Annotated in this window: 98 protein-coding genes, 3 rRNA genes and 3 pseudogenes (2 of these 104 only partly in view); 64 read left to right on the top strand and 40 right to left on the bottom strand. The window is 39.6% G+C overall.

Annotated features, from left to right (window positions below; translation table 11 throughout):
- The 6 genes from JG479_RS16000 to add all read left to right on the top strand — a co-directional run.
- Positions 1-29, top strand: partial view of a DUF2914 domain-containing protein gene (locus tag JG479_RS16000; RefSeq protein WP_200219650.1) — the final stretch only. The gene continues 949 nt to the left of window position 1, outside the view; the window shows 29 of its 978 coding nt (coding positions 950-978); its start codon lies beyond the left edge, outside the window; it ends in the stop codon at positions 27-29.
- A gap of 35 nt (positions 30-64) precedes the next feature.
- Complete coding sequence (gene hemC, locus JG479_RS15995; RefSeq protein ID WP_200219649.1) at positions 65-1003, top strand: hydroxymethylbilane synthase; 939 nt, start codon at positions 65-67, stop codon at positions 1001-1003.
- Positions 1004-2845 (top strand): uroporphyrinogen-III synthase, encoded by a 1842-nt coding sequence (locus tag JG479_RS15990; protein WP_200219648.1) that lies wholly within the window; start codon positions 1004-1006, stop codon positions 2843-2845. It abuts the gene before it with no gap.
- The gene (locus JG479_RS15985; protein WP_039486866.1) at positions 2842-3951 is read left to right on the top strand and encodes a heme biosynthesis HemY N-terminal domain-containing protein; all 1110 of its coding nucleotides are present in this window, start codon (positions 2842-2844) and stop codon (positions 3949-3951) included. Before JG479_RS15990 ends, JG479_RS15985 begins: the two co-directional genes overlap by 4 nt.
- Before the next feature lie 51 nt (positions 3952-4002).
- Complete coding sequence (locus JG479_RS15980; protein WP_200219647.1) at positions 4003-6690, top strand: CHASE domain-containing protein; 2688 nt, start codon at positions 4003-4005, stop codon at positions 6688-6690.
- 127 nt (positions 6691-6817) lie between these two features.
- Entirely contained in the window at positions 6818-7819 is a 1002-nt protein-coding gene (add, locus tag JG479_RS15975; protein ID WP_200219646.1) for an adenosine deaminase, read from the top strand.
- Positions 7820-7873: 54 nt separating this feature from the next.
- Here the strand turns inward: add and JG479_RS15970 are convergent, their stop codons facing one another.
- The 5 genes from JG479_RS15970 to JG479_RS15950 all read right to left on the bottom strand — a co-directional run bounded on the left by JG479_RS15970 (position 7874) and on the right by JG479_RS15950 (position 13191).
- Positions 7874-8284, bottom strand: a complete 411-nt coding sequence (locus JG479_RS15970; RefSeq protein ID WP_024594621.1) for a CBS domain-containing protein — start codon at positions 8282-8284, stop codon at positions 7874-7876.
- A 167-nt stretch (positions 8285-8451) separates the two neighbouring features.
- Entirely contained in the window at positions 8452-9165 is a 714-nt protein-coding gene (gene fre / locus JG479_RS15965; protein ID WP_002960960.1) for an NAD(P)H-flavin reductase, read from the bottom strand.
- A gap of 109 nt (positions 9166-9274) precedes the next feature.
- Positions 9275-10741: a 4-hydroxy-3-polyprenylbenzoate decarboxylase gene (gene ubiD, locus JG479_RS15960; RefSeq protein ID WP_002960958.1), complete on the bottom strand. Its 1467-nt coding sequence runs from the start codon at positions 10739-10741 to the stop codon at positions 9275-9277.
- A 71-nt stretch (positions 10742-10812) separates the two neighbouring features.
- Complete coding sequence (locus JG479_RS15955) at positions 10813-12843, bottom strand: methyl-accepting chemotaxis protein (RefSeq protein ID WP_200219645.1); 2031 nt, start codon at positions 12841-12843, stop codon at positions 10813-10815.
- Positions 12844-12909: 66 nt separating this feature from the next.
- A complete protein-coding gene (locus tag JG479_RS15950) occupies positions 12910-13191 on the bottom strand; it encodes an MliC family protein (protein WP_182724818.1) in 282 nt (93 codons plus the stop codon).
- A gap of 145 nt (positions 13192-13336) precedes the next feature.
- Between JG479_RS15950 and JG479_RS15945 the strand changes: the two genes are divergently transcribed.
- A complete protein-coding gene (locus JG479_RS15945; protein WP_024605924.1) occupies positions 13337-14242 on the top strand; it encodes a DUF808 domain-containing protein in 906 nt (301 codons plus the stop codon).
- Positions 14243-14286: 44 nt separating this feature from the next.
- Here the strand turns inward: JG479_RS15945 and JG479_RS15940 are convergent, their stop codons facing one another.
- The 3 genes from JG479_RS15940 to JG479_RS15930 form a co-directional block, all read right to left on the bottom strand.
- Positions 14287-15228 (bottom strand): tetratricopeptide repeat protein, encoded by a 942-nt coding sequence (locus JG479_RS15940; RefSeq protein ID WP_200219644.1) that lies wholly within the window; start codon positions 15226-15228, stop codon positions 14287-14289.
- Between the two features lie 86 nt (positions 15229-15314).
- Complete coding sequence (locus tag JG479_RS15935; RefSeq protein WP_200219643.1) at positions 15315-16715, bottom strand: M20/M25/M40 family metallo-hydrolase; 1401 nt, start codon at positions 16713-16715, stop codon at positions 15315-15317.
- Between the two features lie 181 nt (positions 16716-16896).
- Positions 16897-18975: a TonB-dependent siderophore receptor gene (locus JG479_RS15930; RefSeq protein ID WP_200219642.1), complete on the bottom strand. Its 2079-nt coding sequence runs from the start codon at positions 18973-18975 to the stop codon at positions 16897-16899.
- 189 nt (positions 18976-19164) lie between these two features.
- On the opposite strand from JG479_RS15930, the gene dbpA reads away from it, so the two are divergent.
- Positions 19165-20553 (top strand): ATP-dependent RNA helicase DbpA, encoded by a 1389-nt coding sequence (gene dbpA, locus JG479_RS15925; RefSeq protein ID WP_002960948.1) that lies wholly within the window; start codon positions 19165-19167, stop codon positions 20551-20553.
- A 22-nt stretch (positions 20554-20575) separates the two neighbouring features.
- Here dbpA and JG479_RS15920 read toward each other — a convergent pair whose 3' ends face one another.
- Positions 20576-21148, bottom strand: coding sequence for a DNA-J related domain-containing protein (locus JG479_RS15920; protein WP_002960947.1), 573 nt, complete (start codon positions 21146-21148; stop codon positions 20576-20578).
- 76 nt (positions 21149-21224) lie between these two features.
- On the opposite strand from JG479_RS15920, the gene JG479_RS15915 reads away from it, so the two are divergent.
- A complete protein-coding gene (locus tag JG479_RS15915) occupies positions 21225-24044 on the top strand; it encodes a tetratricopeptide repeat-containing hybrid sensor histidine kinase/response regulator (RefSeq protein WP_002960946.1) in 2820 nt (939 codons plus the stop codon).
- Between the two features lie 63 nt (positions 24045-24107).
- Here JG479_RS15915 and rho read toward each other — a convergent pair whose 3' ends face one another.
- A complete protein-coding gene (gene rho, locus JG479_RS15910) occupies positions 24108-25367 on the bottom strand; it encodes a transcription termination factor Rho (RefSeq protein ID WP_002960945.1) in 1260 nt (419 codons plus the stop codon).
- 186 nt (positions 25368-25553) lie between these two features.
- A complete protein-coding gene (trxA, locus tag JG479_RS15905; protein ID WP_002960942.1) occupies positions 25554-25880 on the bottom strand; it encodes a thioredoxin TrxA in 327 nt (108 codons plus the stop codon).
- A gap of 91 nt (positions 25881-25971) precedes the next feature.
- On the opposite strand from trxA, the gene rhlB reads away from it, so the two are divergent.
- From rhlB to JG479_RS15875, 6 genes are all read left to right on the top strand, one after another.
- Positions 25972-27249 carry an ATP-dependent RNA helicase RhlB gene (gene rhlB, locus JG479_RS15900; RefSeq protein ID WP_002960940.1) on the top strand — a complete coding sequence of 426 codons (1278 nt, stop codon included), beginning with the start codon at positions 25972-25974 and terminating at the stop codon, positions 27247-27249.
- A gap of 43 nt (positions 27250-27292) precedes the next feature.
- The gene (gene gppA / locus JG479_RS15895) at positions 27293-28786 is read left to right on the top strand and encodes a guanosine-5'-triphosphate,3'-diphosphate diphosphatase (protein WP_002960939.1); all 1494 of its coding nucleotides are present in this window, start codon (positions 27293-27295) and stop codon (positions 28784-28786) included.
- Between the two features lie 564 nt (positions 28787-29350).
- Positions 29351-30886 (top strand): 16S ribosomal RNA (locus JG479_RS15890).
- A 300-nt stretch (positions 30887-31186) separates the two neighbouring features.
- Positions 31187-34074 (top strand): 23S ribosomal RNA (locus JG479_RS15885).
- Positions 34075-34219: 145 nt separating this feature from the next.
- Positions 34220-34334: ribosomal RNA gene (rrf, locus tag JG479_RS15880) — 5S ribosomal RNA — on the top strand.
- The 16S, 23S and 5S rRNA genes sit together here, the layout of an rRNA operon.
- Positions 34335-34911: 577 nt before the next feature.
- On the top strand, positions 34912-35505 hold the full coding sequence (locus tag JG479_RS15875; protein ID WP_138489801.1) for a hypothetical protein: 594 nt from the start codon (positions 34912-34914) through the stop codon (positions 35503-35505).
- A gap of 2 nt (positions 35506-35507) precedes the next feature.
- Here JG479_RS15875 and JG479_RS15870 read toward each other — a convergent pair whose 3' ends face one another.
- Positions 35508-35888: a hypothetical protein gene (locus tag JG479_RS15870; RefSeq protein ID WP_200219641.1), complete on the bottom strand. Its 381-nt coding sequence runs from the start codon at positions 35886-35888 to the stop codon at positions 35508-35510.
- A 99-nt stretch (positions 35889-35987) separates the two neighbouring features.
- On the opposite strand from JG479_RS15870, the gene JG479_RS15865 reads away from it, so the two are divergent.
- The gene (locus tag JG479_RS15865) at positions 35988-36428 is read left to right on the top strand and encodes a tellurite resistance TerB family protein (protein ID WP_002959645.1); all 441 of its coding nucleotides are present in this window, start codon (positions 35988-35990) and stop codon (positions 36426-36428) included.
- Between the two features lie 17 nt (positions 36429-36445).
- Here JG479_RS15865 and JG479_RS15860 read toward each other — a convergent pair whose 3' ends face one another.
- Positions 36446-37012 carry an NADPH-dependent FMN reductase gene (locus JG479_RS15860; protein WP_024605004.1) on the bottom strand — a complete coding sequence of 189 codons (567 nt, stop codon included), beginning with the start codon at positions 37010-37012 and terminating at the stop codon, positions 36446-36448.
- Between the two features lie 119 nt (positions 37013-37131).
- Here JG479_RS15860 and JG479_RS15855 point away from each other — a divergent pair, with 119 nt between their 5' ends.
- Complete coding sequence (locus JG479_RS15855) at positions 37132-38031, top strand: LysR family transcriptional regulator (protein WP_200219640.1); 900 nt, start codon at positions 37132-37134, stop codon at positions 38029-38031.
- Between the two features lie 194 nt (positions 38032-38225).
- On the opposite strand, the gene norR is transcribed toward JG479_RS15855, so the two are convergent.
- Positions 38226-39782, bottom strand: a complete 1557-nt coding sequence (gene norR / locus JG479_RS15850) for a nitric oxide reductase transcriptional regulator NorR (RefSeq protein WP_200219639.1) — start codon at positions 39780-39782, stop codon at positions 38226-38228.
- Between the two features lie 279 nt (positions 39783-40061).
- Here norR and JG479_RS15845 point away from each other — a divergent pair, with 279 nt between their 5' ends.
- The gene (locus tag JG479_RS15845) at positions 40062-41294 is read left to right on the top strand and encodes an NnrS family protein (RefSeq protein ID WP_200219638.1); all 1233 of its coding nucleotides are present in this window, start codon (positions 40062-40064) and stop codon (positions 41292-41294) included.
- A 20-nt stretch (positions 41295-41314) separates the two neighbouring features.
- Positions 41315-42496, top strand: coding sequence for an NO-inducible flavohemoprotein (gene hmpA / locus JG479_RS15840; protein WP_200219637.1), 1182 nt, complete (start codon positions 41315-41317; stop codon positions 42494-42496).
- A 69-nt stretch (positions 42497-42565) separates the two neighbouring features.
- Here hmpA and JG479_RS15835 read toward each other — a convergent pair whose 3' ends face one another.
- The 3 genes from JG479_RS15835 to JG479_RS15825 all read right to left on the bottom strand — a co-directional run bounded on the left by JG479_RS15835 (position 42566) and on the right by JG479_RS15825 (position 45299).
- Positions 42566-42937, bottom strand: a complete 372-nt coding sequence (locus JG479_RS15835) for a hypothetical protein (protein WP_024591696.1) — start codon at positions 42935-42937, stop codon at positions 42566-42568.
- Entirely contained in the window at positions 42937-44544 is a 1608-nt protein-coding gene (locus JG479_RS15830; RefSeq protein WP_200219636.1) for a S41 family peptidase, read from the bottom strand. Before JG479_RS15830 ends, JG479_RS15835 begins: the two co-directional genes overlap by 1 nt.
- 101 nt (positions 44545-44645) lie before the next feature.
- A complete protein-coding gene (locus tag JG479_RS15825; protein WP_033012759.1) occupies positions 44646-45299 on the bottom strand; it encodes an endonuclease in 654 nt (217 codons plus the stop codon).
- A gap of 231 nt (positions 45300-45530) precedes the next feature.
- On the opposite strand from JG479_RS15825, the gene JG479_RS15820 reads away from it, so the two are divergent.
- Both JG479_RS15820 and JG479_RS15815 read left to right on the top strand, forming a co-directional pair.
- The gene (locus JG479_RS15820) at positions 45531-46499 is read left to right on the top strand and encodes a DnaJ C-terminal domain-containing protein (protein WP_138489795.1); all 969 of its coding nucleotides are present in this window, start codon (positions 45531-45533) and stop codon (positions 46497-46499) included.
- Positions 46499-46819, top strand: a complete 321-nt coding sequence (locus tag JG479_RS15815) for a chaperone modulator CbpM (protein WP_002959626.1) — start codon at positions 46499-46501, stop codon at positions 46817-46819. The genes JG479_RS15820 and JG479_RS15815 overlap by 1 nt, the downstream gene beginning before the upstream one ends.
- A 62-nt stretch (positions 46820-46881) precedes the next feature.
- Here JG479_RS15815 and JG479_RS15810 read toward each other — a convergent pair whose 3' ends face one another.
- Entirely contained in the window at positions 46882-47607 is a 726-nt protein-coding gene (locus tag JG479_RS15810; protein WP_197121611.1) for a hypothetical protein, read from the bottom strand.
- Between the two features lie 313 nt (positions 47608-47920).
- Here JG479_RS15810 and JG479_RS15805 point away from each other — a divergent pair, with 313 nt between their 5' ends.
- Positions 47921-48301, top strand: coding sequence for a hypothetical protein (locus JG479_RS15805; RefSeq protein ID WP_024595094.1), 381 nt, complete (start codon positions 47921-47923; stop codon positions 48299-48301).
- Here the strand turns inward: JG479_RS15805 and JG479_RS15800 are convergent, their stop codons facing one another.
- Complete coding sequence (locus JG479_RS15800; RefSeq protein ID WP_149603343.1) at positions 48302-48742, bottom strand: PaaI family thioesterase; 441 nt, start codon at positions 48740-48742, stop codon at positions 48302-48304. It abuts the gene before it with no gap.
- Positions 48743-48909: 167 nt separating this feature from the next.
- Here JG479_RS15800 and lexA point away from each other — a divergent pair, with 167 nt between their 5' ends.
- From lexA to JG479_RS15775, 5 genes are all read left to right on the top strand, one after another.
- Entirely contained in the window at positions 48910-49527 is a 618-nt protein-coding gene (gene lexA, locus JG479_RS15795) for a transcriptional repressor LexA (protein WP_024595093.1), read from the top strand.
- Between the two features lie 482 nt (positions 49528-50009).
- On the top strand, positions 50010-51152 hold the full coding sequence (gene coxB / locus JG479_RS15790) for a cytochrome c oxidase subunit II (RefSeq protein ID WP_024594300.1): 1143 nt from the start codon (positions 50010-50012) through the stop codon (positions 51150-51152).
- Positions 51152-52744, top strand: a complete 1593-nt coding sequence (gene ctaD / locus JG479_RS15785) for a cytochrome c oxidase subunit I (RefSeq protein WP_002959615.1) — start codon at positions 51152-51154, stop codon at positions 52742-52744. The genes coxB and ctaD overlap by 1 nt, the downstream gene beginning before the upstream one ends.
- Positions 52744-53274: a cytochrome c oxidase assembly protein gene (locus tag JG479_RS15780; RefSeq protein ID WP_002959612.1), complete on the top strand. Its 531-nt coding sequence runs from the start codon at positions 52744-52746 to the stop codon at positions 53272-53274. Before ctaD ends, JG479_RS15780 begins: the two co-directional genes overlap by 1 nt.
- A gap of 35 nt (positions 53275-53309) precedes the next feature.
- On the top strand, positions 53310-54185 hold the full coding sequence (locus JG479_RS15775) for a cytochrome c oxidase subunit 3 (RefSeq protein WP_200219635.1): 876 nt from the start codon (positions 53310-53312) through the stop codon (positions 54183-54185).
- Here JG479_RS15775 and JG479_RS20240 read toward each other — a convergent pair.
- A complete protein-coding gene (locus JG479_RS20240) occupies positions 54088-54396 on the bottom strand; it encodes a DUF2909 family protein (protein WP_076915320.1) in 309 nt (102 codons plus the stop codon). The two genes, JG479_RS15775 and JG479_RS20240, sit on opposite strands and share 98 nt — an antisense overlap.
- 14 nt (positions 54397-54410) lie before the next feature.
- On the opposite strand from JG479_RS20240, the gene JG479_RS15765 reads away from it, so the two are divergent.
- The 13 genes from JG479_RS15765 to JG479_RS15705 all read left to right on the top strand — a co-directional run bounded on the left by JG479_RS15765 (position 54411) and on the right by JG479_RS15705 (position 66494).
- Positions 54411-55151 carry an SURF1 family protein gene (locus tag JG479_RS15765; RefSeq protein ID WP_200219634.1) on the top strand — a complete coding sequence of 247 codons (741 nt, stop codon included), beginning with the start codon at positions 54411-54413 and terminating at the stop codon, positions 55149-55151.
- Positions 55141-55635, top strand: coding sequence for a hypothetical protein (locus JG479_RS15760; protein ID WP_024595087.1), 495 nt, complete (start codon positions 55141-55143; stop codon positions 55633-55635). Before JG479_RS15765 ends, JG479_RS15760 begins: the two co-directional genes overlap by 11 nt.
- Positions 55636-55663: 28 nt before the next feature.
- Complete coding sequence (locus JG479_RS15755; RefSeq protein WP_007584952.1) at positions 55664-56653, top strand: COX15/CtaA family protein; 990 nt, start codon at positions 55664-55666, stop codon at positions 56651-56653.
- Between the two features lie 12 nt (positions 56654-56665).
- A complete protein-coding gene (gene cyoE, locus JG479_RS15750; RefSeq protein ID WP_200219633.1) occupies positions 56666-57595 on the top strand; it encodes a heme o synthase in 930 nt (309 codons plus the stop codon).
- Entirely contained in the window at positions 57592-58209 is a 618-nt protein-coding gene (locus JG479_RS15745) for an SCO family protein (RefSeq protein ID WP_193225493.1), read from the top strand. Before cyoE ends, JG479_RS15745 begins: the two co-directional genes overlap by 4 nt.
- A 151-nt stretch (positions 58210-58360) precedes the next feature.
- Entirely contained in the window at positions 58361-58633 is a 273-nt protein-coding gene (locus JG479_RS15740) for an STAS domain-containing protein (protein WP_002959595.1), read from the top strand.
- Between the two features lie 8 nt (positions 58634-58641).
- Positions 58642-59004: a response regulator gene (locus tag JG479_RS15735; RefSeq protein WP_002959593.1), complete on the top strand. Its 363-nt coding sequence runs from the start codon at positions 58642-58644 to the stop codon at positions 59002-59004.
- Positions 59005-59014: 10 nt separating this feature from the next.
- On the top strand, positions 59015-61105 hold the full coding sequence (locus JG479_RS15730) for a chemotaxis protein CheA (RefSeq protein ID WP_200219632.1): 2091 nt from the start codon (positions 59015-59017) through the stop codon (positions 61103-61105).
- Positions 61102-61587, top strand: a complete 486-nt coding sequence (locus JG479_RS15725) for a chemotaxis protein CheW (protein WP_002959588.1) — start codon at positions 61102-61104, stop codon at positions 61585-61587. The genes JG479_RS15730 and JG479_RS15725 overlap by 4 nt, the downstream gene beginning before the upstream one ends.
- A 45-nt stretch (positions 61588-61632) precedes the next feature.
- Positions 61633-63939, top strand: a complete 2307-nt coding sequence (locus tag JG479_RS15720; protein WP_200219631.1) for a methyl-accepting chemotaxis protein — start codon at positions 61633-61635, stop codon at positions 63937-63939.
- A gap of 83 nt (positions 63940-64022) precedes the next feature.
- Positions 64023-64847: a CheR family methyltransferase gene (locus JG479_RS15715; protein ID WP_033020851.1), complete on the top strand. Its 825-nt coding sequence runs from the start codon at positions 64023-64025 to the stop codon at positions 64845-64847.
- The gene (gene cheD, locus JG479_RS15710; RefSeq protein ID WP_193225495.1) at positions 64837-65454 is read left to right on the top strand and encodes a chemoreceptor glutamine deamidase CheD; all 618 of its coding nucleotides are present in this window, start codon (positions 64837-64839) and stop codon (positions 65452-65454) included. The genes JG479_RS15715 and cheD overlap by 11 nt, the downstream gene beginning before the upstream one ends.
- Positions 65455-65462: 8 nt before the next feature.
- Positions 65463-66494: a protein-glutamate methylesterase/protein-glutamine glutaminase gene (locus tag JG479_RS15705; RefSeq protein ID WP_024596107.1), complete on the top strand. Its 1032-nt coding sequence runs from the start codon at positions 65463-65465 to the stop codon at positions 66492-66494.
- On the opposite strand, the gene JG479_RS15700 is transcribed toward JG479_RS15705, so the two are convergent.
- Entirely contained in the window at positions 66484-67521 is a 1038-nt protein-coding gene (locus JG479_RS15700) for a polysaccharide deacetylase family protein (protein ID WP_200219630.1), read from the bottom strand. The two genes, JG479_RS15705 and JG479_RS15700, sit on opposite strands and share 11 nt — an antisense overlap.
- A 42-nt stretch (positions 67522-67563) precedes the next feature.
- Here JG479_RS15700 and JG479_RS15695 point away from each other — a divergent pair, with 42 nt between their 5' ends.
- Positions 67564-68835, top strand: a complete 1272-nt coding sequence (locus tag JG479_RS15695) for an MATE family efflux transporter (RefSeq protein WP_200219629.1) — start codon at positions 67564-67566, stop codon at positions 68833-68835.
- Positions 68836-68844: 9 nt separating this feature from the next.
- Here JG479_RS15695 and JG479_RS15690 read toward each other — a convergent pair whose 3' ends face one another.
- Positions 68845-69114 (bottom strand): hypothetical protein, encoded by a 270-nt coding sequence (locus JG479_RS15690; RefSeq protein ID WP_200219628.1) that lies wholly within the window; start codon positions 69112-69114, stop codon positions 68845-68847.
- Between the two features lie 9 nt (positions 69115-69123).
- Positions 69124-69699: a Fe-S biogenesis protein NfuA gene (gene nfuA / locus JG479_RS15685; protein ID WP_002959571.1), complete on the bottom strand. Its 576-nt coding sequence runs from the start codon at positions 69697-69699 to the stop codon at positions 69124-69126.
- 146 nt (positions 69700-69845) lie between these two features.
- Between nfuA and JG479_RS15680 the strand changes: the two genes are divergently transcribed.
- Positions 69846-72401: a M14 family zinc carboxypeptidase gene (locus JG479_RS15680; protein ID WP_200219627.1), complete on the top strand. Its 2556-nt coding sequence runs from the start codon at positions 69846-69848 to the stop codon at positions 72399-72401.
- A 223-nt stretch (positions 72402-72624) separates the two neighbouring features.
- On the opposite strand, the gene JG479_RS15675 is transcribed toward JG479_RS15680, so the two are convergent.
- Positions 72625-73302 (bottom strand): ComF family protein, encoded by a 678-nt coding sequence (locus JG479_RS15675; protein ID WP_002959566.1) that lies wholly within the window; start codon positions 73300-73302, stop codon positions 72625-72627.
- Between the two features lie 74 nt (positions 73303-73376).
- On the opposite strand from JG479_RS15675, the gene bioH reads away from it, so the two are divergent.
- The 3 genes from bioH (at position 73377) to JG479_RS15660 (ending at position 75372) form a co-directional block, all read left to right on the top strand.
- Positions 73377-74114, top strand: a complete 738-nt coding sequence (gene bioH, locus JG479_RS15670) for a pimeloyl-ACP methyl ester esterase BioH (protein ID WP_200219626.1) — start codon at positions 73377-73379, stop codon at positions 74112-74114.
- Positions 74115-74204: 90 nt separating this feature from the next.
- The gene (locus tag JG479_RS15665) at positions 74205-74513 is read left to right on the top strand and encodes a hypothetical protein (protein ID WP_002959563.1); all 309 of its coding nucleotides are present in this window, start codon (positions 74205-74207) and stop codon (positions 74511-74513) included.
- 4 nt (positions 74514-74517) lie between these two features.
- On the top strand, positions 74518-75372 hold the full coding sequence (locus tag JG479_RS15660) for a putative metalloprotease CJM1_0395 family protein (protein WP_138489779.1): 855 nt from the start codon (positions 74518-74520) through the stop codon (positions 75370-75372).
- A 72-nt stretch (positions 75373-75444) separates the two neighbouring features.
- Here the strand turns inward: JG479_RS15660 and JG479_RS15655 are convergent, their stop codons facing one another.
- The 4 genes and pseudogenes from JG479_RS15655 to JG479_RS15640 all read right to left on the bottom strand — a co-directional run.
- The gene (locus JG479_RS15655) at positions 75445-77772 is read right to left on the bottom strand and encodes a Tex family protein (RefSeq protein ID WP_138489778.1); all 2328 of its coding nucleotides are present in this window, start codon (positions 77770-77772) and stop codon (positions 75445-75447) included.
- Positions 77773-77940: 168 nt separating this feature from the next.
- On the bottom strand, positions 77941-78522 hold the full coding sequence (locus tag JG479_RS15650) for a CBS domain-containing protein (protein WP_039489108.1): 582 nt from the start codon (positions 78520-78522) through the stop codon (positions 77941-77943).
- Between the two features lie 50 nt (positions 78523-78572).
- Positions 78573-78884 (bottom strand): hypothetical protein, encoded by a 312-nt coding sequence (locus JG479_RS15645; RefSeq protein WP_033020846.1) that lies wholly within the window; start codon positions 78882-78884, stop codon positions 78573-78575.
- Between the two features lie 116 nt (positions 78885-79000).
- Positions 79001-79339 (bottom strand): annotated as a pseudogene (locus JG479_RS15640) (GreA/GreB family elongation factor); the annotation flags it as partial.
- A gap of 106 nt (positions 79340-79445) precedes the next feature.
- Between JG479_RS15640 and gmtY the strand changes: the two are divergent.
- From gmtY to JG479_RS15605, 7 genes are all read left to right on the top strand, one after another.
- A complete protein-coding gene (gmtY, locus tag JG479_RS15635) occupies positions 79446-80765 on the top strand; it encodes a gamma-mobile-trio recombinase GmtY (RefSeq protein WP_039489106.1) in 1320 nt (439 codons plus the stop codon).
- Entirely contained in the window at positions 80762-83494 is a 2733-nt protein-coding gene (gmtZ, locus tag JG479_RS15630) for a gamma-mobile-trio integrase GmtZ (RefSeq protein WP_039489104.1), read from the top strand. Before gmtY ends, gmtZ begins: the two co-directional genes overlap by 4 nt.
- Positions 83491-84102: a gamma-mobile-trio protein GmtX gene (gene gmtX, locus JG479_RS15625; RefSeq protein ID WP_290294884.1), complete on the top strand. Its 612-nt coding sequence runs from the start codon at positions 83491-83493 to the stop codon at positions 84100-84102. Before gmtZ ends, gmtX begins: the two co-directional genes overlap by 4 nt.
- 435 nt (positions 84103-84537) lie before the next feature.
- Positions 84538-85008, top strand: coding sequence for a transcription elongation factor GreB (greB, locus tag JG479_RS15620; RefSeq protein WP_039489102.1), 471 nt, complete (start codon positions 84538-84540; stop codon positions 85006-85008).
- A 207-nt stretch (positions 85009-85215) separates the two neighbouring features.
- The gene (locus tag JG479_RS15615) at positions 85216-86022 is read left to right on the top strand and encodes a S1 family peptidase (RefSeq protein ID WP_182197359.1); all 807 of its coding nucleotides are present in this window, start codon (positions 85216-85218) and stop codon (positions 86020-86022) included.
- 254 nt (positions 86023-86276) lie between these two features.
- Positions 86277-87524, top strand: a complete 1248-nt coding sequence (locus tag JG479_RS15610; protein WP_064386707.1) for a hypothetical protein — start codon at positions 86277-86279, stop codon at positions 87522-87524.
- 590 nt (positions 87525-88114) lie between these two features.
- Positions 88115-88711 (top strand): HD-GYP domain-containing protein, encoded by a 597-nt coding sequence (locus JG479_RS15605; RefSeq protein ID WP_004589546.1) that lies wholly within the window; start codon positions 88115-88117, stop codon positions 88709-88711.
- Positions 88712-89016: 305 nt separating this feature from the next.
- Here the strand turns inward: JG479_RS15605 and JG479_RS15600 are convergent, their stop codons facing one another.
- The 3 genes from JG479_RS15600 to JG479_RS15590 form a co-directional block, all read right to left on the bottom strand.
- A complete protein-coding gene (locus JG479_RS15600; RefSeq protein WP_052201203.1) occupies positions 89017-89466 on the bottom strand; it encodes an antitoxin Xre/MbcA/ParS toxin-binding domain-containing protein in 450 nt (149 codons plus the stop codon).
- A gap of 88 nt (positions 89467-89554) precedes the next feature.
- The gene (locus JG479_RS15595; RefSeq protein ID WP_039490533.1) at positions 89555-90988 is read right to left on the bottom strand and encodes a DEAD/DEAH box helicase; all 1434 of its coding nucleotides are present in this window, start codon (positions 90986-90988) and stop codon (positions 89555-89557) included.
- On the bottom strand, positions 90985-91509 hold the full coding sequence (locus JG479_RS15590) for a hypothetical protein (RefSeq protein WP_039490532.1): 525 nt from the start codon (positions 91507-91509) through the stop codon (positions 90985-90987). Before JG479_RS15590 ends, JG479_RS15595 begins: the two co-directional genes overlap by 4 nt.
- 100 nt (positions 91510-91609) lie before the next feature.
- Here JG479_RS15590 and JG479_RS15585 point away from each other — a divergent pair, with 100 nt between their 5' ends.
- The 6 genes from JG479_RS15585 (at position 91610) to JG479_RS20150 (ending at position 98625) form a co-directional block, all read left to right on the top strand.
- Positions 91610-91846 carry a helix-turn-helix domain-containing protein gene (locus JG479_RS15585; RefSeq protein ID WP_004588153.1) on the top strand — a complete coding sequence of 79 codons (237 nt, stop codon included), beginning with the start codon at positions 91610-91612 and terminating at the stop codon, positions 91844-91846.
- A gap of 150 nt (positions 91847-91996) precedes the next feature.
- A complete protein-coding gene (locus JG479_RS15580) occupies positions 91997-93463 on the top strand; it encodes a class I SAM-dependent DNA methyltransferase (RefSeq protein ID WP_039490529.1) in 1467 nt (488 codons plus the stop codon).
- Complete coding sequence (locus tag JG479_RS15575; protein ID WP_052201204.1) at positions 93463-94683, top strand: restriction endonuclease subunit S; 1221 nt, start codon at positions 93463-93465, stop codon at positions 94681-94683. Before JG479_RS15580 ends, JG479_RS15575 begins: the two co-directional genes overlap by 1 nt.
- The gene (gene hsdR, locus JG479_RS15570) at positions 94683-97193 is read left to right on the top strand and encodes an EcoAI/FtnUII family type I restriction enzme subunit R (protein ID WP_200219624.1); all 2511 of its coding nucleotides are present in this window, start codon (positions 94683-94685) and stop codon (positions 97191-97193) included. The genes JG479_RS15575 and hsdR overlap by 1 nt, the downstream gene beginning before the upstream one ends.
- A 410-nt stretch (positions 97194-97603) precedes the next feature.
- Complete coding sequence (gene tnpC, locus JG479_RS15565) at positions 97604-98533, top strand: IS66 family transposase (RefSeq protein WP_234047862.1); 930 nt, start codon at positions 97604-97606, stop codon at positions 98531-98533.
- On the top strand, positions 98533-98625 hold the full coding sequence (locus tag JG479_RS20150) for a hypothetical protein (RefSeq protein WP_021032142.1): 93 nt from the start codon (positions 98533-98535) through the stop codon (positions 98623-98625). Before tnpC (JG479_RS15565) ends, JG479_RS20150 begins: the two co-directional genes overlap by 1 nt.
- A gap of 173 nt (positions 98626-98798) precedes the next feature.
- Here JG479_RS20150 and JG479_RS15560 read toward each other — a convergent pair whose 3' ends face one another.
- The 8 genes from JG479_RS15560 to JG479_RS15525 form a co-directional block, all read right to left on the bottom strand.
- Entirely contained in the window at positions 98799-99176 is a 378-nt protein-coding gene (locus JG479_RS15560; protein ID WP_154904217.1) for a diacylglycerol kinase, read from the bottom strand.
- Positions 99166-99897 carry a phosphatase PAP2 family protein gene (locus JG479_RS15555; protein ID WP_200219623.1) on the bottom strand — a complete coding sequence of 244 codons (732 nt, stop codon included), beginning with the start codon at positions 99895-99897 and terminating at the stop codon, positions 99166-99168. The genes JG479_RS15560 and JG479_RS15555 overlap by 11 nt, the downstream gene beginning before the upstream one ends.
- Positions 99884-100786 (bottom strand): cation diffusion facilitator family transporter, encoded by a 903-nt coding sequence (locus JG479_RS15550; protein ID WP_154904219.1) that lies wholly within the window; start codon positions 100784-100786, stop codon positions 99884-99886. Before JG479_RS15550 ends, JG479_RS15555 begins: the two co-directional genes overlap by 14 nt.
- Complete coding sequence (locus JG479_RS15545) at positions 100787-102403, bottom strand: phosphoethanolamine transferase (protein ID WP_225913280.1); 1617 nt, start codon at positions 102401-102403, stop codon at positions 100787-100789.
- 196 nt (positions 102404-102599) lie between these two features.
- Positions 102600-105800: an efflux RND transporter permease subunit gene (locus JG479_RS15540; protein ID WP_200219622.1), complete on the bottom strand. Its 3201-nt coding sequence runs from the start codon at positions 105798-105800 to the stop codon at positions 102600-102602.
- A 12-nt stretch (positions 105801-105812) separates the two neighbouring features.
- Complete coding sequence (locus tag JG479_RS15535) at positions 105813-107159, bottom strand: efflux RND transporter periplasmic adaptor subunit (protein ID WP_154904221.1); 1347 nt, start codon at positions 107157-107159, stop codon at positions 105813-105815.
- Between the two features lie 62 nt (positions 107160-107221).
- The gene (locus tag JG479_RS15530) at positions 107222-108460 is read right to left on the bottom strand and encodes a TolC family protein (protein WP_154904222.1); all 1239 of its coding nucleotides are present in this window, start codon (positions 108458-108460) and stop codon (positions 107222-107224) included.
- Between the two features lie 104 nt (positions 108461-108564).
- Positions 108565-108912, bottom strand: coding sequence for a hypothetical protein (locus JG479_RS15525; RefSeq protein ID WP_010554760.1), 348 nt, complete (start codon positions 108910-108912; stop codon positions 108565-108567).
- A gap of 169 nt (positions 108913-109081) precedes the next feature.
- Between JG479_RS15525 and JG479_RS15520 the strand changes: the two are divergent.
- From JG479_RS15520 to tnpC (JG479_RS15495), 6 genes and pseudogenes are all read left to right on the top strand, one after another.
- A pseudogene (locus JG479_RS15520) lies at positions 109082-110224 on the top strand (ISAs1 family transposase).
- Between the two features lie 720 nt (positions 110225-110944).
- Positions 110945-111211, top strand: coding sequence for a helix-turn-helix domain-containing protein (locus JG479_RS15515; protein WP_024596285.1), 267 nt, complete (start codon positions 110945-110947; stop codon positions 111209-111211).
- Positions 111205-111606 carry a HipA N-terminal domain-containing protein gene (locus tag JG479_RS15510; protein ID WP_200219621.1) on the top strand — a complete coding sequence of 134 codons (402 nt, stop codon included), beginning with the start codon at positions 111205-111207 and terminating at the stop codon, positions 111604-111606. Before JG479_RS15515 ends, JG479_RS15510 begins: the two co-directional genes overlap by 7 nt.
- Positions 111607-111674: 68 nt before the next feature.
- Complete coding sequence (gene tnpA, locus JG479_RS15505; protein ID WP_002963294.1) at positions 111675-111974, top strand: IS66 family insertion sequence element accessory protein TnpA; 300 nt, start codon at positions 111675-111677, stop codon at positions 111972-111974.
- Positions 111971-112405, top strand: a complete 435-nt coding sequence (gene tnpB / locus JG479_RS15500; RefSeq protein ID WP_024596287.1) for an IS66 family insertion sequence element accessory protein TnpB — start codon at positions 111971-111973, stop codon at positions 112403-112405. Before tnpA ends, tnpB begins: the two co-directional genes overlap by 4 nt.
- A gap of 92 nt (positions 112406-112497) precedes the next feature.
- Positions 112498-113912: pseudogene (tnpC, locus tag JG479_RS15495) on the top strand (IS66 family transposase).
- 199 nt (positions 113913-114111) lie between these two features.
- On the opposite strand, the gene JG479_RS15490 reads toward tnpC (JG479_RS15495), so the two are convergent.
- On the bottom strand, positions 114112-115343 hold the 3' portion of the coding sequence (locus tag JG479_RS15490) for a heavy metal sensor histidine kinase (protein ID WP_200219620.1). 166 nt of this gene lie beyond the right edge of the window; the window shows 1232 of its 1398 coding nt (coding positions 167-1398); its start codon lies off the right edge, out of view — the gene reads right to left on this strand; its stop codon occupies positions 114112-114114.

The raw sequence follows: 115343 nt of genomic DNA, 5'->3' as shown, positions 1-115343 counted from the left end.
AAAAAGAATTTAGAATTTTAGCTGACTAAAACAGGCTAAACGCAGTAATTAATTGGATACCCCTATGACAGAAAAAACAAAATTAGTACGCATCGCAACGCGCAAAAGCGCTCTAGCACTTTGGCAGGCCGAATTTGTAAAGGCAGAGCTTGAGCGTTTTCATGCAGATGTGCGCGTAGAATTAGTCCCAATGTCGACACAAGGGGATATTATTTTAGATACGCCATTGGCCAAAATTGGCGGTAAAGGCTTATTTGTTAAAGAACTAGAGCAAGCCATGCTAGATGGCCGAGCTGATATTGCCGTACATTCTATGAAAGATGTGCCAGTAGAGTTTCCTCAAGGGCTAGCACTGCATACTATTTGTGAGCGTGAGGATCCACGCGATGCGTTTGTATCAAACAATTTCGCTAATTTAAGTGCCCTACCACAGGGCGCTATTGTTGGTACTTCGAGCCTGCGCCGCCAGTGCCAAATTAAGGCACTTCGCCCTGATTTAGATATTCGTGATTTACGCGGCAATGTAAATACGCGTTTAGGTAAATTAGATGACGGCCAATATGATGCTATTATTTTAGCGGCTGCAGGGCTTATTCGTTTAGAAATGGAGTCGCGTATTGCTAACTACATTGAGCCAGAAGTGTCATTACCAGCAAATGGTCAAGGCGCTGTAGGTATTGAATGTCGTATTGATGATGAAGTAACCAAAGCATTACTTGCACCACTTGAGCATACACAAACACGTATTCGCGTAAACGCAGAGCGTTCGATGAATCGCTATTTAGAAGGTGGTTGCCAAGTTCCTATTGGTGCTTATGCATTGGTTGATGGCGAACAAGTGCATTTACGTGGTTTAGTTGGTGCTGTTGATGGCAGCGAAATTTTACGTGACGAAGTAACGGGCCATGTAAATGACGCAGAAAAACTAGGTATTGAGCTTGCTAAAAAATTACTAGCTCAAGGTGCAGACAAAATATTAGCTGAAGTTTATAGAGACGCATAAATGAAACATATTCTGATAACTCGGCCCGAAGGAAAAGGCGCAGCCCTTGCACAGCAACTTGAGCAAGCGGGTTATCAGGCGTCTTTATTTCCGGTATTAAAAATAACGCATTTAACACCCTCCAGCACTGAGCTTAGTCCGCTATTAAATGCAGATAAAATAATATTTATATCGCAAGATGCAGTCAGTGCACTTTCGCAATTAAAACCAGATATAAATACCAAAGCGCAGTTTTATGCGGTTGGACAACAAACAGCCGATGTTATATATGAGCAATTTGGTGTGCGCGCAGCAGTACCAAAGCAGTATGATTCAGAAGGGTTACTTGCGCTTAAATCACTCGCCGAGGTGGATGGCTGTAATATAGTATTAGTTAAGGGCCAAGGTGGCCGCCCTGAGTTAGCTAAAACGCTCAAAGAGCGCGGTGCTTTTTTGAATAATTGTGTTGTGTACAAACGTGAACCGACAGAGAGTATTACCTCTAACTGGACAGACCACTGGAAAAGCCAGAATGTACACGGTATAGTCATAACAAGTAATGCAGCAGTTGATGCTATATTTAAAGGCCTTACTGCACACCAACTACAATGGTTACAACAGTGCCGATTTTATGTTGCTAGCGAGCGTATAGCCGCTTATTTAAAGCTGCAACAGGTAAGTTCGGCTAATATACACATTGCAGCAGGGGCTAGCGATAATGCTATGTTTACCTGCATAAATCAGCAAGGTAGCAACATGAGCGAACAGTCAAAGCCAGTAACGGCAGAAAAGGCCACACCAACAATAGCTAACACGACCTCTGCTAAATCAACTAAGCAAGAGCCTACAGCTACAAAAAATACGGCAGACAAAAGTAAGCAAAAAATAAGTAAGGTTGCAGTACTTGCGCTTCTTATTTCGTTAATTGTGGCCTCTGGTGTTGGATACGAGTTTTATCAAAAATTAAATGCTGGTAAGGCGCAAAACCTAGCCGTTAATGAGTTAAGCGAGCAAAATAAGTTACTCACCCAGGAGCTGCAAGCACTTAAATCGGCGCAATCTAATTTGCAACAAGCGCTGTTTAATAGTGAAGAAAAAGTTGCCGCAGCCCTAAATGAAAGTGCAGTTAAAAATCAGCAAGAACTAAAAGCGGCCTTGCAAAAGGCGCAGCAACAAGGCTCATCGTTAAACCCGCAAGAAGTAACCAGCTTACAGCGTATGGCTGAGTTTAAACTATGGGCTGAAAAAGACTACCAAGGCACTAGTGCTGTTTTAAAGCGCTTAGATGGATTACTTAGTGAGCACCCAGGAACAGTTGAAGTTCGCCAAGCGATTATGCAAGATATACAAACACTTGATAGCCTTAAACCTGTTGCAACAGAGGCTATTTATTTACAGCTAAACAGTGTACTAAGCAGTATTGACGACTTAGTTTTTAATGCAGTTAATTTACCAGAAGAAGTAGCTACAATAGATGAAAATGCTTTAAGTGGTGACGTGAGTGATTGGCAGCAAAACTTGAGTAATAGCTGGAATAAAATTGTGGATAGCTTTATTACTATTCGTCAGCACGAGGGTGTTTCCATTGAGCCATTACTTACGGATCAAGAGCGCCATTTAATAAATCAACGAATCAAGCTTAATATAACTCAGGCACAAGATGCACTTATGAGTAAGCAGGCGAGTATTTTCTTTAGCGCCCTAAGTGAAGCAAAACGTTTAGTTGGTGAGTACTTTAAGCAAGACGATGATACAACTAAAACCGTACTTAAAGCGTTGTCTAAACTTGAAAAAGAGCAGCTTAACTTTAATCCAAAAGTAACTTTAAACAGTACACAAAAGGTTAAGGAGTGGGCGCAATGATAGGGCTAATTATTTTAATTGTAGCTATTGTTGTTGTACTAGCGGTTACTCCATTCGTTCTAGATGAAAAAGGTTATGTACTTATTTCATTTAACAATACGACGATAGAAGGCACGATAGTATCGTTTTGTATAATGGCAGTCATTACCGCTGTTGTTTTATATTTAACATATAAGTTAATTCGTTATTTATTATCGATTTATCATAATACTAAGCATGGCTTTTTTGCACGTAGCCAAGAGCGCAAACAAGCAGCTATTGAGCAGGCTCTTTGGAGTGCAATTAATGATGATTACGAGCACGTAGAACAGGCTTTATCGGGTAATAGCGTACCAGATAAGTTTGAAGATATTCGCTTAGCATTACTTGCAAAAGCAGCGCTTGCTAATAATCAAACAGATAAAGCACTTGAGCGTTTATTTGAAATAAGCCCAGAGCATCAATTAAAAGTAGCAAAGCTATGGTTGGCAAGTGGCGACAGTAGCGCGATAGAATCACAAATGCGTATTAGCGCAGAAGCTAAAAAAGCCACCGCACTTGAGTTAAAACTTTATGCAGAAGTATTAGTACAACAACAACACTTTAGTGCGCTGGAAGACTTTTTGCCGCGTTTACTGCGCAAAAAAGTACTTACTGATGCACAGTGGACGCAGTTATTTAGTGCTTATTTTAATGCGTTAGATGCAGACAAGCTGAGTGAGAAATATAAACAGCTACCGAAAAAGCTGCAAGCTCATGCCCACACCGCATATTTAATGCAAATGGCGCAAGCAGGTCAATTGGCTGTTATTGAAAGTGACTTAATTAAGATGGTTAAGCATAGTGAGCAACACTTAGAGCTTGCAAATATATTAAGTAAAGCAACAGCAGCCGATGCAGCTAAGTTGCAAATAAGCATTCAAGAACGCCTTAAGAAGGATGATTCAAATAATTCACTATTACTTGCGCTAGCTTGCCTTGCTAATGCTAAGGGTGATTATGACTTAGCAGCTAGAATTTTTGATAAAGCACTGAATAGTGAAAATAAAAAACAGTTCTCTGAACAAGCTGTGTTGAGTTATAAAAATAGTGCACAGGCAGAAAAGGCGCTCGTTTTATATCAATAAATGACTACACTATAACTACTTAGCATTTTTTGTAGTTCAGGAGCACAAGCTTTGAGAAAGTTTTTAATATTAACCCTTAGCTTGGCTTGTGCTTACTTCTTTACAGGATACTTTAGCAACTCACTTCTTTCTGTAGATGGCTATGCGGTCGCCTCCTGGCCGCCCTCAGGAATTGCTTTAGCGAGCTTTTTAATTTGGGGACGTAAGTCATTTATTGGCCTTATTATTGGGGCTTTTTGTACTAACTTAATTCACCTTGAACACACCGTAGATATTTTTCATTTTATTGTGCTTTTACAAGCTATAGGCATTACTTTAGCCTCTGTTTTACAGGCTTGGATTGGCCGACAAATTATAGTGAATGTTATAAAAGCGCCGTTGGATTTATCCTCTTTAAAACACAGTGTTCAAAGCTTAATAGTAGCGGGGCCAATATGTTGTGTTATTGCTGCAGGTGTAGGAACAAGTTTATTAGCATTGAATAATGTGATTCCGACCAATGCTATTTTTGATAACTTTATAGCATGGTGGATTGGCGACAGTATTGGCGTACTTATATTTACACCTTTAGTACTCGCCGCTTTTAATTACACACAAGTACGCCACCGTATGTTGGTAATTTTACCCTCGCTATTAATTTACATACTGATCAGCGTTAGTTTTTATGGCGCTGCTAGTGTTAAAAAAGAAAAAGATATTCAAAAGCAAGAAGCCAAAATACTTTCTGTGCAAAATGCTATAAGCCAAAAGCTCGATGGTATTACTGCTCATTTAGGCTTATTAGCTACGTTTTTTGCTAGTAGTAGTGACGTGGATTTTAAAGAGTTTAAACAATTTACTTCAAAGCAGTTGGACTACAGCCAAGAAATTCTAGCTTTTGAATGGATACCTTATATACCAGCAAATAAACTCGCAGATTTTGAGACACATGAAAATCCAGCCACAGGCAAACCTCTATATATAAAAGAAAAGTCACTAGATGGAGCTTGGCAACCTGCAGGTACGCGTAGTAATTACTTTCCAGTAAAGTACGTATATCCCTTAAAAGGTAATGAAGATGTTTTAGGGTTTGATTTAGCTTCTAGTAAAGTAAGAGGTGCAGCGCTTAGCAAAGCGAAAGAGCTTAATGAACTTGCACTAAGTGAGCCAATTAATTTGGTCCAAAATACAGCCGAACACGGTGTGCTTTTTTTATATCCTGTTTTTGGAGAGTCCTCTACCGAAGATGATTTTAAAGGCTTTGTGGCAGCGATTGTCAGCCTGAAACGCTTATCGCAAACACTATTATTTGATCACAACAACTCAATTTCAGCTAGTTTTTTTGATACAACGATACCAGGGAAAAAGCAGGCAATTTATATTGCAGATACCGCTAATTCGCAAGCGCTATTTAAAGAATATCAATTGTTGATTGGCAAACGTATGTGGCAGGTTGAGTTATATGAGCCAATAGTTAGAACGTCTTGGTTAGTATATTGGCTTGCACAAATAGTAGGTATGTTGTTTGTGTGGTTACTGATTACATTTTTGATTTCAGTTACTGGTACAAACATACAAATTCGCGAACAAGTGGCCAAGCAAACACATACACTACGCAAAGAAAAACAAAAAGCAGATGAAGCGAGTCATATAAAGGGGCAGTTTTTAGCAAACATGAGCCACGAAGTCCGCACCCCTATTAACGGTATAAAAGGGCTGCATTATTTAGCGCTCCAGCAAAACGATTGGCAACAAGCTAGAAGTTACATAGAGCAAGCAGATGGGGCACTTGGTGTTTTACTGAGGGTATTAAACGATGTGCTCGACTTTTCAAAAATGGAAGCAGGCAAGCTAGACTTAATGCAAGAGCCTATTAATGTAGCGAGTTTAGCGGATGAAATGCTTAATTTACTTCAATTTGAGGCTGATATTAAATCAATAAAGTTAAGTCTCGATTTTGATAAAACATCAAATTTGGTCATCAATACCGATCCAATCCGCTTAAAACAAGTGCTGCTGAACCTGCTCAATAATGCGGTTAAATTTACAGGGGAAGGTGAAATCACTCTGAAAATTTGGCAGTCGAAAAAAATGACTTATTTTAGTATTAACGATACGGGTATTGGTATTAGTAGCGAAGCACAGAAACAATTGTTTAAACCGTTCGCGCAAGCTGATAGCTCAACCTCACGTCAATATGGTGGTACAGGCTTAGGATTAAGTATTTGCAGAAAACTAGTTGAGTTAATGGGTGGTGCAATTGATTTAGTTAGTTATGAAGGTAAAGGCTCTACATTTACATTTAGTTTGCCGCTAATATCGCCTTTACCAAAGGCAGAGCAAATTCAGCAGCAATACAACGAAATAGACGTAAGTACATTATCATTTACAGGCTATAAATTACTTTTAGTAGAAGATAATCCACTTAATCAGCATGTTGCTAATGCTATTTTAAAAACGAAAGGCTGTATTGCCGACATTGCTAACGATGGTTTTGAAGCCATAGAAAAGCTAGCCGAAAATAGCTACGACATTGTGCTTATGGATATTCAAATGCCAAAAATGGATGGACTCAAAGCAACAAAAGTAATTCGTCGTGATTTAGAGTTAATTGATTTACCCATAATAGGGCTATCGGCGAACGCCCATGACGATGACGTTAAAAAGGCACTAGCCTGTGGAATGAATGGTTATATCACCAAACCTATTGATGCAAATACGCTTTTTAAAACTCTTTGGCACCACTTATCAGGAAAATAAGCTGTATCATTTTTTTGCACAAAAAGCAGACATATGACCGCTAAAACTTACCGCAAATCATATAGACTTGAAAAATAACTGTATCTGCGTATCATGCGCGCAAATTTAACTAAACTGGGTTGCTATTATGATCAATAGAAAATTACCTTTGCTAGATATTCACCGCCATTTAGACGGTAATGTACGTGCGCAAACCATATTAGAACTTGGTCGACAGTTTAATATAGAGCTACCTGCAGATAACGTTGAAGCATTAATCCCTCATGTTCAAGTTATTGATCCTGAACCAAACCTCATGGCTTTTTTACAAAAGTTAGATTGGGGAGTTACTGTGCTTGGCGACTACGATGCGTGTAGACGTATCGCAATTGAAAACATTGAAGATGCACAAGCACAAGGTCTTGATTATGTGGAGCTTCGATTTAGCCCTTACTACATGGCACAAAGCCAAGGTTTACACCCAGAAGGCGTTGTAGAGGCAGTTGTTGATGGTATTAAATCAGCAACAAAAGGCGCAAATATAAAAGCTAACTTGATTGGTATTTTATCGCGTACTTATGGCGTAAAAACGTGTCAAAAAGAGCTTGATGCATTACTCGCATTTAAAAATGATTTAGTTGCTGTTGATTTAGCCGGTGACGAAATTGGCTTCCCGGGTGAGTTGTTTGTAGAGCACTTTCAACAAGTACGAAATGCGTATTTAGCTTCGACTGTCCATGCTGGAGAAGCACTTGGTGCTCCAAGTATTTGGCAAGCAATTAATGAGTTGGGTGCGAGCAGAATAGGGCATGGCGTTAAAGCAATTGAAGATCCAAAACTAATGGATTATTTACGCGATAACCGTATTGGTATTGAGTCATGCTTAACAAGTAATATTCAAACCAGTACAGTAAACGATTTAACTAAGCACCCACTTAAACAGTTTTTAGATCATGGTATTTTAGCGTGTATTAATACTGATGATCCTGCGGTTGAAGGTATTGAAATTGAGTATGAATATACCGTTGCTGCACCTAAAGCAGGCTTATCTCAAGCTGATATGGAAAAAGCCCAAAAAAATGCTTTAGAAATAGCATTTTTAAGCGATGGCGATAAAAAAGAACTTTTAGCACTCGTTAGCGCACGTTAATTTAAGAGCATTAAAAATGCCGCTTTATATAAGCGGCATTTTTGTATCTGCAATTTAGTGTGTTTGGCAGCTTATGTAATTATCGTAAAGCGCTTTAAGTACGTCTGCTCGGCTGATCATACCGATTACTTTAACACCCTCTACAACAGGGTAGTTTTTTGGTTTACCAGGCTGCATCTGCTGTGCAAGCTCAATAATGTTGGTATCGCCGCTAACGGTCACTACCTCTGTTTGCATAAGCTGCGATACTTTAACCATCCCATCACAAAAATAACTGCTTTGCGTAAGTGGTTTTAACAGCTCTTGCTCTGATATAAATCCAACTAAGCATTTATCTTTATCAAATACTGGTGCGCCAAGTAGTTTAAATTTTTGTAGTTCTGCTATGGCTGTCGTCATTTCTGTATCTGGTGTGATATTTGGCAATTTGCGTTGCATAAAATCTTTTACTTTTGTATTTAGCATTTGGGTCTCTCCCGCTGATGTTCTATACAAAGTATGGTTTATAGATAGAGATTTAGGAAATTGTTTATATTGATGGAGTTGATAGGTTTTAACTATTAAATATTTGTTGTTATAAAAATAAAGGCACCGATTAGGTGCCTTTATTTATAACTGAAAGTAAATTTCAATTATTTGATAAATGCGAATGCATCTGCGTACATGTTTTCACGAATTGCACCATGAGTAATAAAGTCATCACGGACAATACCTATCATGTCAAAACGACCTGCCATATAAATATCGTATGGTTCTAGTGACACAATATCTTGCATTACTGCTTTGTGTACATAGCCAGTGTGTCCTTGCCAATTAGCAGATGGATTTTCTACTACAGGAATAAACTTAAAGTTCTCATGGCTATCTGCCCATGTTTGCATTTCTGTATGTGCATATAAAGCAGATTCTTCTTTTACGCCCCAGTAAAACAATACAGGACGGTCGCATTTTATTTCAGCTAAATGATCAGCCATTGATTTTGCGTATGAAAAACCAGTACCACCGGCGAGTAAAATAATAGGGCGCTCACATTGCAGGCGCAACTGTGAAATACCCAAGCCAGCTTCAATGTCTACTAACTGCCCTGTGGTATGGGCGTTTCGTAAATGCTCTAACGATTGCATTGCATACGAATCGGCACCTGAGGCGCCAATATGCAGTTCTATTGCATCGCACTGTGAAGGGCGACTAGCTATAGAAAAAGCACGTTTGTCTTTTTCGCCTAATACGAGTTGCATGTATTGGCCAGCTTCAAAGGTCACAGGTTGTTGTGGCTTTAAAATTACTTTATGAACAAATTCTGTAAGTGGGCTGATAGCTACAACTTCAGCTTTTAATGTTTGCATTTTTTACCTTTTAGCAGCGCTTGTAACAGCAGATACGCAATCGAATAGCTCGATTCTAGCATATCTGCAGGGTTATTTTATAGCCTGATATGTACTTACATATAAACACTTAAACAATATTAAGGCTTTCCCAAATATCATCTACACGGTCTTTGGTGTCTTTATCCATAACAATAGGCTCGCCCCATTCGCGGGTGGTTTCGCCAGGCCATTTATTGGTAGCATCCATTCCCATTTTTGAACCAAGACCTGAGACTGGCGATGCAAAATCGAGATAATCAATAGGTGTGTTCTCTATTAATGTTGTATCACGCGCTGGATCCATTCGGGTTGTTATAGCCCAAATAACATCTTCCCAATCGCGGGCGTTAACATCGTCATCGCAGACGATGACAAATTTGGTGTACATAAACTGACGTAAGAACGACCAAACTCCCATCATCACGCGCTTCGCATGGCCTGGATATTGTTTTTTCATTGTTACAATCGCCATACGATATGAGCACCCTTCAGGCGGAAGGTAAAAGTCGACAATTTCAGGGAATTGCTTTTGTAGTATCGGCACAAACACTTCATTAAGTGCCACACCTAAAATAGCAGGCTCATCAGGCGGACGGCCAGTAAATGTGCTGTGATAAATAGGATCTTTACGATGCGTTAAGTGAGTGACCGTCATTACTGGAAAGTCATCGACTTCATTATAGTAACCGGTATGGTCACCATAAGGGCCTTCTGGCGCCATTTCACCAGGCATTATGTAACCTTCAAGTACTATTTCTGCACTGGCAGGGACTTGTAGGTCATTTGAAATAGATTTTACAACTTCGGTTCTGCTGCCACGTAATAAGCCAGCGAATGCATATTCGCTTAGAGTGTCAGGTACAGGCGTTACGGCACCTAATATAGTGGCAGGATCGGCACCTAATGCTACTGATACAGGGTAGGGTTGCCCTGGGTTTTCTTTACACCATTCTTGAAAATCAAGCGCGCCACCACGATGTGACAACCAGCGCATAATTATTTTATTTTTGCCTAATAATTGCTGGCGATAAATACCTAAATTTTGGCGCTTTTTATAAGGCCCTTTAGTAACTGTAAGGCCCCATGTGATTAATGGCGCTGCATCACCTGGCCAACAATGCTGAATAGGTAATTTAGTTAAATCTACATCATCACCTTCTAAAACTACTTGTTGGCAAGGCGCTTTTTTAACTTCTTTTGCAGGCATATTAAGCACTTGCTTAAAAATAGGTATAGCGCCTAGTGCTTCTTTAATACCCTTTGGTGGATCAGGTTCTTTTAAAAAAGCGAGTAGCTTGCCCACTTCGCGAAGCTCGCTAACATCTGTTTGGCCCATGCCCATTGCTACGCGTTTTGGTGTACCAAATAAGTTGGTAAGCACCGGCATATCGTAGCCTTTTGGATTTTCGAATAATAACGCAGGACCTTTTGCACGTAAGGTGCGATCAGATATTTCGGTCATTTCAAGATACGGGTCGATTTCTTGGGTGATACGTTTAAGTTCGCCTTTTTTTTCAAGCAAATCGATAAAATCACGTAGATCTTTATATTTCATTGTGGGCCGCTATTAAGCAAAAGAGTTAAAGTATTATACCCATTTCATGCAAGGCAAGTCATTACTTGCACTTAAAACTTAAAGCGCTCTACGGCACTCGTTAAAGAGTGTGCAAGTTGGTTTACGTCTTCACTTTCGCTTGCTAGGGTTGTCGCGTTTTGGGCATTCAAGGTTGCTTGCTCTGTCACCTTTGCCATTATTTGTTGAATGTCGCCACTGTTAGTCAATTGCTCATGTGATGCATGAGCAATTTGCTCACTCATCTGATTAACAGACAACAATGTGCTTTTAATACGCTCTACGGCTTTATTTAGTTCAGTGCTGTTTTTAACACATTGCTTGGCTTGGTGTTGGCCATCAGTAATGTGTTCTTGAGTTGTTTTAGTGTGTTGTTGCAATGTTTGGATCATGGTGTTTATTTCGCTAGTCGAGGTTTGTGTACGTGCAGCTAATGATCGAACCTCATCAGCAACTACAGCAAACCCGCGTCCGTTTTCACCCGCTCGCGCTGCTTCAATTGCAGCATTAAGTGCAAGTAAGTTAGTCTGCTCTGCAATGCTACTAATTGTTTCAACAATGGCTTCAATAAGCTGAGTGTACTGTGCGAGCTCTTCTGTGCTGCCTACTGCTTTATCAAGACGCTGTAATAAAGTTTCTATACTTAGACTATTTTGATTAGCAATCTCGTTTACATCATTTGCAAATTGCGATGCGTTTGTTATTTCACTTGATGTTTTATCTGCTTGTTCATAAACCGCTTGTGAGTTGATTAGCATATTTTGTGCAAGCGATGTTGCCTGCGCGCTTCGCTCTAACTGCTGTTGTGCAACAACCGTCATTTGCTGACCTTTTTCACTGGTTTTAATAGCGCTGCGGTCTAGCTCGTGGGCGTCACTACTAATTGCACCAATTAGGTTAGTAAGGTCTTCACTGAGTTTATTTATGTTATTTAGCAAAGTACCAAATTCATCTTTACTACGTGGGTGGCTTCGCTTTGATAAATCACCTGAGGCGATTCGGGCTAAATCGCGGTTTACTTTTTTAAGCGGTTTTAGCATTGCACGCGTTGTAAAAATAGAGATAGCGATAATCAATATAATTAAAACAATCGTAATAATTACTACAGAACTAATCCCTGTATTTATGGCGGCCTTTGCATTAGTTTGTAAGGCATTAAAGCGCTCATCAGCCAATTTATTAAGTTCAATAAGCTGACCTTCTGTTGTTATAAATTGCTGTTGAAAGTGTTCAAAATTTTGAGCCGCAGCAATAGTACTTTTGAGTACTTTATTTTGTTGGGCATAAATTCCTGTATCGTTGTTAAGTAACTCTCTTAATTGATTAAACTTAGCCGTTAAATTTTTAGCATTAAACGCATTATTAAAAGGTAGCGCTTGTTGCTCTAAATAGGTGAAATTAGGTTGGATGTTATCTAGTAGAAATAGGGTATCTTGCTGATGGCTATTTAAATCATTGATACTTGTAGTTTGAGTAATGCTTTTTATATTATTACTTAAGTTAAACAATAAATCGTCTATACGGGTCGCTGTTCCAAACATAGCATTAAGTAACGCCTGCTGTTTTACAGGCACTTCTAAAAGTTCTATATCAAGTAAGTTAGAACTTAAATTGTAAAGTTGCTCGTTAAACGTTGCTGATAATTCTATGGTGGAATTTTGCGCTACAAACTTACGCTCTTTAGCGCTGAACATTGCGAAACTTACTTCAGTCAGTTGCTCGAAACCTGCGTTGGTACTGGCGAGTAAATTTTGCATTGTTATTTGTTGATTTAGTTGAGTGCTTAACAAATTGAGCATATCGCTAAATTGTTGTTGCTCAACTTGCACCTGTTTTTTATTTTGTTGAAGTAAATCAAGGTTTGCTTGGCTGTAAGCTAAGGCGTTAAATTTGGTAATAGACAGTAATGATAGCCTTAAATCTTTGCTGAACTGTTGTACCGGAACCGCTAATTTTTCGGTTCGGGTATTGTTAACGCTAATTTTGTTTAATGACCAATAAAAAAATACACTACTTGTTAGCACCAACATGCCAATGGCTGTAAAGGCTAAAATTATTTTATGTTTGATCGCAATTGAACGCATAACTTCATCACAATAATGGGTCTTTAATTATTGTAGCATTATTGTAATTTATTGGTTGTTTTTATGTTAAGCCTTGGTGCACTGTCTTTTTTTACCTGCGATGATTAACATGGCTTCATTACCCTTACCCCAAAACAGTACCTCTTCACTTATATATTTATTCCCTGATGCACTTTTTTCGTGATTAAGTACATGCACTTTATTGTTAAAGATAAGTTCGGCTTCAGAATTGTTAATGATGTTGAGTTTTACGCTCTCATCATCGCATTGGTAAGCAGTACTGGTTTTTAAATCACTACAAGCGGTTAAGCTTAGTAAAATAGCGATTAATGCTAAATATACTTTCATTTTTCCTCCCATCTTCTTTAAGCGTTAGTTAAAACACAGGGCAAAATTTTAATCTAATGTAAGAATAACAAAGCAAAATTAACCGTTGGTGAAAGTAGCGCTTTAAGTTATGTTTATAGCAATATTTTTTGAGCTCGGAAGCTTTATGGCAGGCACTAACCTTTTAACGTTATTAGATGATATAACCACTTTACTTGATGACATTGCGACAATGAGTAAGGTTGCAACAAAAAAAACAGCGGGTGTATTAGGCGATGACTTAGCGCTCAATGCGCAGCAGGTTACAGGTGTAGCAGCAGAGCGTGAATTACCGGTTGTTTGGGCTGTGGCAAAGGGCTCATTTTTAAATAAAGCGATACTCGTACCCGCTGCTTTATTAATAAGCGTATGGCTGCCTTGGTTAATAACACCGCTTTTAATGATGGGTGGTTTGTTTTTATGTTTTGAGGGAGCTGAAAAAGTATTTGCTAAGTTTTTGCCTCATAACAGTGAAGCGGTAGACGAGGGTGAGAAATTAGATTTAGTTGAGTACGAAAAACAAAAAATAAAAGGGGCAATAAGAACCGACTTTATTCTTTCTGCCGAAATTATTGTGATTACTTTAGGTACTGTGGCAGGTGCTACATTGCTTAATCAAGCTTTAGTGCTTTGTGTTATCGCAATTATAATGACTATTGGTGTTTATGGCTTAGTGGCAGGTATTGTAAAACTGGATGATGCCGGACTTTATTTACTCAACCAATCAAAGGTAACAGCTAATAAATTTAAAGAATTACTTGGGAAAGGCTTACTCGCAGCAGCGCCTAGGTTGATGCAGTTTTTAGCATTTGCGGGCACCATCGCGATGTTTTTAGTCGGTGGCGGGATTTTAGTACATGGTGTTGAGTTACTGCATCATACTCAAGTCGATGTAACAAACTATGCCCAATCTGTTGCTGGCGGTACAGGAGAGGTATTAGCTCCTCTATTGTTTGATGGTTTGCTAGGCGTGATTGCTGGCTTAGTTGTTGTGCTTATACATGTAGGTTATACAAAGTTATTTAAAAAATAATTCCAAGCTGGCGTACTTGTTGCGCCAGCTATATTGAAATTCACTCATTCACAGTTAGCTATTTTACAAAGAGATTCCAATTCAAATTGTGCTTTAGTATTTTTTTGCTCAATAGCCTTTTTGTACCAATAAATAGCCTGCTGTTGATCCTGATCTATTCCCTGACCATCACGATACATTTGCGCTAAATTTAATTGCCCCCATTGAGAGCCCGCTTCAGCAGCTTGTTTAAAGCTATTAAATGCTTCAACAAACAAACCATCTTTAAAATAAATAATGCCTTGTTGATTGTTTTTATCGAGCTTTAAGCCTTTATATAGTGGCTTAGGTTTGGGAGGATGCATCACAAACCCACCATAAAGGATGTTGGCATAGGGGCGCAGCACGTCGTAAATAGCTTCGTCGTTGTAAAGGCGTGCTACTTCATCACGAGGGAGGGTGATTGTTTTAGTGGAAAAGTAATTGTCTTGAATTAGCTGGCTAGTACGCATTGCCAAAGTAATACTATTATTACGTTTATAGCTGTAGTTGCTTATCTGAAAGGTAATAAATTGTTCGTCAAAATTTAAAATTTGAGCAATTCTTAAATTGGTTAGGGTCCAGGGCTCGTGTGTAAATTTGTCGGCGTGTACTAAGTAAGTATCATATATTTTAGGCGTATTTAAATAGCCTTCCTTTCGAGTCTCGCTATTAAGGTGCTGTTGATAAAAAAATAAAACAATCCAAAGTAATAAAAATACACCAATAAAGTATTTAGGTAGGCTTAGTTTTTCTATTAACGGTAGTTGCGTTATTTTTACAGGTTCGCTTTTTCCGCATTGATAGCACTCGCGTTTATAACTTAATTTTAAGGCAAACATAGGTAAAATACTAAACCGTAAATAGCGGCTTTTATTTACTAAATGATAGGCGTCGCTTTGACAATGAGGGCAGCGTGTTGTTTGTGCAAAATATGGAAATGATTCACTCGTGTTGAAAAGTAACATAAAGCACGCTCCTTGTTTAATTACCTAAAGGTAAAACAAGAAGCGTGTTAGTTAAAGCTACAAACTGTAAGTAAGTATGTCTGTTATTACTTATTTTGAGCTTTAGGCTTAATTGTTGTTTTTGCATCAGCAGCCATTAGAGCAAATACAGCGTATGCAGCGGTATTTTGACGAAGCTTAGTAGGTGTTACTTTATCAAGCGTATCGTCAGCTGTATGGTGGTAATCAAAGTAATCTGTTCCATCTTGAGCAAGTTCAAAAATAGGTGCCGAGGTTGCTGCTTTAAGTGGAATTAGATCAGGGCCACCATTCGCTTGGTTTTTACCAATATGCTCAATATTTAACGGCGAAAGTTCTTTTGCAATAGCACGCACTACAGGAAGTGACTCTGCGCTTACGTTCGATTCAAAAGCATATACAACATCGGCGCCAAAATCAGACTCAGCGGCTGCAACAATATTGCTTAGCTCGTTTTTATGCTCTGCAAAATAAGCTTTTGCACCCCAAAGACCTAGCTCTTCAGCTGCAAAAAGTACCACACGAATACTTCGCTTAGGACGTTTTACATCGCTAATATGTTTAGCGGCTGCCATTGTTAGCGCAACGCCTGCACCGTCATCTAGTGCGCCAGTCCCTAAGTCCCAAGAATCTAAATGCCCGCCAATTAATACATATTGCTCAGGGTTTTCGGTACCATTAAATTGGCCAATAACGTTATAACCAGTGCCTTCACCAAGGCTTTCAGTTTGCACATTAATATTTACCGATACGTCTTTATCCAAAGCAATGAGTCGTGCAATCTGATCTGCATCTGGGTTAGCAATGGTTACATTAGGTATTTTTGTAACACCTTCTTTGTAGTAACTACCGCCAGTGTGTGCAAAACGATGATGACCAGTACTTACCGAGCGCATCATGTAGGCAACAGCGCCTTTTTTAGACGCCTCTATAGCGCCTGTGCCACGTGCTTTTACAGCAGGTCCGTAACCATTCCCGTCTATATCGCGGTTCATGCGGTAATTAATATACGCAATTTTACCTTTTAGGCTATTTGCAGGTGCTGCAATTAGCTCATCAAGTGTTTCGAATAAGACTACTGGCGCTGTGATCCCATCTTTAGGCGTGCTTATACTGTTACCTAATGCAGTTAAATGTAGAGGTTGCTCGCTTGGTGTTAGTATTTTTCCGCTTTCGCTATAACGGCGCCATTCAGGAAAAGTCGCTTCTTCAAGCCATACTTTATCAAAACCAAGCTCATTAAATTTAGCTTTAGCCCATGCCACTGCTTTTTTATCATTTTCAGTACCAGGTAAGCGAGGGCCAACCTCAGTTGTTAATGACTCTAGTAATTTATAGCTTAGATCACTATTTAGTGCAGAGGTGCGCACTTCATTGACTTGTTGTAATTGCTTTTGGGTAAATTCGGCGTTGTTAGCGTTTGCAGCCATACTGCTAGTAAGCAGCAGTGCGGTAATTAATTTTTTCATTTGGGTAAGCCTTTTTAATAATTAGCGCTATTAGAACATGTAACAAACATGATAAAAAATAGATGAGATGAATAGGCTTTGTAATAGGTTTAATGCTGTTAGGTATAAACGTTTAGATATAAAAAAAGCCCGCATAAATGTACGCGGGCTATCTTTTAACACTGTTATTTAAGGCATTTAATTAAAAGCTAAATTGCGCTGCTAAACGAAGATTTGTACCCTCGCCAACAGTTACATTACTAGTGCCGCCACCACCTAAATAGCTTTTATCAAATAAGTTTTCGATGTTAAGGCGTAAGTTAATATCGGTATTGCTTAAGTTAAACTTATAAGTGGCGCCAACATCAACACGTGTATATGCATCTTTAGTAATTGTATTATCGCTATCTGCAAAGCGCTCGCCTTCATAAAAAGCGCCTGCGTTAATGGCAATGGCGTCGTTTAATTCATAACGAGTCCAAAGTGATGCCGACCATTTTGGTGCATCGGTAGGGCGCTTACCTTCCAATACTTCATCGCGTTCAAAGTTAGCATCTAGATACATAGTTGATGCCATAACAAATAAGCGGTCAGTAGCAGCACCTTGTGCGCTTACTTCAACACCTTTATGGCGTTGTTCACCCACTTGGTTTGTTTCACTTGTGAATGAGCCAATAGGCGTCTCAAGCTGTTCGCTAACAAGTGTGCCTTCTTTACTAATATCAAAAATTGCACCTGTAAGCAGTAAACGGTCATCAAATAATTGCCATTTAATACCAATCTCTCTTTGCTCTGAGGTAATGGCATCTAGCTTCATGCCATTATTTACATCGGTTTCATCAATCAGAGTTTCACTACCTTGAGGCTCAAAACCTTCTGAGTAACTTGCATATATAGTTGCCGAAGTATTTGGATGATAAAGCACACCTACCTTTGGTACAAATGACTCGTTATCTGCACCTTCTCGAGTTTGCTTATCGTAACGGCCACCTAGCGATAATTGCCATTGTGGTGAGAACGAAATTAAGTCCTGAACGTAAATACCGTAATAGTCGTATTCAGTTTCGCTTACTGTATCATCTGTTTTATAACTTACAGATGGGCGTGATGGTTCTGCTTGTCCTGCAGAAAAATCAAAGTAGTCAGCAGAAGTACGGCGTTGCCCGTAGTAGTAATCTAGCGAGTTTGCGCCAATTAAAAACTGATGCTGTAAGCTACCTGTTTTAAATTCACCTATAAAATCAATAAATGCAGTTTTAAATTGCCAATCGTCAAAACGGTCGTAAGGACGAGATTCATAGCTGTCACCTTCAGTAATGCCACTAGGCATGCGAGGTGCTGACTCAAAGCGTTGGCGCTCAAACGTTTGTTCGTTGTAACCAAGTTTTACTTGCCAGTTATCGGTTAAAAATACTTCTAGGTCTACACCTAGGTTTTCTACGGTAATATCGGTAAACGCCCAAGACATATCACGGATTGTTTTATCGCTACCAATTATATTGGCATTATCGTCTATCCATGCGCCAGTATCTAAACCTGCTTCGTCATCTGTGCGGTCGTAATGCACACGGACTAATGCGTTATCGCTAATATCGTAATCTACAACTAAAGCACCTAAAAAGCGGTCGCGTTCACGGTTTTCACCATTTTGGTATTCACGCCAGTAGTCAACGTCTTGCTTTACTAAAATCCCGCGAGCACGTAAATCTTCTGATTCAGTTAATGCACCTGCAGCATCAACCATAAAGCGCGTTGACCCATGCTGATCTACATCGGCACTGGCATTAAATAATGTTTGTGCTGTAGGCTTTTTAGTTACCATGTTAACCAAGCCACCCGGGCCTGACTGACCATATAAAATACTTGATGGGCCTTTAATTACTTCAACTTGTTGCAAAATTTCGATTGGTTGCTGATAGTGCGACCAATGCTGATGACCGTCGCGTAAATAACCTGTCGATGAGCTCAGCTCAAAGCCGCGTAAGTTAAATACTTCACGATTTCGTTGTTGTGAGCCTGCAGTTAAGCTTGCGTCATTTGTGAGTACTTCGCCAAGTGTAGTGGCAAGCTGTTCGCTAATAATAGTGTCGGTTATTACAGTGACAGATTGTGCAGTTTCAAGTAATGAAGCTGATGTTCTCATTGCGCCATTAGCGTTATCTACTTTGTAATCGTTAAAGTAGCTACCCTTTACTTCTATGCGTTCAAGGTCGGTAGTGTTTGCATATGTGCTTGTTGTAATGCTTGCTAATAGTGCTATATAAATAGAATTCAGTTTCATTAATTGCTTCCAGCGCAGGTATGTAAAAAACAATCGCGATCTTAATGCAAACTACTATCATTTTCAACACCTTTCATTAACATGTTTTATAATGTGTTTGTTAATGGTTGCCAATTACGAATTCTGCTATTATAAGCTGCATATTAGTGGGGCTTTCTCCCATGTTATTTTATTGCTATGGAACTTACTGTGACTTCAACTGCTTTTTCATCTTTGGCTTTACCGGCTGGACTCGTTGATAACTTATCAACCCTTGGCTATGCCCACATGACACCTGTACAAGCGCAAAGTTTGCCGCCTGTACTTGCTGGTAAAGACATCATTGCTCAGGCAAAAACCGGTTCAGGTAAAACTGCTGCGTTTAGCTTGGGTGTGTTAGCTAAATTAAACGTAAAACGCTTTCGTATTCAATCTTTAGTCTTGTGTCCGACTCGCGAACTTGCCGAGCAGGTTGCGGTAGAAATGCGTAAATTAGCGCGCGGCATTCATAACATTAAAATATTGACGTTATGTGGTGGTGTTTCAATTGGCCCGCAAATAGGTTCACTTGAACATGGTGCGCATATTATTGTTGGCACACCTGGGCGTGTTGATGACCATATTCGTAAAGGTACTCTACGCTTAGATGATGTGGAGACATTGGTGCTTGATGAAGCCGATCAAATGCTTGATATGGGTTTTCAAGACACACTTGATGCAATTATTGAGCGTATTCCACAAAATCGTCAAACATTGTTATTTAGTGCTACATTCCCAAGAGCTATTGAAGCAATTGCTAAGCGTGTACTTAAAAACCCAGAAATGGTTAAAGTAGAAGAAGAGCAAGCCAAAAGCACAATTAAGCAGTACTTCTACAAAATGGATAACAATAAGCAGCGCTATCCAACGCTTAAGTTATTACTTCTTAAATTTACACCACAAAGCTGTGTTGTATTTTGTAATACCAAAGTAGAAACTCAACAAGTGTGTGATGATTTAGCTGACGAAGGCTTCAGCGCTGTTGCATTGCACGGTGATTTAGAGCAACGCGATCGTGAACGTACGCTAATTCACTTTTCAAATAAAAGTGCTTCAATACTTGTTGCAACCGATGTTGCTGCACGAGGTTTAGATATTGATGACATGGATATGGTTATTAACTACCATTTAGCACATGACACGCAAACACATGTTCACCGTGTTGGCCGAACTGGACGTGCTGGTAAAAAGGGCATTGCTTGTTCTATTTACGGTGAAGCTGAAGCGTTTAAAATTGCACAAATTGGCGATCATTACGAGCGTGATATTACTCCAGAGCAAATGCCGCCGTTTAATTTATTAGATAAACCGCCGTACCGCCCTGAAATGGTTACTTTGATGATTGATTCAGGTAAAAAGCAAAAAGTACGTGCAGGCGATATTCTTGGTGCTCTAACAGGTAAGGATGGGGTTGCAGGTCGTCAAGTAGGTAAAATTAACGTACTTGATAACGTAGCATTTGTTGCTGTTGAACGTAACTCATCAAAACCAGCACTTCGCAAACTAACCGAAGGCAACATTAAAGGGCGTAAAATACGCGCTCGTCGCCTTACTCGTTAATTTAAATAGCTAAATTAACAAATTAGCGAGCAGCTACCTTTAGCTGCTCGTATTGTAATTTTATTTTTTTAAACTTAACTTCACAACCATTTGGTTTATCTGGGTGCATCTGTAATGCAAGTTGTCTCCAGCGCTTTTGAACGTTTTTAAGAGTGAAATTTTCAGGTAACTTCCATTCTAAAGCCAACGCTTTAAATTCATTGTCATTTAATACTTGTTGTGGTGATGTCGTTTTAAACTGACGCCAAAAACTATTCAAAAGCTCATCAATTTTCTCTTCACCGGTATCGTAATTACGCCAATCTAAATAATAATCTCGCAAATTTTCGTTCGTTGTTACTAAACTATTATCTTCTTTTTCTAAAAGCTCGATATGCAGAGTTGAAATGAGTAAACTTTGAGGGCGTAATTGTGCCTGCAGTTGGTACAATGCATTCATAATTAAAAAGTTACGTTTAAATAAATCACGTTCAGGGCTTTTATCGAGTGTTGTTATTGCGCTGCGGTTTGTCAGTTCTGCTGCTAAAGTATGAACTTGCCAAACCTGCCTTGTTAATATCAGCTCAAAAATCTCATCAATCAGTGGGTTAAGCATTGTTTAGGCCCTAGTAGTTAGTGTATCTTCAATAAAGATTACACTGATATAAGTAACGGTTTGAAGGATTAAAATTATGCTGGGCAAGTTTAAATGCCTCTTATTTACTATATGCTGTGTACTAATAGCTCCTAGCTATGCCCAAAATAGTGATTCGTTATTTGAGCAATTCAAAAACGAAGTGCAGTGGGAGCCTAAATTACAATTAGCAAATACGTTACTTGCCAATAAAAACGTTTCTAAAAAAGAGCGTGTCGCTGTTTATTCGGCATTAGGTAATAGTGCGTTATCGGCTGATAATTTTAAAGAATCTTTACACTATTTTAAATTATTAGAAAAAAACACTTCAGATACTTTCTTTCCTGACGAGCACTTTCGTGCAATAAAAATGCAAGGTGTAGCACTTTTTTATCAAGGCTTATTTCAAAAGGCCATAAGTGAATATACCCGCACCCTAGTATTAGCTGAAAAAAATGAACAACTACTTGAACAAGCAAATTTACTAAATAATATTGGTTTGGCTTATTTTAATATGAATAAGCTAGGCGATACCCTAGAGTTTTACTTAAAGGCAAAAGCTATTTACGAAGCGCACGGTAGTGAGCAAGATCAAACCGACATATTACTTAATATAGCTGGCGTTTATATACGCTTATCACGCTACGATAGTGCATTTAGTCTTTATCAAGATGTACTTAAAGTTTATCAGCGGTTAGATGATAAAAGCGGTATTGCGCAGGTATACAACAATATGGGTGTTGCTCATATGGAGAGTAATCAATTTGACTTAGCACTTCATTATTACCAGCTAGCGCTGCGTTATTATATTTCAGCCAATGATTACAATAAGTTATCTACGCAATATACCAACTTGGCAAATACTAATTTAGTGTTAAAAAAAGTAGATGAAGCGTACGAGCAAGCTAAATTAGGTGAGTACTATGCGCTTAAAATAGGTAACCATAATTTAGAGCTTAATGCGCTACATGCGCTTGGTAAAATTCAGTTTGTTAAAGGCAACTTAGAAGAGGCGAAAATAAGTTTAGATAGAGCTATTTCACTTGCCCACGAATATGGCAGTGAGCGAATAATTAGGGAGGGTTTAGGGACTAAAGCACTACTTGAAGCCAGTAAAGGCGATTATTCAAGCGCAATGGCCTTGCAACAAGAATATATTAGTGAGCTACGAAAACTCAGAAGTACAGCAATTATAAATGCATTAGCGGTACTTCAGCATCAATTTAAAGCAACCCAATTAAACCAAGAGATAGAAAAACTTAAACAAGATCGACGTGTGCAAGAGCTAAAAATGTCGCAGCGTTCTCAGCTTACTTTATTCTCTTTTTTACTATTACTTTTGGTTGTTGTAACTGGTATTGCGCTTTACCGCCGTGGCGCAGAAAAACGTGCTAAGCAGCAGTTAACAGAGCAAGTTACGCAGCGCACTGCCGAGTTACAGGCAATAGCACAGGAGCTAAGAGAAGCTAACGATGTTAAAAGCCAGTTTTTGGCCAATATTAGCCACGAAATCCGCACTCCACTAACGGCTATTTTAGGGCAAACAGATGCTTTAATTAATGAATTATATGAGCCTGAGTCACTTAAAGATGAACTAAGAGTAATTCAGCGTCACAGTGACCATTTAAAAAGCTTAATAAATGATGTACTCGATTTAAGTAAAATTGAAGCCAATAGATTAGAGTTAAATATTTCGTGCTTTGATATTGTAGAGCTTGTAAATGACGTACATGCAATGTTTATCACTCAAGCAAAAGCAAAAAATCTACGCCTTATTTTAGACAATCAAGTGGGTAATGAGTTTTACACTAAGCTGGATTTAATACGCGTAAAACAGATTCTTATAAATTTATGCGCTAATGCTATTAAGTTTACTCACGCTGGCCAAATCATTATTGCTTTAAATAAGAGTGAACAAGGGCTAGTGATTATTGTAAAAGATACCGGTATTGGTATGAGCTCTAAACAGTTAAAGCTTATTTTTGAATGCTTTAGCCAAGCTGATAACAGTATTAGCCGTCGCTTTGGGGGGACAGGGTTAGGCCTTAGCTTATCGCAACAATTAGCCGCGATGATGGGCGGTTATATCAGTGTACAAAGCGAATACAAAAAGGGCAGTCAGTTTTCGTTCTTTTTACCGTGCGCAGAAGTAAATAAATCGCAAAGCCTGATTGAAACTCAAAGTGCTCCAAAGGTAAATAAGCAATTGGCAGGGCGTGTTGTACTTGCAGAAGATCACCCTGATAATCGAAGGTTAATAAGCCGCTATTTACGTTCAATGGGGCTCGAGGTTATTGCCGTTGAAAATGGTGAGCAAGCGGTAGAGCAGTGCTTAAAAGAGTATCCTGATTTAGTGCTACTCGATATTCAAATGCCTGTGATGGATGGGCGTTCTGCTTTTCAGCTATTAAAACAGTGTGGTTTTGAGCGGCCTATTTTTGCTTTAACTGCAAATGCTATGAGTCATGAAGTGGATGGCTATTTAGAGTTAGGGTTTAGTGGTTACTTAGGTAAACCGATAGATAAAGAGTCATTTTATAAAGCGCTTTCTAGTCACCTACATAATGCAGAAGATCAGCCAATTACAAAGCAAAATGAAGTTGATATGAGCGATCTTGTGATAAGTTTTAAGCAAAGCTTTGCTTTGGAGAGTGAAACGATTACTCAGCATTTTATAAGTGAAGATTTAGCCGCGCTACAAAAAGATAGTCATCGCATTTTAGGAGCGGCGCAAATGTTTGGTTTAGATGAAATTGCGCAATCGGCTCAAAGTTTAGATAGAGCCCTTTTACGCAGGACCCAAAAAAGTAGTGCGAATGACTTTAAAGCGCTCGTCGATACGCTGCAGAGTGTACTTAAAAAGTATAACGAAAGTTAAACTGTGTTTGATCCCGACATAAAAAAAGCGCCTTAGGCGCTTTTTTTATTCAGCTAAAACGCTTTATTGGCGTCTCATCGAATCAAAAAATTCATCATTGGTTTTGCTCATCGATAGTTTATCGATTAAGAATTCCATTGCATCAATTTCTGACATGTCATGAACAATTTTACGTAAAATCCAAAGCTTTTGAAGCTCATCTGGTTTTGTTAGTAATTCTTCACGACGAGTGCCTGAACGATTAAAGTCGATAGCAGGGAATACACGTCTTTCCGCAATTTTACGGTTAAGGTGAAGTTCCATGTTACCAGTACCTTTAAACTCTTCGTAGATAACTTCATCCATTTTAGAGCCAGTGTCGATAAGCGCTGTAGCTATGATTGTTAAGCTACCACCTTCCTCAACGTTACGTGCAGCACCAAAGAAGCGCTTAGGTTTATGTAATGCGTTAGCGTCAACACCACCAGTAAGTACTTTACCTGATGAAGGAATAACGGTGTTATAAGCACGTGCTAAACGAGTGATTGAATCCAATAAGATAACAACATCTTTTTTATGTTCAACTAAACGTTTTGCTTTTTCGATAACCATTTCGGCAACTTGTACGTGACGAGAAGCTGGCTCATCGAACGTTGATGCAATAACTTCACCTTTTACTAGGCGTTGCATCTCTGTTACTTCTTCCGGACGTTCATCAATAAGTAAAACCATTAATGTTACATCAGGATGATTATGCGTAATTGATTGTGCAATGTTTTGAAGTAGCATTGTTTTACCCGCTTTTGGCGGAGCTACTAACAAGCCACGTTGGCCGCGACCAATTGGAGATGCTAAATCAAGTACACGGGCTGTAATATCTTCTTTACTGCCGTTACCACGTTCCATGCGAAAACGTTCGTTTGCATGTAGTGGAGTAAGGTTTTCAAAAAGAATTTTAGTTCGAGAGTTTTCAGGTTTATCAAAGTTAACTTCATTTACTTTAAGTAAAGCAAAGTAACGTTCACCGTCTTTAGGTGGACGAATAAGGCCTGAAATTGAATCGCCAGTACGCATGCTGAAACGGCGAATTTGGCTAGGTGAAACATAAATGTCATCTGGCCCAGCTAAGTAAGAGGCTTCTGATGATCTTAAGAAGCCGAAACCATCTTGTAAAATCTCTAATACACCGCCGCCGAAGATATTCTCTCCGCCTTTGGCATGGGATTTAAGAATGGCAAAAATGATATCTTGCTTTCTTAAGCGGGCTACGTTTTCGAGCCCCATGGACTCAGCTAAGTCTACAAGCTCTTTAATCGACTTGTCTTTTAATTCGCGTAAATGCATATTGGTGGGTTCTTTATTACAGTTGTCATACTCAAAATCGCTTTGATCGTTGAGTGAGGTTTGTTGAATATAACTAAGGATTAGTTGGCTTTATAAACTAGCAGTTCACTGGCAAAGCGTCCAGTCTTTATACAAAATAAATTTAAAAAAGGGCAAAAAAGCCCTTTTTATTGTTCTAGCTTACCGTTAGATGTTGTTTTCTAAAAACTCGATAAGTTGAGTTTTTGAAAGAGCACCTACTTTCGTTGCAGCTACTTGGCCATCTTTAAAAAGAAGTAAAGTAGGGATACCACGAATACCAAACTTTGGCGGTGTGCCAGCATTTTGGTCAATATTTAATTTAGCAACAGTCACACGGCTGTCGTATTCATCAGCAACTTCGTGAAGAATAGGGGCGATCATTTTACAAGGTCCACACCATTCAGCCCAGAAATCAACTAGTACTGGTTTGTCTGATTGTAATACGTCAGCTTCAAAGCTATCGTCAGTAATTTGGATTATTTTCTCGCTCATTGCGCTCTCCGATTTAGTTAGGCGAAATATTTAGTGCGTATTTAAACACTCTTGTTTCTTATTGCAAGTTTAAACGTTATGCTTAAACGCTATGACTAAGACACATTTAACCGATAAAAAGTTTTCAGACTTTGCTATCGCACCGGAAGTGGTTGCCGGTTTAACCGAGAATGGGTTTGAATATTGCACACCTATTCAAGCAAAATGCCTACCTTTTATTTGTGATGGACGCGATATCGCGGGCCAAGCTCAAACGGGTACAGGCAAAACGTTGGCGTTTTTAACCGCCACGTGCCATCGGTTATTACAATCTAGCAAAGCACCTAGTAAACATCCAAGAGCCCTGATCATGGCCCCTACTCGGGAGCTTGCGATTCAGATACACAAAGATGCTAAAATTTTAGCGCCGCACTGTAATCTTAACTTAGGTTTAGTATATGGTGGCGAAGATTACGAAAAACAACGTGCACAACTAGAAAAAGGCGTTGATATTTTAATTGGTACTACAGGTCGCCTAATTGATCTGTATAAGCAAGGCTGTTACACCCTTAATGAAATTGAGGTAGTCGTGCTGGACGAAGCCGATCGTATGTTCGATTTAGGTTTTATCAAAGATATTCGCTATATGTTCGATCGTATGCCAGATACATCAAAGCGTTTAAACTTATTATTTTCTGCCACATTATCGTACCGCGTACAAGAATTAGCTTTTGAGCACATGACAAACCCAGAGCATGTTCAAATTGAACCTGACGTTAAAACGGGTAAACGTATTCAAGAAGAGCTATTTCATCCTTCGCAAGAAGATAAAATTAAGCTGTTGTTAACCTTAATTGAAGAAGAATGGCCAGAGAAAGCAATCGTGTTTGCAAATACCAAGCACAGTTGTGAAACAGTATATGCTTGGCTTAAATCAGACGGTCATCGTGTAGGTATGCTTACTGGTGATGTAAACCAGAAAAAACGCCAAACTATATTAGCGCAATTCAGCAAAGGTGATTTAGACTTTTTAGTTGCGACCGATGTTGCAGCGCGTGGTCTTCATATTCCAGAAGTAAGTCATGTGTTTAACTTTGATTTACCTGACGATTGTGAAGATTATGTTCATCGTATTGGCCGTACTGGCCGCGCTGGTGCATCAGGCCACGCAATTAGTTTTGCATGTGAGCAATATGCATACAACCTGCATGAAATTGAAGAATATATAGAGCACAGCATTCCTTTATCACATTATGATAAAACAGCATTGCTAGATGATTTAACTCAGCCTATTATTCAAAGAAAGCGCAACTATTCAACAGGTCCACGTAACCGTAGTAATAACAGCGGACGTCGCCCAAATAATAGTTACCAAAAAGGACGGTCGTAAGCGACCGTTTGTATAAGTAGTAGTAACTAGAGGTTTTTGAACGGTGGGGCAACTTAAACCGCAAAAAAATGTGTACGCAGTTATTGATTTGGGCTCAAATAGCTTTCATATGCTTATTGCCAAATCAATTGCTGGCGGTCTACAAACAATTGGACGTGTTAAACGCAAAGTCCGATTAGCCGCAGGGCTTGATAAAGGAAACGTATTAAGCACTGAAGCAATGCAGCGAGGCTGGGAATGCCTTGCCCTTTTTGCTGAGCGTCTACAAGATATCCCAGACAAAAACATCACCATAGTAGCAACAGCTACCTTACGCTTAGCAACTAACGCCGACGTATTTAAAAATCATGCCGAAAAAATTCTAGGTCATAACATTAATGTTATTAGCGGAGAATTAGAAGCGCGGACAATTTATAAAGGTGTTGCCCATACTTCATCTTGTACTGGCAAACAGCTTGTTATTGATATTGGTGGTGCAAGTACAGAAGTTGTAATTGGTAAAGCATTTGATGCCCTACATTACAAAAGCCTCAATATGGGGTGTGTTACCTATCTTGAACGCTATTTTAAAGATTGCCAACTAAGTAAGAGTAACTTTAACGCAGCAATAAAAGCGGCTCGTACAGTCATTGATGAAATTTCTCCAGAGTATAAAGCAGCTGGATGGCAAATTGCATCTGGAGCTTCTGGTACAGTACAAGCAATTCAAGAAATTATGGTCGCGCAAAATCTTGACGACTTACTTACACTTGAAAAGCTCAACACTATAAAAGATCAAGCAATTGCATTTAGCACTATTGCAGCGCTAGACCTTCCTGGGTTAAGTGAAGACCGTCGACTGGTATTTGTATCAGGACTTGCAATCTTAATCGCACTATTTGAATCTCTTGAAATAGAAAAAATGGGATTGGCGGGTGGAGCACTGCGTGAAGGTGTTTTATATAGCATGGTTCCGGAGTTTCATAATAACGACATTCGCAAACGCACTGTTGATGGGTTTATGAGCCGTTATCATGTTGATCAAAAACAAGCATGTCGAGTTTCAAGCTTGGCAATGCAGTTAGCGCTGAGTATTGATAAAGATTGGCCGATTGAAAGCTTAAATGGGTTACCACTATTAAAAGCGGTAGCGCAGCTTCATGAGATTGGATTACTAATAGAGTATAAGCAGTACCATAAACATACCGCTTATATTTTGGAAAATACCGATATGCCTGGTTTTTCACAGTCAGAGCATAAATTAATAGTAGCGGTAGCAGATGCACATCGATCTGATTTTCCAAAAGGTTGTTTTAATTCACTCGGCGTAAATAGTCTATTAGCGCAATATATAGTGAGATTACTACGAATAGCAGTCATTTTATCAATGCGCAGACAAGATGATGTACTGCCTAAGTTTGAGTTAACTGCTAAAAATGAAGTCTTAGACCTTAAGTTTGAAAGTAACTGGTTAAAAGATCATCCATTAATGGCCAGTGAGCTGCAACAAGAGTCTAAACAGCAAGGAAAACTTGGCTGGAAGCTCATAGTAAACTAATTAAAAAGGCCCATCAGGGCCTTTTTAGTGTTTAAAGTAACCATTTCGATGTAAATATGTGCGAACAGCACATTATTTCAAGTTTTCTTCAAAAAAGGGTTGATCTGTTTTCGGATCTCCCTATAATGCGACCCCACTGAGACGGGAAACAGCAACGCATAGCGAAGCATGAACAACTCAGAGTGTTAAGTAAAACTTAGAGTGAATCTTTTTAGAAAGTTTAAATTTAAGTGTTGACAAAAAAATAGGAAAGCGTAATATGCGCAGCCCTAGCGAGGTAAAGTTCAACTTTATAATCGCAACGTTCTTTAACAATATAAAGCAATCATCTGTGTGGGCACTCGTACAGATTGAGTTCTAACAGCCAAGCTACTTAGGTAGCGAGGCAAACAAATTAGAGTCTCAATTGAAACTGAGTGACCATATGTTATTAAAAGATTCAGCCTTGAGCTGTTTTGATTTCACTTTTTTAAAAGTGAAAGTAATAACGCACAGTCAATTCGTTTTTGGCAACAAAAACAAAAATTCAGAATTCATTGAGCTGTCGAAAGACATAAAACTTTTTAATTGAAGAGTTTGATCATGGCTCAGATTGAACGCTGGCGGCAGGCCTAACACATGCAAGTCGAGCGGTAACAGAAAGTAGCTTGCTACTTTGCTGACGAGCGGCGGACGGGTGAGTAATGCTTGGGAACATGCCTTGAGGTGGGGGACAACAGTTGGAAACGACTGCTAATACCGCATAATGTCTACGGACCAAAGGGGGCTTCGGCTCTCGCCTTTAGATTGGCCCAAGTGGGATTAGCTAGTTGGTGAGGTAATGGCTCACCAAGGCGACGATCCCTAGCTGGTTTGAGAGGATGATCAGCCACACTGGGACTGAGACACGGCCCAGACTCCTACGGGAGGCAGCAGTGGGGAATATTGCACAATGGGCGCAAGCCTGATGCAGCCATGCCGCGTGTGTGAAGAAGGCCTTCGGGTTGTAAAGCACTTTCAGTCAGGAGGAAAGGTTAGTAGTTAATACCTGCTAGCTGTGACGTTACTGACAGAAGAAGCACCGGCTAACTCCGTGCCAGCAGCCGCGGTAATACGGAGGGTGCGAGCGTTAATCGGAATTACTGGGCGTAAAGCGTACGCAGGCGGTTTGTTAAGCGAGATGTGAAAGCCCCGGGCTCAACCTGGGAACTGCATTTCGAACTGGCAAACTAGAGTGTGATAGAGGGTGGTAGAATTTCAGGTGTAGCGGTGAAATGCGTAGAGATCTGAAGGAATACCGATGGCGAAGGCAGCCACCTGGGTCAACACTGACGCTCATGTACGAAAGCGTGGGGAGCAAACGGGATTAGATACCCCGGTAGTCCACGCCGTAAACGATGTCTACTAGAAGCTCGGAGCCTCGGTTCTGTTTTTCAAAGCTAACGCATTAAGTAGACCGCCTGGGGAGTACGGCCGCAAGGTTAAAACTCAAATGAATTGACGGGGGCCCGCACAAGCGGTGGAGCATGTGGTTTAATTCGATGCAACGCGAAGAACCTTACCTACACTTGACATACAGAGAACTTACCAGAGATGGTTTGGTGCCTTCGGGAACTCTGATACAGGTGCTGCATGGCTGTCGTCAGCTCGTGTTGTGAGATGTTGGGTTAAGTCCCGCAACGAGCGCAACCCCTATCCTTAGTTGCTAGCAGGTAATGCTGAGAACTCTAAGGAGACTGCCGGTGATAAACCGGAGGAAGGTGGGGACGACGTCAAGTCATCATGGCCCTTACGTGTAGGGCTACACACGTGCTACAATGGCGCATACAGAGTGCTGCGAACTCGCGAGAGTAAGCGAATCACTTAAAGTGCGTCGTAGTCCGGATTGGAGTCTGCAACTCGACTCCATGAAGTCGGAATCGCTAGTAATCGCGTATCAGAATGACGCGGTGAATACGTTCCCGGGCCTTGTACACACCGCCCGTCACACCATGGGAGTGGGTTGCTCCAGAAGTAGATAGTCTAACCCTCGGGAGGACGTTTACCACGGAGTGATTCATGACTGGGGTGAAGTCGTAACAAGGTAGCCCTAGGGGAACCTGGGGCTGGATCACCTCCTTATACGATTTAGAACTTATTTGTTCGTAGTGTCCACACAGATGATTGTTAATTAGTGCTTGTTCTTCGGAATAACTAATTAATATGCTCTTTAAAAATTTGGAAAAGCTGATAATAAAATTCTGATGAATAACGTTGTTATTTATCAAGAGTTTTCAAAAGTAAAAAAAGAATGGTAGCAGTACCATTCAGTGCCATTTAATTAACTCTTATGAGTTGATTGATTGGTATCTACTTTAGTATTCAATATTAACTTCTGGCGAAGTTAAACTGTCACAAAACAAAGACCCGTTTGGGTTGTATGGTTAAGTGACTAAGCGTACACGGTGGATGCCTTGGCAGTTGGAGGCGATGAAGGACGTATTAACTTGCGATAAGCCTAGTCAAGCTAGTAAAAAGCGCTTGAGACTAGGATTTCCGAATGGGGAAACCCACCTGCTTGCAGGTATCGTTAACTGAATACATAGGTTAACGAGGCGAACGCGGAGAACTGAAACATCTAAGTACCCGTAGGAAAAGAAATCAACCGAGATTCCGAAAGTAGCGGCGAGCGAAATCGGAACAGCCCTTAAGCTTATTATGTGTTAATGGAAGGCTCTGGAAAGTGCCACGATACAGGGTGATAGTCCCGTACATGAAAAGACATTTTAAGTGAAATCGAGTAGGTCGGAGCACGTGAAACTTTGACTGAATATAGGTGGACCATCATCTAAGGCTAAATACTCCCAACTGACCGATAGTGAACCAGTACCGTGAGGGAAAGGCGAAAAGAACCCCTGTGAGGGGAGTGAAATAGAACCTGAAACCGTGTACGTACAAGCAGTAGGAGCCCACTTGTTGGGTGACTGCGTACCTTTTGTATAATGGGTCAGCGACTTATATTTTGTAGCGAGGTTAACCGAATAGGGTAGCCGTAGGGAAACCGAGTCTTAACTGGGCGACTAGTTGCAAGGTATAGACCCGAAACCCGGTGATCTAGCCATGGGCAGGTTGAAGGTTGAGTAACATCAACTGGAGGACCGAACCCACTAACGTTGAAAAGTTAGGGGATGACCTGTGGCTAGGAGTGAAAGGCTAATCAAACCGGGAGATAGCTGGTTCTCCCCGAAATCTATTTAGGTAGAGCCTCGGACGAATACTTACGGGGGTAGAGCACTGTTAAGGCTAGGGGGTCATCCCGACTTACCAACCCTTTGCAAACTCCGAATACCGTAAAGTAATATCCGGGAGACACACGGCGGGTGCTAACGTCCGTCGTGAAGAGGGAAACAACCCAGACCGCCAGCTAAGGTCCCAAAGTCATAGTTAAGTGGGAAACGATGTGGAAAGGCCCAGACAGCCAGGAGGTTGGCTTAGAAGCAGCCATCCTTTAAAGAAAGCGTAATAGCTCACTGGTCGAGTCGGTCTGCGCGGAAGATGTAACGGGGCTAAACTATGCACCGAAGCTGCGGATTCATCTTAGGATGAGTGGTAGGGGAGCGTTCTGTAAGCGGTTGAAGGTGTACCGGGAGGTATGCTGGACGTATCAGAAGTGCGAATGCTGACATGAGTAACGATAATGGGAGTGAAAAACTCCCACGCCGGAAGACCAAGGGTTCCTATCCCATGTTAATCAGGGTAGGGTAAGTCGACCCCTAAGGCGAGGCCGAAAGGCGTAGTCGATGGGAAACAGATTAATATTTCTGTACTCGATATAATTGCGATGGGGGGACGGAGCAGGCTAAACAAGCATGGCGTTGGTAGTCCATGTGAAAGTGAGTAGGTTGGCGACTTAGGTAAATCCGGGTTGCTATTAAGACTGAGACACGAGACGAGTCACTACGGTGATGAAGTTGTTGATGCCATACTTCCAGGAAAAGCCTCTAAGCTTCAGATTATATGGAATCGTACCCCAAACCGACACAGGTGGTCAGGTAGAGAATACTAAGGCGCTTGAGAGAACTCGGGTGAAGGAACTAGGCAAAATCGTACCGTAACTTCGGGAGAAGGTACGCTCCTATCTGTGATGAGACTTGCTCTCTAAGCGGACGGGAGCCGCAGTGACCAGGTGGCTGGGACTGTTTATTAAAAACACAGCACTGTGCAAAATCGCAAGATGACGTATACGGTGTGACACCTGCCCGGTGCCGGAAGGTTAATTGATGGGGTTATCCTTAGGGAGAAGCTCTTGATCGAAGCCCCGGTAAACGGCGGCCGTAACTATAACGGTCCTAAGGTAGCGAAATTCCTTGTCGGGTAAGTTCCGACCTGCACGAATGGTGTAACCATGGCCACGCTGTCTCCACCCGAGACTCAGTGAAATTGAAATCGCAGTGAAGATGCTGTGTACCCGCGGCTAGACGGAAAGACCCCGTGAACCTTTACTACAGCTTGGCACTGAACATTGAACCTACATGTGTAGGATAGGTGGGAGACTTTGAAGCAGCGACGCTAGTTGTTGTGGAGTCAACCTTGAAATACCACCCTTGTAGTTTTGATGTTCTAACGTTGGCCCCTGAATCGGGGTTACGGACAGTGCCTGGTGGGTAGTTTGACTGGGGCGGTCTCCTCCTAAAGAGTAACGGAGGAGCACGAAGGTTGGCTAAGTACGGTCGGACATCGTACGGTTAGTGTAATGGTAGAAGCCAGCTTAACTGCGAGACAGACACGTCGAGCAGGTACGAAAGTAGGTCATAGTGATCCGGTGGTTCTGAATGGAAGGGCCATCGCTCAACGGATAAAAGGTACTCCGGGGATAACAGGCTGATACCGCCCAAGAGTTCATATCGACGGCGGTGTTTGGCACCTCGATGTCGGCTCATCACATCCTGGGGCTGAAGTCGGTCCCAAGGGTATGGCTGTTCGCCATTTAAAGTGGTACGCGAGCTGGGTTTAGAACGTCGTGAGACAGTTCGGTCCCTATCTGCCGTGGGCGTTTGAGAATTGAGAGGGGTTGCTCCTAGTACGAGAGGACCGGAGTGAACGAACCGCTGGTGTTCGGGTTGTCATGCCAATGGCATTGCCCGGTAGCTACGTTCGGAACTGATAAGCGCTGAAAGCATCTAAGCGCGAAGCAGGCCTCGAGATGAGTTCTCACTAGACTTTTAAAGTCTCTGAAGGGCCGTTGAAGACTACAACGTTGATAGGCAAGATGTGGAAGTGGTGTGAGCCATTAAGCTAACTTGTACTAATTACCCGTGAGGCTTAACCATACAACGCCAAACGCGTTTTATGCGACAGTTTAGACAGAAGTTAATATGACTAAAGTAGACATTACTTAGAAAGACTTAAAAAATATTATCAGATATTTTCCAAATTCAGTTAGTGCGTAGAAATACGAATTAACGCCCAAATTTGCTTGGTGACAATAGCGTTTTGGACCCACCTGACTCCATGCCGAACTCAGTAGTGAAACGAAACAGCGCCGATGATAGTGTAGCATTTGCTATGTGAAAGTAGGACATTACCAGGCTTCAAATTGTAGAGAGCCCGACTAGAAACAGTCGGGCTTTTTTACGTCTGCAGAAAAGTAAAATGTGCGCAATTATCATCCACTCACAGCAACACCCATCACGTAGGTCGGGCGAGCACAGCGACTCCCGACGTTAAAATCACAGCAAAATCCCTCAATATCTCAGTGGGCCAATCCAGTAGCATTTGCTATGTGACTCTCCACCGCTGTGGGCACTACGACATCCTACTGCGTAGCGCACCGACTTCACATTGTAGAAAGCCCGACTAGAAATAGTCGGGCTTTTTTACGTCTGCAGAAAAGTAAAGTGTGCGCAATTAATATCCACTCACAGCAACACCCATTACGTAGGTCGGGCGAGCGTAGCGACTCCCGACGTTAAAATCACATCTAGGAGTGTGCAATTAATATTTATAAAAGTAGGATTGTTAATGAGAGCAGAGATATTTAGTCGTTAAGCATTACTTAAAATTTTATCTAGTTGTCCTGTTCTCAGTTTTATATAGATACTTCTAATAAAGTACTTAAGAAAACTGTACTATTACAGTTGTTTTAAAATAACTATAACGAGAAACAAATGAAATTATTAACTGCAGCAACTTTATTACTTGCTTCATCGACAGCTTTTGCACGCCCTGCACCGCTAGTGTCTATTCCTACTCATGATGCCTTTTTTAATAGTATTGCAGCGCATTGCGGTAAAGCTTTTGAAGGTGAAGTAGCAGTAGATAACGCGAAAGGCCCAAGCTCATTTACAGATAAAAAACTGGTTATGCATGTACGTAAATGTAGTGAGACTGAGTTACAAGTACCGTTTCATGTAGGAGACGATGCATCACGTACGTGGATCATAACTAAAACGGGTAGCGGCTTGAGTTTAAAGCACGATCATCGTCATAAAGATGGAACAGACGACGCATCAACTATGTATGGTGGCCATACGCTTGATGCAGGGTCTGCGCAGATACAGTCGTTTCCAGCAGACCAATACTCTAAAGAGTTATTTGTAAAACAAGGTCTTGCGCAGTCTGTAGGTAATACATGGCAAATGTATATTTACCCAGAAGTATTTACTTATCGATTAATTCGCCAAGGACGTGAGTTTAAGGTGGATTTTGATTTAACTAAACCGATTACTCCACCATCAGCACCTTGGGGTTATAAAGACTAAGGTTACTTACCCTTGTTTGTATCTTCTTTAGTTTCGCATTGGAGTAAAACACTTAAATCTGGTTGGTAAGCGCGTGGTTTTGTTGGAAAGCGTTCGTACTCTTGCACGCCTTCAAGTACTTTCAACATAAAGGTATTGCCTCGGCATAGACGGTCAGCATGACGTAACAAAAATACACTTTGATTGGTAAAGTGTTTGTAATCGTCTGACTGGATTTCTATTTTATAGTTGTCTTCGCCAATTTGTGTTTGGTAGTAATGTACTTTGTTATCAAAGTCGTAGAGCTTCTCGGTTTCGGCTTTTTCAGCAAGTGCAGTATTTGCACTCGAAAGGGCCACCAGCGTAGCGCCTATAAATAAGCGTGGTGTGTTTATTCCTTTCATAAAATGTATCCTTTAATTTGCGAACTTTATACCCATTAATAAGAGTAATAAGGTCGATTTCTTTACGTATTAGTCTAACACCCAAAAAGGGAAAGTGTGATGTTCAAACAAATAAAACAACTTTTTGCTGTATTCGATGAACAGCAGCCAAGTATGCAAGAGCACGATTTAAAAACAGCGGTTGCTGCATTATTAATTGAAGTTATGCGCGCAGATACCAAGCTTGAACATGATGAACAACGAACCCTGACTGTAACCTTAAAAAAGTACTTTAATTTAACAGACACTGAGGTTAATGAGCTTACTAATAATGCGGCAAGTAGCTTAGATGATTCGATAGATTACTTTCAGTTTTCAAAGCAGATTAATGAGCATTGTAGCGCGGCGCAGCGAATAGAAATAATAGAGTTATTATGGCGCTTAGCGTATGCCGATGGAGAAATAGATCCCCAAGAAGACTACGTTATACGTAAAGTAGCAGGGCTTTTATATGTAACGCATACCGACTTTATCGCCGCCAAAATAGCAGCGACAAAGTAAGTAGGCGTGCGTGCAAGTTATTTTAACTTACTTGCAACGCTTACTAACTGATGAGCGAGGGCTGATACTTTTTCAGCCGTTACAGGTTCATTTATTTGCCCATTTTCATTAAACAATGTGTGCACAGCGGGTACTGCAAGTTGATCGGCAAGTACTAACGATCCAATGCCGCTTAATATATCACGCACATGATTTAAACCGCGTAAGCCGCCAAGCCCACCAGGCGATGCTGCAAACAAAGCAACCACTTTATTACGAAAAGCAGGAACAGCACCTTGCTCTGTACGCGATGCCCAATCAATCGCATTTTTTAGTGCTGCGGTAATAGAGCCGTTGTACTCTGGGCTTGCTAGTAAAATACCGTCGGCTGTACGTAGCTTATCTTTTAAAAGCTGTACATCGCTTGGTGTACCTTGCGCTTCAATATCTTCGTTAAATAGTGGGATGTTTAATTCGTTTAGTTTTATTACTTCTACTTCAGCACCTGTTTGTAGAGCAAAACGTGCTGCCTCATTAATAATTTTTTGATTAAAGCTTTCTTGGCGAAGGCTTCCAGCTAGGGCGATAATTTTTGGTGCTGACATGGTAGTGGCCTTTTAATGTTTTAAGTTACATGACTAATGTAGCAAAATTTCACTTGTAGAAAACCCTAATAAACGCAACACTTGTGTGCGTAAATGCACATAAGTATAAGGTAAGCAGCATGGCGATAAAATTTGAAGATTGGCAAGACGTTAAAGTAGCGTTTGAAGTAGCACGATTAGGCACGTTAACGGCGGCAGCAGAAGAGCTTAATGTGCACCACAGCACAGTACTTAGGCGAATTAATAATCTTGAAAAAAACTTAAATACACGGCTTTTTCATCGCCATGCCCGTGGTTACAAGGTTACTGAAATTGGCACCAAGTTATTTGCAACGGCGCAAACTATCCATAGCTCCTTAGAGCAGTTACATAACGATATAGCAGCAGCCGATAGCACCCTTAGAGGGAGTTTATTGCTAACGACGGTAAGTGGTTTTATGGATGTACTTGGTGATGTATGTGAGCAATTTCAGTCGCTACATCCACAAGTGCAGCTTGAGGTTATTTTAGAACAAAAAAGATTAAGACTCGATCACGGACAAGCACATATTGCAGTGCGTGCAGGCCCAAGACCTGATGAGGGCGATTATATTGCTCAGCATTTAGCGCAGTTATCATCGGGTTTATACGCGAATAAACTTTACATTAATAAGTACGGCATGCCTAAATTATTAAGTGATTTACAACAACATAATTTTGTATCGGGTGTGGCGGGTTTTAATGCCCGCGTGCCTTATTTTGCATGGGCAGATGAACATATTCCTGCATCGCAAATTAAGCTGCGAGTATCTGAAACCGCAGAAGCGACTCGTGCAATAATTAAAGGGCTAGGCATTGGCGGATTACAGCATGACGTAGCTGCGCAATACCCTGATTTAGTGCCTATATTGCACAGTGAGTTAAGCTGGCCTACCGATGTATGGTTAGTCACGCATCACTTAGTGCATCGTACTGCTAAAGTACAAGCTTTTGCAGGGTTGCTAAAAACACATTTTAGTAAGTTAGCTGCTAATCAATAGTTTTATACCAACCTGCATAAATCTTTGATCAATTTAACGAATTAAATTTCACTATAACGTCGTTAAAAATTTTTTATTTAGAACAACTAGATACAAAAATTTTTGCCTAGTTCTAGCGTAATTTTCTTAACGTTAAATAGACCCCATATATAAGCAGATTGGTATTAGCAGCATTTTAGCTGTGTTTTAAATGATTATAGTGTTTTTTTTACTTCTATTCCTAGGCGTTTAGCCAAGCGTACTAAGTTTGCTCTATCTAATTCAAGTACTCTTGCTGCTGCCGACCAGTTGTAGTTATGCTGTTTTAATTGCTCGGTAATTATGTTGTATTGCAACGATTCTACAGCTTGTTTTAAAGGTTGGTTGATTAAGGCGTTCGCTGTACTTCGGCTCTCTGCTATAGGGGGTTGCAGCGCACTCGGTGTTAAATCACAGTGCTCGCTTGTAATAGTTATTATTGGATTTTGCCATTGGCTTTGTTTTGCTTTTAGGGCGCTGCGGCTAATGACATGTTCAAGCTCGCGAACGTTACCTGGCCAGTTGTACTGATTAAGCAATGCTTGCGCTTCGGGGCTTAGTTTTAATTGTTTTATCCCTAATTTACGGGCTGTTTGCTCAATAAAATAACCAGCTAAGAGTGTTATGTCGTGCTCGCGTTTACTAAGTGGTGGCACAGTAATAGGGTAGACACTGAGGCGATGGTATAAATCGGATCTAAAGCGACCTTGAGCTACTTCTTCTTTTAAGTTTCTGTTGGTTGCAGCAACGACGCGTACATCTACGTACTTTGGCGTGTCTTCTCCTACCGTTTGTATTTCGCCACTTTGTAGCACTCGTAATAGTTTACTTTGCATGGCCAGGGGCAGTTCGCCTATTTCATCTAAAAATAACGTGCCGCCATCAGCTAATTGAAATTTACCCTGGCGCGAATTTTGTGCGCCTGTAAAAGCCCCTTTCGCATGACCAAAAAATTCACTTTCAGCAAGGTTCTCAGGAAGTGATGCACAATTTAAGTGAATAAGCGGTTGATCTTTTCGAGCTGAATTTAAGTGAATATTACGCGCAACAAGTTCTTTTCCTACCCCTGTTTCACCTAATATAAGCACGCTAAAGTTAGATGCTGCAACGAGTTTAATTTCGTTTTTAAGTGTTTGCATTAGCGGACTTTGACCAATAATTTCACCGCCGTCCCGTGTTAATGCTTCACGATTTAGTTCTTGTACTAATGCACTTGAGTGCTGTGCATGCTGTTTGTAGTGGGCAAGTTCTAAGGCCGTTTTAAAGTGCGCACTACACAGCGTTTGTAAAGTATTGAGTGTATCAGCGCTTATGCTGTTAAATGCATTAGCGTTAAGGCTATCAAACGTAAGTACGCCAAGTAGCGCGTTTTTATCATAAAGAGGTAAACCTAAACATGCATGTACCGGTATGTCGCCGGTTTTAGCTAATAGCAATCCGTCGTATGGATCGGGTAGTGGGCAGTCGTGCGCAAATTGAAGCGCGAGTGTGCTTTTGCAAATAGCTTCTAGGCGAGGGTGTTCTACTATTTTAAATCGTCTGCCTAAACTGTCGGACATTAATCCTTTAATTGCCAGGGGTTTTAATTGTTCGCCCTGAAGCACTAATAACGCACTTGCATCACTAGGAATAACCCGCTCAACCGTTGCTAGTAATTGATCAAAGCTATGCTCGTGTAGTGTACTTTGAGCAAGCTCTAGAGCAACTTGTGTAAGGTTGAATTGCTGGTTCACGTCAAAATGACCTATTTGTGTTTTTATGAGTTAATTTATAGTAGGTCATAAAGACTCATAGTGTAAAGTGGTTTGATTTAACTTGTTGAATTTAATTAATTAAACTTGTTGGCACAGTATGTGTAATAGCTAAGTAACGTAGTTAGTTACAGAGATCGCCATGAACACACTAATGCTGAATAATTTAAATAATCAAACACAGTTTAGTTCACTGCATGAGGCACTAGCGTGCGCTGAATACTTTTTTGCTCAGTATGGTGTAGGGCAGGAAATAAAATAATGCGCCCTATAAACTTAACTGAGCCAATGCCAGCACGCGTTGCTATTCATCAAGTATCTCAATGGCCGTTATGGATGCTAGCTTTTAGGCCTTTCTTTTTAGGCGGTGGCTTATTGGCATTTTTGTCAGTGGGGTATTGGCTACTTATTTTAACAGGCCATGCAAGTTGGCACTTATCGATACCTGCGACATTATGGCACGCGCACGAAATGCTGTTTGGCTTTGCAGGAGTTGTAGCTGTTGGCTTTTTACTTACCGCTGCACAAACATGGACAGGCGTACCGAGCATAAGTGGCAAAGCCCTTATGTGGCTTACGTTTATATGGCTTGCAGCGCGCTTAGCATTTTTTGTAGCACTGCCAGATATTACTCATTTTAATTTATATGCTGCACTTACATTACAAGTTATTTGGTGGCTAGGCGCCATAACCACGTTGGCTAATATGTTATTAAAAGCCAATAGCAAAAGTAACTATCCGTTTTTAGCTATTTTAGCTGTGCTTTGTGGGCTCAATGTATTGTATTTAATACTTGTTTTACAACAAAACATGCTGCTTGCACTTGGTGTGGTTGATACCGCAGTACTGGTAATTACTTTACTAGTTGGCATTGTTGCGGGCCGCGTTTTACCATTTTTTACCGCTAAAGGTCTAGGTTTAGCCGCACAAGTTCGCACTCCTAAAATAGATAAAGCGGTGATGTATTTATCTATTTTGGCTATCACTTTGTTTTTCATCAACAAGTTGTTTTTGAACACGATTAATCCTGCGTTAGTTGTTGCAACTGTTGCTGCGCTTCACCTGCTTAGGGCTGGTTGTTGGTGGGATAGCAAGGTATTGAGAGTGCCGTTGTTATGGTCTTTACATTTTTCTTACTTAGCGTTAGGCGTAGGGTTAATGATGGTTGCATTTAGCTTTTATAGCAGTGCAATACAATTTAAAGATGCGCTGCACTTAATCACTATTGGCACAATAGGTATGATGATTTTAGCAATGATGACGCGTGTATCACATGGTCATACAGGGCGGACACTCGCTATTCCCCATTACATGGCTGTTGCTTTTGCGTTTTTGCTTGTGGCCGCTATTACTCGTTCATTACTCCCTTTTATTATTGGGCCTCACCTTGCTTGGCAAATAAGTGCTTTGCTGTGGTTAGTGGCTTTTTCATTATTTTTAATTCACTGCACACCTATATTAACGCGGCGTCGTGTTGATGGGCGTCGTGGTTAGTTCATCCATAGGAAACACATATGTTATCTGATAAAACCATTGAGATTGTAAAAAGCACAGTTCCGTTATTAGCGCAGGCGGGTACGGTTGTTACCGATCATTTTTATAAGCGTTTATTTAGCCATAATCCTGAGCTTAAAAATATTTTTAATATGGCGAATCAAGATACAGGTCGTCAGCAATTTGCACTTTTTAATGCATTGGCTGCGTATGCACAAAATATTGATAATTTAGCCGTATTAAAAGAAGCGCTAACACGTATTAATCATAAGCATACCAGCTTGAATATTTTACCTGAGCATTACCCTATTGTAGGTGCACACTTAATTGGTACGCTTAAAGAGCTTCTTCCTGAGCAATTTACTCCCGATGTTGAATACGCTTGGCGCGAAGCTTACGGCGTACTTGCTGATATTTGTATAACCGAAGAAGCTGCTTTGTATGAGCACAGTAAAAATAAACACGGTGGTTGGGCGGGAACTCGCCAATTTGAAATAACCAACAAACAGGCCGAATCAGAACTAGTAACGAGTTTTACACTTACGCCAGTTGATGGCGAAGCTGTTATTACACATAAACCAGGGCAGTATTTAGGTATTAAAGTTAAGCCAGAGGGCGCTGAATATGAAGAAATTCGCCAGTATTCTATTTCACAAAAAAGTAACGCTAAAAACTACCGTATTAGTGTTAAAAAAGAGCTACAGCCAAAGCCTGGCATGGTGTCTAATTATTTACACTCATTAGAGCAAGGCACTATTGTTGAGTTGTACCCGCCGGCAGGAGACTTCTTTTTACGCAATAACACAAGTCCAGTGGTTCTCATTTCAGCAGGTGTTGGGCAAACGCCAATGCTGGCTATGCTTGAAACGTTATTAAGTGACAACTCTAATCAAGAGATTATGTATTTACATGCCTGCGAAAATACTCAACAGCACTCGTTTTCAAAATATTTATATGATCTAACAGCGCAGAATAACCGCTTGAAAACAATAACATGGTTTAACCAAGCGACAGAGGGCGCTGACTTTACTGGGTTAATGAACCTAAATGCAGTACAAGCACAGCTACCATTAAGTAATGGCGACTTTTACTTATGTGGTCCTGCCGGTTTTATGGCATTTATAAAAAACCAGTTACTTGAGCTCGGTGTTAAAAACGAGCAGATTCATTATGAAGTGTTTGGTCCGCATGAAGACTTGTAATAACGCTTTAAAATAGAAAAAGGCGTGCAGCGATGTGCTGCGCGCCTTTTTTATAAACTTTAAAGTGCCTTATAACTCTTTACAGGTCACACCTTCAAGTACTGTAGTAAGCTCTTTTTTAGGATAGTAAAGTTCGCATTGATTATTACGTAGTTGCAAAATAAACTTCTCAGATTTTATATTATGCGCGCCCATAATTACTCTGCCATCAGACCCTTTACTCATTGCATGATCAATTAGCAGTTCGCTACGTTTAGTAAATACCGAATCGGCAAGTGTTACTAATGTGCCTCCCTTAGCTTGTTGAATTGCCTGTTGTAGTGTTGTAATAACGCTGGGATTAACGCTCGTTAATATAGCGGGTTTAGCAGGCTCACTATTTACACTTTGGCATCCGCCTAAAGCGAGCAAGGTGGCTAATGGGAGTAATAATTTAGCCATTACCTTTCCTCACCCAGCGTTGGCCAAGTTAAGTCCATATTACGCTTGGTAAATTGTACCGGCATATTTAAAGGAATGAGAGATTCACGAGAGCTTGAAAAATTAGCTGGTTCTGCTTTTGCAGCAGCCGTTCTAACTGGACAGCTGCCATTTTCAACATGAAATAATGCGGTGGCTAAAACGGCCTCGTCACTGTCGCCTAACTGATGATCAAAGTCGTCCTCAATTTCACAACCTTGAACATCAGCATCAAATTGTGGAGTAGGGGTTGGTGTAAAACCCGCAGCGTATTCGCCAAATCCTTTGCTATTTACGCCACTAAACTGAATAGTGTAATAGGTTGTTGCGCAGTTATGAGTTGGGGTAAAGCCATAGGGCTTACCGCAGGTTGTGTCGCCAATTAAAATAACTTCTGCGTCTATACCTTTTAAACCATTAATAAAAGCTTCTGATGCCGAACAGGTGCCTGATGTGCTTAATACATAAACCTTTGATAGGTTTAAATCAGGTAGGTTTTCACCTGTGCTAAAAAAAGTAGAGTAATCTATTTCTTCATCAATAAATGGAAAAGGTGAATCAACGGGTTGTTTATCGTTTTGTTGAGTTTGATAATAAAAGCGGTTGTTAACGTTGGCATTACCGGCAACCATATAAGCCAATTGTGCCGACAGTGCTAATAAACCACCACCGTTATATCTAAAGTCGATTACAAGCTCATCAATACCATCGGTTTTAAACTTATTTACTGCATCAATAAGCCCTTCTTGGGCAATGCTTATATGACTATTAAATTGCATGTAACCCACGCTTGAACCATTTGCGGTTGTAATCGTTTTAACATTTTGAACCGGTGTTTGTTCAATATTGCCAGCGGTTACATTAAATGTTTTTTCGGCGCCATCGTTACTGCGTACAACAATAGTATGTGAGTCGCCGTTAGTTGGGCTAAATAAGCCTTCGTTAAGCGTATCTACACCCGACTGTGTATTGGTATTAATGCTAACACCGTCAACTGAAAGTACAGTATCACCACGTTGAAAGCCTATTTGGCTTGCAGGTGAATCATCTTCAAGATAAGCGACGCGTAAAATACGGTCGGCTGTATCGCCAATAAACGCCCAATTTATACCGTAACCAGAAGTAACGCCCGATTGCGCTTCTTGAAAGTAATCTTCAGTAGGTTCTGAAAAATGAAAGTTATCTTTTTTTGCACCTGAGTCGGTAAGCTGCTCTGTTTTTAATTGGGCAAAATAATCGGCTACTGTGGCAAAGCTTTCAGGATCGTTATCGGCAATCTCATCATACCAAAGGTAGGTTTCGTCGCTCCAAGAGCGAAGCCAGAGTTTTTCGTAAAGGGCAGAACCGGCTTGATCTGGGTAAGGCTCGTTGTTATTAAAGGGATCATTACCCGTACGCGGGGTTTCGCAAAAGTTTTTTAAATCGTTAGAGGGTTCAAATACACCCGCAGTCCATGTTGGACTGCTAGTAACAGGTGTTGTAACTACAGGGGCTGAGTCGATACCGCTACCGCCGCCGCCACAACCGGTCAAAGCAAAGCCCGCAAATGCAGTGAAAATGGCAAGCGAGGTTTTATTATTTTTAAACATAGGTAAGGGCTTTTTTTGTAAATAAGTTGTTTAAAATATTACAACACTCGCTCGTTTATTCAACATTTATAACTTTGATTTATGTAAATGAGTGTTAAAGCTTAGAGCTTGCTCGCACTACTTGTATCTGCGAATGCTTGCTTTTTCCACGCATTAAATAACTTTTGCTGTTTATCAGAGATTTTTAAACCGTATGTTTTCTGCATGTAAGCGTAAGTGTCGGCTATACGTTTACGTGCATAGACAGGCGGTTCAACTACACGTTGCTTAAAGTTTACTTTTACTTCGCAGCGACCATACTGTGTGGCGTTTTCGCTAAGCATGCCAAAACGATAATTAGAGCGATCGGCATTAATTTCGCCAATAGCTGGCGCTAAGTTATTTATATCAGCTTCCATTTTTCTAAATTTAGCACTTACTTTACGGCAGTTTTTACGCCCGCCATCTTGCCAACATTGTAGCTGATGACCAAATTCCCACGCCGGAACAATATGTTCCCACTCAATGCGTAGTGCTCGCACATTTACTTTGCCTGAGCGGGTAAGTGTATTTCGAGGAATGTAACCACAGTTAGAAGGATCAGGAATGAGTTTTTTGCCTTCTTTTTTAATATCACAGCCGCAGTAAATGCTTTTGGCGTTGTCAGGTAGGGTTTTAATTAAATGTCTTTTAGCCGTTGAAAAACGGGTAAATTGTTCGGCTGATACCGAAACGCACACACAACAAGCCAATAAGGCCAGAATAAATCGAGTCATATCCATCACAAATGTGAACTACAGGAATAGGCAGTTTAAAGCCTTGAAGATAAAAGATAAAGTTAACTTAAGGCCTACGCTTATATTAATAAAAAGTGCCTGATTAATTTTTTACTCAAAGTTATTTTCACTATTCATTTATTTCTCACTATTTATCGTATTTTAACCACACAAGGTTACCCGTTAAGGAGTATGCTTAAAGCTTACTCAATATGAGGATTTGGATTGCAAATGAAATTTGTTGATTATTATGCAGTGCTTGGAATATCGCCTGATGCAGATGATAAAGCGGTTAAAGTAGCTTATAAAAAGTTAGCCAGAAAATATCACCCAGATGTAAGCAAAGAGCCTCAAGCAGAAGATAAGTTTAAAGAAATAGCAGAAGCTTACGAAGTCATCCATAACAAAGAAGAACGCACTAAATACGACGAGTTACGTCGTCACCAACAAAATCGTGCTCGTCAACAGCAAGGCCATTATGGTGGTAACAATGCCTCTTCGCAAAGTAATTATCAGCAAAGCGATCCTCAAACCGACCAAGAGTTTTCTGACTTTATTAATTCAATGTTTGGCGGAGCTGGTGGATTCGATCGTTCCGGGCAGAGCAGAAGTAACGCCGCTCGCGCGCAAAAAGGACAAGATGTGGAAATAGAGTTCCCAATTTTTCTTGAAGAGACTTTAGTTGATACCGTGAAGCCTGTTGAGTTTATGTTACCGCAGCGAGACAGCAGTGGCCGTGTCACTGAAATTAAAAAATCACTTAAAGTGAAAATTCCTGCAGGATCAGTAAATGGCGAACGAATTCGACTAAAAGGGCAAGGCGGATTAGGGTCAGCGAATGGGCAAAATGGCGACTTGTATTTACAAATTAGTTTAGTGCCTCACCCATTATTTGATGTTGAGGGTCATAACCTAAATATAGTTGTCCCTCTTGCACCATGGGAAGCGGCTCTTGGTACAAAGCTAAATTTACCTACGTTGACAGGTAATATCCAATTAACTATTCCTTCTAATAGTCAGTCTGGTCAACGCTTGCGTATTAAAGGTAAGGGATTAATGAGTAAAAAAGCTAAAGGTGACTTATTTGCTGTGCTTAAAATTGTTAATCCAACATCTGTTGATGATACCAGTAAAAAACTTTGGGAAGAATTAGCCGAAAAAGCTCACTTTAATCCCCGTAATAACTGGAGCAAGCCATAATGCAAATTATCGTGACACAAAAGGACGATTTACTTACTAGTAAAGAGCTATGTTTGAGTAGTGATATTAGCGAAGCAATTTTATATGAGCTAGTTGAGCATAATATTGCGGTTCCAATTGAGGGGGAGCATGTTACGCAGTGGCAATTTACGGTATCTGCAGTGACCTTAGTTAAAAAAGCGGCCCGTATCCAACATGACTTTTCGTTAGATTGGTCGGCAATAGCTTTAGTTTTACAATTGCTGGATGAGCGTGATGAGTTGATTTTCGAAAACGAAATGTTAAAGCGACATTTGAGTCGATTTAAGCACTTGGAATAAAATAAGCCCTAGGCTTATTTACTCTTTGATAAGTGGGCGCTAGCTCTCAAAAACCAATATGACTACTTTGATTTATTCTTATTTTTAATTCGGATAAATCGTTTTAGTCGTATATTTTGTATAAGTAGTAATATTCCACTTAAACAAAAAAGTACACTGGTTGCTGAAAAGCTAATAAGCAGTGGATTATTAAAATTCTCTCGCTCATCGTAATCCATAATATGTAACATCCAAAAAAAGTCGAATATTCGCCATAGCGTGCTGCGAACGGTGACAACTTTGCCGTTATTTTCTGACAAGTACAGTGTTGTGTTAAAAGTGTCGTCAAATTGGACCTGCCAAACATTGGTTTTATATCCGACTTCCCGCGTACCTTGCTTTAGTAGTACAACGCTTGTTACTTGAGCGTCAATAAGTAAGTGTGCTTTAGCATTTGCGGTAATTTGTATTTTAGTTGGCGGTTCAAATGGTCGGCCTGTTATGCCATTGAAGCTTTGCTGCTCGTTATTACTAAAGACAGTAATAAGTGGTGTAGTTAAGAAGTTCTCAAAAATTATTTGTGTTGGATTAACCACCTGAGAGGCAATATCGTCAAGGGAGGCAACATAATCAGCCTGCGTAAATGGGTTATTAAGAGTACGTGTTGCAAGATGCTCCCCATGAACTTTATCAAGAGGGATTGCACTCATAATTAAACCACCTAGTAACCATGCTAAAATTTGTAGTGCTAATAAATAACCTAACCATTTATGTAACTTGCGAGCATGTTTAAATATTTTTTTATTCATGTTTTAGTCTTATTATTTTTAGAGGCTAGTTTATTACATTAATGGGATAAGTTACTGCGACATTTTGTCGCAGTTTAAACTATAGCTTACTGTAATCATTTAAAAATAAAAAAGATTACACTTAAATCCCTAACATGACTTATCTGTTTAATTGAGCTGGATGTTTGATATCCAGCTAGCTTTAAATGCTAAAAAATACTTAAAAGCTGCGAAATATCCATATAAAGTGGTTAATAGAGCATAGTTGATTTGGTATAACGGTAAAACTGCGTTAAAGTTTGCAATGAAATTATTAGAGGATAAATACGAAACGATGTCGGAAATTCAATTTTTAAATGTAGATCTTGAGCTTGAATCAAAGCAAGATATTAGTTTGCTAGTGGCGGACTTGAAAAAAGTCGCGACGATTTTACATTATGACAAAGACGAATACCGTCAACTAGCGCGTATTGAAGCTACAGGTGAGGTGAGCACACCTGATAAAGCCATAAACCATATATGTGAGCTTATTGAATCGTGTTCGCGTAACGCGCTAAAGCAATGGTTAAGCTGTTCACGTAGAACGTTTGATATTGGTTTTGAATCAGGGACTTCTCCTAAGTGCTTTAATCAAGCCTTAGATGCAGATACATTATTGCGTATATCTGCGATTGGTGCGGGTATGGAAATTACCATTTACCCAATCGAAAAGTAACTATCTTCGCTCTACGACTGCTGCGGTCATTTTTGATACGCAGCACAGCTCATTGCGGCTATTTGTAATTTTTATTTCCCACACTGAACTACGTTTGCCAATATGAAATGCTCTAGCCGTGGCTGTTAAAGTGCCGTTGCGAGATGCTTTTAAATGACTTGCGCTAATCTCCTGCCCTACACAGTAAAATTTAGTAAAATCGACAACAAAGTTAGCGGCATAGCTGGCAACTGTTTCGGCAAGTACAACGTTAGCACCGCCGTGAACCATGCCCATTGGGTTATGATGTTCAGGAATTGCCGGCATTGTGGCAACCAAATAATCATCGCCAATTTCTGTGACTTCTATCCCCATAGTTTTCATTAATGTTCCTTGGCCATTAATGCCTTGCTCTAACTGCTTGCACAGCTCTAAGGTGATGGGCTGGTACCAAATACTCATAATGTCTCCTTTGCATTTTTAATCATTTATAAACTTAGCTTTAGTTATATCCTTGAAATGTACACAAGTGAAATTACTTTAGCTATTTTAAGGCTTAATTTAAATTTGCGATTTTTATTTAACTGTATATACTCACAGTTAAATGTACTGTATGGAAAACCAGTTGTATGCGACCATTAACGAACCGCCAAGCTCAAATACTCGAACTAATTAAAGTTTTTATTAAAGACACTGGTATGCCCCCTACACGTGCTGAAATAGCGCAAACATTAGGTTTTAAAAGTGCCAATGCTGCTGAAGAACATTTAAAAGCACTTGCTAAAAAAGGCGCAATTAAAATGAAACCAGGTGCAAGCCGTGGTATCCAATTAATTGAAGAAGAAGAGCCAGAACAATTAGGTTTACCGCTTATAGGGCGTGTTGCTGCTGGTTCACCTATTTTGGCGCAAGAGCACGTTGAAAGTCACTGCAAAATCGATCCATTAATGTTTAAACCGGCTGCAGATTTTTTACTACGCGTTAACGGTATGAGCATGAAAGATATTGGTATTATGGATGGTGATTTACTTGCTGTACATCGTACTCAAACCGCTGAAAACGGACAAGTTGTTGTTGCTCGCCTAGACGAAGACGTAACTGTAAAACGTCTTGAGAAAGCGGGTCGTAAAGTATTACTTCATGCTGAAAACGACGATTTTGACTCTATTGAAGTAGATCTTGAGAATGAGTCTTTTAATATTGAAGGCTTAGCCGTTGGCGTTATAAGAAACGCTGATTGGATGTGACTTTAAAAATAGCTTTTAAACAAGCAGTTTTATAAATGCGTACTAATTAGTACGCATTTTTGTTTTAAAATTTGTACTAAAAATAGGGCGTAAACCGCCCACTGACTATTTAAGCTGTAAACTTTTTTGCACTTATATTTTCCCCCTCCGAATGCGTTAAACCCCTTTGTTTTGCTCATATTTTGAACTTTCTGTCGCCCAGTTGATTACCGATTTTTATTAATTATTCAATATCACCTGATTGTTTTTTATACTAAAACTTGCTTGTTGTTCGTTTTTTAGCTAATTGTTAATGTGCTGAGCTAATAATAACTCACAGCTTTTTAGTTTTGAGAACACACAATATACACAAACCCGTTGTTGGCGCAGCAAAACCAATCAATATTAAATGAGATTGGCTAAAAAAATAAAAATAACGAATTGGCGTTTAAGCCGTATGCCTCTTCGCTTTGCATTCGCAATAGCATCAAAGGAGCCGTCACATGGGTAAACTGACCTCTACCTTGTGGCTTATATTATGTGTTTTTTCGCACCCAGTTTTGGCTAACAGCCAATACAATATGCGCAAAGGCGTAACCGATATAAGCAATAATGTATATCAGCTGCACATGACCATATTTATAATATGTTGTGTGATTGGGGTGATAGTGTTCGCAATTATGTTTTGGGCACTTATTCATCACCGTAAATCTAAAGGGGCTGTACCTGCCCAATTTCACGAAAGCACTAAAGTAGAAATACTTTGGACTGCAATTCCGTTTGTTATTTTAATTGCTATGGCAGTACCAGCCACTAAAACCCTAATTGCAATGGAAGATGCCAGCAAAGCTGATCTCACTATTAAAATTACGGGTTCGCAATGGAAATGGCATTATGAATATATGGGCGAAGATGTAGAGTTCTACTCTATTTTATCTACCCCGCAAGATGAAATCGCGAATCTTGCAGATAAAAATCCTAACTACTTACTTGAGGTTGATAAGCCTCTTGTACTGCCAATAAATCAAAAAGTACGATTTTTAATGACTTCTGACGATGTTATTCACTCTTGGTGGGTACCTGATTTTGCAGTTAAAAAAGATGCGAACCCCGGCTTTATAAACGAAACATGGACGAACATAAACGAAGAAGGTACTTACCGAGGACAATGTGCTGAGTTGTGTGGTAAAGACCATGGCTTTATGCCCGTTGTGGTGGTCGCTAAATCTGAGGCTGATTTTAAAACATGGCTTGCAGATGCAAAGCAGGCGAAGCAGAAAGCTGCGCTGGCAGATGCCGCATTACTTGATAAAACCCTCCCAAAAGAAGAGTTAATGACTTTAGGCGAACAAGTATATATGGCTAATTGTGCAGCGTGCCATCAGCCTACGGGCATGGGCTTACCGGGTGTATTTCCTGCACTTAAAGGCAGTCCTATAGTGCTTGGCGATATAAAAGATCACATTGATGTAGTTATCCATGGACGACCCGGTACGGCAATGCAAGCATTTGCCAAACAGTTATCTATAAAGCAATTAGCAGCGGTTATTACTTATAAACGTAATGCGTGGGGTAATGATACGGGTGATGTTATTCAACCGAGTCAAATACAGGCAGCACTTGATGCCAAAGTGGAGGCGAACTAATGAGTAGCATAGTAGAACAACCTAACGCCAATGAAGCTCATCATGCTCATCACCCAGCTAAAGGTTTTAAACGCTGGCTTTACACAACTAATCATAAAGATATAGGTAGTTTATATTTAATTTTTTCGCTGACCATGTTCTTAATTGGTGGCGCAATGGCTATGGTGATCAGGGCTGAATTATTTCAACCAGGCTTACAGTTGGTCGATCCTCACTTTTTTAATCAAATGACCACAGTGCATGGTTTAATTATGGTGTTTGGTGCGGTTATGCCCGCCTTTACAGGCCTTGCTAACTGGATGATACCACTCATGATTGGCGCGCCAGATATGGCATTGCCAAGAATGAATAACTGGAGCTTTTGGATTTTACCGTTTGCGTTTTTAATCCTATTGGCATCGTTATTTATGCCTGGTGGGGGGCCTGCATTTGGTTGGACTTTTTATGCACCACTGTCCACAACATACAGTAATGATAATACTGCATTGTTTGTATTTGCCGTACATATTATGGGAATTAGCTCAATAATGGGCGCAATCAATGTGATTGTAACCATAGTGAACTTACGTGCCCCCGGCATGACATGGATGAAGTTGCCCTTATTTGTATGGACGTGGTTAATTACTGCCTTTTTATTAATAGCCGTAATGCCAGTGCTTGCAGGGGCTGTCACTATGGTACTTACCGATAAGTATTTTGCGACCAGCTTTTTTGATGCCGCAGGCGGTGGCGACCCGGTCATGTTCCAACACATTTTTTGGTTTTTTGGTCACCCTGAAGTATACATAATGATTCTTCCTGCCTTTGGCATTATATCTACAATAGTACCTACCTTTTCTCGTAAAAAACTTTTTGGTTATGCATCAATGGTCTACGCCACATCCTCAATTGCGCTACTTAGCTTTATTGTTTGGGCGCATCATATGTTTACCACTGGGATGCCGGTCGCTGGCGAGTTGTTTTTTATGTACGCGACCATGCTTATATCGGTACCTACAGGAGTAAAAGTATTTAATTGGGTTGCCACAATGTGGAAAGGCTCAATAACTTTTGAAGTGCCAATGCTTTTTAGTATTGCGTTTATTGTGCTGTTTACCTTGGGTGGTTTTTCGGGATTGATGCTGGCAATTACACCTGCTGACTTTCAATATCACGATACTTATTTTGTAGTGGCGCACTTTCATTATGTATTAGTAACAGGGGCTGTATTTTCGATAATGGCGGGGGCCTATTACTGGCTGCCCAAGTGGACGGGCAATATGTTTAATATCACATTGGCTAAATGGCATTTTTGGCTATCACTGGTGAGCGTGAACGTACTGTTTTTTCCTATGCATTTTGTAGGGCTTGCTGGTATGCCGCGTCGAATTCCCGATTACGCTCTTCAATTTGCCGACTTTAACGCAATCATAAGTATTGGTGGGTTTGCCTTTGGTTTATCGCAATTGTTGTTTGTAGCTGTGGTAATTAAATGCGCGCGTGGCGGTGATAAAGTGCCTGCAAAAGTATGGGAAGGAGCAGAAGGGCTTGAGTGGGAAGTTGACTCTCCAGCGCCATATCATACTTTTTCTACGCCGCCGGTAATTAAGTAATGACACACGCACCGCTACTCAAACGTTTGGTACTTATTTGCATAGGCATGTTTGCCTTTGCCTTTGCTTTAGTACCTTTGTATGACGTGTTTTGTGATGTAACAGGGCTTAATGGAAAGCCTTCGCTTGAGCAAGCAGAGCAAAGTACACAAATAGTACAAAACCGAGAAGTCGGCGTTAGCTTTACTACTCACGCACAAAGTGGTGCACCGTTTGAAGTTAAATCAAAAGAATACAGTGTAGTGGTAAAACCCGGTGCAATGCGTGAGGTAATGTTTAGCGCTAAAAATAACAGCAATCTGGATAAAGTAATGCAGGCTGTACCATCAGTCTCACCAGGTAAAGCGGCAAAGTATTTACATAAAATAGCTTGTTTTTGCTTTGATCAGCAACCTCTAAAAGCAGGGGAAGAACTTGAATTTAAATTACTTTTTTATGTTGATACCGCATTGCCAAGCGACATTGAAGAATTAACTTTATCTTATACCGTATTTGATATTAGTGAACAGCTGGTGGCAAGTAATAACTAGCTTTTTAAACTAGTGTGAAACTAGGAGTAAATAAAATGAATCAAGAATATGAGCATTATTACGTACCTGAGCAAAGTCCGTGGCCTATTGTAGGTGCTGTTGCATTGTTTTTTATTGCAGTAGGGGCAGGCTTAACAGTTATGAGTGTAGGTAAAGAAAGTGGTAGCGGGGTTTATCTGCTTTATGCCGGTATTGCTGTACTTGTGTATATGTTGTTTAGCTGGTTTAAAAATGTAATTAGTGAGTCGGACCAAGGTTTGTACTCAGCACAAATGGATCGCTCTTTTAGACAAGGTATGAGCTGGTTTATTTTTTCTGAAGTTATGTTTTTTATGGCCTTTTTTGGTGCGCTTTTTTATGCACGCGTATTGTCGGTACCTTGGCTTGGAGGTGCAGGCAATAATGGAATGACTAACGAGGTATTATGGCCTACTTTTGAAGCCGTTTGGCCGCTAGTTTCAACACCTGCTGGCGAAACTACTCAAGCTATGGGCTGGCAAGGCTTACCACTTATAAATACCTTAATACTGCTTACCTCCTCAGTTACTTTACATTTTGCCCACGTAGCGATGGAAAACAATAAACGCACTCCACTTAAGGTTTTTTTAGGCGCTACTATTTTATTGGGCGTTTGCTTTTTAGGGCTGCAAGTTGAGGAGTACATGCATGCATATAATGACCTTAATCTAACGCTAGATGCGGGCATTTACGGTAATACGTTTTTTTTATTGACTGGTTTTCATGGCATGCATGTAACGCTAGGAACCGTACTTTTATTTGTAATATTTTTACGGATATTAAAAGGGCACTTTACTAAAGATAAGCACTTTGCTTTTCAAGCAGCTGCTTGGTATTGGCACTTTGTTGATGTGGTGTGGCTGTGTTTGTTTGTATTTGTATATGTGCTGTAGCGTTTATTGGCGAATTATTTGCTTTAATAAAACCAAGTTTAAGCGCTGCAATAACAACAACTAAAACAACGACCGAAAACAATACGCGACGACCTAAAAAGTGAGACATAGGTCGTCCCCCTGTTTTCCCTGAGACCATAATAAACAATGCTCTAAATAAGTTAAAAAGTATAAATATTAACAACAGTACGATAATAATTTTAATAATCACTGAGTTGACCCTTTATGCAGTTAGTTTTATGGCACAAACAAAAGCTTAGCTCACTAATCACACTTTGTATGGTTGTGGTTGTTGTACTTGTGTGTGTGCGATTAGGGTTTTGGCAGTTGGAGCGAGGTGAGCAAAAGCAGCAACAACTAACCGCTATTGCTAAGCAACAGACTCGTGGTGTGATGAGCTGGTCTCAATTACTTAACCTGCCTGAGAGCTGGAACAAAACTGGTGTATTGGTTGAGTTAAAAGGGCGGTTTGTACAAAACCAATATTGGCTTTTAGATAATCAAGTTTATAACGGACAAGTAGGGTACGACCTACTTGCTTTACTAAAGCCAGACACCGAAGAAAAAGTGATTTTAGTTAATTTAGGATGGGTAAAAGCGCCTATATCTAGAGATGCACTGCCAAAGGTTACTCTGCCTAGAGGTGTTTTTATTCTTAAAGCGCAAATAAAAGAAAATAACTTAAGTAGCTTCACGCTTGAAGATAAAACGACAAATAACGACTTACCTACAAGAATCCAATCTATCGACTTGAATATGCTGAGCACCCAAAGCCAGCAATCATTAATTAATTTTATGGCTTACAGACAAGGTACTGGTGATGAGATTGCAACACCTCATTATGAGGCCGTTGTTATGAGCCCTCAAAAGCATAATGCCTACGCTGTGCAATGGTTTTTAATTGCTATTGCATGTGCTGTTGTGGCTATTTTTGCGAGTAAAAAAAGGACACACAATGAAAAATAATCCCCTTTTGTTGTTTGTGGGTTGCTGCGCTATCCCATTAATTTTGGCATATGGCGCATTAAAGTTTGATTGGTTGCCTACTGCAATTACTAATAATGGCGAGTTTTTAAGCCAAGAAATAAAACTTAAAAATTGGCCGCAAAATAATCCCAAACAATGGACTATCGCACTTAACTATTCAAACGAATGTAACACCCCATGCAGCGAACAGCTCAATGCACTTAATAACTTATATGTGGCACTTGGTAAAAACCAAGGCAAGGTTGATATGGCTGTAATGGGAAGCCCCGACAATAAAAATCTACCATGGAAAATTATTACCGAGCAACAGAGTTTAAATCCTGCAAGTTTATATTTAATTGATCATATGGGGTTAGTGGTACTTGAATATCCTTTTAAGGTCGAGCCACAAGAAAACCGTTTAGTACAAAAAGGGTTATTAAAAGATCTAAAAAAATTACTTAACTATTCTCGTTCTAGCTAATTAAGTTGAGCTTAAGTTGGAGTATCTGATGTATAAAAATTATAAAAACTTAGTATTAATAACAGGATTACTCGCTTTGATTGTAGTTGCTTTAGGTGCGTACACCCGCTTAAGTGATGCAGGATTAGGGTGCCCCGATTGGCCTGGTTGTTATGGCTTTTTAACGGTACCTAAGCATGAGGCTGACATAGCCTTAGCAACTCAAAGCTACCCCGATATGATGTTCGAAACCGCAAAAGCGTGGAAAGAAATGATTCATCGCTACTTTGCAGGTGCTTTAGGCTTACTTATTTTAGGTTTATTTGTGTTGGCTTTTTTAAAACGCCAATATCCAACTACGCCAGTTAAATTGCCTTTGGCTTTACTTCTACTCGTGGTATTTCAGGCTGCCCTTGGTATGTGGACAGTAACCATGAACCTTCAGCCGCTTATTGTAATGGGCCACTTATTAGGTGGCTTTAGTATTTTGTCACTTATAACGCTTTTATATTTACGGCTAACCGCAAAACCTATTATGGGTGGCGATAGCGGCGCAAAACGCTATTTTGGTTTAAGTTTAGTAGCGCTCAGTGTATTAATTATCCAAATTGCACTTGGTGGTTGGCTGGCTGCAAATTACGCCGCTCCTCATTGTAGTGGTTTGCCATTGTGTAATTATGCACAACCGTTTTCATTGAGTAGCGTATTTCAATTACCACTTGAGCACAGTAATTATGAGTTTGGTGTGTTATCGCAGCAAGCGCGTATGTCTATTCATTTATTACACCGCATTTGGGCACTGGTTACTTGCATCGTTCTGGCGCTAATTATGTGGAAAATATACAGCCAAGCGTACTCTAAAAAAATTAAAAATTGCGTGGTGAGTGTATTACTTGTTCTGCTTTGCCAAATTAGCTTAGGGCTTATTTTAGTACATTGGCATATTCCGTTGGGAGTTGCATTGGCGCATAACTTGATGGCTGCCATACTATTATTAAGCATGGTTAGGTTGTGTTATTACCTAAAATCACGCACATAAAGGGGAAATATAATGGCACTTATAATTGATAAAAAAATACTGCTACCCGTTAATACTCAATCGCTAATTTCGCGTACTCATAATTTGCTGCAAGACTACTTAGCAATTAGTAAATTTAAAGTGGTAGCCATGCTGGTACTAACAGCTTGGGTTGGTTTAGCGCTGGCTCCTGATGTAGGGCGAGGTATGGCTGTACAGTTTATTAGCTTGTTAGGTATAGGGCTACTTTCTGCTGCTGCAGCGGTTATTAATCATGTGGTTGATAGTGAGATAGACTCAAAAATGGCAAGGACTCGTCATCGTCCTGTGGCTAAAGGGCGTTTAAGTAAAATACATGCGCTTAGTTTTGCAGCTGTTATTGGGGTTGCGGGTTTTATTATGCTAATGGTGTGGGCTAATACCTTAACCGCTATATTAACGTTATTTGCATTGGTAGGTTATGCATTTGTTTATACATCATTTTTAAAGCGTGCTACACCGCAAAATATTGTTATAGGTGGGTTGGCTGGCGCAATGCCTCCATTATTAGGTTGGGTGTCAGAAACAAACCAAATGGCAGCAGCCCCTTGGTTACTTGTAATGATAATATTTACCTGGACTCCGCCACACTTTTGGGCGCTGGCTATAGCACGAAAAAGTGATTACGAACGCGCTAAAATCCCTATGTTACCAGTAACCCATGGAATCGACTTTTGTAAAACGTGCGTCGTTGCCTACTCTGTTTTACTCGCTGTTGTTTGCGTATTACCTTATTTAATCGGTATGTCTGGATTAATATATTTAATAGGTGCGTGTGTATTAAATGCAGTGTTTATATATAAAGCCGTCAAATTAAAAATTGCTGGAAATGATGAGACTGCAATGGACTTATTTCGTTTTTCGATTATTCATTTAATGGTACTCTTTGTAATCTTATTTATAGATAAATGGCTCCCTTTATGAAGCAGTTATGGCTTGGATTAATTGTTATTTTAGTTTTGTTTTTATCGGCATGTTCAAACGAAAATAGTCCGCCAGATGTAGATGCATTAGTTTACGAAAATGCAAAGCCACTGTCTGATTTTACGTTAAACGATCAGCGCGGCGAATTAGTGACTAAGCAACAATTTTTAGGACAGTGGAATTTAGTATTTTTAGGCTATACAAGCTGTCCAGATATTTGTCCATTAACACTTGCTAAGTTAAATGCTGTTTATAAAAACTTACAGGCAGATTATCCGCTACAAATTTGGTTTTTATCGGTTGATCCAAAACGCGATACACCAGCTAAACGAAAGCAATATATAGATTACTTTAATCCTGACTTTTTAGCTGTATCAGGGGAACATAAACACCTTTTTCCTGTTGTTAGAGAGCTTGGTTTAATTTACGCGATTAGCGATAGTAGTGAATCAGAATATGCAGTTGATCATAGTGCTTCGGTCGCTATGGTTGATCAAAATGGAGCCGTTAGAGCTATTTTTAAACCAGAATTTAAACAAGGTAGTGTGCCATTAATTAACGCGACGATTTTAACGCAAGAGTTTAAAAAAATAGCCGATTACTACAAAAACTAGTTTTTACTTTTTACCAATTTGAAAGGAGCTTTAGGCTCCTTTTTTTGTTTTTTAACGACGATTTAAATTTAATTAAGCATTTTATGGCAATTTTAATAACTAGGGCTAAGCTTTTGTTATGAATTGAATTGACAGGGAATGCACCTACAAAATGCTAAAACTTCCGAGCGAACTTGCTATTACGCAAGTTGAAACACTACATCAAGATTTACTGCACGAACTCAATAGCAACGATGATATCTGTCTTGATATTAACGATGTAATTTCTGCTGATACTGCCTCAATTCAACTTTTATGCGCCTTACAAAAACACCTACTTACCATACAGCACAAAATCATTTGGGTAGGCAGTAGCGAGGCCTTAACACATACAATCAATAAACTTGGCTTAAGCCAATACTTAACAACCGAAAGTAAAAGTTAGGGGTATATATGAAAAGAATTTTAGCGGTTGATGACTCAGCATCGATGCGTCAAATGGTGAGCTTTACATTAAAAACCGCAGGGTTTGATGTAACCGAAGCTAAAGATGGCAGTGAGGCTCTCGCTATTGCCAAGCAGCAAGACTTTGATGCCGTGATCTCAGATGTAAACATGCCAATAATGGATGGAATTACATTAATACGAGAGCTGCGTACTTTGCCTAGTTATAAATTTACACCATTACTGATGCTTACAACTGAGTCGGGTTTAGAAAAAAAAGTAGAAGGTAAAGCTGCTGGGGCAACAGGCTGGATTGTTAAACCATTTAATCCCGATCAGCTACTAGCGGTAATTAAAAAAGTTATTCGCTAAGGAGCGCAGTGTGAGTATAGATTTAAGTCAATTTTTTGAAGTTTTCTTTGAAGAGAGTTTTGAAGGCCTAGATACCATGGAGGCTGAGCTATTAAACTTAGTGCCAGGTGAGGAAGATTTAGAAACTATCAACACTATTTTTAGAGCTGCTCACTCAATAAAAGGAGGCAGTGGGACATTTGGTTTTAGCTCCGTTGCTGACTTTACTCATGTACTTGAAACATTACTAGATCAAATTCGCCAAGGTGAACGAGAGCTTAGTACCGAGCATGTTAATTTATTACTCAAAGCTGTGGATTGCTTACGCGCTTTACTTGCTGCACTTCAAGGTGAACAAGAGCCAGATTTAACCGAAGCAGATTTGTTAAAAGTACAATTTGAACATGTACTTGGAATGAAAAATGAAACACATGAGAATAAACCTCAAAGCTGTGAAGAGCAAACAAGTAGTAATACCTATCAAATAGACTTTAAACCTCATCATCATTTATTTAAAACAGGAAACGAGCCACTGTATATGATCAGTGAGCTTGAAGAGCTAGGTGAGTTAGAAACCACAGTATTTTACGATGAAGTTCCAGAAATCACCGATTTAAGTAGTGATGAATGTTTTTTACATTGGCGCTTTTTTTTAAGCACTAGCCATGATGAAAAAGCCATAAAAGAAGTGTTTGAATGGGTTGAAGACGATGCCGATATAAAAGTTGAATTATGTGGCGGCTTATTTGGCAATGATGAGCCAATTCCACCTAATCAAGATGAGATACCTAAAGCTGTTGAGCTTGAAGAACCCGATTCAATAAAAGTAGCTGAGTTACCTAGTAAGCCAAAGCAACCCGTTGCTAATAAAGATAAAAAACCTGCAAGTACACCAGAGTCTACCTCCATTCGAGTTGGTATTGATAAAGTTGATTCGTTAATAAATATGGTAGGTGAACTTGTTATTACACAAGCCATGCTAAATCAACTCAGCGAACAAGAAATCACACCAGCCACAATCACTTTACTACAAGAAGGCTTAGCACAACTTGCACATAATACGCGTGATTTACAAGAAAATGTGATGCGTATTCGTATGCTCCCAATTAATTTTGTATTTAGTCGTTTTCCTCGATTAGTGCGAGATATAGCGCAAAAGCTAAATAAGCAGGTTGAGCTAAAGCTGATTGGAGAGCAAACCGAGCTTGATAAAACAGTAATGGAAAAAATATCTGACCCTATGGTGCATTTAGTAAGAAACTCACTTGATCATGGGTTAGAGACTGTTGAGCAAAGACTGGCGGCAGGTAAAGATCCCGTTGGCACAGTAACCTTAAATGCATTTCATCAGGGTGGAAATATCGTTATTGAAATAATGGATGATGGACAAGGGTTAAATACAAAAAAAATAAAAGAAAAAGCCATCGCTAACGAATTAATCTCAGCTGATAACCATCTCAGTGACGATGAAATAAATGAGCTTATTTTTATGCCCGGCTTTTCGACAATGGATGAGGTAAGTGACTTATCTGGACGTGGAGTTGGGATGGATGTTGTTAAGCGAAATATTCAATCATTAAATGGCTCAGTGGAAGTAACTTCAGCGCCCGGTGTTGGTTCTACGTTTACTATTAGATTACCCCTTACTCTCGCTATTTTAGATGGGCAATTAGTTAAGGTGGCTCAGCATACTTATATTATTCCGCTCATTTCTATTGTGGAGTCACTGCAAATTGATATTGCAAAAGTGAGTCGAGTGGGTAAAAGCCTTGATGTATTGAGGCTTCGAGACGAATACATTCCTATATTAAGACTCTACGATATTTTTAATCATAAAAATGCTATTGAATCACTCGATAAAACGCTGCTTGTTGTTGTAGAAACAGATAACCAAAAGGTGGGTTTATTAGTTGATGATTTATTGTCTCAACAGCAGGTTGTTATTAAAAGTTTAGAGGCAAACTACCATAAAGTGGATGGCGTATCGGGAGCCACTATTTTAGGAGATGGGCGTGTATCGCTGATTGTGGACATTAGCGGCTTGATAAAGCTCTCAGGCTTAAAAAAGCCAGGTAGCCAAGAACTAACTATTGAAACGCAAGCCACTTTGGAGGCGTTATGAGCTCAGATCAAAGCCAGTTAAGTAACCAATTAAATCTTCAGCAACAGCAAGGTGTAAAACAGTTTTTAACTTTTATTATGGCTGATGAAGAATATGGCGTTGATATTTTAACAGTACAAGAAATTCGCAGTTGGGAAGAAATTACAGTACTGCCCAATGCACCAGAATTTGTAAAAGGCGTTATTAATTTACGCGGAACAATAGTGCCAATTATTGATTTACGGTTACGCTTTGGATTACCAAGTGTCGACTATGGACCATTAACGGTGGTTATCGTTGTCAAAATAGAATTTGAACTAGGTAGTAAAATTATAGGTGTTGCTGTTGATGCCGTCTCTGATGTTTACAGTATTGCGGAGCAAGATGCTAAAGCAGTTCCTAGTTTGTCTGAGTCGAGTAATTGTGAATATGTAGCTGGGTTGGTGAATGTTGGTGAAAAAATGGTAGCGCTAATTGACCTGCAAAAAACAATGAATATTTAGCAAATAGAAACTAAATGAATAATAAACTTAAAGGTGGTGATGAGCATGGGATGGTTTAGTAATCCAAAGCAGTCAAAATCAAGTAATGATTTAATTGTAGACGCATTGAATAAATCATTAGCGGTGATTGAATTTGAACCTAACGGAAAAATAATTACTGCAAATATGAATTTTCTAAACGCGATGGGCTATCGTCTTGAGGAGGTTCAAGGCCAGCATCACTCGATGTTTGTTGACCCAGATGAAGCTCAGGGCAACGATTATAAAAACTTTTGGCAACGCCTGCGTAATGGCGAGTTTATCTCAGATGAGTTTAAGCGTAATGCAAAAGGTGGAACTGAGGTATGGATCCAAGCAACTTATAACCCAATTGTTGATGAGCAAGGGCAAGTATTAAAAGTAGTTAAGTTTGCCACCGACGTGACTGAGCAAAAGTTAATAACAGCAGAAGCTTCAGGGCAAATTAGTGCTATAAGTAAATCTCAAGCGGTTATCGAATTTAATTTAGATGGCACTATTATTGATGCCAATGATAACTTTTTAAATGCGCTTGGCTATCAACTTAGCGAGATTAAAGGCCAGCACCATAGGCTTTTTATTGATCCCGAACATGCAAATAGTATCGAATATAAAGAATTTTGGGCCAAACTAGGTCGCGGTGAATTTGATTCTGGGGAATATTTAAGAATAGGAAAGCAGGGTCAGGAGGTTTGGATTCAAGCATCTTATAACCCAATTTATGATATGAACGGCAAGCCGTTTAAAGTGATTAAATATGCATCTGATATTACTGAACAAAAAGAGCTTGAAAAAGCATCTCGCAAAGCAGCCGATTTAGCAAATGCGCTTAAAGTTTGCCAAGCAAACGTAATGATTGCTGATGAAAACCTTAAAATAGTATTTGTGAACGACCGTGTTCAGCAAATGCTAAAAGTCCGCGAAAAAGAATTACAAACCGTATTGCCAAGCTTTTCTGTTGATAATTTAATTGGCACCTGTGTTGATGATTTTCATAAGCACCCTAATCATCAACGTGATTTATTAAAAAACCTAGATAAGCCCTATAAAGCCGAGCTACTGTTAGCAGGTGTCACTTTTACCTTGATTGCTTCACCTTGGATCAGTCAAGACGGAAAGCATTTAGGCACCATTGTTGAGTGGGAAGATAGAACCAATGAAGTTGCGCTTGAAAAAGAAATTGCTGAGCTTATTGGCGCTGCAGGTAATGGCGAATTAGATACAAGAGTTGCGGAAGATGGGAAGGAAGGGTTCTTTTTACGTTTGGCCCAAGGGTTAAATAGCTTAGTTAAAATAGTTGATGATGCCGTTGCCGACACTGGCAATATGCTCGATGCGATGGCAAGTGGTGATTTATCAAAGCGTATTGAAAAAGAATACAAAGGTTCTTTTGATAAGCTTAAACGCGACGCAAATGCAACGGCAGATAAATTAACAGAAGTGATTAATCGCATAAATTCATCAGCAACGTTAGTAGCCAGTGGTGCAGAAGAAATTTCTCAAGGTAATGCTGATTTAAGCCAACGTACAGAAGAGCAAGCCTCGTCACTTGAAGAAACCGCTTCAAGTATGGAGGAAATGACCAGTACCGTTCGTCAAAATGCTGATAACGCAAAAGTAGCGAACGATCTAGCAGAAGAAACCTGTGAAAAAGCAATTCAAGGTGGTGAAGTTGTTAATAAAGCTGTTACGAGCATGTCGGCAATTAATGAGTCGAGCAAAAAAATTGCAGATATTATCGGTGTCATCGATGAAATAGCATTTCAAACTAATTTATTAGCGCTTAATGCCGCAGTGGAGGCAGCAAGAGCGGGTGAGCAAGGTCGAGGCTTTGCAGTTGTTGCAGGTGAGGTTCGTAACTTAGCGCAGCGCTCTGCGGGCGCAGCGAAAGAAATTAAAGAGTTAATACGAGATAGTGTAGGCAAAGTAGCTGATGGCTCTCAATTAGTTAATGAGTCGGGCGCTACACTTAAAGAGATTGTTGTGTCAGTGCAAAGAGTGACGCAAATGATTTCTGATATTACAGAGGCATCTGAAGAGCAAAGTGCAGGTATTGAACAAGTTAATAAAGCTATTTCTCAAATGGACGAAATGACGCAACAAAATGCCGCTCTAGTAGAGCAAGCCTCTGCTGCTGGTGAGTCTATGGCTGAGCAAGCTAATGAGATGCGCCGATTACTTAACTTTTTCTCAGTAGATCAGCAAGAGATGACAATGATGTCATCAACTATGCGAACCCCTGAACTATCTCATAAGCCGCAAAGTCGTTTTGTGAGTAATAAGCCCAGGGGCGATAACTTTGTAGACTCAGCTGATGAGTGGGAAGAGTTTTAATATTTAGCCTTTTTATGCCTCGTCTAATAAATAGTTACAGCGAGGCACTACTTGTTAGCGTTAGGTTTAATTGAGAGCGAACAATGAAAGAGTTTTTGTGTACCGACCGCGACTTTAAGGAAATTGCCAGTTTAGTTTACAGCGCATGTGGAATTGTATTAGGGGATCATAAGCGAGAGATGGTTTATTCACGCTTAGCAAGACGTATTAGGGAGCGTAAATTAACTGATTTTAAAGCTTACTTAGAGTATCTGAATAGTCATAAAGATCAGGAGTTTGATGCCTTTATTAATGCGATAACAACGAACTTAACGTCTTTTTTTCGTGAAATACATCACTTTGAATTTATAAAATCTGAGCTTGTTCCTGCTCTTTTAAAGGCAAATAAAAACAGTAAGCGAGTAAGAATCTGGTCTGCAGGTTGCTCCACAGGGGAAGAGCCTTACAGTTTGGCGATGACTTTAAATAACGCATTTCCGAGCAATTGGGATGTAAAAATACTAGCAACCGATTTAGATTCTAATGTATTGGCAAAAGCACAAAAAGGTATTTACACCGCAGCGAATGTTAATGGCTTAGATGACGTGCAACTTAAGCGTTGGTTTTTAAAAAGCAAAGACGGTGAAAATTATAAAGTTAGAGATAAACTAAAAGAGTCTATTTCTTTTAAGCGTTTAAACTTATTGCAAGACTGGCCAATGAAAGGATCTTTTGATCTTATTTTATGTCGTAATGTTGTTATTTACTTTGATAAAGAAACAAAAGATCAGCTTTTTAAGCGCTACGCTAATATATTAAATGAACAAGGTTATTTGTTTTTAGGTCACTCAGAAAGTATGGGTAAAGAGCATTCACAATTCAAAAACTTAGGGAAAACTATGTACCAAAAGGGACAAAATGCACGCTGAGTTTAGGCCGGTATTACCTAACTTTGAACATATTAAACGATATTGGGATTCGGGCCGAGGTAGCGTTGTTGCTAAAGTACTTCCGGGTGAGTTTTATGTTTCTAAAAATAATGAACTAATCTCTACAGTTCTGGGTTCGTGTATTGCGGCTTGTGTATACGATGAAGTACTTGGTATTGGCGGGATGAATCACTTTATGTTACCAATTCAAAAGGGAGTAGAACTTAAAAATGCGCATAGTTTAAGTTGTCGCTACGGTAATTGGGCTATGGAGTATCTTATAAACGAAGTTTTAAAAAATGGCGCGTCTCGGTGTAACCTAAAAGTAAAACTTTTTGGTGGGGGGAAAATTATTAGTGCGATGACTGATATAGGGCTGGGTAATATTAGTTTTGCAGCAGCGTATATTAAAGAAGAGGCATTAGATCTAGTTGCCCATGATATGGGGGGGCCGTGGCCGCGAAAAATATTTTTTCACCCGAACACTGGTAAAGTTCATATGAAAAAACTTAAAAACCTACATAATAATACGATTGAAAAACGCGAAGTCCGTTACTTACAAAACCTTAAAAAACAAGAAGTAGTAACCGATATAGAGCTGTTTTAGGAGTATGCATGATTAAAGTATTAATAATTGACGACTCCCCTTTAATTAGGCGTTTACTCACTGAAATATTACAACAAGCTAAAGACATTACAGTAGTGGGGAGTGCTGAGGATCCCTATGAAGCTCGCGAAATGATAAAAAAACTCAGTCCTGATGTATTAACGCTCGACGTAGAAATGCCAAAAATGGATGGTATTAGTTTTTTAAAAAACTTAATGCGATTAAGACCAATGCCAGTAGTGATGATTTCAACACTGACACAAAAAGGCTCTCCTATCACACTAGAAGCACTCGAATTAGGGGCTGTTGATTTTATAGCTAAGCCCACTAATAACGTAAGAGAGCAATTGAGCCAATATGCATCACTTGTCCAACAAAAGGTGCGAATAGCTGCTGGAGCAAGAGTAAGAAGCTATAAAAAAACGGTCGTCACAAATGAGCCTATTAATACTCATTCTCAGTTTTTACTTAATAAAGTAATTGCGATAGGTGCTTCAACGGGGGGGACTGAGGCTATAAAAGAAGTACTTATTAAAATGCCACAAAATTGCCCGCCAATTGTAATTACTCAGCATATTCCTCCAGTGTTTAGCGCTTCATTTGCTGAGCGAATGAATCGTACATGCACGATAAATGTGAAAGAAGCTGAACATGGCGATAAGCTTAGCGCGGGCTGGGCTTATATAGCACCGGGTGGGTTTCATTTAAGTATTAAAAAACGAGGTGTTAGCTTATATTGCCAGCTTGATGATGGCGAGCCGGTGAACAGACATAAACCTGCGGTAGATGTGTTGTTTAACTCATTAGTTGAAACTGGGGCTAAAAACGTAGTTGCAGCCATACTAACAGGAATGGGGAGTGATGGCGCAAAAGGGTTACTTGCACTAAAACAAAACGGTGCACATACCTTGGCTCAAGATGAGTATTCGTCTGTGGTATGGGGTATGCCTAAAGCAGCTGCTGAGCTAAATGCAGCTGACGAGATAGTTGCGCTGGATAAAATAACCCAGCGGCTTTTACATCAGGCTGTTAAGGTTTAGATGCTTCAATTACCCAAGGCTGCGAAAACCAAAAGTAATCACCAGGGCTTGAAATAGAAGGGGCCGTGCAATTAAAACGAGAACGCCCTTTATTAAGCACCTTTGGTGAGGTGATTTCGACAGTATTTTTAGTTATCCATTTTAAATCTGCTTGGCCTACGCTTGATACATAACAGGCAAATTGGCTCTTATGAAAATCACCCATCTTAAATTCAATTGTGAGCGTGGGTGGATTCTGCTGTGTAACGCTATCTTGATAAGTTAAATTGGTGATATTAAACGCGCGTGAGTTAAGCTTAGTAATAAGAGTTTCTAGTTTGCTGTAAAAGCCTGATGCAGGAAAACGCGGCAAGCGGCTAAAATTAGAATCTTTATTTACAGCGCCTGAGTGCTGGCCAATACCCACAAAGCCAAGCTCTGTCACGAGTGCTTGCAGCTCGTTATTAAACTCACCATACGGGTATGCTAAGTATTTATAGTTGTGGCCTATTTCTTCTTTTATGCGCTTTTGAGAGTTAAGAATATCTTGCTTAATACGTGAGTGCCATTGTGCATCGGTTTCGTTTTCAAGCTTAAGGTGTAAGTAATCATGTTGTCCGCTATGATTGGCTATTAATGCCCCTTTTTTAGATAATTCTTTGAGCTTATCCCACCCCATTACGTAACTCATACCTTCGTCTATTAATTTGGGATTTACAAAGATAGTGTACGGGTAGCCAAACTTTTCTAAAATAGGTGCAGCTTGTTCATAGTTATTGTTATAACCATCATCAAAGGTGATGGCGAGTGTTTTATCAGGTAAAGTTTCACCTTGTTGAAGCGCCCTAATTAACTCATTAAGAGGAATAACGTTAAAGTTGTGCTCTTTTAAATAGCTTAAATGCTCCGTAAATGTATTTGCGCTAACGCTCGTGACAGCGGGTAGGGTTTCACTAACATGATGATACTGTAAAATAACGGCTGCTTGAGCCCGCACAGATACACTAATGAGGATAAATAACACTAAATGAAACAATTTCTTATACATAATAAGGCACACCATAAAAGCTTGCTGTTGTTAGCGGGTCCGATGATACTATCAAATATCACAGTGCCGTTGTTAGGAATTGTTGATACTGCTGTAATTGGGCACTTAGGAAGCGCTCATTACTTAGCTGGAATTGCCCTTGGCTCTGCAGTTATATCTATTTTATTTTGGCTTGCTGGTTTTTTAAGAATGAGCACCACGGGACTCGTGGCACAAGCATACGGAAAAAACGATTTAACCCAACTTGCCGCTTTACTTAAACGAAGCCTATTGCTTGCAAGCGCAGTGGCCGTGCTATTAATTGTGTTATCCCCATTAATAAAGCACGCGATTGCTTACCTCTCCGCAGCTAATGGCGACGTACTTAACCAAGCTTATCAGTATTTTAGCATTCGTATTTTTAGTGCTCCAGCAGCATTATGTAATTTAGTGTTACTGGGTTGGATGCTTGGTGTGCATTATGGTCGAGGTCCATTTTATTTATTACTCGTCACTAATATCGTTAATATAGTGCTCGATATTTATTTTGTTGTTTATTTAGATTGGGCAGTTGCAGGCGCTGCATGGGCGTCACTTATTGCTGACTATACAGCACTAGTATTTGCACTGTTTTTAGTGGCTAAACTAGCTAAAAAACAAGACATTGATCTAAATGTACCGAACTGGTTGAGTATTAGCAAAATGGCTGAATTATTGAGTTTGAATAGAGATATATTTATTCGCTCTTTAATACTGCAATTATGCTTTAGTTTTATGACATTTTACGCGGCGCGTATAGGCGAAACCACATTAGCTGCTAATGCTGTTTTACTTAACTTTTTAATGTTGGTGAGCTTTGCTCTTGATGGCGTTGCTTACGCCTCTGAGGCAAAAGTAGGGCAAGCGAAAGGCCAAGGAAGTGTTAAGAATATAGAGCTGTGGGTTAAAATAAGCGTATTTTGGGGTATGCTTTTTGGTGTGTTATATAGCCTATTTTTTGCATTATTTGGCAACACCATAATCAAGCTTTTAACCAATGTGCCAGAGGTTATTCAAGAGGCAACGCATTATTTACCATGGATAGTAGTATTACCAATTTTGGCCATGAGTTGCTTTTTGTTTGATGGTGTTTTTGTAGGGCTTACGCGAGCAAAGAACATGCGTAACAGTATGATGCTTTCAGCTGGAGTTGGCTTTTTTGGTGTGTTTTGGGTGTTTATAGACTTGCAAAATAACGGGTTATGGCTGGCTATGAGCTGTTTTATGTTAATGCGCGGGGTTACATTAATAATTAAATATCACCACTTAAAAATAAATAATCAGCTATTAGATTAAATAAATGGTTTATTTCCAGAGATCGGGGTCGTGGTGTTTAGGGCTCATATCTTTTAAAACTTGTGAAAAACGATTAGCAAAAATACCGCAGTAGCCCCAACCGGCAAAAAATAATGCGGGGAGTAAAATTATAACGCCAATTATTTGTAAGCTGTAGTGGGTGTAATACCCAATAGATATGAATATCACGGCTAGCACAAACAGTGCTAAGCCGCGAAAAAAGCGCTTTAAGCTCAGCTTAGGATTGCTCCCTAAGCGATAGATAAGCTGCTTTAGCATTTACAAGGCCTAATAGTAAGAGTGATCGCCCGCTTCGTGTTCTGTTATATCAGCAACACCGGTGATTTCTTCAAACTTAGCTATCATTTCTTTTTCAATGCCTTCTTTTAGTGTTACATCGATCATAGAACAACCGTTACAACCACCACCAAACTGAAGTATAGCTATACCTGCAGCTGTAATCTCAACAAGGCTTACTTGACCACCGTGGTTAGCAAGTTGTGGATTTACTTCGGTTTCTAGCATGTGCTGTACACGTTCGTTTAACGATGCATCGTCACCTATTTTACGCGCCTTTGCATTTGGTGCTTTTAGCGTTAACTGAGTACCCATTTTGTCGGTAACAAAATCGATTTCAGCTTCTTCTAAAAACGGAGCACTTTCTGCATCTACAACGGCATCAAAACCGTTAAAGTTTAGGCGAATATCGCTCGCTTCTACAGCGTCTTCTGGACAATAAGACACACCACATTCCGCTTGTGATGAACCAGGGTTTACAACAAACACACGAATATTGGTTTGTTGTGATTGATCTGCTAATAGTTTAGCAAAATGCGCTTGCGCTGTTTCGGAAATAGAAATCATAAAACCATCTATACTTGACTAAATTACTCGGATACTGCGTATCATACTCCGCTCATCGTGTTGCGGCTAGTGTTGAGCGTAAAAAGTTGGCATCTATTTTAAGCAATGGTAGCGTGCAAACAACGAACATTTTTTGAGTGATTTATATGCGTTTGGTATTAACATTAATGGTGGTGTTGCTTAGCTTTTCAAGTGTAGCTAAGCCACTTTCGTATTATTTTGAACAAGATGTAAAATTTGACCCTTCAATTCCTACTCCTGAGCAAGTACTCGGTTACGAAGTAGGAGAGTGGCACGTGAGACACGATCAGCTCGTACGTTATATGGAAATACTTGCTGATAAAAGCGACCGTATAAATTTTGAAGTGATTGGCCGCACACATGAACAACGCCCCCTTGTCATGCTAACAATTACAGCAGCTGATAAGTTATCAAGCATAGAGCAGACACGCCAAGCTCACTTAGCACGCTTAAGTAACGATGGATCAGATGCTAATTCTACAAAGCAGCCTGCCGTTGTATGGATGGGGTATAGTGTGCATGGTAATGAGTCATCAGGTAGTAACTCATCTTTGCTGGTGGCATATTACTTAGCTGCTGCACAAGGTGCTGAAATAGATGAGTTATTAAACAACACGGTTATTTTACTCGACCCTTCGCTTAATCCTGACGGACTTGCTCGTTTTGCTAACTGGGCCAACAGTAACCGAGGTATGAACTTATCAAGCGACCCTAAAACCCGTGAACATGTTGAAAACTGGCCAAGTAGTCGTACCAATCATTACTGGTTTGATTTAAATCGTGACTGGTTATTACTACAACATCCTGAATCGCGCGCGCGTATTGCTAAATTTCATCAATGGAAACCGAATGTCTTAACCGATTTTCATGAAATGGGACCAAACAGCAGTTACTTTTTTCAGCCAGGTATCCCTAGTCGTAAACACCCAATAACACCGGATGAAAATGTAACGTTAACTAAAGCGATTGCTAACTATCACGTAAAAACGTTAGATGAAAATAACGCACTGTACTTTACTGAAGAAAGCTTTGACGACTTCTATTACGGTAAAGGCTCAACTTATCCCGATGTAAATGGTGGTGTAGGTATTTTATTTGAGCAAGCAAGTTCTCGCGGGCATATCCAAGACACTATAAATGGACCTTTGAGCTTTCCCTTTACTATTAAAAATCAACTATTAACGAGTTTATCTACTTTTAAAGCCGCTGTTGATAACCGCCAAGCATTACTTGATTACCAAGCTAAGTTTTATAATCAAGCTACTGATTTAGCCAGTGATGAAAGCTTTGAAGGTTATGTAATTGAGGGCGCGGATGACAACACTCGTATTAAAGATTTTTTAGGGTTGTTGAAACAGCATCAAATAGATGCTTTTTCGCTTACTAAATCACTCAAGGCAAATGGCAACAACTATACAACCAATAGCTACTTTGTGCCCTTAGCCCAGCCACAGTACCGCCTAATAAAAGCTATTTTTAGCGAGCAAAAAAACTTTGCTGATAATACCTTTTATGACGTATCTGGCTGGACTTTAGCGCATGCGTTCAACTTACCTTTTGCAAAAGTAAAAAGCAGTTGGGGTTTAGAGGTTGCAAGTACACCGTGGCAAAAAGCGGTAAAACCTTCTTTTGCTTCACTTGAGCAAGGCTATGCGTTTGGCTTTTCGTGGGATGATTACCTAGCACCTAAAATGCTAAACAGCCTTTTAAAGCAAGGTATTAAAGCGCGTGTAGCGCTAAGCCCATTAACAGCCAAATCAAACTCAAGTGAAGTAAGCTTTGATGCTGGTAGTATTATTGTGCCAGCAGGCTTACAAACGAATAGTGATTGGGTTGGAATATTAAATAAAGCACAAAACGAGTTTGGAATTGCAATCAAGCCTATTAACTCAGGTCTTACAAGTAAAGGAGCCGATTTAGGGTCTCGTACAATGGCGGTTGTTAGCGAGCCGAAAGTATTATTGGTAGGTGGTAAAGGCGTAAGCCAGTACGAAGCTGGGGAAGTATGGTATTACCTCGATCGCTTTGTAGGTGTTGCGCCAACAATTGTTGAAATGGAGCGTTTAAACTCTATTGAACTCAGTAATTACAGCCATATAGTACTTACTCATGGTAACTACAATAGCTTATCTGATACCGATAAAGTGGCTATAAAAAGCTGGGTAAGAAAAGGCGGCGTTATCTGGGGCCATAAAGGCGGTGCTAAATTTTTAGCTGATCAGCAATTACTCAAAGCAAGCTATCTATCACGCCAAGATGTAGCAAGTGCATTTAAAACTAAAGGTTTAAGCTACGCCGATAAGGACCATTTAGCAGGACGTCAACGCATTGCAGGTGCTATTTTTAATACTAATGTAGATTTAACTCATCCGCTTACATTTTCACTTAAGCGCAATACATTGCCCGTATTCAAAAACAGTACTTGGTTGCTAGAAGCTTCCGATGCGCCATTCGTAAATGTACTTACCTACACTAAAAACCCATTATTGGCAGGTTTTACTGATGCCGTTAATGTTGATCAAGTTGCTGGTGGTGCTGGCTTAATTGCGCACTCATATGGACGAGGTACAGTAATAGGCATGACCGACGACCCTGTATTTAGGGGTTACTGGTATGGGACTAGTCGACTACTAAGCAATGCGTTATTTTTTGGTCATACGTTTCGTGCAAATGGCGAATAATACCAATTCGCTTAATTAAGTGATCTATTTTGAGGATGGAAAAACGTGTTGATAGCTAGGCAAAAAATTCGCTATTTAGTTGTTCTCGGCAATTGCTCCTGCATTGCTCTACCTTCTGCATCCATGCAGTCGTAAATGAGAATTTTTTAACACAGGTAGCAACACGCTTAGCCCCGCAAAATGATTAAGTATTATTGCGGATTGGTTTAATACTTTTTAATAATTAAATAGGCGTTAAGCAAGTTGTAAAAGCCCACACTTGTTTAGCGCCTGCTTGTTTTAGTGCACTAGTAGCTGCGTTTAATGTTGCCCCTGTCGTCATCACATCATCAACAATAGCGACTGTTTTACCGCCCATATCCTGTGTACAAATAAAGGCATTTTTTAAGTTTCTTATACGCTTTGCTTTGGATAGCTCCGACTGAGCTTGTGTTTTTTTATCGCGAATAAGAACATTACTTAGTGGGGCGTAATTAGCTAAACAGGGTTGCCATACTTGGCTTACCTGATTAAATCCGCGAGTAATAAAGCGGCTTTTATGAAGAGGTAAAATAATAAAGGTATCAGGCAAGTTAGGGCTTTGCTCAAAAAACTGCGTTAACTGTTTTTGTATAATTTGCTGCAATGCCTTTTTATAATGAATTTGATTATTAAATTTTAGCCTTTTAAGCCAATGCTCAAAGGGAGGTTGATAAAAAGCGCATGCAAATAATTTATCAAACTCGCAATTAGGAAACATCTCAATAATATCAGGTCGATGCAATAAACTCGTATGCTTACTAAAATCAAACAATGGTAAATCTTCAAGGCAATAATCACATAGCCCTAAAGAGGTCGTAATCGAGTTTTGACACTGCACGCAATAAGAGGGAAATAACCAATTTAAAACGGCTTGTTTCACAGACTCGCTCCTTGCATTGCAATCGCCTTTCTAAACGTTATGATGAGCCTAAGTTTGGTAAAGGTTAGGCAAATATGCAAAATGAGTTAGTGTTATTACATGGTTGGGGAATGAATCAGGGCGTATGGCAGTTAGTACAGCCAGAACTTGAGTTTTTATATTCAGGAAATGTACGTAGCCTTGACCTACCTGGGTTTGGTAATAGCGATATATGCCCAAGCCCTTATACTTTGCATGATGCAGCAGAAATTTTAAGTAAGCAATTAAAGCCGAAGAGCATTTTAATGGGGTGGTCGTTAGGTGGATTATTTGCACTTTATATTGCTAAGCATTGGCCTGAAAAAGTATCTAAAGTTATTTTAATAGCATCGACTCCTTTTTTTGCGGAGGCAGATAATTGGCCTGGAATAAAAGCGAATGTATTGGCGCAGTTTAAAGAGCAATTAGTTAATCATCGAGAAAAAACAATAGAGCGCTTTTTAGCTATTCAAGCAATGGGTAGCGAGTCGGCGCGTGATGATATAAAGCAGCTTAAACAATTGCTAAATCAGTACCGCGCACCCCAAAGCGATGCTCTGAGTGCTGGTTTAGATATTTTACAAAACGACGATTTGCGTGACTTATTTACTCATTGCCCAGTCCCTATTAGAGGAGTATTTGGCCGGCTTGATGCTTTAGTACCTTATAAAGCTATTAGCAAAATGTCAGCACTAAATACTGAGTTTGAATATGAAGTACTAGATAAAGCATCTCATGCACCATTTATTTCTCATAAAAGTGAGTTTTTATCTGTCGTTAAATCAATGCTTTAAAATAGAGCTAAGAATAGCGCTGTTTAAAGCTTTATTTTGAGCAGAACCTGAGCGATAATTAAACAATGTTTATTTGGTGGAGGTTTTAATATGCCAATCGGATCAGTATTTAATAGTGGTATAGAAGGGTTTAACCGAGCTAGCCAAGGTATTGAAAAAGCCAGTGCTGAGATTAACCGTGCCAGTATAGAACAACAAGATGACGCGCAATTAGCGCAGCAACGTCAGCTTACGGCAGCACGCCCTGAAGAAGCGATTACTGCACCAGTAGCACAACCAGCTCGTGTTGATGAAGCGCTTGTTAACTTAAAAGTTGAAGAATTTAATGCCAAGGCAAACACGCAATCAATTCAAACGGCCGATGATGTACTTGGCACGTTAATCGATATTAAAGTTTAGTATTATGAATATTGTCACGCCATTTCCGTCTATCAATATAAACACCGCAAATGTTTATACGGAAACCGCACGGCGTGACAACCAACTACGCGAAGTTATTCCCGCTCCCGCATCTAGTAGCGCAAGTAATACAGAAACCAAAGCGCAAAGTGATGCTGAAAAAGCAAAATTGCCAGGTAGTAGCGATGGTGCGACGTATAACGCAACGGGAAAAATAGCAGACGAAAAGTCAGTTCAGCAGCGCGATGGAAACTCAGAAAATCCTGAGGGCACTGAGCAAGAAAGTGAAGCAATCGAGAAAAAAGAATCTGAGCAAGAAGAGCTGCAATTAGAACAAGAACAACAACAAATTACAGAGCTAAAAGCACGAGATACTGAAGTACGAATACACGAACAAGCACACGCTTCTGTGGGCGGGCAATATGCTGGCTCGCCAAGCTATGAATATCAACGTGGCCCAGATGGTACTAACTACGCAGTTGGCGGAGAAGTACAAATAGATGTATCAGAAATTCCGGGTGACCCGCAAGCGACTATAGACAAAATGCAAACGGTACGCGCTGCCGCATTAGCGCCTGCAGAGCCTTCGGGAGCTGATCGCTCTATTGCTGCAGATGCTACGCAAAAGCTAGCAGCGGCTCAAGCTGAGCTTGCACAACCTGAAAAAGAAGACGACGAAGACGCAAAAAGTAAACTTGAAGCGTCATTCTCTAGCGATGAAAGCAGCGATACAAAAACAGCTAAAAGTGATGAGCAAACACGTGATGCCGATGTTGAGGCACGGGCGGGGCGTATTGCTAATTTTTACCAAATGGCTACATCGCCAGCGAGCCAAAGTAGTTTTTCAGCGTTAAGTTAATAATTTAGCAAAACATAACCACAAAAAAACCGCTTACGCGGTTTTTTTCGTTTTAGCTTAGCTGTACAAGTATTATTTTTTCACTTTAGCATTAGCGAACGCATCGGCAAATGCATTACCCATTAACGCATTACCGTTGTCACGTTTAGGCTTTGCAGCGCGAGGTTGCGAATTATTAGCACGTGCTTGTGGCTTTTGCGTAGCTGGAGCTGCTGACTTATTACTTGTGTCAATATCGTCATCTAAGCGCATAGTAAAGCTTATGCGTTTACGTGCAGCGTCTACTTCAACAACTTTAACCTTTACAATATCACCAGCTTTAACAACTTCACGCGGATCTGATATAAATTTATTCGTGATTGCTGAAATATGCACTAAACCATCTTGGTGAACACCTACATCAACAAACGCACCAAAATTAGCAACGTTTGAAACCACGCCTTCTAAAATCATACCTGGTTTTAGGTCACTAATTTTTTCAACACCGGCTTTAAACTCAGCTGTTTTAAATTCAGGTCGAGGATCTCGACCAGGTTTATCAAGCTCAGTAATAATGTCGGTAACGGTTGGTAAGCCAAACTTTTCGTCAGTGTAATCGTTAGCAGCAAGTTTAGTTAAAAAGTCGCTGTTACCAATTAGGTTACTGACATCTACGCTATTGCGTTCACAAATGCGTTTAACAACAGGATAAGCTTCAGGGTGAACTGATGAGTTATCTAGTGGATCGCTACCATTGTTAATACGTAAAAAACCAGCCGCTTGTTCAAATGCTTTTGGCCCTAAACGTTCAACCTTTTTAAGCTCACTACGTTTAGTAAATGTGCCGTTAGCATCGCGATAATTAACGATATTTTGCGCTAATGTTTTGTTTAAACCAGATACGCGTGTAAGTAGTGGTACCGAGGCCATGTTTAAATCTACGCCTACTGAGTTTACACAGTCTTCAACTACTGAAATAAGGCTCTGGCCTAATTGGCTTTGCGATACATCATGTTGGTATTGGCCAACACCAATTGATTTTGGCTCAATTTTAACAAGTTCAGCAAGAGGATCTTGAAGGCGGCGTGCAATAGAGACAGCCCCTCGTATAGAAACATCTAAATCTGGAAATTCGTTAGCTGCAAATTCAGAAGCTGAGTAAACAGATGCACCTGCTTCGCTAACCATAATTTTACTAAGTTTAAGTTCGCTGTTTGCTTTGATAAGCTCAGCAACCAACTTATCTGATTCGCGTGATGCAGTACCGTTACCAATCGCAATTAGCTCAACTTTATGCTGACGGCAAAGTTGCTCTAACGTACGCACTGATTTATCCCAATGATTTTGTGGTGCATGAGGGAAAATAGTTTGTGTAGCTAGTAATTTACCAGTGCTATCAACAACGGCAATCTTACAGCCAGTACGAAGGCCTGGATCAAGACCTAAAGTAGTACGAGGGCCTGCAGGTGCAGCCATTAATAAATCTTTTAAGTTTTTAGCAAATACATCTATTGCACCGGCTTCTGCTTTTTCGCGCATTGCTGCAAAAAACTCATTCTCTAGGTGTAACCCTAGCTTAACTTTCCACGCCCATTGAACAACGTTTAATAACCAAGGACTTGCCGCTTTATATTTAATATCTAAACGGTAATGCTCAGCAATCATGTTTGCACATAATTGTGCTGAATTTTCAGCACTAGGCTCTGGGTTTATACTTAACTGAAGTACACCTTCATTTCGGGCTCTAAGCATTGCCAGCGCACGGTGAGAAGGTACTTTTTTAAGAAGTTCTTGATGCTCAAAGTAATCACGGTATTTTGCACCGGCTTGCTCTTGGCCTTTGATCACAGTACTTTCAATTGCGCCATTTTGGCTAATGTGGCTTCTAAATTTAGCAAGTAATTTTGCGTCTTCAGCAAAGCGTTCCATTAAGATGAATTTAGCGCCTTCAAGTACCGCTTTTGTATCTGCAAAACCTTTTTCAGCATTTACAAACTGCTCTGCTTGTTGCTCTGGGTCAAGGTTAGCATCTTTAAATAGTGCATCCGCAAGAGGCTCTAAACCAGCTTCAATTGCTATTTGGCCTTTAGTGCGGCGCTTAGCTTTATATGGTAGGTATAAATCTTCAAGTTCTGTTTTACTTTGTGCATTGGTTATATCGGCACTTAGCTCTGGCGTTAATTTATTTTGCGATTCGATTGTCGATAAAATAAAACTACGGCGCTCTTCTAGTTCACGTAAATACGATAAACGCTGCTCTAAAAGGCGTAATTGGGTGTCGTCTAGGCCGCCTGTAACTTCTTTTCTGTAGCGGGCAATAAAAGGAACAGTTGCGCCTTCATCAAGTAACTTTGTTGCAGCAACAACCTGTTGCTGCTGTGCGTTTAACTCACCGGCTAAACGTGCAGAGATATCGCTCATGCAAAAACCTTTTTATACAATAAAATAAGACCAGAAGCGTGTTACTGGCGCTGTTAATTGCTTGAATAATATCACAGGAGGTAGTAATGAAAAGCTCTTAAAGCAAGCTATTTTACTTGCTTTAAGATGGTTGGGTCGGGAGTAAATCAATTCAACTAAAAGAGCGCCCTAGTGAGGGTGCTCAATGTTTTCTAATACTTCACTGAAAGAGTGAGCAATAGGTGAGATATGTACAGGAATATGTAATGTTTTAGCTATTTGGCGAGCTGAAATTAAACCACAAATTTCGTTACTCGCTGTTGTAACTAATAAAAACATTGTGCCCTGATGCTCCATCGTTTGCAGCGCATCACCAATGCATGCGTAGCTTAAGCTTTGCATACTTACACCTGTAAGGCGGTTAACTGGTGTCATAATGTCACGTAAGCTTACTTCGCTTCGTTGCATATTTAAGCGCTCTGCAATAATAGTAATTTTAGAGCTTTGTAAATCGGCGCTAGAAACTAGGCCAATTAATTTTTGGTGTTCGTCTGTTACTAAAACAAAGTCAGATTGTTGTGCACTTACTTGTTTAAGAGCATCTGTAATCGTTGTTCCATGCTCTGCACGAATAGGTGTTTTTTGAGTAAAGTTATTCACCATTTTTAGCGCTGGAGAAGATAAATCGATTAATGGTTGATCATCTGCAAATGTGCTAGCAATAACGCCATGAGAAATATTTTGGGTACGTAATTCTTTAAAGTTAGACATAGTAGTCACCTTAGTAGTTATAAAATTTAATTAAGTTGTAAAATAATGAATTAAATTAAATAGCTAGGTGGTCCGCGTTGGTATGCAGTGCTAAAAGGTCTGTTTAGATTAGTGCTCTTATAAAAAGAATCTACGACATTAGGAAGTGGTTGAGGCGACCTAAAGGTAATAGTGTTAACGTGAGAGTCCACGTCAAAATCGAGGTTTGCTTGGTCAGGAATATCACAAGTAATAAAGTGATTAGATAGTTTAGCGTTATCAAGGTTTACGTCAGTGTTGCTGGCATGCAGCGTCAAACTTACACTCATTAAAAGTGCAAACAATACGGCATTACTAAATATGCGCTGTACTATGTTTGACATAATCACGACCTTAATTAACTGCTTTCAAATTAAACAAATCAACTTGAATAATTCAGTTATAGCTTATTGCTTTAATTTACACAATCAAAAGTTAACATGATCTGAATCAAAACTTTTTATTTCTTTTTTTGGTAATCGATACTGTTTACATACCACTGCTTTTTTCCCTGAGGAGTGGTCACTTCAAATTCGTCGTCCACTTGTTTTTTAATCAACGCACGCGCCATAGGTGAGTCTATTGATATGTAATCTTTACGGTCGTAAATTTCATCAGGACCTACAATTCTGAACTTTTTAACTTCACCTTCTTCGTTTTCAATTTCAACCCATGCACCAAAAAATACTTTTCCATCTTGCACTGGAGAGTAGTCAATAATTTTTAAATCTGGTATGCGCTTGCGTAAGTAGCGTACCCGGCGGTCAATTTGGCGCAGTAAACGCTTATTATACTGATATTATAACCCCACCCAAATATATACTAAAATCACTACTTTAATACTTGTTAGATGATAGAAAAGAGTTAGTATTAAGGAAAAGTAAATATACTATATAATAAAAAGTATGGCATACATCCAAAAAATAAACGTAAAGTATCATGATAAAGAGGCTGGTAGTATTTGTGAGTTACCAGCTCTTTATACAGAGAAAGGTGTCGTGATATCACATATAAGATATCTTGCTTGGTACAGCTCTAAAAGTGAGTCATGGAAAGAGCGCTCTATATTTTCTTTAAAGCTCCTACTCACATATATTGATGTCGTACCAAACTTTGAAAACTCAACTTTATTATTAAAAGGTTTTACTAAAGCACTATTAGTAGGAACAATCGATTACGATAAAATGGATGACGAACTTGGATTGTATTGGAAGGCAAGAAAGCCTAGAGATGCAAATAATATATTATTTCATATAACGCATTACTCTGATTTTTTAGCTTTACAGGAAGGGTTTGACTCATCAAGGATAAACCCCTTCAGAAAAGCAACCAGTTATGAAGAGAGATTAAATTGGTGTGCATATTATCATAAGCACGCAAATGTGTTCCTAAATCATTTATCTAATCAAAATGACGCTGCCTTTAATGCGAAGAGAGTAAGATTCATTGATCGGTTATTAGAGCCTAAAATAAATAATGAAAAAGCGATGAAATTCCCCGATGAGCACTTTGAAAAGCTTCTTTATATTGGAATGGTAAAAGGCTCAACACCAGACTATAAATCTCAAGCTATGACCATGTTATTAAATTATGGTGGATTACGTAAAAGTGAGCTATTTCACCTTTATGTTTCAGATATAACTTTACACCCAATATATCGAGATGAAGCATTAGTTAGGGTCTATCATCCAGAAATAGGCCGCTCACCTGACAGTAGTTTTGCAAATAGGCGAGAATACTTACTCGAAAGCACTTTCTATAAACCAAGAAATACATACCGATTATCAGAAAGACTATATGCGGGTTGGAAGTCACCTTTACTCACAAATAAAGACGGCTATTTTGAAGTGATATTTAACCCGCCTGAAAAAGCAAAAGAATTTTTAATATCTTGGGTTAACTATCTTAAATATCAACGGGTAGAGCCGGCAAAAACAGACACTCACCCATTTGCATTTACCAACTCCACAGGAGCGCCTGAAACGATAAAAAACTTTCAGCGAATTCATAAAAGAGCAGTAAAAAAAATTGGGTTGGAAGTTCAAAAAGAGCTTGGAACTACAGAGCATGGACACAGGCATGCATATGGTTATCGCGCACGACAACTTGGTTTAAGCCAAGTTGAAATTCAAAAAGCAATGCATCATAAGAGCTCTCTATCCTGCTTGGTATATATACAACCAACCTCAGAAGATATTCGTAGTAAGATGAGAGAGATTAAATGAGCAAACTTAAAGGTGACTCGAGCCTTCCATTAAATATACCTGTATCAATAAAAACATTGGGTGAATACAAAGCAATATGCAAAAAAAACGGTATTACTAACTCAAGATTACATTTAGAAAATTACAAAAGCATACCAGGCCTAATTGCACATCCAGAGAGGGTTTTTAAGGATGAGTGGGTGAGCTATAAAGATACATTTGATGTCCCTGATTTTTATTCCTATAAAAAGTTAAAGAGTATTATTAAGCCATTAGCTCTCAAATCACAAAAGGAATACAGGGCATTTGTTAAAAAGCAAGATGACCCTCAAATACCAAATGACCCACAGGGGGTATGGGAAAGTGAATGGGAAAATTGGTTTAAATTTTTAGGTAAAAAAGAGCCTTACAATTTAAAATTTATTGCAAAACCATATATAGCTTGGGCTGTAAAAATAGAAGAATTTATGACCCAAGCATTAGGCGGAGGTTCTAAAAACTCTTTGCTTTGTCGATTCGTTCGAATTTATATAGAAAAACACGATAAAAGCTTAACTCCAGAAGCATTTCTTACAAAGCAAAAGGTTAATATTAGACCCTTAAAGCAAGAATTAGAAAAGTTGAATACCGATAATATGCGGCGTAACTTGATAATTGCAGTGAATGAATTTTTAGACTTTGTAATTACCAACGATCTAACTAGTGAAGATGAGGAGACTGGAGAGATCATTCGTGTAATGGATGCTAGAAATCCTTTATCGCTGCTATCAAATTCAGCAAGTGTGATGTCTCCGCAACGCGCTGAGTCAACTAAACCTTGCTTGCAGTATTACTTTGTTAAAAAGGCCCAAGAGTGGATAATTCCAGCTAATGCAAAAACTTTTAAAGACCTAAAGCATTTGCAAAAATTTGATGCTGATTGGCTGAAAGTATCATCGAAGGAAGTAGATCGAAGTGACCCTGATTGCGTGATAAAAAAGATTGGAGATCAGCTTTATATGTGGTCTCCAATAAATTGGTTGCATACGTTCACTTTAACAAAAGTTCCATTGCGGGGTCGTCAGATTGCATATAATGATTCAGGTGAAGCAGATGATGTAATAGCTAATGTTGATCAAAATGGAAAAATAATTTGGGAAAAAAATAAATCTATTTTTTCGGGGTTAACAAAAAACCAAGCGTTTATTAAAAGAATGCCTGACGAAAACGCAGGGATGTTTATCACTACAAACAAAACAAGTAATAATGGTCAAGGTTATTCAATACCTTGGATACCTGAAGACCTTATTTATTGGTTAGTAAAACTTCGTAAGTGGCAGCAAAAATATAATCCTATAGATAACCCTACGAACTGGTCTAGTTGTAAAAGAACAAATTTAAATGAGTTGCAACTTAAGGCTAAAGGAATAAATTGTTTTTTATTTAGGGCGTATCAGGATATTGAGCCACAAAGTGTTGGTAATTCCCTAACACCAAGGTTAGCTGCCGCACTTTATAATGTTCAACCATCAAATTTAGAGCTTGCAACGCTATCAGGGAAGGAAGCAACGTTAAATCAGTATAAGTCTAAGTATACCCCTCACTCAATGCGTGTGAGCCTTATAACGGCTTATATAATGGAAATGGGGATGCCTATTGAAATAGTTATGAAAGTTGTGGGGCACTCATCAATTGTAATGTCTATTTATTACTGCAAAATTACGCAAGGCGATATTAGAAAGCGATTAGAGCAGGGCGAGAAAGAAGCATTAAAAACGAGGGTTGACGCTACTCAGAGTTTAATTGAACAAAATAAAATAGAGAAAGTAAAAAATGAATTGGTATCAAATAATGAAGAGTTACTAAATTCATTAACAAACTCTATTCCAGCAGGGAACTTCATTTTCAGGGATTATGGTATCTGCCCATATGCCGCAACTCGCTGTGAAGATGGCGGAGAACTTAATGGTAGTGGTACATCATTACGTGTACCGGCTCCATCTGGTTATCTAGGGACGCAAAATTGTCTTCGCTGTCGTCATTTTATTACAGGCCCCGCATTTATTGGTGGGTTGCTATCCATCACTAACGAAATATTATTTCACTCTAACACCCAGTCATCTCAATGCACAAAGTTACAAAGTAAAATTACTATGCTTGAGAAAAGTTTAGACGAATTAGATCGCCGAGAATACGTAGCTAATTTAAAAAATGAAAAAATTGACTTATCAGAGCGTAAAATTCTTGAGTTAAAAATAAGAAAAACTGAGTCAGAATATGAAAGTGCAGCAAAAAAAATGGATATGCTCTTATGTGACTTACAGTCGTCCTACAAGCTAATTAAAATGACACAATCAATAGCTAATCAAAAAGACAGCTTGTCCCTCGTTAAAATGAGTGATTCAGAAATAGAAATATCTTTAGAAGAGACATCTTCATTTGAGCAACTTCAAGAGGTTTGTGAGAATGCAACGATTTATGAGTCGGCCAATGCATCGCATGCCATAATTCCAAGATCTCAACAGTTGGATAAAATGGCTGTATTCAATGAAATATCTCCCGGCTTATTCTTACTCACAGAAGAGCAACAATTGCACGCTGGAAATCAATTAGCGCGCCTTTTAAAGTCTCGTTTAAAAACATGGTCAAAAGTTAGTCGTGTAATTAATTGTGATATTAAGCTCTCCGACCTTCTTGGTGATGAACAGATTTCAAAGTCTGAAATCGAATTTATTAATAAAAATAATACGTTAATTAATAGTGAGTTATGAGTATGTCACCTGAAGATCTACTAACTGAATTACAAAAAGGTTGCTCTACTAAGATTAGTGAAACCCTCGAAGCAATCTATAGGGTTTGTATGGAGCAAAGAAAAAGAGGTGTTGATGACTATTCTATTTCTACAATATCAAAGTTAGGCACTCAACGAGGGGTTCCAAAAGCACAAAGTATTCGTAATAAATCGGGTGAAAAGTATAGAGCACTTATTGCATCATTTGCAGAGAACAGCCCAGTAAAAGATCTTGGTAAGCAAAAGCATCAAGGGTTAGACTGGATAGATGAAATAAACAATCCAAAGCATCGATTACTAGCAAAAATTCAAGCTTCCGAGCTAATTGCGACTCGAAAAAAGCTACAAGAAATTATTCCACCAAACCTTCAAATTGATATTTATGACTACAAGTCTACTGGGCTTGGTTCTGAGCATAAACTATCGAATCAAGAGCGCAGAGCATTAGAATATTTATTATCAAATAGCTTTCAAAGCAAATGGAAATTAACGCCAACGGATTATGGGGAGCTTATTGATGAAAATAAGCATGCTGTTTTTAAAGCGGCTACCCTTGACGCTATAAAAAAAGCTTTAGATTTTTTATAGCCGTAATATCTATAACACACGCTAAAATTTAATTTGCTGTCTGGTTATTATAATCTTTGTAGTTTCAATAAAGGAAAGCTTCATTTGGATAGAAAAATTAAAAGACCCTATAGTTAGGCTTCAAGATAACATTTTCTACTCTCAAGCATTAGCAGCTGAAAAACTAGCAAAGGAGATATAGTACCGATTGGTCCAGTCATAGAATTTTATGAAGGTGGGTAGTCTTCGTCACCAAACTCAAAATAGACTGACTTAGAAGTAGAAGATCTTGAATACCTCATATCTAAAGAGTTTATGCGCCGAGCAGGTTTGGAAGTGGGGCCAAACGGTAGTATATTATCAAGTAATGATAAAGATAACTTTCTCCCGGTTGCAACTTTAGATGCTGTTAAAAAAGCATTGCAGTATTTGTAATATTGGGATGGGGCAAACTAATTGTATACCAATCTAATAACGCGTGAAGGATTAGACAAGCTAAATAAAGAGCTTAATTACCTTTGGCGCGACTACAGACCTGAAATAACAAAAAAAGTAGCTTGGGCTGCTAGCCTTGGCGATCGTTCAGATAATGCCGATTATAAAGAAAATAAAAGATTACTTAGACAGATAGATTCTCGAATTAGGTTCCTTAGAAAGCGCATCGAAGCAGTCAAAGTTATTGACTACTCTCCTCAACAAGTCGGCAAGGTTTTCTTTGGGGCATGGGTAGAGGTTGAAAATGATAATGGTGAAACAAAAGCTTTTCGCATAGTTGGCCCTGATGAGATCTATGGTCGTAACGATTACATTTCTATTGACTCTCCTATGGCCAGAGCGATGCTAAAAAAGGAAGTTGATGATGATTTTCAAGTTAAAACGCCAGTAGGGATAAAAGAGTGGTTTATTAACAAAATTGAGTATAAGTAAAGAGCTAGTACAGCTTATGCAACAACTAACTTGAAAAACTCCGAAAGAGAGTATTTATATTTCAGCCTTCTGAGCTTTAGTCATCAAAATCTCTTTTGGTATAAAGACGGTTAGTCTGCTTAGAGCGAATTGCAGACGGTCGAATTAGTTGCCTTCTCCTAGCTTGCAAGGTAGCCTGTAAAGCATTCATAAAAACATGGACGCACTATGAAAGCTTTCTTTTTCATTTTTCTATTTGTCTTTTCTATTAGCTGTCTCGCTGTTGTAAAAAGGCATGATATTCCCCCTGAGAATTATGTGTCGAAAGAAGCTCCTAACTTCTTAGTGGATATGCCTCATGAAGGGCATGGCGCTTTAATTAACCCAAGGTGGGTTGTAACTGTCGCGCATACCATTTTTTATAATTATATTGGTAAAAGTTTAAGGGTTGGATCAAATACATATCAAATTGAAAAAGTGTACATACATCCTGAATTTGAAAAACCTAGCGAAAGTTTGTTGAAAGGAAATTTAGCGCCTTTAATGAGTTTTTTTAAAGCAAGAAGTGATATTGCATTAATCAAATTAACTTCGCCTGTGAGCGATGTATTACCGATTACTCTTTACACAAACACAAAAGAACAAGGAAAAACAGTTACAGTTTTTGGTAGAGGTGCCACAGGTAATGGGCTTATTGGCGAAGAGTCTGAGACTAAATCTTTGAAACAGCTGAATCACTTCCAAAATATTATCGAAAATGCAGAAACTAATTGGCTGACATTCAGGTTTGATAAGGCACCTAATGGATTACCTCTAGAGGGAATGCACGCTTCAGGTGATAGTGGTGGAGCCTCTGTCATTTATCAGGGTGGTATACCCTTTCTTGTAGGGCTTTCAAGTTGGCAATTAGCGCATGGCGATATTTCTGATTTTAAGGGTGGGTTATATGGTACAACTGCATATCAAGTGAGAATTTCCAATTATAGTAAGTGGATTAAGGATGTATTAGCTAGCGAACCAAAAACTGTCAATTAGCGTCTGTTTTGGGACTGTAATGAAGTTCGACCTAGAGCGAGAAGCGGACGGTCGTTTAAGCTCGTTCTTGGACAATTTTGAGTTACATAGGTTGTTAAATTAACTCAGTTAGAATTAGGTGATGTATTGAATAAGCGGCTCGCCACGGCGGACTTTCTGGCAGTGTGGATGATGTGCAACGCAAGCAAACTCTGTTGGTTATGACGGGTTTCATAGGGTAAGCTAGTACATAACCTACTGACTGAGAAATATTTATGGACACAATAAAGAGCAAAGCTAGAAGGCAACCTCCATACAAATCCATTTGGTTTTGGGTGTTGCCATTTTTCACTCTAATTGTAGTGTTGACATTGGTCTCTATGGCTCAAAATGTCTCTGGCTTCTCTGAGGGGCTAAAACATACATTAGAAACCTATCGGATACCGCTGGCTTCTGTTGTTTTTTGTGTTACGACATTAATTCAATGGTTGATAGCTCACAACTCAAATAAGCCATCCGAATTAGAGGAGCAGCAAGTAATAAATAGACACCTTAGAGATGAGTATGATGTTAGTGAGCGTCTTTTAATTAAGCAGTTTGGTAAATTATCCTCTGACCGTGCATTTACTTTTATTTCAACAGATGACTTGCCAGCAATTCACTCAAAGGTGTATGCGGAAGACCGTCTAATTAAACGTGGTAAACTAAGTGTCTGTGATGAAGCGATACGAGCCATTGACTACTACTTTCGGAATACCGAAAGGCTACTAGAAGAAGCTCTAAACCTATTGCAAAACGAAGAAGCCAAAGAAACGCCGAACAGGCACATCAAAGAAAGTCTGATCATCCAGCTAATTCAGTATTTAAATCAATGTGCACTAACACTGCATTATGAAATTGGGATGAGGGTGATTAATTTGGATAGCTCAGATATAAATACCTACCGAGATGCTTTTTTCGAAACACTCCATCTAACAAACTTCTTAGGTGGAGAGTTATCCCCCATAGTGAATCAAGTGGTTGAAACCCCATCAACTGAAAAATCCAACTCACAAGAGGATATACTGAACATGTTTGTTGCTGCCCATGAAATAGCGGAGAGTTTAGTGACCAGTAGTGAAGGGGCTACATTTGGTGGCCTGTATAGAAGCATCCAGCTAAGGTCGATCATCAAACAAGCGCAGGGTTCTCCTTTATACCTATTAGCTTGTCAGGTTATTCAAGATATTGTTCTTGAACCACTACTAGGCGAAAGCGATAAAATAGGCGCTGTGGAGGTTGATGACAACTATCCAAAATATGACATATACAACCAAGCTGGAGAGAAGAAGCTAACTCTCGGTTACAAAGAGGTAGATGAGAACACTCTTACCCTCATCCTGAGCGGTGAAGGTGAGAACATAAAAACAACTGTAAGGTTTGTCGATTCGGAAAAGAAAAGGTTCGAAGTAGATAGGGACATGGGGGGGCGCTTTACCCTTGAGTGTAAAAAAGCTATTAACCGGCACTTAGTTATTGAATAGCTATCAACTTGACGGACTGCAGTGGATGAGTAAGTTTGACCATATAGCTAGAGTTTTTGTCATAAGGTAAAGTAAGTCAAATACTAAACTGAATGCTGTGTAGAAAAACTAACGTAAAACACAATGGGGTAGAAAAGAGTTGGACTGCCGAGCTTTCATTAGATACCAACTTATAATCTTAAAGTACAAAACGGAAGTAAACTTCCGGTTTCTAACCCAATATTGCTATATTTCGGAAGCAAACTTCCGTTTATAGGAATTCAAAGGCAGTTATCGGAAATATACTTCTGTTTTTGAAAGCCTTAACTTAGATAGATATATGAGCCACTTTTCGGGGGGCTTATTTGAGCGATAACCGGTCATTGAGGATGGCTAAATTTAGGGCTAATTAATAGATAAAGTTGTGTCGTTTATTCATATAGTCAAGCAAACGAGCAACGCGTATATCCTACATTTAAATTTATTTAAAATCTTGAAATACCCTCGGTTATTTGTTGGAATGTGGATAGATGAGCTTGAAGTCAGCAAAAATATGCGTGATGAGCGCACTATTAAATTGTTAGGCGTTGCTGAACAAGGAGAGATATTCAATGGCTTTTGCCCTCGCACCAGATCAAGAAAATGCTTACCCATCACTCATTACGGCATTGTGCGCGCGCGATGCGTATACTAGAGGCCATTGTGACCGCGTCTGTGCGCTTGCGTTGGAAGTGGGGCGTGCGGCCGATTTGAGTGCCCCCTCATTAGATGACTTGCGTATTGCCAGTCAATTACACGACGTGGGTAAGATTGGAGTTCGTGATACTGTTCTCTCGAAGCCTGGAAAGCTCACACCTGATGAAAGGGAAGAGATAAAGGCTCACTCGGTTATCGGTGAGAGAATAATTAGTGAGACATTCCTGACAAACAGAGACGAGGTCGCGTCTATTGTCAGACATCATCATGAAGCATTTGATGGAAGCGGATACCCAGACGGACTGGCTGGTGCCGATATTCCCCTGAGTAGTCGAATACTTTCGATCATTGATGCGTATGATGCACTGACGACTAGCAGGCCATACCGCATGGCTAAATCGCACCTTGAAACTATGAATATCTTGAAGCATGAAGTGGACACGAAGTTTGATCCAAATATTTTTTTGTTGTTTACAAAAGTCATAAAGGCCAGTTCGGCACGTGCCTCGTAAACGCTCGTTCCTAGAATACGGTGAACGCTGCCTAAAAAGTCTCTGCAGATGACATTTGATCCGCCACCCACTTTTTTGCTAACGCAAAAGCAGGCGTTGTCTCAAATGCACCTGAGCTCAGGCGTTGCTAATGTCTGCAAATGGCACAAATGCGACTATCAGAGAAAATTGAGTCATTAATAAGCTCAAATCAACGTTTTAATCTCTAAAGTGATAGCTTCTTGTTAAGTTAAGAAAAGGATAGAACTTGGTTTCATGTTGGCAGTCTGTTGATCGTGCGCTTTACGTCCTAAGACACTTTACTCTTAGGCGTTATAGCCATATTTGAGCCTGTTTACGGTATTTTTAATTAATTCACGGCCAGCTATTGTATCTATAAATGTTAAAGGTTTTTTAGAGTCGAATTGGAGTGACGAGGTATTTAACCAAATATTAAGACGTTCTATATTTTCAAAGTAATCAAGACAAAAAGAGCAGACTTTTGCAATTTCAAATGCATTTTCACTTAAAGTGGTATTTAAGGGCTTTAATTCTTTTTTATAGCGTACATATGAGCTCTTGCTAGTTCTAATAGCTGAAGAAAATGCTCGTATATCCCAGCCTAACTCTATCCTTAGACGCTCAGCATTTTTGATATATACACCTTGATGTATAAAGTTAATTTGCTCTAGGTGACTTGAACTTTCACTGATCTTTCTATTGGTTAAAATCTCTATAAAGTCTATTTTTTTATGAATTTCAGAGAAGCTATACATAGCAACACCTTAAATTAAGTTATATTTCCTCGTGTAACTGAAATTGATGTTACCTGTAGAGGTCTACTTGAGGTAAATTCTAGCGTATTTACCGCAATTCACTTAACCCTAAAGCGATCGCTTCTTGTTGAAAACGGCCTGATATATTAATAATTCGCTCATAGGCGTCGGTTAAAAAATGCTCCTCTGTCGCTTCAGATCTATTGCTCATAGCTGGCTGCTCAAAAAAGTCAGCAAAGTTATCAAAATCAAACTGAGCTTTGGAGGTTTTTTTATTTTTCTTATTAAAGGTCATTTCACTTAAACCTTCATCTTCAGTAGGTTCTTCAGCAGTAGCTTTCATCTTTTCAAACTTAACTACATCAGCTTCAAATGGAACATCTTGATTAACTCTATACGCGTACTCTAAAAGCTTAGGTTCGGCAGGCATGTACATAATAGCTTCTTGGTTTTTAGAGTTTGTTACCCTCAGTATACGGCCCAATATTTGGCGATAATGCATTTCTGTTTTTATGTTTGTAAGGTGGCAGCAAACCTGCAAACGAGGGATATTTGTACCTTCGCTAATCATACCAACAGAAATAATCCACTTAGTTTGTGCATACCTAAACTGCTGAATAATACTTGTAGGTTCATTTTCTCGGTAGGTTACAACAGTGCTATCCTCGTCAAAGTGAGTTCGCATTAACATAGAGATTTGATGGGCATGCTCAACAGACGATGCAACAATCAACCCCGCTGCATCGGGGTTTTTCAATCTAAATGAGATAAGCTTTTTTTGAGCGGAAGAAATTATGTATTTTATTACCGCTTCATTTTCAATAATTTCTTGATAAGAAACGCCAGAGTAGTTTAATAACGCTTTAAAGCAGTTAAATGTTTTGGTTTCAACGTCATCTACAACTGTAATATGGCTATTATCAACAGCTACTATTTGTGGAACCCGACAAACATTATCTCCAATAGCCTCAGAAAGCCCGTAAACGTAGTCACACGCTATTTTATTGTTAGGTTGCTGATACGATGAAAGAACAATAGGAGCAGCGTCAGAACGCCAAGGGGTGCCTGTTAAGGCTAATGTATACTGTGCTTTATTTTGAATGTTAAGTATTATCTGCTCACCCCATGCATTTGCATTGGCAATATTAGAGCCAGCACAATGATGAATTTCATCAAATATTACAAAAACACGATATCGTTCAAATAACTGCCAAAAGTGCACATCTAAATACTGTAAGCTTTGATAGGTTAAAGCTCTACCTTTAGCGCCAATAAGCCCATCAAATCGTTCATTCGTTTTTAGCTGTAAGCTTTCCTTAAAGTCTTGAGAAACAATAGACGACGGTGAAAAACAAATAATCACATCGACCATATTATTTTTTAATAACTGGTTAGCTAATTCCGAAGCCATTAAGGTTTTACCCGCCCCAGGAGTTGCCAAGGCTAAAAAGTGGCTATTGCCGCTCTGGTATTGTGTAAGCGCTAAATTAATACACTCGGCTTGCCATAGTCTTAGTTTCATATTTTCTCTAATGCTTCGTTTTGCTTCATTAAGCCTTCAATCGCTCTAATCTTGCCAAGTATTCTTGTATTGTTGTCTCTCGCTTTGTTGTATTGTGGCTGAAGTTCATCTACTAATTCGGGTGACTCCAAATAAAGCTCTTTGTATGCCTCAGATTCCCCCATATTCAATAATAGCTCGGCTTTATAATGATTTAACTTACTAAGTAATAGCGCGTGCTTATCATCTGCCTTTTCTGTAGTTCCAATAGGTATTGCACTAGCTAGCTGAGTAATTACCTCAACGTTAAAGCTTTCTGTTTTATTGAATCGCGTAAATCCTTTTTTATTTGATACCATTTTTTTCAGCCAGCCTTTTTTAACAAGCTTGATCAATTCGGCATATATACTTCGCCTAACTGCTGTAGGTACCAAAGAAGAATCACTTTTTAATGCTAAGTACGCCGAGCGTACATCGCTTGTTGTAAAGTTATCAAAATTTGGTGCAACAATAATTTGAGCTACGAGAGGGTCAAATTTCAAAGTAAATCCTAATAAACTTCTTATAATAATGGGTATTATAGGGCGTGGTAGTTAAGCCCTCAACATGAAAATCTAATCATTTTGCCTTGAGGAAAACCAGGTGAGTGATTTAGTTAAACATTTTGGTGAAAAGCTACGAGAAAAACGCAAAGAAGCAGGCTACTCGCAAGAAGGTTTTGCCGCCTATGTCGGTATAGAGCGCGGTAATTACGGAAAAATGGAAAGAGGTAATGTTAATATTAAACTCGAAACCTTATATAAATTAGTAAACGCATTAAATTGCGAGTTCGAAGAGATACTACCGGCAAGGCAAAAGTATAAAATTGACCTAGATTAACCAAAAACTACTTGGTACTAATATATTATTAATTTTTTAATTAATTAGGGTATATTAATCACTATTACCTCAGGAATATAAATAAGCGAGTGAGTTGCTTTAAGCAAAAAAATCATCTCAAACTCACTGGCTAACAAGGACTTAATTTACATGTTTGAACAAACATTTAAAAATATCGACGACATTTTCCATAAAGACGCAGGCTGCTCTAGTGAGCTAGACTACACCGAGCAATCGTCGTGGATGCTATTTTTAAAATACCTTGATGACTTAGAGTTTACAAAGTCTCAAGAAGCCGAATTGATGGCAGAAGAATACCAATACATTATTGAAGAGAAGTACCGCTGGAGTTCGTGGGCTGCGCCTAAAACCGCTAATGATGAGTTTGATCACGATAACGCCTTAACCGGCAGCGACTTAATGGATTTTGTTGATGGCGAGCTTTTCCCCTATCTTAAAGGCTTTAAACTACGTGCCAAAGGCCCTGACACCATTGAATATAAAATTGGTGAAATCTTTAGCGAGATCAAAAATAAAATTCAAAGTGGCTACTCACTGCGTGATGCGCTCGAAAAAGTAGACGAATTACGCTTTCGCTCACAAGAAGAAAAGCATGAGCTTTCACACCTGTACGAAGTAAAAATTAAAAACATGGGCAACGCTGGCCGCAACGGGGGAGAATACTACACACCACGCCCATTAATTCGTGCGATGATCGATATATTACAGCCACAAATTGGCGAAACCATATACGACGGTGCAGCAGGTTCGGCAGGCTTCTTATGTGAAGCCTACGATTACCTTCGCCAAGGTGGTGTCAGCAAAAAGCAGCTTTCAACCAGCGATTTAAAAACCCTGCAACAAAGCACCTTTTACGCCAAAGAGAAAAAGTCTTTGGCTTACGTTATCGCCATTATGAACATGATTCTACATGGCATCGAAGCACCTAACGTTATTCATACCAATACCCTAGGCGAAAATCTACAAGACATTACCCCAAGCAACCAGCACGATATTGTATTAGCTAACCCGCCGTTTGGTGGTAAAGAGCGCAAAGAAGTTCAGCAAAACTTCCCAATCAAAACCGGTGAAACCGCCTTCTTGTTTTTGCAGCACTTTATCAAAATGCTCAAGCCTGGTGGCCGCGCTGCCATTGTGATTAAAAACACCTTTTTATCGAATACCGATAACGCCGCCATTGCCTTGCGTAAAGAGCTATTAGAAAACTGCAACTTACACACCGTACTCGATTGCCCAGCAAAAACCTTCTTAGGCGCTGGGGTTAAAACCGTGGTGTTGTTTTTCACTAAAGGCGAACCAACACAAAAAACATGGTTCTACCAGCTAGACCCTGGCCGCAGCTTGGGTAAAACCAATCCGCTAAACGACAAAGACTTAAAAGAATTTATCGAGCTACAAAAAGGCTTTGAAGACAGTGCTAAATCTTGGTCATTGGCAACGTCTGAACTAAATGATGCAACATGGGATTTATCGGTAAAAAACCCAAACCAAGCAGAAGAAGCTCCACTGCGTGAACCGCAAGTCATTATTGAAGAAATCATTGCGCTGGATAAAGAGAGCGAAGCGATTCTTGGTAAGATTCAGGAGTTGTTGTAATGCTTTTTCCTACGCATTGGACGATTGACTCTCTGGGCAATTTATTTCAAACAGTTACAGGGTCAACACCTCCCAAAAGTCAAAAGGATAATTATGGCTGCGACGTTCCATTCGTTAAGCCGCCAGAGTTATTAAACTCTGTAATTTTCGAAACGGCTGACAACTTGAGTGATAAAGGGGCCTCCATAAGTCGAACCCTGCCATCTGGCTCAATACTGATTTCATGCATCGGAAATCTTGGGAAAGTTGGAATTAACTCTAAAGTTGTTGCTTTTAATCAGCAAATTAATGGAATTAAGGCTGATGATAGCTTCGTATCTAAATTTATGTTTTATCAGGCGCTGTCCCCTTGGTTTAATTCCCAGCTTGAGGAATTAGCATCTGGAACAACTGTTCCTATCGTAAATAAGAGTAAATTTAATTCTATCAGGGTGGTACTCCCTCCCATTCCCGAACAAAAATGCATCGTCGCTATTCTCGATCAAGCCTTCGCCGATATAGAGCAAGCCCGCGCCAAGACCGAGCAAAACCTCAAAAACGCTCGCGAGCTGTTTGAAAGCTACTTGCAGCAAGTATTTAGCCAGCATGGTGATGATTGGGGAGTTAAGAAGATTGCTGAAATCGCTGAAACATGTTTGGGAAAAATGCTTGATAAAAAGAAAAATAAAGGCAATCCAAAGCCATATTTAAGAAATCAAAATGTTCAGTGGTTTAATATAAATACAGATGATCTTCTTGAAATGCGTTTTGAGGATAGTGAGTATGAAAGATATGCTATTAAAAAAGGAGACTTGGTAATTTGTGAGGGTGGTTATCCAGGGCGTGGAGCTATTTGGGAGCAAGATGAAGATATCTTTTTCCAAAAAGCCTTGCATAGAATACGTTGTCATAATCCACTCTATAATCGCTGGGTTTTATACTATTTATATCTGAGCGATTGTAATGGCACTCTAAAAAACAGTTTTACTGGGGCTGGTATCCAACATTTTACAGGGAAGTCTCTAAAGCAATTAGCCTTGCCGATTCCACCGGTTGAATTAACCGAGAAGTTTGTGCGCAATTTTGATGAGTTATTTAATCACGTAATAAGCTTGGAACATATATATCATAATAAATTGAAGTCAATTGACCAACTAAAAAAATCCATCCTACAAAAAGCCTTTTCTGGCGAGCTAACCAAGGCGCTTGAGGTTGATACAAACAAAGGAGCAGTGGCCTAATGTCACAAGCAAGGACGCGTAACGAAGCCGATACCAGAGCGGATTTAATTGATCCTAAGTTAGTTGCTGCGGGTTGGGGTGAAGTTGATAACAGCTTTATTCGCCGCGAGCTTATTTGCCCTGGCCAAATTATGGCGGGTGGCAAACGCGCTAATAAAGTCCCATGTGATTATGTGCTGGTGTACAAAGGTCGTAAGCTTGCGGCAGTAGAAGCAAAAAAAGAAAGCCTGATATACAGCGAAGGTGTACGCCAAGCGATAGACTACGCAAAGCGTCTGCAATGCCGCATTGCTTACGCCACCAACGGCCATGATATTTACCAGATTGATATGCTCACAGGTGTTGCGGAACTGGTGGAAGAATACCTGTCACCGCAAGCGCTTTGGGATTTAACCTTTGGGCAAAAAGGTGATACCCCAGAAGCGGATTTTACGACAGCTTGGCGTGATGCGTTTTCTACCATTCCCTTTGAGGCCAAAGGCGATTGGGCTCCGCGTTATTATCAAGAGAATGCCATTCATAATGCCCTTGAGGCCATTGCTCAGGGCGAACCAAGAATTTTGTTAACGCTTGCTACTGGTACGGGTAAAACCTGTATTGGCTTTCAAACAGCGTGGAAGTTATTTCAAACCCGTTGGAGTTTGACCGCGCAGAAAGATATAAGCCTTGCTAAAAAGCGCCCGCGTATTTTATTTTTGGCCGACCGTAACATATTAGCTAATCAGGCGTTTAACGATTTTCATTCGTTTGGTGATGACGCCATTGTGCGTATCACCCCTGAAGATATTCGCAAACGAGGCGGCGTTCCTAAAAATGCCAGTGTGTTTTTTACTATTTTTCATACTCTTATGTGTGGGCCTAAAACCGAATTAAAAGAAGCCACAACAGAAGAAGATGAAAATGCGCCAGTCAAAAATGCAGAAAACCCGTATTACGAGCAATATCCTGCTGATTTTTTTGATTTAATTATTATTGATGAATGTCACCGTGGTGGCGCAAATGATGAAAGTGCTTGGCGTGATATTCTTAAACACTTTGAACCAGCAGTTCAGCTAGGTTTAACTGCCACACCAAAGCGTACCGATAACGCTGATACCTATGGTTACTTTGGCGAACCCGTTTACAGCTATACTCTAAAAGAAGGCATTAACGATGGCTTTTTAACGCCATTTAAAGTGTTACCGATTGTTGGCACTATGGATGAGTACAAGTACATAGAGGGGGATGGTGTTGTTGTAAAAGGCGATCCTGAGCCTGGTAAACTGTATAAAGAAGGTGACTTTAACCGCATTATTACCATACCTCAGCGCGAAGAGCGCCGTGTACACTATTGGATGGAGCGCTTTAATCCTAAAGAAAAAACCATCGTGTTTTGTGCAACACAAGTTCATGCAGGTATGGTGCGCGATTTTATTAATCAGTATGCAGTTAAAAAGGGCTGGACTACCAACACTAACTATTGTGTTCGTGTTACCGCTAACGATGGCGTAGCGGGTGAAAACGACTTAAAAATCTTTTGTGATAACGAAAAAACTATTCCGACAATTTTAACCACATCACGCAAACTCTCTACCGGCGTTGATGCGCGTAACGTACGTAACATTGTGCTCATGCGCCTTTGTAACAATATGATTGAGTTTAAACAGATTATAGGCCGAGGAACCCGCACATACGATGGCAAAGACTATTTTACCATTTACGACTTTGTAAAAGCGCACCATAACTTTGCTGATCCTGCTTGGGATGGTGAGCCAATACCCAGCGAAGTATGCCCTGAGTGCGGCACAACGCCGTGCCAATGTGAAGACACTGGCGGCGATGGAGCCGGTGAGAAGAAACCGTGTAAAGTGTGTGAACAAAAGCCATGTGTTTGTGAAAAGCCAGAGCCTGAAGGCTGTGAAAAATGCGGTGAAAGACCATGTGTATGCGAAAAGCTCGAAATAAAGCTCTCAGACGGCCGTACACGGCAAATTAAGCATATTTCCTCAGCAATGTACTGGAGCGCTGAAGGGAGGCCCATTACAGCTAAAGAGTTTGTTGAACGTATGTTTGACGACTTACCACGCTTTTTTGAAAATGAAGACCAACTACGCGAAATCTGGAGTGATCCAACCACTCGCGAAAAGCTATTAGAAGATTTAACCGAAGCGGGCTACGATAGCGAAAAACTCGATAGTATGAAAGCCGTAATTGATGCACAAGACAGCGATGTATACGATGTTTTATCCTACGTAGCGTATGCCTCAGAGGCACAAACACGCACTGAACGAGCTCAACAAGCAAAACCTAAAATAAACTCTGCTTTTAGCGATTATAAACAACAAGAGTTTATAAACTTTATATTAAGTAAATACATTGAAGATGGCGTGCAAGAACTCGCACCTAAAAAAATGCGCAGTTTAGTAGAGCTTAAATACAACACCATTAACGACGCCGCCATTGAGTTTGGATCACCGACAGCGATACGCGATACGTTTATTGGTTTTCAGAAGTATTTGTATGCAAGGTAGTTAAATTATATAACTATCTGTAAGCGGAGGAACAACGAATTAACTTTCTCAAGTTGATGTCTCTGAGCTACTACATATAACAGGTTCAAATAAATACTGCTTTAATAGCGTTTACTCATACATTGATACTCAGAATATTATACTGTAGCCAACGCGTTTGAGCATAAGTTTCAAATTTTCCTCAGGAATTTTTTAAATTCATTTAGCTATGCACTTACGTTATTTTGTTTATCGAATTTCTAATGACTAATTAAACATTTTCGTTTAAATCCAGACACATCATGATACCCATATCATTCTCTACTTAATTTGCTGTAATAGGGAATACTGTTGCACCCAGCCATAGCATAAAAGCAAGTTATAGATGTAATAGTTCAGTCTTAGGTGAGCGTGAAGGGATTGAAAGTGTAGTGAAAACGGCAAAAATGCCCGCAACACCTATTCCAAAAAGTATCGCCACGCCCAGTTTACTGAGCCAAATAATCATGTGTAAATACCAGTTTGGCTTGCCGCTTTATCGCCAAGAAACGTTATTTTCTGATATCGGTATTGAGTTGAGCAGGCAAACCATGTCGAGCTGGATGTTACGCTGTGCTGAATTGTTGTCACCGCTCTATCAGCGTTTAAAAGAAATCTTGTTATCTCAAGCAGTTATTCATGGCGATGAAACCTCGTTAAACGTTATTAACGCAGAGAAAGCGACCAGCTATATGTGGCTGTACTGTTGTGGCGATGATAAGCCGGGTAAAGACACTAATATTGTCCTGTTTGATTATCATAATAGTCGCGCGGCCCACTGTGTAGTTGGTTTTCTTGACGGTTATCAAGGCTACATGCACGTTGACGGCTACAAAGCATACGAGCAAACGAAGGCAACACTGGTTGCGTGCTTAGCTCATATACGCCGTAAGTTCATCGAGGCCAAAGGCAATAATAAAAAAACCGTTAAAGCGGATGTAGCACTTAACCTTATTCGCAAACTCTATGGTATTGAGCAAGCCATCAAAGGTAAATCGGTTAGTGAAAAATTCACCGTTAGGCAGCAAAAAGCCAAACCAATCGTTGATGAATTGTATCAATGGTTACTCAAACACAAAGATAAAATCCCTCCCCAAATGGCGCTAGGGAAAGCAATTACCTATGCGATAAACCAGTTTGAGAAATTCAGGCGTTACCTCGATGATGGCAGGCTCAGTATTGATAATAACCGAGCAGAGCGAGCCATAAAACCGTTCGTAATAGGGCGGTTTTATGGCTGTTCTCAAATACCAGTAATGGCGCGCATGCCAGCGCCATACTCTATAGTCTTGTTGAAACCGCAAAGGCAAATGATCTTGTAGTGCATGACTACATCTCAATGTGCTTGCAACATATTGCAGAGCAGCCAAGTAACCTTGAGCCACTGCTACCTTGGAATATTAAGCAAGGCTAGGTGTCGTTAGCTATACGCTTACAGCAGAAGTTACTATTTGAGTGTTTTGGCTAAAAATGTTTGTATTTTTTGATCTATAGCGGACATGGCTGAAAATATTCTTAATTGTCTAACATAGAGTATTAGATTAAATATATTTTTGAATTATTATACATTCTAATAACATTTACACTTCATAAGCTCAAGTGCTGAATAAATACACCAGCCCATATTAAAGTTGCGATGATAACGCTCACCATCACAGCCAAAGAGCCTAAGTCTTTCGCTAAACCTGACAGTGGATGAATTTCCGCGCCAATTCTATCGACTACTGCCTCAATAGCGGTATTGAAGATTTCTGCCAACAATACGAATAATAAAGCGCACCAAAGAAACACGTACTCAAAAAGTGAAAATGGAAAGAATAAACAGCCCACAACGAGAAGAACTGACAGCCAGAATTCTTGTTTAAACGCTGCTTCATTTGCTATCAGCCATTTAAACGCTCTGAGTGAATGCCCCGCTGCTAGGTATATTCGTTTTATTCCCGTCGGCTTTTGCTTAGCACCCATTGATTGGCTCCTGTTGGCTATTCTTAGCATTAGGTTTGGAATTAAGAAAGTGTAAGGTACGAAACACTACCGCGGCTATCAAACAAATGATTAACCATGACAACGTCATCGTTGTTAGTGTGTGACTTAAAAAATGGTCACCTATCGCCATCTTATAACTCCCCATAATCCAGCCAGTAGAAACAGCAAACGCTATCGCAATACATTGGTATTTCGGACGATAAAACAAAAAGAATAATGACATTAAGGCAAAACCACCGCTGGCATGACCCGCAGGAAAGCACTTGTACTTTTTAGTTGACTCAAACGATTCAGGCATTAATTCAAACGCCTTAACATAAGGGACATCGCCGCCATATAGTTCAAGCTGCGCAGGACAAGCACCATTGGTTGTTGCTTTTAAACCGCCGATGACTGACGGCACTAACATCAAAGAGAAAATAACCACTAATAATCGCTTTTGAAAGTGCTTAGAGTACTTGCGTCTACAAGCGATAACGTAAAAAGCAATGAGCGACAGTGCCAACAAAATAATGCTGTATTTAGGCAACAAGTAAAAAATAAAACGATAAGGCTCTTCATATTTATCAATTAACCACGTTTGGTTGGATGCATTGAATAACAAATTTTGAAGCCAAATATCGCTATTTGTTGTTTCAAATAAAAAAGCAATAAGCGTTAATGCATACATTGAATAAAGCAGGTGTTTACTCAAGTTCAAAACAATTCTCCATTTGCAAGGTGTTCCCTACTACCACTTCTATGGTCGAGTGGTGAATACCGTATTGAGCTGCGAGCAAATCTTTAATTGGCTTAAGATCTTGGAATTGTTCCATCGTTTTTAAGTTAACACTGGTTTCTAAATACACTTCGCTATCATCTAATTGCCACACATGAATGTGTCTTACTTTTTCAACATTCTCCATTGATTCGATATCCTTACAAATCTTATCGATATCGATATCAACGGGGACCGCTTGCATTAAAATACGAATACTTTGCTTAGCTAAAATAATACCGTGGTACACCACATAAACCGAGATAAGTATGGTTGCCAATAAATCGACAACATACCATTGATATAAAATGATCAAACTACCCGCAACAATGACAACGACAGAAGCAAAGGCATCAGATAAATTATGAATAAATGCCGCTCTGAGATTCAAGTTATTCTTCGCGCCTGCTTGATAAGTCAACCACGCGGTTATGGAATCAATCACTAAGGCTATTGTCGCAATCCAAACAACAATCCAACCATCAATAGGTTGAGGGTTAAAGTACTTCTCAACTGCGGCATAAATGAGATATATACCAAGAATAATAAGGGTAGTACTGTTGATTAATGCCCCGATAATTTCAGCCCGTTTAAAACCAAAAGTCATTTGGCTATTAGCGGGTTTTCTTGCAATTTTTCTCGCAACAATCGCAATAACGATAGCGCCTGCATCACTGAGGTTATGAAGCGCATCAGCAATCAAGGATAAACTACCTGATAAAACCCCGCCGATAATTTGGGCCACAGTAAGTAAAATATTGATAAATACTGCCATGCTTAATTTTCCGTCATGGTTATGTGCATGGCTGTGCGTATGGTTATTATTTGACATTTACTCTTCCTCTTGCATAACAAATAGTGGTGATGGCGCTTTTTCAGGCAATGACATATCTGTGCTGATATTTAACGCATGTAGTAAAGAAAAAGAAAAAACATCGTGAGAACTTTCTTTTTTACTTTGTTTGACCGTACTTTCCATATCAACGTGTGATGAAGAGCCGAACCAAGCAATTAAAGGTACATGAGTCTGTTCTTCAGGCGCCAGCATGTAAGGCATACCATGTAAGTAGAGTCCGTTCTTACCTAACGATTCACCATGATCGCCAATATAAAACATGGCAGTTTCAAAGTTGGTATTGTTCTCTTCTAATAAATTAATGGTTTCATTGATAAAGTAATCGGTATAGAGAATGGCATTATCATACGCATTAACAATTTCGCTAGTTTCACAGGCGGAGAGTTCGCTTGTTTGACAGGCAGGAGTGAACTTCTCAAAGTCTTTGGGGTATCGTTTGTAATATGCCGGGCCGTGGTTGCCCATTTGATGAAGCACTATGAGTACACTACCTTCTTGATCATCAATATACCCCTGTAAACCGTCTAACATACCAATGTCACGACACTCTATATCGCACACTGAATTTAGCTCAGGTGATTTGAAATTTTGGTATTCGACACGATCTGCGACGCCTTTTGAACTAGAGTTATTGTCTCGCCAAAGGACACTTACCCCGGCTTTGGAAATAACATCTAATACGTTTTGTGTTCGCCGTGCTTTTTTATTATCAAATGACTCTCGGTTATCGAATGAAAACATACAAGGGACCGAAATCGCGGTTGATGTGCCACAAGCATAGAATTCATCAAAACTAATTAAATCATCTCTTTGAGCTAATAATGGTGTAGTTTCTCGTTTATAGCCATTTATAGAAAGATTACCCGCATGGACAGTTTCACCGACAATGACAATGTAGAGTTTTTTATGCGACTCTTTATCAATATCATTGGCAGAGTTTACTACCATTAAAAATTCGTTATTTTCTTGCTGTTCAAGCACGTCCTTGAGGAAAAATCCCGTAGAGTAAATGGGATAGATAGGATTTAAGTAAAATCTTAATGGCTTGTGTTCTCTAAAGAAATTAGTGAATTGAGCACTAAAAATATAAAGTGAAACAGTAATTACACCAAGTGCCATGATGGTATTACTTATTTGTAGCCAACAGTTTTTTGTCCATGACGATTTATCTATTTTGACCATAAAAAGGCAAGCTATAGGTACTATGGCTAACAACAAAACAGTTAAAAAATACTCAAATGACAGTAAGTCAGTTGCTTCATCGATATTCGTTTCAGCAATGTTTTGAATCATTACATTATCAATGATGGTGCCAAAGCTATCGGTATAATAACCAGCCATGGCAGATAAGAGTAAAAGACTGCTCAGTACTATTCGAACGGGAATGATAATACTGAAAAATGACACAATAATGGTTAATACACTCATTACCACAAGAGTCAGAGCGATAATAAAACCTTGATTATCTTGCCACGGGTATACCGAATTAACTTGTTCAAAAAATGTAGAATTGCCCGTCACTATAATAAATAGCACGGTGGCGATAATAAGGAGGTTTGGCGAACAATTGAAAAACGACAGCTTTTTCATCATTATTCCCTAAATTTAGGATGCAAAAATTCGAAGCTAATAAAAGCCTACTATTGAATCTCTGCATCGAGTGAAAATGACTGGCTAAGCCCTGCTTTTGACAAGAGCTTAGCTAGTAGCGATTTATAGTGCTATCAAATTAGTTACTTACTTTATTAATTTGTAAGTTAATGAGTAAGTCACTAAGTTATCTAGCGCGTTAGTCTCTAAGATCTTTGATTTTGGCTTTTGAGAACCAAGCATATAAAACCGGTAACACAAACAAGGTGAGTAACGTTGCAGTAACCAAACCGCCAACAATAACACTCGCCAGTGGTCGTTGAATTTCAGCGCCAACTCCATTGGACATCAGCATTGGAATTAAACCTAACGCAGAAGTAATGGCGGTCATTAATACTGGACGTAAACGAGATACTGCCCCATCAAAAACAGCTTTTGAGGTGTCTATACCATCTTTTACCAGCTGGTTAATGCTTTCTACCATGACTACACCATTAAGCACGGCGACACCAAACAAAGTGATAAAGCCGACTGAACTTGGCACTGACAAGTATTGACCTGAAATATACAGTGAGAAAATACCACCTATAACGGCCAAGGGTACATTCACTAAAATAAGCATCGCTTGACCAACAGAGCCAAAGGCGAAATAAAGTAGCAAGGCAATTAGTGCCAATGATAGAGGCACTACCACTGATAGTCGCTGCTGCGCACGTTGTTGGTTTTCAAATTGACCACCAATCACTACAGAATAACCTGCAGGTAAATCTACTTTGCTATCAATAACTGCACGAATGTCGCTAACAACACTTCCCATGTCTCGACCTTGAACATTGGCTTGAATTACCACGCGTCGCTGTACATCATCACGTCGCACTTGTGGTGGGCCAGATTCAAAACTGACGGTAGCAATATCGCCTAAACGTACCCAAGCACCCGTAGGTGATTGTATTCTCAGATCTGCAATAGCTTCTTGGTTATCACGGTATTTTTCTTCAATGCGAACATAAATATCATAACGTTCATTACCATTGATTATTTGGCCAGCGCTAACGCCACCGATACCGTTTTTAACCACTTCCATGACATCGCCAACTGACAAACCAAAACGTGACAATTGCTGTCTTTTCGGTTTAATCACTAACTGTGCTTCACCAGCGATTTGCTCTAAGGCTACATCTCTTGCGCCATCAATTTGTTTGATTGCCGCTTCAATTTCTTGACCTTTGCTCGCCAACATATCTAATTCTGGTCCAAACAATTTAATGGCAAGTTGCGCTTTAACTCCTGACAGTAATTCATCTACACGAGTCGCTATGGGCTGTGAAAAGTTAAGTAATAACCCTGGGAATTGCTCAAGTTTCTCTTCCATTAAACCTTGTAATTCAACGCGATTTTTGGCACTTGTCCATTCTGAAACAGGTTTTAAGCCAATGTAAATTTCGATGTTATTAACTGGTTCAGGATCACCGCCGATTTCAGCACGTCCAATTCGACTTAGGGTATATTCAACTTCGGGGAACTCCATTAACTTTTCTTCAAGAATTGGAGCAACCGACAAGGCTGTTTCTAAACTTGCTGATGGCGCTAATGTTGCTCTTAGGTTAATGGTACCCTCTTCTAATTCTGGTACAAATTCAGTCCCTATTTGAGGTATTAAAGATGCTGCACCCACAAGTAACAATAATGAAGCAATAATAACTACTTTCGTGTGTTTCATCGCGGCTTTGAGGCCTTTTCGATAAAGCTTATCTAATGGTTTTAAGACAAAACTTTCTCTTTCTTTAACGCCTTTATTAAACATAAAGGTTGCTAAGGCTGGAACCACAAACAGTGCCACTAAAATAGCCGAAATAACCGCTAAAATAATACTGATAGCCATCGGCTGGAACAATTTAGCTTCCACTCCTTCAAAGCTAAATAACGGTGTAAATACCACTAAAATAATAGAGGCAGCAAAAAATACCGGGCGTGCAACTTCTTTTCCTGCTTCTTTTAATCGTAGAGGAATGCCTTCTTTATCATGTTCTACATCGTGGGGATCAGCATCTGTGCCTAACGTTCTCGCTTGCGCATTTTTGTAATGTGTTGAATCAGGTCTATTAAGGTGTTTGAACATGTTTTCAACCATCACAACAGAGCCATCAACCAACATACCAATAGCAACAGCGATACCACCTAACGACATTAAGTTTGCCGATAAACCTATCCAAGACATCACCATTAAGGCGATAGCGATTGAAATAGGAATTGAAATTAACACTAAAAAGGTTGCGCGTAAGTTCATTAAAAACAGAGCAAGTACGATAGCGATAAATATAAATGCCAGCGCTAATGCTTGCACTACAGTATCAACTGCTTTAGTAATTAAATCTGCCTGATCGTAGAAAGGTTCAAAACGTACGCCTTCAGGTAGTGCTTGGTTGATCATTGGAATACGTGCACTTATACCGTCGATTGTCGCTTTAGTATTTGCGCCCATACGTTTCAATACGATACCTGAAACCACTTCACCTAAGTTTTCAATGTTACCCTGTGCATCTCTGCGCGTCATAGTAACTGCGCCTTGGCGTATTTCACTACCCAGCGAAACCTTGGCTACATCTTCGATAGTCACCACAGTACCATCAACCGTTTTAACCGGTACTTGTCTAATATCAGTTAAACCTGCTTCGCCACTATTAAACCAACCTGTGCCACGAATAACTAATTGCTCTTGTCCACGGTTCATGTACCAACCGCCAACATTGGCATTGTTGTTATCGAGTGCAGTAACAATATCGTCTTGCGTTAACTCATATGATAATAATTTACTTGGCTCAATGTTGACTTGATACTGTCTGACGTTGCCGCCAAAAGATAAGACGTCGGTAACACCATCTACCGGCATAACCAATAACTTTACTATCCAATCGTTCAAGCTCCTTAAGGTCATAGAATCATAACCAGAATCTTTATCTGCAATTAACAAATACTGAAAAACTTGACCCAAACCTGAGGTGTTAGGTCCCATTGCTGGTGTGCCCACGCCTTGCGGAATTAACTCTTTTGCCGCTTGTAAACGCTCAAATACTAACTGGCGAGCAAAGTAGATGTCTGTGCCTCCTTTAAAGACAACAGTAACACCCGATAAACCCGTTTTTGAAATAGAGCGTACTTGCTCTACATCAGGCAACGCATACATTACTGCTTCAATGGGATAGGTTATTAACTGCTCTACTTCTTCAGCGGCTAAGCCCGGTGCTTCAGTATTAACCGCTACCTGAACATTGGTTACATCAGGAAAAGCATCTAAATTTAGTTTTGGGATCACCATAACAGAGCCTGCCATAGTAGCAATTAGGGCGATAATTACTAAGAGTCGATTATTGATCGACCAATCAATCATTTTATTAAACATAATCTTATTCCCCTAGTGGCCGTGCGGATCAAATCCGCCTTTTGCTATTTCTGACGCAACAAAAAAGGCACCTTTTGTTACCACACGGGTATTAGGCTCAATACCGATAATTTGACGGTAATTGCCTAATGGCTGACCTAATTCAACTTCAACGGCTTTAAATTCACCAGAATGGTCTTCAACAAATACCGTCCAATCACCATCGGCACCACGCATTAATGCTGTTTCTGGTACTGCTATTACAGGGCTTTGCGTATCAAACTGAAAATTTACATTAACAAACATGCCTGAATGCAAACTGTCATCAGTATTTTCAACCGACAGTCTAACGATTCGGGTACGCGTACTTGGATCAATGGTATGTGCTTCTTGAATGACCTTGGCAACATGCACTTGCCCGGCAAACTCAACTTTTGCAATGGTGCCAATAGGAAGACTTAATTTTTTATTTGGCGAAACACGCGCTTCAACCCATAAGTCTTTTTCATCAGCCAATACCATGATTTTTTCACCGGCAGGCACACGTTGTCCTTGAGAGAAATCATCACTTAAAACCACACCAGAGCGCTGAGCGACTAAGGTATATTCACCAAGATTTGATGAGTTGTTTTTTACAATATCTTTAATGGCTGCTTTGGTTAAACCAAAGGCAGTTAATCGACCATAAGCTGAAATGTAATCTGTTTCACTGGCTAATAGGCGGCTTTCACTGACGGTGCCAAGGCCCAATTTTTTAGTTCGTTGCCACTCACTGTAAGCAACACGATATTGTGCTTGTGCTTCGGCCATTGATTCACTAAATAAGGTAACTAAAGACTGACCCTTAGTCACATGTTCACCTAAAATAGCATGACGACTGATCACTACCGATTCAGTACGTGAAGAGACAATGTAACTGGTATAACCGTTCGCTTTTATTTCTCCTGGTGCATAGATACTTTTAGCAAAAATTGCCGGCTTTAAGTTAGTCACTTTGATATTGGCGAGTGCCATTTTTTCTGGACTAAAACTTATGCCTTCTTCATGTTCTTCTTCAGCTGTTTCTTTACTCGCTGTTTCACTACCATGGTCATGACCGTCATCAGATTTCTCCTCCGCAGCATGGTCGTCTTTGCTTTCATCACTACCATGTTCATGACCACTTTCGTCATGCACTTCTTCACTTTCAGAGTCATGATCATGGTCAGTTTTTAATACGATGGATTGCTCTACTGCTGGCGTTTTTTCTAGAGCGGCATCGTTATATGATAATGCCGTAGTTGACACGACAGCTAAGCCAGTAAATAAACTACTTAGGGTAATGAGTTTTATTTTTTTCACTATTTTATGAGATGTTTTATCAGTTATTTTATTTTTCATTTTTAATTCCAAATTCTGTAACAATTCACGCTCATCAAGCCGCGTAAAGTGATATAATAGGTTTAGTTTAATAGCTTAGTTGCCGCATTTAATTGGCCTACATCGAGTAGCCATTGCACTTCGCTTATTTTGAACTGGGCTTGTAATTCAATGCCCGCGTATAAACCTTCCGCTCTTTGTTGTAATGCCAATAAATAATCCGAGGTATTTAAATCACCTACTTGCCATTGTTTTTGCAATAACTGCGCGCTGTGTTCGCCGCGCCCTTGCATTAACTGTTGCCAACGGCCAAGGTATTTTTTATTAGAGATTAGTGAGGCAGTACTTGCCTGTATCAAATACTTTTGCTTACGCATTACTGAACGAAAATTTGCTTCTGCGGCGATAGCTTGTTGGTTTTGTGCTTTGGCATTAGCTTGGTAATCATTACGAATATTTAACGGCATAGAAAAAGTAACTCCGACAACATTATCGACATCATTTTTTCCGGCACTAATTCCAATGGTAGGATCGGCTTTGGTTTCAAGCATGGCATATTGAGCTTTACTTTTTTGCATTTGCCACAGTGCTTGAGAGGCTAATACTTGCGGGTGCTGCGTTAACCACTGCTCAGCTACTTGAAAGTTTGTAACGCCTAAGCCCTTCTCTGGATATGCTTGTGTATCAGGACGCCAATCAGGCAACAACTCATTAACTTTGGCTTGAGCTTGTGTTAACTGTGCTTGTATTTGGGCCGTTTTATTAAGCATTTGCGACAAATTCAAGAAAGTTAACTCAGCATCAACCTGACCAAGATCGCCAGCTTTCTGCCTTTTAGTTACAATTTTAAGCAAGATTTCTAACTGTTGCTCTTGTTCAAAAGCAAGTGACGACTTATCCATGGCAAGTTGCCAATTAATAAGTGCTTTTAAGGCTTGTGCTTTTTTCTGCTCTATCGCATAAGTGAATTGTTTACTGGCCGCCGTTAATATTTTATCGCCGATAGCAGCATTAACAGCCTGCTTATCCCACAAGTCAATCGTTTGGCTAATACCAATATTGTAATTATTTCCGTCACCTTCACGCTCGTAACCTGTCGATAGTTCTGGGTTGTAAAGTGGTAACTTACTGCCCTGTGCTTTGGAAAATTCAGCATTCATGAGTTCACGTGCTGAGACAATATCAGGGTGTTTATTGATTTGCCGATCGAGCCAGTCACTCGATAGCGTTGGCTTAGCAAAAGCGAAGCTACTAACAGATAAACTTGCTGAAAAGCCGATAAATAATGCGATTCCAGCAGATTTTGCTGAGAAAAATTTCATAATAATCTCTTAATTTAATAATAAAATGCCGCAACTAAACCAACTAGGCTACATTAAGCGCTAGTTAAGAATAAATTTGTTACGAATATAGCTTTAAAACTAAATTAAACGATTGGAGGGCGTATAGGTTCTTCAGTGAATATTTTATCTACATGATCAGCATAAAAATATTGATTTGTAATAATAAGTTTAGGGGTCTGTAGTGTAGATTTATTACTGGCAACCCACTGTGTGTGAGTGCCTTGACAGTGACCACAATGATGGCAATCTTTAATATTATGTTCAGTGTCAGATGATTCATCGAAAAGTTCAATATCATCACTATCATGGGAATGTTCTGTTTGAATATGTAGAGAGTCAATCTGATGACTTTCATTTGAATTAGCCACAGAAGCAAACGACTGCAATGCAATCGATAGTACTACTAACAAACTAATCCAAGTATTTTTCATTTTTACTCTAACATCAAAATTTTAAAAAACATGGTAGTCAAGAAACCCACTCAAGTCAATCAAATTAAGTAGTTTATACAGGACAATCCACGGCAAGATCATTATAAATTGAACTTCTAGAACAAGTAGCGATCAGATCAAGGCATTATAATCACCTTGGTCACTTAATATGAGCGCTACTTTTCTGAAACACTTTGATTCAATTACCGATCCTCGCATTGAACGCTGTAAAAAGCATGAACTTATCGATATTCTCCTCTTAGCCATTAGTGCTGTACTCTCCGGCGCAGAAGGATGGGAGGATATTGAAGATTTTGGGCATCTAAAACTTGATTGGTTAAAAAAATATGGCGCTTTCAAAGAGGGTATCCCAAGACACGACACCATTGCCCGTGTCATTTGTCGGTTAAAATCAGATGAAATAGAGCATTCATTTCAATCTTGGATATCATCACTTATTGAAACCACTGGTGCTGATATCATTGCCATTGATGGAAAAACAGCACGTCGTTCATTTACAACCAAAGATAGAAAAAGTGCCTTACATACCGTCAGCGCATGGAGCTGCCAACACCAATTAGTGTTAGGGCAAACAGCCGTTGATAGCAAAACAAATGAAATCACCGCAATTCCTGAATTACTTACCCTGTTGGATATTGAAAATAGTATTATCACGCTTGATGCAATGGGGTGCCAACAAGAAATTGCTAAACAAATAATTAAGCAGAAAGCGGATTATATTCTGGCGCTAAAGGGCAACCACTCGGGTATGCAGATTGAATTATAAGCTTGGTGGCATAAGAATGAGCGCGAAGGATTAACCAAGAGTAACTATGATAAACATGCCGAAATCAGCTCAGGGCATGGGCGCATTGAAACAAGAACTTGTCAGCAATTACTTATTGATAAAAGTTGGTTAGGCAAAACTTACCAATGGTATGGTTTAAAGAGTGTTATTCAAGTCACCGCACAAGTTCACGATAAATCGGCGGGTACAGACACTATAGAAACCCGTTGGTATATTAGTTCGTTGGCACTAGATGCAGAGCAATCGCTCAATGCGGTACGTAGCCACTGGCAGGTTGAAAGTATGCATTGGATGTTGGATATGAATTTTAGGGAAGATGAATCGAGAATACGTAAGAAGCAAGGACCGCTTGTGTTTAACGTCATGAGAAAAATAGCCATGGCGTTATTTAAGCGAGATACAACTAAATCAGTAAGTATGGCGAGGAAAAAGAAAATGGCAGGGCTAGACGATGATTATCGTTCAACCCTGTTAGAACCTGGGATTAAAATGCGCCAGCCGTGAGCTAATGACCAGGAGCCGTATTTATAAATAATGATACGGATTATTTAATGTGACCGTACACAATATATTTTTATAAATTCCTGTCTTGCTTATATATTGTGATTTACTAAATTCAACTTATCTGTTTAATGGTTTTCAAATGCAATTTTGCCTGTTTGTCGAACATTTTTTATCCAAAAAATTCTACTAAGCAAGATCATTTGAGGGGATTAATTTCTGATAGGGAAAGATCTGTTTATTGGTAAATTCGGCAAATAGTGGCGGTATTAGACCAGTGTTAACAAGGGCTGGTTTAGAAATGCTTTATGTTGCTTTATTGATTTTGAGAAGGGAATAACCATTCTCTTCAATCAATGCCTTGCCTAAAGGCATTTCTAATTCCAGCTGAATGGGGTTTTGTGCCCATCCCCTCGAAATTACTATTAAGCCTGTTTTTTATACAATTTATTGATGTATGATAATAAAAATGAATTAACCCCTTAACAGGAATATAGGGCTTAAAGTGTAATAAGTCCCCCGTTGCCTATAGGATCATTAACAGACTGGAATAAATTTTAATGCGCATGAATTTTTGAGAGGCACTATAATTCAAGATGTTTGGTAGCTTTAATTATTAAAAACATTAATTACAATCAAAAATTAATACCTGAAATAACAGGTGTTAATTGAATTAATGATATATAATACCTGCTATAACAGGTGTTTTAATTGGTAAGGCTTATGGATAATGATTGGTTTTTAAAAAAAGGGAAGGAAATACAAACCCTCCGAAAAAGAAAATTCCCCAATGATACCCAAAAGACCTTTGCCGCTAGAGTAGGTGTTGGCCTCACTACGATTCAAAACCTTGAAGCTGGAAAAGAAGGGGTTGCGTGGGGAACAGTCTGCAAGGTACTAACTATTCTTGGCCGTAAGAAATACCTCGAAGAATTATTTCTCAACAATGAACTTGAACTCAATATTATTGATAAGGTTACAACGTGGTAAGTAACATATTCAAAGTTCGATTCAAACTACCATCCGGTGACATTATCCGTTGTGGTATTGCAGGGGTAATAGAGAACACTAGAAAGCAAGTAGATAGTGTTGAATTTGCGTACCACAAGGATTATCTCTCAAAGGTTAAACACCCTATAGATCCATCTACCTTACATCTGACATCAAATGTTTTTAAGTTATATTGTGATAAATCCGCCCTAGGATTCATTGATGATATTTTACCGGACTCATGGGGTAAAAAGGTATTATCTAGAATACATAACATTCCTTATCCTTCCATATCAGATTTACTCAAGGTGATGGAGTATTCAACTGTTGGTGCGCTTCATTTTTCTAGTGAAGACAGTTCGGATATTTCTTTCGGTTTAGGTGTAAGCGTCTAGCAAAGTGCACCTGCCAGTAATTCGTCAAACCGATTAAGCTATTTCTTAATTTCAATTAGGAGATAGCCATGAGAAAAACACGTAGCCTTGAGCAGTGGCGTAACATTATCGAAGAACAACAAGCCAGCGATTTAACTATTACTGAGTTTTGCCAGCAACATGCCTTATCTAAAACAAGCTTTTATGCGGCACGAAGTAAGCTTAATACTGAATCCAGTCGTTTTGTTCAAGCAAAAGTCACTAAACACGTCGCCCCCACTGAACAGCAACTGCCGATCATGCTTACTATCGGCAGCGTGAAAATTAGCTTCCCACCCACAATGCCTGTCGCTTATTTGAGTCAATTGTTGCGTGAGCTTGCCTTATGAAAATGTTTGTTGAACCCGCGCGTATTTACTTGCATCGTGACGCCGTGGATTTTCGAAAGTCCATTGATGGTCTGGTCGCACTCGTTGAAAGCGAGCTTGAACGTGACGCTTACACTGGCGCATTATTTTTGTTCTGCAATAAATCGAAAGATAAACTCAAGCTGGTTTACTGGGATAAAACGGGGTTTGCTTTGTGGTACAAGCGTTTAGAAAAACAAAAGTTCAAATGGCCAAGTAAAGTCAGTTTGCAAGAATTTGAACTCAGTCCTGGGCAATTGGATTGGTTGTTGTCGGGATATGATGTGCTTGGTCATGAAGAATTGCAGTATCAATCGATCATATTGACAGTAAATGATCGTTGCCACACCGCCTGCTTTATCTTTGCGTCAAACAAGAAAACAACGTCAAATTCTGTTAAATTGCGAACATGAAAATTGATGCACACTTACTTCCTGACGACCTAGAACAACTCAAGCGCATGGTGCTTGAGTTGTTCTAGGTCGTTGCTGAAAAAGATGCGCAAATTCACGAATTACTGCAAGCTTATAACGCGAAGCTTGCCAAAGAGTATGCGAAGAAATCTGAAAAGATGCCCGGTGCTGGAGAGCGCTTCAATGAAGCAGAAAACATTCTTGATGAACATGATAAAGCGCTATTGGCCACATCGCCCTTAGTAAAGAAAGAAAAAGCCAAACCGAAACGCCGGCCACTGCCAGCACAGTTACCACGAGTCGAGGTGGTTGTTGACCTTGATGAGGATGAAAAAGTGTGTGATTGCTGTCAAAGCCCACTTCACAAAATGGGTGAAAGCAGCAGTGAAACACTCGAATTTGTGCCAGCGCATATCAAGGTTGTCAAAACTATTCGCCCTAAATATACGTGCCGTCACTGTGAGCGTGAAGGGATTGAAAGTGTAGTGAAAACGGCAAAAATGCCCGCAACACCTATTCCAAAAAGTATCGCCACGCCCAGTTTACTGAGCCAAATAATCATGTGTAAATACCAGTTTGGCTTGCCGCTTTATCGCCAAGAAACGTTATTTTCTGATATCGGTATTGAGTTGAGCAGGCAAACCATGTCGAGCTGGATGTTACGCTGTGCTGAATTGTTGTCACCGCTCTATCAGCGTTTAAAAGAAATCTTGTTATCTCAAGCAGTTATTCATGGCGATGAAACCTCGTTAAACGTTATTAACGCAGAGAAAGCGACCAGCTATATGTGGCTGTACTGTTGTGGCGATGATAAGCCGGGTAAAGACACTAATATTGTCCTGTTTGATTATCATAATAGTCGCGCGGCCCACTGTGTAGTTGGTTTTCTTGACGGTTATCAAGGCTACATGCACGTTGACGGCTACAAAGCATACGAGCAAACGAAGGCAACACTGGTTGCGTGCTTAGCTCATATACGCCGTAAGTTCATCGAGGCCAAAGGCAATAATAAAAAAACCGTTAAAGCGGATGTAGCACTTAACCTTATTCGCAAACTCTATGGTATTGAGCAAGCCATCAAAGGTAAATCGGTTAGTGAAAAATTCACCGTTAGGCAGCAAAAAGCCAAACCAATCGTTGATGAATTGTATCAATGGTTACTCAAACACAAAGATAAAATCCCTCCCCAAATGGCGCTAGGGAAAGCAATTACCTATGCGATAAACCAGTTTGAGAAATTCAGGCGTTACCTCGATGATGGCAGGCTCAGTATTGATAATAACCGAGCAGAGCGAGCCATAAAACCGTTCGTAATAGGGCGGTTTTATGGCTGTTCTCAAATACCAGTAATGGCGCGCATGCCAGCGCCATACTCTATAGTCTTGTTGAAACCGCAAAGGCAAATGATCTTGTAGTGCATGACTACATCTCAATGTGCTTGCAACATATTGCAGAGCAGCCAAGTAACCTTGAGCCACTGCTACCTTGGAATATTAAGCAAGGCTAGGTGTCGTTAGCTATACGCTTACGTAGCAGCAGGTAAATCATTCAGAGAAATAGCGAAGTACCTAAATTGCTCTTCTTAGACTACGAAACACCTGTGAAACGATTTAATCAGTGTACTGAATCGAGTGCTTTAACTCACAACACTTAGTTAAACTTCGCCAAAATGCTGAGAGCAAACATTGAGTTATTAATTTTAATAATTAGCTTTTAGCTAAATTAAAAAAAACTTTAAAGCTGGTAGTTTGATTATTTGAACTGACCTCTACATCACCACTGTTTGCTTGCGCTAGAGCTTTAACTATTGCAAGCCCTAAACCGGCTCCATCACTATGGCGTTGCCGAGACTTATCTGGTCGATAAAAGCGGTCAAATAAATAAGGTAAATGTGCAGAAGGTATTTTCTCGCCGGTATTACTCACACAGATACATACTTTTTCAACAGATGTTATTTCACTACTTACCGTAATTGATGACCCCTTCGGTGCATATCTTATAGCATTCGATAACAGGTTTGATAACAATTGACGAAAATGTAGTTTATCACAATAAAAACTGATGTTTTCACCTGCTTTATTAAGTATCAGCGATGATTCTTCAGCTAAAGCATCAAAATATTCAAACAGCGCTTCAATTTCTTCATGGCTTTTTAGAGTGTTCTGAACGGGTTTAGTTAGCCCATTTTGAGTTTTTGCGAGCCAAAGCATATCACTAACCATTTTAGTTAATCGCTCAAGTTCTTCTAAGTTAGAAAACAATAATTCTTGATACTCTTCCAACTGCCTTTTTTTAGATAATCCAACCTGTGTTTGAGTAACTATATTTGTGAGTGGAGTTCGTAGTTCATGAGCAATATCACTAGAAAAATTTGATAAGCGAATAAATTCACCCTGGAGCCTGTCGAGCATTGAGTTAAACGACTGCACCATATTAACAAGCTCAATAGGCACTTTATTTTCATCGAGCCTTACATCCATTTTATTAGTTTGGATATCGTGTATTTTCTGACTTAAACCTCGTAAAGGGTTTAATCCTTGATGTATAGCAAACCAAGCCACCAATAAAATGAGTACCGCTGAGCCAAACATAATAACCCAAAGGCTTTGCTGAAATTGATTGAGAAAGTGTAAATGAAAGCTCATGTCTATCGCTGTAGTAATTTTGTATTGCTGTTGCCCAGTACTTAAATTACTCACCAGAGCTCGGTAGGTGTGGGTATCATTTTGCCATGAGGTAATGTTGTTACGGTTAAAGCCAGTTGAAGCCTTAGCACTCATTACAAAATCACTAAAATCTCGTTCAGAGCTTTGAAAAATGAGATCTCCTTTTGCGGTATTTACCTGATAGTAAACACCGTGATGACCCGCTACAGCGTTAGATAATTCATTTTTAAGTTTCAGGTTTGATTTATAGTGTTGTGTTAAAACTAATTCAA

The organism is Pseudoalteromonas sp. LC2018020214 (assembly GCF_016598755.1).
GTDB classification, from domain to species: Bacteria; Pseudomonadota; Gammaproteobacteria; order Enterobacterales; family Alteromonadaceae; genus Pseudoalteromonas; species Pseudoalteromonas distincta.
This window is presented reverse-complemented; position numbering and strand designations above follow the sequence as displayed.

What these genes read in the sequence shown, in the direction of transcription:
- JG479_RS15560 (WP_154904217.1), bottom strand. Translation starts at nt 99,176, where the DNA reads ATGGGTGCTAAGCAAAAGCCGACGGGAATAAAACGAATATACCTAGCA.
- JG479_RS15760 (WP_024595087.1), top strand. Translation starts at nt 55,141, where the DNA reads ATGAAAAATAATCCCCTTTTGTTGTTTGTGGGTTGCTGCGCTATCCCA.
- rhlB (WP_002960940.1), top strand. Translation starts at nt 25,972, where the DNA reads ATGACTAAGACACATTTAACCGATAAAAAGTTTTCAGACTTTGCTATC.
- JG479_RS15575 (WP_052201204.1), top strand. Translation starts at nt 93,463, where the DNA reads ATGCTTTTTCCTACGCATTGGACGATTGACTCTCTGGGCAATTTATTT.
- lexA (WP_024595093.1), top strand. Translation starts at nt 48,910, where the DNA reads ATGCGACCATTAACGAACCGCCAAGCTCAAATACTCGAACTAATTAAA.
- JG479_RS15955 (WP_200219645.1), bottom strand. Translation starts at nt 12,843, where the DNA reads ATGCGTTCAATTGCGATCAAACATAAAATAATTTTAGCCTTTACAGCC.
- JG479_RS15780 (WP_002959612.1), top strand. Translation starts at nt 52,744, where the DNA reads ATGACACACGCACCGCTACTCAAACGTTTGGTACTTATTTGCATAGGC.
- hemC (WP_200219649.1), top strand. Translation starts at nt 65, where the DNA reads ATGACAGAAAAAACAAAATTAGTACGCATCGCAACGCGCAAAAGCGCT.
- cheD (WP_193225495.1), top strand. Translation starts at nt 64,837, where the DNA reads ATGCACGCTGAGTTTAGGCCGGTATTACCTAACTTTGAACATATTAAA.
- JG479_RS15800 (WP_149603343.1), bottom strand. Translation starts at nt 48,742, where the DNA reads ATGAGTATTTGGTACCAGCCCATCACCTTAGAGCTGTGCAAGCAGTTA.
- JG479_RS15735 (WP_002959593.1), top strand. Translation starts at nt 58,642, where the DNA reads ATGAAAAGAATTTTAGCGGTTGATGACTCAGCATCGATGCGTCAAATG.
- coxB (WP_024594300.1), top strand. Translation starts at nt 50,010, where the DNA reads ATGGGTAAACTGACCTCTACCTTGTGGCTTATATTATGTGTTTTTTCG.
- tnpB (WP_024596287.1), top strand. Translation starts at nt 111,971, where the DNA reads ATGAAAATGTTTGTTGAACCCGCGCGTATTTACTTGCATCGTGACGCC.
- hsdR (WP_200219624.1), top strand. Translation starts at nt 94,683, where the DNA reads ATGTCACAAGCAAGGACGCGTAACGAAGCCGATACCAGAGCGGATTTA.
- JG479_RS15725 (WP_002959588.1), top strand. Translation starts at nt 61,102, where the DNA reads ATGAGCTCAGATCAAAGCCAGTTAAGTAACCAATTAAATCTTCAGCAA.
- JG479_RS15645 (WP_033020846.1), bottom strand. Translation starts at nt 78,884, where the DNA reads ATGTCAAACATAGTACAGCGCATATTTAGTAATGCCGTATTGTTTGCA.
- JG479_RS15815 (WP_002959626.1), top strand. Translation starts at nt 46,499, where the DNA reads ATGCAAATTATCGTGACACAAAAGGACGATTTACTTACTAGTAAAGAG.
- JG479_RS15990 (WP_200219648.1), top strand. Translation starts at nt 1,004, where the DNA reads ATGAAACATATTCTGATAACTCGGCCCGAAGGAAAAGGCGCAGCCCTT.
- JG479_RS15950 (WP_182724818.1), bottom strand. Translation starts at nt 13,191, where the DNA reads ATGAAAGTATATTTAGCATTAATCGCTATTTTACTAAGCTTAACCGCT.
- JG479_RS15805 (WP_024595094.1), top strand. Translation starts at nt 47,921, where the DNA reads ATGTCGGAAATTCAATTTTTAAATGTAGATCTTGAGCTTGAATCAAAG.
- JG479_RS15540 (WP_200219622.1), bottom strand. Translation starts at nt 105,800, where the DNA reads ATGTTTAATAAAATGATTGATTGGTCGATCAATAATCGACTCTTAGTA.
- fre (WP_002960960.1), bottom strand. Translation starts at nt 9,165, where the DNA reads ATGCAAACATTAAAAGCTGAAGTTGTAGCTATCAGCCCACTTACAGAA.
- gmtX (WP_290294884.1), top strand. Translation starts at nt 83,491, where the DNA reads ATGAGTATGTCACCTGAAGATCTACTAACTGAATTACAAAAAGGTTGC.
- JG479_RS15615 (WP_182197359.1), top strand. Translation starts at nt 85,216, where the DNA reads ATGAAAGCTTTCTTTTTCATTTTTCTATTTGTCTTTTCTATTAGCTGT.
- JG479_RS15665 (WP_002959563.1), top strand. Translation starts at nt 74,205, where the DNA reads ATGCCAATCGGATCAGTATTTAATAGTGGTATAGAAGGGTTTAACCGA.
- JG479_RS15715 (WP_033020851.1), top strand. Translation starts at nt 64,023, where the DNA reads ATGAAAGAGTTTTTGTGTACCGACCGCGACTTTAAGGAAATTGCCAGT.
- JG479_RS15655 (WP_138489778.1), bottom strand. Translation starts at nt 77,772, where the DNA reads ATGAGCGATATCTCTGCACGTTTAGCCGGTGAGTTAAACGCACAGCAG.
- JG479_RS15825 (WP_033012759.1), bottom strand. Translation starts at nt 45,299, where the DNA reads ATGACTCGATTTATTCTGGCCTTATTGGCTTGTTGTGTGTGCGTTTCG.
- JG479_RS15545 (WP_225913280.1), bottom strand. Translation starts at nt 102,403, where the DNA reads ATGATGAAAAAGCTGTCGTTTTTCAATTGTTCGCCAAACCTCCTTATT.
- JG479_RS15860 (WP_024605004.1), bottom strand. Translation starts at nt 37,012, where the DNA reads ATGTCAGCACCAAAAATTATCGCCCTAGCTGGAAGCCTTCGCCAAGAA.
- JG479_RS15605 (WP_004589546.1), top strand. Translation starts at nt 88,115, where the DNA reads ATGGCTTTTGCCCTCGCACCAGATCAAGAAAATGCTTACCCATCACTC.
- ctaD (WP_002959615.1), top strand. Translation starts at nt 51,152, where the DNA reads ATGAGTAGCATAGTAGAACAACCTAACGCCAATGAAGCTCATCATGCT.
- JG479_RS15865 (WP_002959645.1), top strand. Translation starts at nt 35,988, where the DNA reads ATGTTCAAACAAATAAAACAACTTTTTGCTGTATTCGATGAACAGCAG.
- JG479_RS15650 (WP_039489108.1), bottom strand. Translation starts at nt 78,522, where the DNA reads ATGTCTAACTTTAAAGAATTACGTACCCAAAATATTTCTCATGGCGTT.
- JG479_RS15820 (WP_138489795.1), top strand. Translation starts at nt 45,531, where the DNA reads ATGAAATTTGTTGATTATTATGCAGTGCTTGGAATATCGCCTGATGCA.
- gmtZ (WP_039489104.1), top strand. Translation starts at nt 80,762, where the DNA reads ATGAGCAAACTTAAAGGTGACTCGAGCCTTCCATTAAATATACCTGTA.
- hmpA (WP_200219637.1), top strand. Translation starts at nt 41,315, where the DNA reads ATGTTATCTGATAAAACCATTGAGATTGTAAAAAGCACAGTTCCGTTA.
- JG479_RS15810 (WP_197121611.1), bottom strand. Translation starts at nt 47,607, where the DNA reads ATGAATAAAAAAATATTTAAACATGCTCGCAAGTTACATAAATGGTTA.
- JG479_RS15580 (WP_039490529.1), top strand. Translation starts at nt 91,997, where the DNA reads ATGTTTGAACAAACATTTAAAAATATCGACGACATTTTCCATAAAGAC.
- JG479_RS15935 (WP_200219643.1), bottom strand. Translation starts at nt 16,715, where the DNA reads ATGAAAAAATTAATTACCGCACTGCTGCTTACTAGCAGTATGGCTGCA.
- JG479_RS15610 (WP_064386707.1), top strand. Translation starts at nt 86,277, where the DNA reads ATGGACACAATAAAGAGCAAAGCTAGAAGGCAACCTCCATACAAATCC.
- JG479_RS15845 (WP_200219638.1), top strand. Translation starts at nt 40,062, where the DNA reads ATGCGCCCTATAAACTTAACTGAGCCAATGCCAGCACGCGTTGCTATT.
- JG479_RS15755 (WP_007584952.1), top strand. Translation starts at nt 55,664, where the DNA reads ATGTATAAAAATTATAAAAACTTAGTATTAATAACAGGATTACTCGCT.
- JG479_RS15595 (WP_039490533.1), bottom strand. Translation starts at nt 90,988, where the DNA reads ATGAAACTAAGACTATGGCAAGCCGAGTGTATTAATTTAGCGCTTACA.
- trxA (WP_002960942.1), bottom strand. Translation starts at nt 25,880, where the DNA reads ATGAGCGAGAAAATAATCCAAATTACTGACGATAGCTTTGAAGCTGAC.
- JG479_RS15920 (WP_002960947.1), bottom strand. Translation starts at nt 21,148, where the DNA reads ATGCTTAACCCACTGATTGATGAGATTTTTGAGCTGATATTAACAAGG.
- JG479_RS15915 (WP_002960946.1), top strand. Translation starts at nt 21,225, where the DNA reads ATGCTGGGCAAGTTTAAATGCCTCTTATTTACTATATGCTGTGTACTA.
- nfuA (WP_002959571.1), bottom strand. Translation starts at nt 69,699, where the DNA reads ATGATTTCTATTTCCGAAACAGCGCAAGCGCATTTTGCTAAACTATTA.
- JG479_RS15525 (WP_010554760.1), bottom strand. Translation starts at nt 108,912, where the DNA reads ATGAAAAATACTTGGATTAGTTTGTTAGTAGTACTATCGATTGCATTG.
- JG479_RS15940 (WP_200219644.1), bottom strand. Translation starts at nt 15,228, where the DNA reads ATGTTACTTTTCAACACGAGTGAATCATTTCCATATTTTGCACAAACA.
- JG479_RS15690 (WP_200219628.1), bottom strand. Translation starts at nt 69,114, where the DNA reads ATGCTAAAGCAGCTTATCTATCGCTTAGGGAGCAATCCTAAGCTGAGC.
- JG479_RS15930 (WP_200219642.1), bottom strand. Translation starts at nt 18,975, where the DNA reads ATGAAACTGAATTCTATTTATATAGCACTATTAGCAAGCATTACAACA.
- add (WP_200219646.1), top strand. Translation starts at nt 6,818, where the DNA reads ATGATCAATAGAAAATTACCTTTGCTAGATATTCACCGCCATTTAGAC.
- rho (WP_002960945.1), bottom strand. Translation starts at nt 25,367, where the DNA reads ATGCATTTACGCGAATTAAAAGACAAGTCGATTAAAGAGCTTGTAGAC.
- JG479_RS15600 (WP_052201203.1), bottom strand. Translation starts at nt 89,466, where the DNA reads ATGTATAGCTTCTCTGAAATTCATAAAAAAATAGACTTTATAGAGATT.
- JG479_RS15535 (WP_154904221.1), bottom strand. Translation starts at nt 107,159, where the DNA reads ATGAAAAATAAAATAACTGATAAAACATCTCATAAAATAGTGAAAAAA.
- JG479_RS15945 (WP_024605924.1), top strand. Translation starts at nt 13,337, where the DNA reads ATGGCAGGCACTAACCTTTTAACGTTATTAGATGATATAACCACTTTA.
- JG479_RS15720 (WP_200219631.1), top strand. Translation starts at nt 61,633, where the DNA reads ATGGGATGGTTTAGTAATCCAAAGCAGTCAAAATCAAGTAATGATTTA.
- bioH (WP_200219626.1), top strand. Translation starts at nt 73,377, where the DNA reads ATGCAAAATGAGTTAGTGTTATTACATGGTTGGGGAATGAATCAGGGC.
- JG479_RS15660 (WP_138489779.1), top strand. Translation starts at nt 74,518, where the DNA reads ATGAATATTGTCACGCCATTTCCGTCTATCAATATAAACACCGCAAAT.
- JG479_RS15970 (WP_024594621.1), bottom strand. Translation starts at nt 8,284, where the DNA reads ATGCTAAATACAAAAGTAAAAGATTTTATGCAACGCAAATTGCCAAAT.
- JG479_RS15870 (WP_200219641.1), bottom strand. Translation starts at nt 35,888, where the DNA reads ATGAAAGGAATAAACACACCACGCTTATTTATAGGCGCTACGCTGGTG.
- JG479_RS15875 (WP_138489801.1), top strand. Translation starts at nt 34,912, where the DNA reads ATGAAATTATTAACTGCAGCAACTTTATTACTTGCTTCATCGACAGCT.
- JG479_RS15855 (WP_200219640.1), top strand. Translation starts at nt 37,132, where the DNA reads ATGGCGATAAAATTTGAAGATTGGCAAGACGTTAAAGTAGCGTTTGAA.
- JG479_RS15830 (WP_200219636.1), bottom strand. Translation starts at nt 44,544, where the DNA reads ATGTTTAAAAATAATAAAACCTCGCTTGCCATTTTCACTGCATTTGCG.
- JG479_RS15680 (WP_200219627.1), top strand. Translation starts at nt 69,846, where the DNA reads ATGCGTTTGGTATTAACATTAATGGTGGTGTTGCTTAGCTTTTCAAGT.
- ubiD (WP_002960958.1), bottom strand. Translation starts at nt 10,741, where the DNA reads ATGAAATATAAAGATCTACGTGATTTTATCGATTTGCTTGAAAAAAAA.
- gmtY (WP_039489106.1), top strand. Translation starts at nt 79,446, where the DNA reads ATGGCATACATCCAAAAAATAAACGTAAAGTATCATGATAAAGAGGCT.
- JG479_RS15745 (WP_193225493.1), top strand. Translation starts at nt 57,592, where the DNA reads ATGAAGCAGTTATGGCTTGGATTAATTGTTATTTTAGTTTTGTTTTTA.
- tnpA (WP_002963294.1), top strand. Translation starts at nt 111,675, where the DNA reads ATGAGAAAAACACGTAGCCTTGAGCAGTGGCGTAACATTATCGAAGAA.
- JG479_RS15550 (WP_154904219.1), bottom strand. Translation starts at nt 100,786, where the DNA reads ATGTCAAATAATAACCATACGCACAGCCATGCACATAACCATGACGGA.
- JG479_RS15775 (WP_200219635.1), top strand. Translation starts at nt 53,310, where the DNA reads ATGAATCAAGAATATGAGCATTATTACGTACCTGAGCAAAGTCCGTGG.
- JG479_RS15765 (WP_200219634.1), top strand. Translation starts at nt 54,411, where the DNA reads ATGCAGTTAGTTTTATGGCACAAACAAAAGCTTAGCTCACTAATCACA.
- JG479_RS15740 (WP_002959595.1), top strand. Translation starts at nt 58,361, where the DNA reads ATGCTAAAACTTCCGAGCGAACTTGCTATTACGCAAGTTGAAACACTA.
- JG479_RS15985 (WP_039486866.1), top strand. Translation starts at nt 2,842, where the DNA reads ATGATAGGGCTAATTATTTTAATTGTAGCTATTGTTGTTGTACTAGCG.
- JG479_RS15700 (WP_200219630.1), bottom strand. Translation starts at nt 67,521, where the DNA reads ATGTATAAGAAATTGTTTCATTTAGTGTTATTTATCCTCATTAGTGTA.
- JG479_RS15705 (WP_024596107.1), top strand. Translation starts at nt 65,463, where the DNA reads ATGATTAAAGTATTAATAATTGACGACTCCCCTTTAATTAGGCGTTTA.
- JG479_RS15530 (WP_154904222.1), bottom strand. Translation starts at nt 108,460, where the DNA reads ATGAAATTTTTCTCAGCAAAATCTGCTGGAATCGCATTATTTATCGGC.
- JG479_RS15515 (WP_024596285.1), top strand. Translation starts at nt 110,945, where the DNA reads ATGGATAATGATTGGTTTTTAAAAAAAGGGAAGGAAATACAAACCCTC.
- cyoE (WP_200219633.1), top strand. Translation starts at nt 56,666, where the DNA reads ATGGCACTTATAATTGATAAAAAAATACTGCTACCCGTTAATACTCAA.
- JG479_RS15835 (WP_024591696.1), bottom strand. Translation starts at nt 42,937, where the DNA reads ATGGCTAAATTATTACTCCCATTAGCCACCTTGCTCGCTTTAGGCGGA.
- JG479_RS15695 (WP_200219629.1), top strand. Translation starts at nt 67,564, where the DNA reads ATGATACTATCAAATATCACAGTGCCGTTGTTAGGAATTGTTGATACT.